At 70.4% G+C, this 115,343-nt stretch carries 92 protein-coding genes, 2 tRNA genes and 1 pseudogene (1 of these 95 running past the window's edge); 33 read left to right on the forward strand and 62 right to left on the reverse strand.

The genetic code is table 11. From position 1 onward, the window contains the following. On the forward strand, positions 1-1,333 hold a 1,333-nt coding region (locus KIH73_RS03100), incomplete at its 5' end, for a DUF349 domain-containing protein (RefSeq protein WP_219080446.1). A 321-nt stretch (positions 1,334-1,654) separates the two neighbouring features. Here KIH73_RS03100 and KIH73_RS03105 read toward each other — a convergent pair. Further along, a complete protein-coding gene (locus KIH73_RS03105) occupies positions 1,655-4,249 on the reverse strand; it encodes an ATP-dependent Clp protease ATP-binding subunit (protein ID WP_219080448.1) in 2,595 nt (864 codons plus the stop codon). Positions 4,250-4,387: 138 nt separating this feature from the next. Between KIH73_RS03105 and KIH73_RS03110 the strand changes: the two genes are divergently transcribed. Continuing rightward, entirely contained in the window at positions 4,388-5,362 is a 975-nt protein-coding gene (locus KIH73_RS03110) for a universal stress protein (RefSeq protein ID WP_219080450.1), read from the forward strand. Between the two features lie 1,085 nt (positions 5,363-6,447). On the opposite strand, the pseudogene KIH73_RS10835 reads toward KIH73_RS03110, so the two are convergent. The 5 genes and pseudogenes from KIH73_RS10835 to KIH73_RS03135 all read right to left on the reverse strand — a co-directional run. Then, positions 6,448-7,449: pseudogene (locus KIH73_RS10835) on the reverse strand (DUF3027 domain-containing protein); the annotation flags it as partial. A 3-nt stretch (positions 7,450-7,452) separates the two neighbouring features. Further along, positions 7,453-7,842: a cold-shock protein gene (locus KIH73_RS03120; RefSeq protein WP_219080454.1), complete on the reverse strand. Its 390-nt coding sequence runs from the start codon at positions 7,840-7,842 to the stop codon at positions 7,453-7,455. Between the two features lie 114 nt (positions 7,843-7,956). Beyond that, positions 7,957-9,786 (reverse strand): sensor histidine kinase, encoded by a 1,830-nt coding sequence (locus tag KIH73_RS03125; RefSeq protein ID WP_420830212.1) that lies wholly within the window; start codon positions 9,784-9,786, stop codon positions 7,957-7,959. Further along, positions 9,783-10,523, reverse strand: a complete 741-nt coding sequence (locus KIH73_RS03130) for a response regulator transcription factor (RefSeq protein WP_219080456.1) — start codon at positions 10,521-10,523, stop codon at positions 9,783-9,785. The genes KIH73_RS03125 and KIH73_RS03130 overlap by 4 nt, the downstream gene beginning before the upstream one ends. Before the next feature lie 59 nt (positions 10,524-10,582). Further along, positions 10,583-11,821: a TPM domain-containing protein gene (locus tag KIH73_RS03135; protein ID WP_219080458.1), complete on the reverse strand. Its 1,239-nt coding sequence runs from the start codon at positions 11,819-11,821 to the stop codon at positions 10,583-10,585. Positions 11,822-12,087: 266 nt separating this feature from the next. Here KIH73_RS03135 and KIH73_RS03140 point away from each other — a divergent pair, with 266 nt between their 5' ends. After that, positions 12,088-12,381 (forward strand): WXG100 family type VII secretion target, encoded by a 294-nt coding sequence (locus KIH73_RS03140; RefSeq protein ID WP_219080460.1) that lies wholly within the window; start codon positions 12,088-12,090, stop codon positions 12,379-12,381. Positions 12,382-12,512: 131 nt separating this feature from the next. On the opposite strand, the gene groL is transcribed toward KIH73_RS03140, so the two are convergent. The 3 genes from groL to KIH73_RS03155 form a co-directional block, all read right to left on the reverse strand. Then, a complete protein-coding gene (gene groL / locus KIH73_RS03145; RefSeq protein ID WP_219080462.1) occupies positions 12,513-14,135 on the reverse strand; it encodes a chaperonin GroEL in 1,623 nt (540 codons plus the stop codon). Between the two features lie 205 nt (positions 14,136-14,340). Then, on the reverse strand, positions 14,341-14,550 hold the full coding sequence (locus tag KIH73_RS03150; RefSeq protein WP_219080464.1) for a cold-shock protein: 210 nt from the start codon (positions 14,548-14,550) through the stop codon (positions 14,341-14,343). Positions 14,551-14,772: 222 nt separating this feature from the next. Then, positions 14,773-15,468, reverse strand: a complete 696-nt coding sequence (locus tag KIH73_RS03155; RefSeq protein WP_219080467.1) for a LytR C-terminal domain-containing protein — start codon at positions 15,466-15,468, stop codon at positions 14,773-14,775. Between the two features lie 136 nt (positions 15,469-15,604). Between KIH73_RS03155 and KIH73_RS03160 the strand changes: the two genes are divergently transcribed. From KIH73_RS03160 to KIH73_RS03200, 9 genes are all read left to right on the forward strand, one after another. Beyond that, on the forward strand, positions 15,605-16,327 hold the full coding sequence (locus KIH73_RS03160; RefSeq protein ID WP_219080468.1) for a uracil-DNA glycosylase: 723 nt from the start codon (positions 15,605-15,607) through the stop codon (positions 16,325-16,327). Positions 16,328-16,400: 73 nt separating this feature from the next. Continuing rightward, entirely contained in the window at positions 16,401-17,462 is a 1,062-nt protein-coding gene (locus tag KIH73_RS03165; RefSeq protein WP_219080470.1) for an AAA family ATPase, read from the forward strand. Beyond that, positions 17,459-18,412, forward strand: a complete 954-nt coding sequence (locus KIH73_RS03170; protein ID WP_219080472.1) for a DUF58 domain-containing protein — start codon at positions 17,459-17,461, stop codon at positions 18,410-18,412. Before KIH73_RS03165 ends, KIH73_RS03170 begins: the two co-directional genes overlap by 4 nt. Beyond that, positions 18,409-18,969, forward strand: coding sequence for a hypothetical protein (locus tag KIH73_RS03175; RefSeq protein WP_219080474.1), 561 nt, complete (start codon positions 18,409-18,411; stop codon positions 18,967-18,969). The genes KIH73_RS03170 and KIH73_RS03175 overlap by 4 nt, the downstream gene beginning before the upstream one ends. Continuing rightward, a complete protein-coding gene (locus tag KIH73_RS03180) occupies positions 18,969-20,018 on the forward strand; it encodes a vWA domain-containing protein (RefSeq protein WP_219080476.1) in 1,050 nt (349 codons plus the stop codon). Before KIH73_RS03175 ends, KIH73_RS03180 begins: the two co-directional genes overlap by 1 nt. Beyond that, positions 20,015-21,037, forward strand: a complete 1,023-nt coding sequence (locus KIH73_RS03185; protein ID WP_219080478.1) for a vWA domain-containing protein — start codon at positions 20,015-20,017, stop codon at positions 21,035-21,037. The genes KIH73_RS03180 and KIH73_RS03185 overlap by 4 nt, the downstream gene beginning before the upstream one ends. Then, positions 21,034-21,660, forward strand: a complete 627-nt coding sequence (locus KIH73_RS03190; RefSeq protein ID WP_236022553.1) for a DUF6466 family protein — start codon at positions 21,034-21,036, stop codon at positions 21,658-21,660. The genes KIH73_RS03185 and KIH73_RS03190 overlap by 4 nt, the downstream gene beginning before the upstream one ends. 250 nt (positions 21,661-21,910) lie before the next feature. Further along, positions 21,911-22,270 (forward strand): hypothetical protein, encoded by a 360-nt coding sequence (locus tag KIH73_RS03195; RefSeq protein WP_219080480.1) that lies wholly within the window; start codon positions 21,911-21,913, stop codon positions 22,268-22,270. Continuing rightward, positions 22,267-23,886, forward strand: coding sequence for a PGAP1-like alpha/beta domain-containing protein (locus tag KIH73_RS03200; protein ID WP_219080483.1), 1,620 nt, complete (start codon positions 22,267-22,269; stop codon positions 23,884-23,886). The genes KIH73_RS03195 and KIH73_RS03200 overlap by 4 nt, the downstream gene beginning before the upstream one ends. A gap of 89 nt (positions 23,887-23,975) precedes the next feature. On the opposite strand, the gene KIH73_RS03205 is transcribed toward KIH73_RS03200, so the two are convergent. The 6 genes from KIH73_RS03205 to KIH73_RS03230 all read right to left on the reverse strand — a co-directional run bounded on the left by KIH73_RS03205 (position 23,976) and on the right by KIH73_RS03230 (position 29,027). Further along, positions 23,976-24,926, reverse strand: coding sequence for a sensor histidine kinase (locus tag KIH73_RS03205; RefSeq protein WP_219080485.1), 951 nt, complete (start codon positions 24,924-24,926; stop codon positions 23,976-23,978). Positions 24,927-25,271: 345 nt separating this feature from the next. Then, a complete protein-coding gene (locus KIH73_RS03210; protein WP_219080487.1) occupies positions 25,272-25,568 on the reverse strand; it encodes a hypothetical protein in 297 nt (98 codons plus the stop codon). Beyond that, positions 25,538-26,140, reverse strand: a complete 603-nt coding sequence (locus KIH73_RS03215) for a hypothetical protein (RefSeq protein WP_219080489.1) — start codon at positions 26,138-26,140, stop codon at positions 25,538-25,540. Before KIH73_RS03215 ends, KIH73_RS03210 begins: the two co-directional genes overlap by 31 nt. A gap of 15 nt (positions 26,141-26,155) precedes the next feature. Continuing rightward, a complete protein-coding gene (locus KIH73_RS03220) occupies positions 26,156-27,091 on the reverse strand; it encodes a hypothetical protein (protein WP_219080491.1) in 936 nt (311 codons plus the stop codon). Next, a complete protein-coding gene (locus tag KIH73_RS03225; RefSeq protein ID WP_219080493.1) occupies positions 27,088-28,032 on the reverse strand; it encodes an ATP-binding cassette domain-containing protein in 945 nt (314 codons plus the stop codon). The genes KIH73_RS03220 and KIH73_RS03225 overlap by 4 nt, the downstream gene beginning before the upstream one ends. A 170-nt stretch (positions 28,033-28,202) precedes the next feature. Continuing rightward, positions 28,203-29,027, reverse strand: a complete 825-nt coding sequence (locus KIH73_RS03230; RefSeq protein WP_219080495.1) for a response regulator transcription factor — start codon at positions 29,025-29,027, stop codon at positions 28,203-28,205. Positions 29,028-29,095: 68 nt separating this feature from the next. Here KIH73_RS03230 and purB point away from each other — a divergent pair, with 68 nt between their 5' ends. The 3 genes from purB to KIH73_RS03245 all read left to right on the forward strand — a co-directional run bounded on the left by purB (position 29,096) and on the right by KIH73_RS03245 (position 33,672). Beyond that, on the forward strand, positions 29,096-30,538 hold the full coding sequence (gene purB / locus KIH73_RS03235) for an adenylosuccinate lyase (RefSeq protein ID WP_219080497.1): 1,443 nt from the start codon (positions 29,096-29,098) through the stop codon (positions 30,536-30,538). A gap of 17 nt (positions 30,539-30,555) precedes the next feature. Further along, complete coding sequence (locus KIH73_RS03240) at positions 30,556-33,255, forward strand: flippase-like domain-containing protein (protein ID WP_219080499.1); 2,700 nt, start codon at positions 30,556-30,558, stop codon at positions 33,253-33,255. Between the two features lie 135 nt (positions 33,256-33,390). Beyond that, positions 33,391-33,672 carry an HU family DNA-binding protein gene (locus KIH73_RS03245; RefSeq protein WP_033506481.1) on the forward strand — a complete coding sequence of 94 codons (282 nt, stop codon included), beginning with the start codon at positions 33,391-33,393 and terminating at the stop codon, positions 33,670-33,672. Positions 33,673-33,792: 120 nt separating this feature from the next. Here the strand turns inward: KIH73_RS03245 and pafA are convergent, their stop codons facing one another. From pafA to KIH73_RS03275, 6 genes are all read right to left on the reverse strand, one after another. Further along, positions 33,793-35,319 (reverse strand): Pup--protein ligase, encoded by a 1,527-nt coding sequence (gene pafA / locus KIH73_RS03250; protein WP_219080501.1) that lies wholly within the window; start codon positions 35,317-35,319, stop codon positions 33,793-33,795. Next, a complete protein-coding gene (locus KIH73_RS03255; protein ID WP_219080503.1) occupies positions 35,319-35,510 on the reverse strand; it encodes a ubiquitin-like protein Pup in 192 nt (63 codons plus the stop codon). Before KIH73_RS03255 ends, pafA begins: the two co-directional genes overlap by 1 nt. Positions 35,511-35,527: 17 nt before the next feature. Continuing rightward, on the reverse strand, positions 35,528-36,373 hold the full coding sequence (locus tag KIH73_RS03260) for an inositol monophosphatase family protein (RefSeq protein ID WP_219080505.1): 846 nt from the start codon (positions 36,371-36,373) through the stop codon (positions 35,528-35,530). Between the two features lie 80 nt (positions 36,374-36,453). Then, the gene (gene dop, locus KIH73_RS03265; RefSeq protein ID WP_219080507.1) at positions 36,454-38,088 is read right to left on the reverse strand and encodes a depupylase/deamidase Dop; all 1,635 of its coding nucleotides are present in this window, start codon (positions 38,086-38,088) and stop codon (positions 36,454-36,456) included. 81 nt (positions 38,089-38,169) lie between these two features. After that, positions 38,170-39,735, reverse strand: a complete 1,566-nt coding sequence (arc, locus tag KIH73_RS03270; protein ID WP_219080509.1) for a proteasome ATPase — start codon at positions 39,733-39,735, stop codon at positions 38,170-38,172. Then, positions 39,722-40,414, reverse strand: a complete 693-nt coding sequence (locus tag KIH73_RS03275) for a DedA family protein (protein ID WP_219080511.1) — start codon at positions 40,412-40,414, stop codon at positions 39,722-39,724. The genes arc and KIH73_RS03275 overlap by 14 nt, the downstream gene beginning before the upstream one ends. 38 nt (positions 40,415-40,452) lie before the next feature. Here KIH73_RS03275 and serB point away from each other — a divergent pair, with 38 nt between their 5' ends. Then, on the forward strand, positions 40,453-41,124 hold the full coding sequence (gene serB, locus KIH73_RS03280) for a phosphoserine phosphatase SerB (protein WP_219080513.1): 672 nt from the start codon (positions 40,453-40,455) through the stop codon (positions 41,122-41,124). 91 nt (positions 41,125-41,215) lie between these two features. Here serB and fmt read toward each other — a convergent pair whose 3' ends face one another. From fmt to rpoZ, 6 genes are all read right to left on the reverse strand, one after another. Continuing rightward, the gene (fmt, locus tag KIH73_RS03285; protein ID WP_219080515.1) at positions 41,216-42,184 is read right to left on the reverse strand and encodes a methionyl-tRNA formyltransferase; all 969 of its coding nucleotides are present in this window, start codon (positions 42,182-42,184) and stop codon (positions 41,216-41,218) included. A 123-nt stretch (positions 42,185-42,307) separates the two neighbouring features. After that, complete coding sequence (locus KIH73_RS03290) at positions 42,308-43,012, reverse strand: HAD family hydrolase (protein WP_219080517.1); 705 nt, start codon at positions 43,010-43,012, stop codon at positions 42,308-42,310. A gap of 136 nt (positions 43,013-43,148) precedes the next feature. Next, positions 43,149-45,485, reverse strand: coding sequence for a primosomal protein N' (locus KIH73_RS03295; RefSeq protein ID WP_219080519.1), 2,337 nt, complete (start codon positions 45,483-45,485; stop codon positions 43,149-43,151). A gap of 31 nt (positions 45,486-45,516) precedes the next feature. Continuing rightward, a complete protein-coding gene (locus KIH73_RS03300) occupies positions 45,517-46,803 on the reverse strand; it encodes a class I SAM-dependent methyltransferase (RefSeq protein WP_219080521.1) in 1,287 nt (428 codons plus the stop codon). A gap of 190 nt (positions 46,804-46,993) precedes the next feature. Next, the gene (gene metK / locus KIH73_RS03305) at positions 46,994-48,202 is read right to left on the reverse strand and encodes a methionine adenosyltransferase (RefSeq protein ID WP_219080523.1); all 1,209 of its coding nucleotides are present in this window, start codon (positions 48,200-48,202) and stop codon (positions 46,994-46,996) included. Positions 48,203-48,374: 172 nt separating this feature from the next. Next, positions 48,375-48,659: a DNA-directed RNA polymerase subunit omega gene (gene rpoZ / locus KIH73_RS03310; protein ID WP_219080525.1), complete on the reverse strand. Its 285-nt coding sequence runs from the start codon at positions 48,657-48,659 to the stop codon at positions 48,375-48,377. A 190-nt stretch (positions 48,660-48,849) separates the two neighbouring features. On the opposite strand from rpoZ, the gene ilvD reads away from it, so the two are divergent. Continuing rightward, positions 48,850-50,709 carry a dihydroxy-acid dehydratase gene (gene ilvD, locus KIH73_RS03315; RefSeq protein ID WP_219080527.1) on the forward strand — a complete coding sequence of 620 codons (1,860 nt, stop codon included), beginning with the start codon at positions 48,850-48,852 and terminating at the stop codon, positions 50,707-50,709. Between the two features lie 116 nt (positions 50,710-50,825). Here ilvD and gmk read toward each other — a convergent pair whose 3' ends face one another. The 10 genes from gmk to rpsL all read right to left on the reverse strand — a co-directional run bounded on the left by gmk (position 50,826) and on the right by rpsL (position 63,661). Further along, the gene (gmk, locus tag KIH73_RS03320) at positions 50,826-51,434 is read right to left on the reverse strand and encodes a guanylate kinase (protein WP_219080654.1); all 609 of its coding nucleotides are present in this window, start codon (positions 51,432-51,434) and stop codon (positions 50,826-50,828) included. 32 nt (positions 51,435-51,466) lie between these two features. Further along, on the reverse strand, positions 51,467-52,387 hold the full coding sequence (pyrF, locus tag KIH73_RS03325; protein ID WP_219080529.1) for an orotidine-5'-phosphate decarboxylase: 921 nt from the start codon (positions 52,385-52,387) through the stop codon (positions 51,467-51,469). A 6-nt stretch (positions 52,388-52,393) separates the two neighbouring features. Beyond that, positions 52,394-55,771: a carbamoyl-phosphate synthase large subunit gene (gene carB / locus KIH73_RS03330; RefSeq protein ID WP_219080531.1), complete on the reverse strand. Its 3,378-nt coding sequence runs from the start codon at positions 55,769-55,771 to the stop codon at positions 52,394-52,396. Continuing rightward, a complete protein-coding gene (gene carA, locus KIH73_RS03335; protein ID WP_219080533.1) occupies positions 55,764-56,981 on the reverse strand; it encodes a glutamine-hydrolyzing carbamoyl-phosphate synthase small subunit in 1,218 nt (405 codons plus the stop codon). The genes carB and carA overlap by 8 nt, the downstream gene beginning before the upstream one ends. A gap of 86 nt (positions 56,982-57,067) precedes the next feature. Continuing rightward, the gene (gene nusB, locus KIH73_RS03340; protein ID WP_219080535.1) at positions 57,068-57,652 is read right to left on the reverse strand and encodes a transcription antitermination factor NusB; all 585 of its coding nucleotides are present in this window, start codon (positions 57,650-57,652) and stop codon (positions 57,068-57,070) included. A gap of 24 nt (positions 57,653-57,676) precedes the next feature. After that, a complete protein-coding gene (efp, locus tag KIH73_RS03345) occupies positions 57,677-58,243 on the reverse strand; it encodes an elongation factor P (protein ID WP_219080537.1) in 567 nt (188 codons plus the stop codon). A gap of 1,033 nt (positions 58,244-59,276) precedes the next feature. After that, positions 59,277-60,476: an elongation factor Tu gene (gene tuf / locus KIH73_RS03350; RefSeq protein WP_219080539.1), complete on the reverse strand. Its 1,200-nt coding sequence runs from the start codon at positions 60,474-60,476 to the stop codon at positions 59,277-59,279. A gap of 175 nt (positions 60,477-60,651) precedes the next feature. Beyond that, entirely contained in the window at positions 60,652-62,781 is a 2,130-nt protein-coding gene (gene fusA / locus KIH73_RS03355; RefSeq protein WP_219080541.1) for an elongation factor G, read from the reverse strand. Positions 62,782-62,813: 32 nt separating this feature from the next. After that, positions 62,814-63,284 (reverse strand): 30S ribosomal protein S7, encoded by a 471-nt coding sequence (gene rpsG / locus KIH73_RS03360; RefSeq protein WP_003836460.1) that lies wholly within the window; start codon positions 63,282-63,284, stop codon positions 62,814-62,816. A gap of 5 nt (positions 63,285-63,289) precedes the next feature. Next, positions 63,290-63,661 (reverse strand): 30S ribosomal protein S12, encoded by a 372-nt coding sequence (gene rpsL / locus KIH73_RS03365; protein WP_003813881.1) that lies wholly within the window; start codon positions 63,659-63,661, stop codon positions 63,290-63,292. A 502-nt stretch (positions 63,662-64,163) separates the two neighbouring features. Between rpsL and KIH73_RS03370 the strand changes: the two genes are divergently transcribed. After that, positions 64,164-65,462, forward strand: coding sequence for an ISL3 family transposase (locus KIH73_RS03370; RefSeq protein WP_420830213.1), 1,299 nt, complete (start codon positions 64,164-64,166; stop codon positions 65,460-65,462). 520 nt (positions 65,463-65,982) lie between these two features. Here the strand turns inward: KIH73_RS03370 and KIH73_RS03375 are convergent. Together KIH73_RS03375 and KIH73_RS11050 are read right to left on the reverse strand one after the other, a co-directional pair. Then, positions 65,983-66,058 (reverse strand) — tRNA-His (locus KIH73_RS03375). A 530-nt stretch (positions 66,059-66,588) separates the two neighbouring features. Beyond that, complete coding sequence (locus KIH73_RS11050; protein WP_219080542.1) at positions 66,589-67,137, reverse strand: acyltransferase; 549 nt, start codon at positions 67,135-67,137, stop codon at positions 66,589-66,591. 707 nt (positions 67,138-67,844) lie between these two features. Between KIH73_RS11050 and KIH73_RS03385 the strand changes: the two genes are divergently transcribed. Further along, complete coding sequence (locus tag KIH73_RS03385; protein ID WP_219080543.1) at positions 67,845-68,870, forward strand: threonine aldolase family protein; 1,026 nt, start codon at positions 67,845-67,847, stop codon at positions 68,868-68,870. A gap of 24 nt (positions 68,871-68,894) precedes the next feature. On the opposite strand, the gene KIH73_RS03390 is transcribed toward KIH73_RS03385, so the two are convergent. Then, positions 68,895-70,076: a glycosyltransferase gene (locus KIH73_RS03390; protein WP_219080545.1), complete on the reverse strand. Its 1,182-nt coding sequence runs from the start codon at positions 70,074-70,076 to the stop codon at positions 68,895-68,897. A 107-nt stretch (positions 70,077-70,183) separates the two neighbouring features. Here KIH73_RS03390 and purT point away from each other — a divergent pair, with 107 nt between their 5' ends. The 4 genes from purT to KIH73_RS03410 all read left to right on the forward strand — a co-directional run bounded on the left by purT (position 70,184) and on the right by KIH73_RS03410 (position 77,300). Beyond that, positions 70,184-71,503, forward strand: coding sequence for a formate-dependent phosphoribosylglycinamide formyltransferase (purT, locus tag KIH73_RS03395; RefSeq protein WP_219080547.1), 1,320 nt, complete (start codon positions 70,184-70,186; stop codon positions 71,501-71,503). A gap of 137 nt (positions 71,504-71,640) precedes the next feature. Further along, the gene (gene purC / locus KIH73_RS03400; protein WP_219080549.1) at positions 71,641-72,393 is read left to right on the forward strand and encodes a phosphoribosylaminoimidazolesuccinocarboxamide synthase; all 753 of its coding nucleotides are present in this window, start codon (positions 71,641-71,643) and stop codon (positions 72,391-72,393) included. Between the two features lie 107 nt (positions 72,394-72,500). Beyond that, positions 72,501-76,241 (forward strand): phosphoribosylformylglycinamidine synthase, encoded by a 3,741-nt coding sequence (locus KIH73_RS03405; RefSeq protein WP_219080551.1) that lies wholly within the window; start codon positions 72,501-72,503, stop codon positions 76,239-76,241. 384 nt (positions 76,242-76,625) lie between these two features. After that, positions 76,626-77,300, forward strand: a complete 675-nt coding sequence (locus tag KIH73_RS03410; protein ID WP_219080553.1) for a RibD family protein — start codon at positions 76,626-76,628, stop codon at positions 77,298-77,300. A gap of 79 nt (positions 77,301-77,379) precedes the next feature. Here the strand turns inward: KIH73_RS03410 and KIH73_RS03415 are convergent, their stop codons facing one another. Beyond that, the gene (locus KIH73_RS03415; protein ID WP_219080555.1) at positions 77,380-77,796 is read right to left on the reverse strand and encodes a pyridoxamine 5'-phosphate oxidase family protein; all 417 of its coding nucleotides are present in this window, start codon (positions 77,794-77,796) and stop codon (positions 77,380-77,382) included. Between the two features lie 356 nt (positions 77,797-78,152). Here KIH73_RS03415 and KIH73_RS03420 point away from each other — a divergent pair, with 356 nt between their 5' ends. Next, positions 78,153-78,632 carry a flavodoxin gene (locus tag KIH73_RS03420; RefSeq protein WP_219080557.1) on the forward strand — a complete coding sequence of 160 codons (480 nt, stop codon included), beginning with the start codon at positions 78,153-78,155 and terminating at the stop codon, positions 78,630-78,632. 13 nt (positions 78,633-78,645) lie between these two features. Here KIH73_RS03420 and KIH73_RS03425 read toward each other — a convergent pair whose 3' ends face one another. The 5 genes from KIH73_RS03425 to KIH73_RS03445 form a co-directional block, all read right to left on the reverse strand. Then, the gene (locus KIH73_RS03425) at positions 78,646-78,876 is read right to left on the reverse strand and encodes a hypothetical protein (RefSeq protein ID WP_219080559.1); all 231 of its coding nucleotides are present in this window, start codon (positions 78,874-78,876) and stop codon (positions 78,646-78,648) included. Between the two features lie 36 nt (positions 78,877-78,912). Continuing rightward, complete coding sequence (locus KIH73_RS03430; protein WP_219080561.1) at positions 78,913-80,514, reverse strand: Y-family DNA polymerase; 1,602 nt, start codon at positions 80,512-80,514, stop codon at positions 78,913-78,915. Positions 80,515-80,809: 295 nt separating this feature from the next. Beyond that, positions 80,810-81,550: a creatininase gene (locus KIH73_RS03435; RefSeq protein WP_219080658.1), complete on the reverse strand. Its 741-nt coding sequence runs from the start codon at positions 81,548-81,550 to the stop codon at positions 80,810-80,812. Between the two features lie 66 nt (positions 81,551-81,616). Further along, a complete protein-coding gene (locus tag KIH73_RS03440) occupies positions 81,617-82,915 on the reverse strand; it encodes an MFS transporter (RefSeq protein ID WP_219080660.1) in 1,299 nt (432 codons plus the stop codon). A gap of 211 nt (positions 82,916-83,126) precedes the next feature. Continuing rightward, positions 83,127-84,743, reverse strand: a complete 1,617-nt coding sequence (locus KIH73_RS03445; protein ID WP_219080563.1) for a PucR family transcriptional regulator — start codon at positions 84,741-84,743, stop codon at positions 83,127-83,129. Between the two features lie 147 nt (positions 84,744-84,890). Between KIH73_RS03445 and KIH73_RS03450 the strand changes: the two genes are divergently transcribed. The 4 genes from KIH73_RS03450 (at position 84,891) to purD (ending at position 90,317) form a co-directional block, all read left to right on the forward strand. Continuing rightward, the gene (locus tag KIH73_RS03450; protein WP_420830215.1) at positions 84,891-86,192 is read left to right on the forward strand and encodes an amidohydrolase family protein; all 1,302 of its coding nucleotides are present in this window, start codon (positions 84,891-84,893) and stop codon (positions 86,190-86,192) included. Between the two features lie 158 nt (positions 86,193-86,350). After that, positions 86,351-87,886: an amidophosphoribosyltransferase gene (purF, locus tag KIH73_RS03455; protein ID WP_219080567.1), complete on the forward strand. Its 1,536-nt coding sequence runs from the start codon at positions 86,351-86,353 to the stop codon at positions 87,884-87,886. A 72-nt stretch (positions 87,887-87,958) separates the two neighbouring features. Continuing rightward, positions 87,959-88,993: a phosphoribosylformylglycinamidine cyclo-ligase gene (purM, locus tag KIH73_RS03460; protein ID WP_219080569.1), complete on the forward strand. Its 1,035-nt coding sequence runs from the start codon at positions 87,959-87,961 to the stop codon at positions 88,991-88,993. Between the two features lie 43 nt (positions 88,994-89,036). Then, entirely contained in the window at positions 89,037-90,317 is a 1,281-nt protein-coding gene (gene purD / locus KIH73_RS03465) for a phosphoribosylamine--glycine ligase (protein WP_219080571.1), read from the forward strand. A gap of 123 nt (positions 90,318-90,440) precedes the next feature. Here the strand turns inward: purD and KIH73_RS03470 are convergent, their stop codons facing one another. From KIH73_RS03470 to KIH73_RS03500, 7 genes are all read right to left on the reverse strand, one after another. Continuing rightward, complete coding sequence (locus tag KIH73_RS03470) at positions 90,441-91,841, reverse strand: aldehyde dehydrogenase family protein (protein WP_219080573.1); 1,401 nt, start codon at positions 91,839-91,841, stop codon at positions 90,441-90,443. A gap of 25 nt (positions 91,842-91,866) precedes the next feature. Next, entirely contained in the window at positions 91,867-92,703 is an 837-nt protein-coding gene (locus tag KIH73_RS03475) for an SDR family oxidoreductase (RefSeq protein WP_219080575.1), read from the reverse strand. Between the two features lie 113 nt (positions 92,704-92,816). Beyond that, positions 92,817-94,883 carry an LTA synthase family protein gene (locus KIH73_RS03480; RefSeq protein ID WP_219080577.1) on the reverse strand — a complete coding sequence of 689 codons (2,067 nt, stop codon included), beginning with the start codon at positions 94,881-94,883 and terminating at the stop codon, positions 92,817-92,819. Between the two features lie 213 nt (positions 94,884-95,096). Further along, positions 95,097-95,492 (reverse strand): Fur family transcriptional regulator, encoded by a 396-nt coding sequence (locus KIH73_RS03485; RefSeq protein ID WP_420830214.1) that lies wholly within the window; start codon positions 95,490-95,492, stop codon positions 95,097-95,099. Positions 95,493-95,577: 85 nt separating this feature from the next. Continuing rightward, a complete protein-coding gene (purK, locus tag KIH73_RS03490; protein ID WP_219080579.1) occupies positions 95,578-96,747 on the reverse strand; it encodes a 5-(carboxyamino)imidazole ribonucleotide synthase in 1,170 nt (389 codons plus the stop codon). After that, positions 96,731-97,228: a 5-(carboxyamino)imidazole ribonucleotide mutase gene (purE, locus tag KIH73_RS03495; protein ID WP_219080581.1), complete on the reverse strand. Its 498-nt coding sequence runs from the start codon at positions 97,226-97,228 to the stop codon at positions 96,731-96,733. The genes purK and purE overlap by 17 nt, the downstream gene beginning before the upstream one ends. A 589-nt stretch (positions 97,229-97,817) precedes the next feature. Beyond that, entirely contained in the window at positions 97,818-98,807 is a 990-nt protein-coding gene (locus KIH73_RS03500; RefSeq protein ID WP_219080583.1) for a zinc-binding dehydrogenase, read from the reverse strand. Between the two features lie 573 nt (positions 98,808-99,380). On the opposite strand from KIH73_RS03500, the gene KIH73_RS03505 reads away from it, so the two are divergent. Further along, positions 99,381-101,489: a 1-deoxy-D-xylulose-5-phosphate synthase gene (locus KIH73_RS03505; RefSeq protein ID WP_219080585.1), complete on the forward strand. Its 2,109-nt coding sequence runs from the start codon at positions 99,381-99,383 to the stop codon at positions 101,487-101,489. Positions 101,490-101,530: 41 nt separating this feature from the next. On the opposite strand, the gene KIH73_RS03510 is transcribed toward KIH73_RS03505, so the two are convergent. The 3 genes from KIH73_RS03510 to KIH73_RS03520 are packed head-to-tail and all read right to left on the reverse strand — an operon-like array spanning position 101,531 to position 104,987. Next, entirely contained in the window at positions 101,531-102,967 is a 1,437-nt protein-coding gene (locus KIH73_RS03510) for an ABC transporter permease (RefSeq protein WP_219080587.1), read from the reverse strand. Next, positions 102,964-104,226 (reverse strand): CARDB domain-containing protein, encoded by a 1,263-nt coding sequence (locus KIH73_RS03515; RefSeq protein ID WP_219080589.1) that lies wholly within the window; start codon positions 104,224-104,226, stop codon positions 102,964-102,966. The genes KIH73_RS03510 and KIH73_RS03515 overlap by 4 nt, the downstream gene beginning before the upstream one ends. A gap of 26 nt (positions 104,227-104,252) precedes the next feature. After that, complete coding sequence (locus KIH73_RS03520; RefSeq protein WP_420830216.1) at positions 104,253-104,987, reverse strand: ABC transporter ATP-binding protein; 735 nt, start codon at positions 104,985-104,987, stop codon at positions 104,253-104,255. 477 nt (positions 104,988-105,464) lie between these two features. Here KIH73_RS03520 and KIH73_RS03525 point away from each other — a divergent pair, with 477 nt between their 5' ends. From KIH73_RS03525 to KIH73_RS03535, 3 genes are all read left to right on the forward strand, one after another. Continuing rightward, positions 105,465-106,736, forward strand: coding sequence for an MFS transporter (locus KIH73_RS03525; protein WP_236022556.1), 1,272 nt, complete (start codon positions 105,465-105,467; stop codon positions 106,734-106,736). Positions 106,737-106,831: 95 nt separating this feature from the next. Beyond that, positions 106,832-106,905 (forward strand) — tRNA-Arg (locus tag KIH73_RS03530). A 686-nt stretch (positions 106,906-107,591) separates the two neighbouring features. Beyond that, complete coding sequence (locus KIH73_RS03535) at positions 107,592-108,104, forward strand: GNAT family N-acetyltransferase (RefSeq protein ID WP_219080591.1); 513 nt, start codon at positions 107,592-107,594, stop codon at positions 108,102-108,104. A gap of 48 nt (positions 108,105-108,152) precedes the next feature. Here KIH73_RS03535 and KIH73_RS03540 read toward each other — a convergent pair whose 3' ends face one another. Beyond that, positions 108,153-108,710 (reverse strand): flavodoxin, encoded by a 558-nt coding sequence (locus KIH73_RS03540; RefSeq protein WP_219080593.1) that lies wholly within the window; start codon positions 108,708-108,710, stop codon positions 108,153-108,155. Positions 108,711-108,871: 161 nt separating this feature from the next. Between KIH73_RS03540 and KIH73_RS03545 the strand changes: the two genes are divergently transcribed. Then, on the forward strand, positions 108,872-109,534 hold the full coding sequence (locus KIH73_RS03545; RefSeq protein WP_219080595.1) for a pentapeptide repeat-containing protein: 663 nt from the start codon (positions 108,872-108,874) through the stop codon (positions 109,532-109,534). Positions 109,535-109,638: 104 nt separating this feature from the next. On the opposite strand, the gene pgl is transcribed toward KIH73_RS03545, so the two are convergent. The 5 genes from pgl to KIH73_RS03570 all read right to left on the reverse strand — a co-directional run. Further along, on the reverse strand, positions 109,639-110,454 hold the full coding sequence (gene pgl / locus KIH73_RS03550; RefSeq protein WP_219080598.1) for a 6-phosphogluconolactonase: 816 nt from the start codon (positions 110,452-110,454) through the stop codon (positions 109,639-109,641). Positions 110,455-110,519: 65 nt separating this feature from the next. Further along, positions 110,520-111,443: a glucose-6-phosphate dehydrogenase assembly protein OpcA gene (locus KIH73_RS03555; RefSeq protein ID WP_219080600.1), complete on the reverse strand. Its 924-nt coding sequence runs from the start codon at positions 111,441-111,443 to the stop codon at positions 110,520-110,522. After that, positions 111,440-112,990, reverse strand: coding sequence for a glucose-6-phosphate dehydrogenase (gene zwf / locus KIH73_RS03560; RefSeq protein WP_219080602.1), 1,551 nt, complete (start codon positions 112,988-112,990; stop codon positions 111,440-111,442). The genes KIH73_RS03555 and zwf overlap by 4 nt, the downstream gene beginning before the upstream one ends. Positions 112,991-113,066: 76 nt before the next feature. Further along, the gene (gene gndA, locus KIH73_RS03565) at positions 113,067-114,557 is read right to left on the reverse strand and encodes an NADP-dependent phosphogluconate dehydrogenase (RefSeq protein WP_219080605.1); all 1,491 of its coding nucleotides are present in this window, start codon (positions 114,555-114,557) and stop codon (positions 113,067-113,069) included. A gap of 168 nt (positions 114,558-114,725) precedes the next feature. Next, positions 114,726-115,343: the final stretch of an alpha-L-arabinofuranosidase C-terminal domain-containing protein gene (locus tag KIH73_RS03570; protein ID WP_236022557.1), read on the reverse strand. It continues 1,719 nt past the right edge of the window; only the last 618 of its 2,337 coding nucleotides appear in the window; the start codon falls outside the window, past its right edge; its stop codon occupies positions 114,726-114,728.

Raw genomic sequence — 115,343 nt, forward strand, 5'->3', positions numbered from 1 at the left:
GTCGATGCCCAAGCCGCACGCGCCCTCCCCCGCCGCCTTCGCGAAGAAGCCGCAGCGCCATGCGCCCAAGTCCGCGGCCGTCACCTACTCGCAGGCCGACGTCGAGGCGGCCGAGGCCTTCGGCCGCGTGGACGAGAACGGCACCGTGTTCGTGCGCGAGGGCGAGGCCGAGCGCGAGGTCGGGCAGTTCCCCGACGTCTCCAAGGACGAGGCGCTGGCGCTGTACGCCCGCCGCTACCTCGACCTCAAGGCCAAGCTCGACCTGTTCGCCAACCGTCTGAAGTCCGCGAACGTCAAGGCCCGCGAGATCGACGACACGTTGAAGACGCTGGCCGAGGAGACCGTCGAGCCGGCCGTCGTCGGCGACGTCGCCGCGCTCAAGGCGCAGTACGAGGAGCTGAAGACCGAGGCCGCCGCCAAGAAGGCCGCCATCGCCGAGGCACGCAAGGCCGCCGTCGCCAAGGCCGTCGAGGAGCGCACCGCGATCGTGGAGAAGGCCGAGGCCCTCGCCGCGTCGCTGGGCGACAACACGAACTGGCGTTCGACCGCGGACAAGTTCCGCGCCCTGTTCGACCAGTGGCAGGAGCACCAGCGCACCACGGTCCGCATCGACAAGGCGGACGCCGACGCCCTGTGGAAGCGCTTCTCCCAGGCCCGCACGACGTTCAACCAGGCCCGCCGCAAGTGGGCCCAGGCGCGCGACAACGAACGCAGCCAGGCCCGCGAGGCCAAGGAGGCGATCATCGCCGAGGCCAACGAAATCAAGGACTCCACCGCGTGGGGCGAGACCTCGCGCAGGTTCAACGAGCTCATGGACCGCTGGAAGAAGGCCGGCCGCGCGGGCCGCAACGAGGACGACGCCCTGTGGGCGCGCTTCCGCGAGGCCGCCGACACGTTCTTCAACGCGCGTCAGGCCGACCGCGACCAGATCAGCTCGACCGAGAAGGAGAACCTCGCCAAGAAGGAGGAGCTGCTCAAGAAGGCCGAGGCGCTGCTGCCGGTCGCCGACGAGGCCGCCGCGAAGAAGGCCCGCCAGGCGCTGGCCGCCATCCAGGAGGAGTGGGACCAGATCGGCTACGTGCCGCGCGACGCCATGCACCGCATCGAGGGCCGCCTCGACGCCATCGACCGTCAGATCAAGGCCGTCGAGGACGCGGCGTGGAAGCAGTCCGACCCGGAGGCCGACGCCCGCAAGTCGAGCTTCGAGGTGCAGCTGACCGCGCAGCTCGCCGAGCTGGAGCAGAAGATCGCCGCCGAGACCGACGCCGCGAAGAAGGCCGCGCTCGAGGCGGAGAAGGCCACCAAGGAGCAGTGGCTGAACGCGATCCACTGATCCGGGCCCGTCGTTCCCGTCACGATACGGCGGGACGACAACCGAAACGACTGGGGTGGACGGTTCTTCGGAACCGTCCACCCCAGTCGTTTCGGCGCGCCGTCATACGCTGCCGTCATACGGATTCCGGTCGCCCGGCTTCGGCCCGGCCGCTCGCCCCGGCTGCGGGAACGGCTTCCCCGGCGTTCGCGCCATATGCCGAGACGGCCGGAATACGCGATTGCGGACCGCGACGATGCGTCACGGTCCGCAATCACATGGACAATTCGGTCGCACACCCCGAGCACGCGCACGTCCCGGGGCGCGGTCTGCCACCGGCGGCTACGCCTCGGAAGCCCCCTCGGCGGGCGCCGGATCCGCACCGTCGGCCGGTTCCACGGCGCCGACCAGTTCGGTCTGCGGGGCCGCGGCGTCGGAGCCGGCATCGCCCTGCGGCGCATCCTCGAACCGCTCGCTGCGGAACGTGAACTCGCCGAGGATGCCCTCGCCCTCCGCGTCGACGATCACACGCTGCCCGTCCTCGAGCTCGCCCATCAGGATCTTCTCCGAGATGGCGTCCTCGATGTCGCGCTGGATCACACGGCGCAGCGGCCGGGCGCCGAGCAGCGGGTCGAAGCCCTTCTGCGCGAGCAGGTCCTTCGCGGCGTCGGTGAGCTCGAGCGACATGTGGCGGTCGAACAGCCGGTCGTTGAGCCTGGCCACGTCCAGGTCGACGATCTGGCGCACCTGCGGCTCGGTGAGCTGGCGGAACACGATGATGTCGTCCAGGCGGTTGAGGAACTCGGGGCGGAACTGCTGCTTGAGCTCGGTGCTCACCTGGTCCTTCATCCGCTGGTAGCTCGACTCGGTGTTCGCCCCCAGGCTGAAGCCGGTATTGGCCGACTTGGCGATGTTGCTCGACCCCAGGTTCGTGGTCAGGATGATGATCGTGTTCTTGAAGTCCACCTTGCGGCCCTGGCCGTCGGTCAGGTGGCCGTCGTCCAGCACCTGCAGCAGCGTGTTGAAGATGTCCGGGTGGGCCTTCTCGATCTCGTCGAACAGCACGACGGAGAACGGCTTGCGGCGCACCTTCTCGGTGAGCTCGCCGCCCTCCTCGTAGCCGACGTAGCCCGGGGGCGCGCCGAACAGCCTCGAGGCCGCGTACTTCTCGGAGAACTCCGACATGTCGACGCGGATCAGGGCGTCCTCGTCGTCGAACAGGAACTCGGCCAGCGCCTTGGCCAGCTCGGTCTTGCCCACGCCGGTCGGGCCGGCGAAGATGAACGAGCCGGACGGACGCTTGGGGTCCTTCAGGCCGACGCGCGTGCGGCGGATCGAGCGCGACAGGGCGGAGACCGCCTCGTCCTGCCCGATGATGCGCTTGTGCAGCTCGGTCTCCATGCCCAGCAGCTTCTTCGACTCGGCCTGCGTGAGCTTGAACACCGGGATGCCCGTGGACTGCGAGATCACCTGCGCGATCACGTCCTCGTCCACGACCATCTTGACGTCGGACTCGCCCTCGCGCCAGGCCTGCTCCTTCTCCTTGCGCTCCGACTCCAGCTTCTCCTGGCTGTCGCGCAGCTCGGCGGCCTTCTCGAAGTCCTGGTCCTTGATCGCCTGGTCCTTCTCGGCGGAGATCTTGGCGATCTTCGCGTCGAGCTCCTTGAGCTCCGGCGGGGCGGTCAGGCGCTTGATGCGCAGGCGCGCGCCGGCCTCGTCAATCAGGTCGATGGCCTTGTCCGGCAGGTTGCGGTCCTGGATGTACCGCGCCGACAGCTCGGCCGCGGACTGCAGCGCGCCGTCGGTGATCGTCACGCGATGGTGGTTCTCGTAGCGCGAGCGCAGCCCCTTGAGGATCTCGATGGTCTCCGCGATCGTCGGCTCGGCCACCTGGATCGGCTGGAAGCGGCGCTCCAGCGCGGCGTCCTTCTCGATGTACTTGCGGTACTCGTCGGTCGTGGTCGCGCCGATGGTCTGCAGCTCGCCGCGGGCCAGCATCGGCTTGAGCATGTCCGACGCGCCGAGCGCGCCGTCGGCCGAGCCGGCGCCGACGATCGTGTGGATCTCGTCGATGAACAGCACGATGTCGCCGCGGGTCTTGATCTCCTTGAGCACCTTCTTCAGGCGCTCCTCGAAGTCGCCGCGGTAGCGCGAACCGGCCACCATGGAGCCCAGGTCGAGCGAGTACACCTGCTTGCCCTTGAGCGTCTCGGGCACGTCGCCGGCCTGGATCTTCTGCGCGAGGCCCTCGACGACGGCGGTCTTGCCGACGCCGGGCTCGCCGATCAGCACCGGGTTGTTCTTGGTGCGCCGGGAGAGCACGACCATCACGCGCTCGATCTCGTTGGTGCGCCCGATGACCGGGTCGAGCTTGCCTTCGGCCGCCTCGGCCGTCAGGTTGCGGCCGAACTGGTCGAGGATCGCGGAGCCGGTCTGGCTGCGCTTGTCCTGCACGCCGCCGGCGTTCGCCAGATCGCCCTTGCCCTTGTCGCCGCCCGCGGAGCTGCCGCGGATCAGGTCAATGGTGGCGCTGCGCAGCTCGCCGAGGTCGACGTCCATCTTGATCAGCACCTGGGTGCCGACGCCCTCGCCCTCGCGGATCAGGCCCAGCAGGATGTGTTCGGTGCCGATGTAGCTGTGCCCGAGCTGCAGCGCCTCGCGCAGGCTCAGCTCAAGCACCTGCTTGGCATGCGGGGTAAAGGGGATGTGACCGTTGGGTGCGGCGCTTCCCTTGCCGATCATTTCCTCGACCTGCTTGCGGGTGTCGTCCAGCGTCACGCCCTTGGCGGCGAGCGCCTTGGCGGCGACGCCCTCTCCTTCTCGGATCAGGCCCAGCAGCAGGTGTTCGGTGCCGATGTAGTTGTGCTGGAGGGCTCGCGCCTCCTCCTGCGCCAACACGATCACGCGCCGCGCACGGTCGGTAAACCGTTCGAACATGCTTGTCCTTCCAATCTTGATGTCCACCCCACTTTACCGATTCGCGGTGACGTTTGCGCCGGACGCGGCGCGAATTGCGCTGTGAACGCAAAAGAAGCGGCTAAGCTGGTCTCATGGTCCGCAGGTGAGGAGGCCGATATGACAGGGAACGACAGGAACGGCGCAGGCGTCGGGGCCGACATCGTCGTCGGCGTGGACGGCTCCGACGAGTCGTTCTGCGCGCTGCGCTGGGCATTGCGGGAGGGCGCGGCCACCGGCCGCCAGGTCAACGCCGTGTTCGGGTGGACCCACTCCTGGGACATGGGTTCCGAGCCCGACGGCGACGAGGCGTGGGAGCGCATGCGCCGCGACATCGTGCAGCGGCTGCGAGACTGGGTCGACGCCGCCTGCGAGGGCTTCGACTTCGATCCGGGGAACCTGCGCCTGACGTCGGTGCACGCCTCGGGCACGTCGGCGCTGCTGCAGATCGGCGCGAACGCGCACCAGATCGTCGTGGGCCGCCGTTCGATGGGCCCGGTGCTGCGCTGGTTCATGGGCTCGCTGTCCGCCTCGCTCGCCGAGTCGGCGCAGGTGCCGGTGACCATCGTGCGCATCGCGGACGAGGAGCGCAGCGTGCAGGACGACATCGCCGAGGCGCTCGCGCCCGGCGCCTCGCATCCCCGCCGCGATGACGGGGCGGAGAACGACGGGCGGCCGCGGCCGGTGGTCGTCGGCGTGGACGGCTCCCCGACCTCCGCGCATGCGCTGGCGTTCGCCGCCGAGTTCGCGCAGGTCCACCGCATCCCGCTGCATGTGCTGTTCTGCTGGCAGATGCGCGACCTCGACGAGGTGCCCGGCTACGAGCATGCGATCGCGCCGGTCGGCGAGGGGCAGCGGCACGCCGAGCGGATCGTCGCGGACATGCTCGCGCAGGCGGGCGTCCCCGACGACGTCGAGGTGCACGCCCATGCCTTCCACATCCCCGCCGTCAAGGGGCTGATCAGCGCCTCGCGCTACGCCCGGCATCTGGTGGTCGGTTCGCGCGGCCTGCACGGGCTCGACGCGCACTTCCTCGGATCGGTGTCCAAGCAGGTGGTCAACTGCGCCGAGTGCACGGTCACCGTCGTGCACTGACGCCCGCCTCGGCGCGCCAGGCATGCGGCACGGCATACGAAACGGCCGTGCGTCCGCGCTTCTGCGGATGCACGGCCGTTTCCCGTAGATCGGCACACGGTCGGCCGGTCGGCTCCGAAGCGCCGGCCGGTCCGGGCCGCGCCGGCATCGGCGTGCCCGAATCGGCCGGCGCTTCCTCAGGCCGTGGCCTGTTCGTCCGTTGCCGTTGCCTCGGCGCTGTCGGTTTCGGCGGTTTCATCGGTTTCGGCGGGCGTTGCCTCCGGCGCCGGTTCCTGGGACTGCTCCCCCGCCGGCTCCCCGTCATCCGATGCGGTGGTGGTTGCATCGTCGGCTTGCGGTTCGGCCTCGGTCGCAATCGGTTCGCCGTCAACCGGCTCCCCGGCGTCGCCCTGACCGGTCTCGGCGGCCTCCGGCTGGGCGTCCTGCGTCTCGTCGGACGGCTCGTGAGCGTCGGCGGCGCCGTCCGCGTCACCCTCCACCGGCCGTTCGGTCGATGCGGTCTCGCCGTCGGTTCCGCCGTCGGCCATATCGCCGTCAGCCGGCTGTCCGACCGTCTCGGCCCCGCCGTCGGCCGTCTCGTCGTTCGGTACGGCCTTGTCATCGCCTGTGGCTTCGGTCGGTTCGGCGACCTCGTCGGCGAATTCCTCGGCGGCAGCGGCACCGTCCGCCGCATCGCCATCGCCGTCGGACCCGTCGTCCATGTCGAATTCGCCGCCCGTGGAGAGGTCCCCGGCGGCCGCGACACCGGGTTCCGTGCCGGCGCCATCGGACACCGAATCGGTCTCGGCATCGTCGGACGCGGAGCCGGACTCGGCCTCGCCATCGGCCTCGTTCCGGTCGTCATCGGTGCCCTCCGGGCCGTCGGATTGCGGGCCGTCGGATTCCGGGTCACTGGATTCCGAATCGCCAGGTTCCGAGTCGCCGGCGTCGGCATCGGCGCGGCCGTCGTCCGACCCGTCCGCGATGGACAGCGTCTCCTCGACCTCGGGCCCCTCGGCGTCGTCGTGCTCGGGCTCGTCGTCCTCGGCGGTCACGTTCGCGTCGATGTCCTCGTCGGTGGCCTCGTCCTCGTCGCGGTCGCGGCTGCGCTCGATGAGTTCGATCTCGGCGCTCTCCTCGCGCGGCGCCTGGGCGATGATGTCGATATGCAGGTCGTCGAACGCCGGCTTGGACTGCACCCACAGATGAGTCGGTTCGGGCGGCTCGATCTCGGAATGCTCGCCGCAGCCGTGGTCGAGCGAGACCACGCGGCCGTCGTCGGGGCTCCATTTGTTCGCGCACACGCCGAACAGCAGGTTGAGCTCGCCCTTCAGCGGCACGAAGAACCCGCAGGTCGAGCAGGTGTGGCCGGCCGCCGTCTTGGTCGACAGCGACTTCGGCCCGCGCGGCCCCTCGTACCAGCGCTTCGCGGTCTGCGAGCGGCCGAGCGGGCTCATCACGTGGCGGCGCGACAGGTCGAACTCCTCGACGGCGTCCGACACGTCCAGCACGGAGGTCGTGCCCCCGGCCTCATCCCCCGCCGCATCGCCTGCGGCGGCCTCGCCGCCCGCGGCGTCCGCGGTCTCGGCCATGCCGTCGGTCCCGCCGGCCCCGTCGCCCGGTTCCGCGGCGTCGGCGGCGTCGCCCGACCGGGCGCGTGCGCCGCCGCGGACCTGCATCGGGCGGGTCAGGTCGTCGTCCTCCTCCGGAGTGGCGCCGTCGGACCCGACCTCCGCCGGCTCGGTGCGCCGGAAGCCGCCCTCGAGCCGCGGATCGTCCGCCTCGGTGCCGATGGAATCGGTCACCGACAGGTCGGTGGGTTCCAGACGGTCCTTCCACGGCACCCACTGCGGCGGCAGCAGAGCGCCGTCGGCGGGCACCATCGAGGTCTCGTTCACCGTCCAGCGGTCCAGCTCCTCGTCGTGGTACAGGGTCACCGACCACTGCCACCCCTCGTAGCCGCGCTGCGCGGAGGCGAAACGGAAATCGGTCACGCCGTCGTCCAGCGCGATGGCGTCGACGAACTCCCCGACCAGGTCGGGGTCCTCGGCCGCGGCGCAGGCCACGGCCCTGGCGATCGTCTGCGGGTCCAGCATCGTATCCGGCATATGTCAGTCCTGTACGTCGAAATTGTCGGCCACCGCACGCAGCAGCGTGGCCAGTTTCTTGCTCTCCGCCGAGGAGGGGTAGCGGTGGCGGCGCAGGTCGTTGCCCGCGCCGTCCAGCAGCTTGATCAGGTCCTCGACGATGGCGGCCATGTCGTCCGGCTTCGGACGGGTGGCCTTGACCAGCGACGGCGCGGACGCGACCAGCTGCACGCCCATGGCCTGCGGCCCCCGCCGGCCGTCGACGACGGAATACTCCACCTTGGCGCCCTTGCGCAGCGTGGTCATGCCGGCCGGCAGGGCGGACGCGGGGAGGAACACGTCATGCCCCTCCTCGGTCATGATGAAGCCGTACCCCTTCTTCGCATCGAACCAACGCACTCGTCCGCTGGGCATGTCACACCTCTTCACTGTCCTCGACGCGGACCCTCGTGTCCGCGTGCTAATCCAAACCGAAGATATAGTCTAGCGTACAACCAGGTCGGTGCGCCCGTGGCGTGACGCCGCGGCTCAGCCCTTCGCCCGGCGGGAGCGCTTCTCGGCCTTCGCGGCCTTCGCCGGCTTGGGCGCACGGCCGGAGCCGTCGGTCTGGGCGCCCGGCCTCGGCTGCGGCTCCACGGGACCGATCGGCAGCACGACGGTGATGGTCAGGCCGCCGCCGGGCGTCTGCGATGCGCAGATGAACCCGCGGTGGGCCTTGACCACCGACAGCACGATGGCCATGCCCAGGCCGGTGCCGCCCTTCTGCCGGGCGCGCGAGGGGTCGGCGGTGTAGAAGCGTTCGAAGATGCGGGCGCGCGAGTCGTCCGGCACGCCGGGGCCATGGTCGACGATCTGGATGACGGCGTAGTTCATGCCGATCTGCATCGACTGGCCGACCTCGACGGCCTCCAGGAAGTGGCGGAACGACTGCTCGGTCGCCGGCATGCGCGCCAGCGATTCCGGTCCGATCGACGCGGTGAGCGTGCCCAGCCCCACCTCCACCGGCGAGTCCTCCGGGGTGTAGCGGTGGATGTTGCCCACGATGTTCGTCACGACCTGGCGCAGGCGCGAGGCGTCGCCGTTCAGCGTGATCGACGGCAGCGGCCCTTCGGCGTATGCCAGCCGCGCCGGGCCGCCGCCCGAGGTGTCCAGCGTCACGGTGCCGCAGCTGACGCCGCGCTCCGGGTCGAGGGCGTGCAGGTCGTCGGCCGCGTCGCTGACGATCGGGGTCAGGTGCATCTGCTGGGTGATGTCGATGCCGCGGCCCTCGTCCAGCCGCGCCAGCGACAGCAGGTCCTCGACCAGCACGGTCATGCGGGAGCTGGAGGCCTCGATGTGCGCGATCGACTCGTCGGCGCGCTCCAGCGCGCCGGGCATGTCGCGCTGCATCTTGTACAGCTCGGCGTATCCGTGGATGGCGGCCAGCGGCGTGCGCAGCTCGTGGCTGGCGTCGGAGACGAACTGCTTCATCTTGTCGGTCGTCTCCTGCTGCTCCCGGAAGCTCTGCTCGATGCGGGCGAGCATCGAGTTCAGCGAGGCCGACAGCGAGCCGATCTCCGTGTTCTCAGGCATCGCGGGGATGCGCTGCCTGAGGTCGCCCGCCGCGATCTTCGCCGCGGTCTTCTCGATGCGTTTGAGCGGCGCCAGCATGCCCTGCACGACCAGCATGCCGATGACCCCGCCGAGCAGGATGATCGCCGCGCCGGCCATGATGCAGTATCTGGTCAGCATCGAGACGGTGTCGAGCTGGTCGTTGAGCGACAGGCCGATGAACGCGATGTTGGTGAACTCGCCGTCCTCGTTGAGCACCTTCATCGCCACGACGCGCCACGGCGAGCGCGCGGCGGAGAGCGTGGCGCGGCTGGTCGTCGAGTCGCCCAGGAACACCCGCGCCTCGGTGGTGAACGGCTCGCCGAAGGTGATGCCGCCCATCGAGCCGTCCGCCGGCAGGATCGGCTCGGAGACGACGCCGCCGGAGAGCACCGGCTTGAGCGGCGTGGAGAGGATGTGCGCCTGGGTGTCGCGGATCTGCAGGTAGTAGTCGGTCATGCCCGCGGAGGTCTGGTCGCGGAAGGACTCGTTGATCAGGTCGATGTTGTTGACCACGAGCTGCGCCTGCTGGACGATCTGCGTGTCCACCTTCTCCAGCAGGTAGTTGCTCACCAGCTGGCGGATGGCGAACGAGATGCCGGCGATGCCGATGGTCAGCAGCACCAGCAGGCTCGCCACCAGCTTGGTGCTCAGCGAGATGGCGTCCCAGCGCCTGCGCAGCAGCGTACGCAGGACGCCGGCATGCCCCGGCTCCGCGGGGTCGCCGGGCGCGGCGGCCTGCGTCTCGTCGGCACCCGTCAAGGTCACGCCCCCTGGGTCTTCGGGGCGCGGATCATGTACCCGATGCCGCGCTTGGTCTCGATCAGCGGGGCCACCTTGTGCTTCTCGCCGTTCTCGTCGACGACCTCGATGCCGTCGACCTTCTTGCGCAGGTACGAGATGTACGATTCGACTATCGCCGCGTCGCCGCCCCAGTCGTACTGCCAGACGTGGTCGAGGATCTGCGTCTTGGACAGCACGCGGCCCTCGTTGTCCATCAGGTAGCGCAGCAGCTTGTATTCGGTCGGGCTCAGGTCGATCGACTGGCCGGCGCGGGACACGTCGTGCGAGTCCTCGTTGATCTCGAGGTCGCCGACGCGGATGATCGGGTCGTCCTCGACCTGCTCGCGCGTGCGGCGCAGGATCGCGCGGATGCGCGCCACGACCTCCTCGAGGCTGAACGGCTTGGTCACGTAGTCGTCGCCGCCCACGGTCAGGCCCATCACCTTGTCCTGCGTATCGTCGCGGGCGGTGAGGAACAGGACCGGCGCGTCGATGCCCTCCTGCCGGATACGGCGGGTCACGGTGAAGCCGTCGATATCCGGGAGCATGACATCGAGCACGATCAGGTCGGGCTGGGTCTTCTCGATGACCTCGATGGCCTCGGATCCGGAGGCGGCGGTCTCCACCTCGAATCCGGCGAAATGCAGGGAGGCGACGAGCAGCTCGCGGATGGACGGCTCGTCGTCCACGACAACGATGGATGCTTCAATGGGCTTACTCATGCTTACCAGCTTCACCCGCTTCGCTTGGGATTTCCTGAACGTTCGCTGACGGTTAAGCGTCAGCCCGCATGCCGGCCGCGCGACGAACGCCGGGACGGCCAGCCCGTTTGCCGCCGTTCGGACCGGCCGTGGTCCCGGGCTCCATCGGCATCGCCGTCCGTTCCACTATCCGAGACGGGCGCCTTAGGGAACCCGCCGTCCGCGACGTCCGCACCGTCGACCGGCGTCCCGATCGCGGGTCCGCCGAGACGCAGGTCGGGGACGCTCAGGTGCAGCTCCGGCACGGCCATGGCGGGGGCGGTCGCCCGCGCGTCGTCGTCTGCGGCGCCCGCGGCGTCGGCCCGCTCGGCCCGAGAGCCGAGGTCGGCGGGATCGTCGGAATCAGCGGCATCGGCGGAGCCGGCCGCTCCGGCATCGCCGGAGTCGCCGAAACCGGCCGCATCGGCATCGCCATCGGCGGCGTCGACGACGTCACCGGAACCGGCGACGGGAACGGCGGCGTCCTCCGCGCCGTCGGTACTGTCGGCTACGGCGACAGGACCATCGGCCGCCGACCACGGCGAGAACGTGACGTCCGCAGTCCCGTCATCCGTGAGACCGCCCCAGGTCGGCTCGTCCGGCGCGGCGTCCGCGGCGGAGGACGCATCCGACGAGGACGCATCGGACCCGCGGTCCGGCTCCTCCCCCGTCTCCGGATCCTCCGTCGACGGCGCCGACGGCTCCCCGGCGCGACCGGACCGCCGGCCGCGAGACCTCCCGTGGCGCTTGGGCCTGCGACGCCGTCCGAGCACGACGATGACGACGATGACGGCCACGATGAGCACGGCCACGCCCGCGACGATGCCGACGACCAGGGGCGACCATGTGTGCGAGGTCTGTTCGATGGTCGCGATGGCGTCCATCATCGCGATGGCCGATCCCGACCAGTTCGGGGTGTCGCCCTCGATGAGCGGGTCCAGCGCCGCCTGCGACAGCTCGTCCACCGTCTCCTGGTTGCGCAGCCAGGCGTCGGAGTTCGACGAGACGGCGACGACCAGACTGCCGTCGTGCGAGGCCACGGCGAGCAGCACCGTGTTGGGGTCGGGTTCGGTGGAGTCCAGCACGTCGCGCGCCCAGGTCTCGGGCTCGTCGTCGGTGGCGAACGAGGCGAGGTACAGCAGGCGCACCGAGACCCCGGTCCGCTCCAGCGTGTCGGCGATCGCGTCGGTGACGGCGGACACGTCCGATCCCAGCAGGTTCTCCGTGTCGGTGATCGAGCTGGTGATGGTCACCTCGCCGCCCGAGGTGCCGCCCTCCACGGAATCTCCATCATCGGCATGGGAGACCGGGGTTATCCACAACGACAGCGCCACGATCACGCAAACGGCGGCATACAGCCATTTCAGCGCCGCGCGCACGCGGTTTCCCGGCGCCGTGCGGGAACAATCGGGCTGGCCTTCGACCACATGGCCCGTTTTCCCGTACGCACTGCTCACATCTGACATACCCTCCACCTTACCGGGCGGCGATGTCATCGACAGGCCGACCCGCGAACAACGACCACACCCATACGGAAGGGAGCATCATGGCACAGTATCAGGTCGATTCGGAGCGCATCCAGTCCTCGGGGGCGGCGGTGGCGTCCTCGATCGCCCAGATCCGGCAGGCGGTGAACGGCATGTACGCCAATCTCAACGCCCTGCAGGACGCGTGGCACGGCTCGGCGGCCACGCAGTTCGCGTCGGCCGCGGCGCAGTGGCGCGCGGCGCAGCAGCAGATGGAGGCGTCGCTGGAGTCCATCCAGAACGCGCTGTCCCAGGCCTCCGCGGTGTACGCCGACGCAGAGATGCAGGCCTCGCGCCTGTTCGCGGCGGGCTGACGCGCGGCGGCGCCGACGCGGCGGCGGCATCGACACGGCACCGGCCGCCATAACGGCAAGGGTCCCGCCCCGCCTGCGCGGGATGGGACCCTTGGATGCTCACGTCATGCGGGACTGGGCCCGCGATGTCGTCAGTAGCCCATGTCGGGGTTGGCCGGGGCGGCCGCCGGCGGCTCCGGCTTGTTCGCCACGACGGCCTCGGTGGTCAGGAACAGGCCGGCGATGGAGGCGGCGTTCTGCAGCGCGGAACGGGTCACCTTGACCGGGTCGGTCACGCCGGCGGCCATGAGGTCCTCGTAGGTGTCGGTGGCGGCGTTGAAGCCCTGGCCCTCCGGCAGCTCGCGGACCTTGTTGAAGACCACGTCGCCGGACACGCCGGAGTTCTCGGCGATCTGCTTGATCGGAGCCTCGATGGCGCGGAACACGATGGCCGCGCCGGTGGCCTCCTCGCCGGTCAGCGAGGTGACGGCCTCGTCGGTCTCGGCCTTCTTGGCGGCCTGGACGAGGGCGACGCCGCCGCCGGGCAGCAGGCCCTCCTCGATGGCGGCCTTGGCGTTGCGCACGGCGTCCTCGATGCGGTGCTTGCGCTCCTTGGCCTCGACCTCGGTCGCGGCGCCGACCTTGATGACGGCCACGCCGCCGGCCAGCTTGGCCAGGCGCTCCTGCAGCTTCTCGCGGTCGTAGTCGGAGTCGGTGTTCTCGATCTCGGCGCGGATCTGGGCCACGCGGGCGGCCACGTCGGCGGCGGAGCCGGAGCCGGAGACGATGGTGGTCTCGTCCTTGGAGACGATGACCTTCTTGGCGGAGCCGAGCACGGACATGTCGATGGAGTCGAGCTTCAGGCCCAGCTCGTCGGACACCACCTGGGCGCCGGTGAGGATGGCCATGTCCTGCAGCATCGCCTTGCGGCGGTCGCCGAAGCCCGGGGCCTTGACGGCGCAGGAGTTGAAGGTGCCGCGGATCTTGTTCAGGATCAGGGTCGGCAGCGCCTCGCCGTCGACGTCCTCGGCGATGATCAGCAGCGGCTTGCCGGTCTTCATCACCAGCTCGGCGATGTGGACCACGTCCTGCTGGCTGGAGACCTTGCCGGAGGTCAGCAGGATGTACGGATCCTCGAGCACCGCGGTCTGGTCCTCGGCGTTGGTCACGAAGTACGGGGCGATGTAGCCCTTGTCGAAGCGCATGCCCTCGGTGAACTCCAGGTCCAGGCCGAAGCGGTTGTTGTCCTCGACGGTCACGACGCCGTCCTGGCCGACCTTGTCCAGGGCCTCGGCGATCTTCTCGCCGACCTCGGGATCGGCGGCGGAGATCGTGGCGGTGGCGGCGATCTGCTCCTTGGTCTCCACGTCCTTGGCGGCGGCGACGAGCTCCTTGACGATCACGTCGGTGGCCTTCTCGATGCCGCGGCGCAGCGCGATCGGGTTCGAGCCGGCGACCACGTTCTTCAGGCCCTCATGCACGAGGGACTGGGCCAGCACGGTGGCGGTGGTGGTGCCGTCGCCCGCGACGTCGTCGGTCTTCTTGGCGACTTCCTTGACCAGTTCGGCGCCGATGCGCTCATACGGGTCCTCAAGCTCGATCTCCTTGGCGATGGAGACGCCGTCGTTGGTGATGGTCGGGGCGCCGTAGGTCTTGTCGAGCACGACGTTGCGGCCCTTCGGGCCCAGCGTGACCTTGACGGTGTCCGCGAGCTTGTCGAGGCCCGCGAGCATGCCCTGGCGGGCTTCCTCGTTGTATGCGATGATCTTTGCCATTGTTCCTCCACATATGGCTACACGGTACTGGTTTCCACCCGCAGGCCCGACAGGCGACGACCAGCCGTCAGCTGCCGGCTATCACTCTCAGGTCCCGAGTGCTAATTGGGAGATTAGCACTCTCGGCGTCCGAGTGCCAACACGGCCCGGCGATTGCGCTCTTGGCAAGAATCGCCGGCGCGCGGGAATGCCGCGGAACGGGCCTTCAACCCTCGACCTTGACGACGCTGGTGGCCTGCATGCCCTTCGGCGTGCTGACGGCCTCGTACTCGACGACGTCGCCCTCGTCCAGCGTCCTGAAGCCGTCGGACTGGATGACCGAATAATGGACGAACACATCGGCGCCCCCGTCGTCGGGGTTGATGAATCCGTATCCCTTGCCCGCGCTGAAGAACTTCACGGTGCCCTTTGCCATAGGTCTTCGTTCCCTTCCCGCCGCGACGGCACCATATGGGGAACATCCGGAAAAGATGTGGAATTGGTACGCGCTCCCCCTGCCTCGCGACTACCCACATTGTAGTGGGTTCCGCGGCGAAAACCGAACAATCGGCCCCGACACGCGCGATCGCCGCCGACCGGACATGCCGGCGGCGGCGATCGCGCGTGCGTCGGGCGGCGCCTCGAGGCGCCGGGGGCGTCACTGCGCCGTGACGTACACCACGACGATGGGCGCCGCGATCGCGGTGGCCTGCTGCACGTCCGCGATGCCGAGCGTGGCGGCCACGTTCTGCGCCGTGGCCAGGTCGGTCTCGTTCTGGTACCACACCACGTTGGCGGCCGGCAGCGTGCCGCCGGACGGGTTGGCCGCCACGACGTCGGTGTACCCGACGCCCTGGAGCACGCCCTGCTGCTGGGCGGCGTAGCCGTTCACGCCGGTCGCGTTGATCACGCGGATGCCGGTCGCGTAGTTCACCGCCTGCTCGGCGGCCGCGCCCTGGTCCGCATCGGCCTGCGGGTCGGTCTGCCCGGTGTTGTCCGGGCTCGCCGCATCGTCGCCGGCGGTCTGGTCGTCCGCGGCCTGGTCGTCGGCCGCCTGGTCGTCCGGGGTCTGGTCGTCGCTCGTCTGGTCATCCGACGCATTACCGTCGTCGCCGTCGTCGCGGGATTGAGAAGTCTGGGACTGCCACGGCCACGGGATGTTGGACAGCTCGCCGGACATCGCCCCCCATGCCAGCAGGCCCGCGAGCGCCGCGACGACGACCACCGCCACGAACGGGGCGATCCTGGCCGCGAGCGAACGCCTGCCGCGGTGGACGCCCACCGGGCCGGCCGGCGGGTTGTCGAACGCATCCCTCTGATACGACTCGTAGCTTTCCTTGTCGCTGTGCGCCATCAGAACATTCCTTCCGTGTACACTCCATACATGAGTGTAGCCGCCACCGCGGTCAGACCACCCGCTCGGCGCGCTGGGTGGGCCGCGCGGCCCGCCGGCGGCGCGCGAGGACGGGGCGGGGCCTAGAGTACATGGTATGAACTCATCGCATGTCAAACCGCTCGCCGAACTCGTCGACCCCGGCTGGGCCGCCGCGCTGGCCGACGTCGAGCCGGACGTCCACCGCATGGGCGACTTCCTGCGCGGCGAGCTGGCCGCCGGCCGCCGCTACCTGCCCGCAAGCCGCAACATCCTGCGCGCGTTCACGATCCCCTTCGACTCGATCAAGGTGCTGATCGTCGGCCAGGACCCCTACCCCACGCCGGGGCATCCCGTGGGCCTGAGCTTCTGCGTGGCCCCCGACGTCCACCCGCTGCCCAAGAGCCTGGTCAACATCTACCGCGAGCTGTGCGACGACCTGCACGTGCCGATGCCCGCCAACGGCGACCTGACGCCGTGGACCCGGCAGGGCGTGATGCTGCTCAACAGGTGCCTGACCGTGCAGGCGGGCCGCCCGAACAGCCACCAGGGCAAGGGCTGGGAGCACATCACCGACGCGGCCATCGGCGCGCTGAACGCCCGGGTCGACGAGCACGGCCGGCCCAGGCCGCTGGTCGCCATTCTCTGGGGGCGTAACGCGCAGACCCTCGAGCCGCTGCTGACCAACGCCGCCATCATCAAATCCCCCCACCCCAGCCCGCTGTCGGCATCCCGGGGATTCTTCGGGTCCCGGCCGTTCTCCCGCGCCAACGAGGCGCTGGCGGCCATGGGGGCGACGCCGGTGGACTGGTCCCTTCCCCCGGCCGATGCTCCGCGGTAACGGCTACAATGTAGCGCACGCAAGACCATAGGGCCCGGACCGCTCCGGACACGACCGATCGGAAGAGAACACCATGCCGCTATTCCCCCAACGTCCGCAACCGCCGGTGACCACGCCGCCCGCCGCCTCGCCCGCCGAGCCGGCGCTGCCGGGCGAGGACGTCAGGCGGGCCCGGCAGCTCGCCGAGCTCATCCGCGCGCGCTTCGCGCAGACGCTCGTCGGCCAGGACGACCTGCGCGAGTCGCTGATCGTGACCCTCGTCGCCGGCGGCCACATCCTGATCGAATCGGTGCCGGGCCTGGCCAAGACCACCGCCGCGCAGACGCTGGCGACCTCGGTATCGGGCACGTTCAAGCGCGTGCAGTGCACCCCCGACCTCATGCCCTCCGACCTGGTGGGCACGCAGGTCTACGACTTCGCCTCGCAGCGCTTCACCACGCAGATCGGGCCGATCCATGCGAACTTCGTGCTGCTCGACGAGATCAACCGCTCCAACGCCAAGACCCAGTCCGCGATGCTGGAGGCCATGGCCGAGGGCGCCACGACGATCGGCGGCCAGCGCATCGCGCTGCCCAGGCCGTTCATGGTGATCGCCACGCAGAACCCCATCGAGGAGGAGGGCACGTTCAACCTGCCCGAGGCGCAGATGGACCGCTTCATGATGAAGGCGGTGATGACCTATCCGACCGCCGACGAGGAGCGCCGCATGCTGGCCATGCTCACCCGCCGCGGCTCCGACGTCGTCGACCCCGACGCGCTCGGCCGCGACGTGCTCTCGATCGCCGACGTCGAATTCCTGCGCGGCGCGGCGCGGCGCGTGCACGTCTCCGACGCGATCATGCGCTACGCGGTCGATCTGGCCGCCACCTCGCGCGGCGCCGGCTCGCACCCGCTGCAGGGCCTGTCCGCGCTGGTCCGCCTCGGCGCCAGCCCCCGCGCCTCGATCGCGCTGGTGCGCATCGGCCAGGCCAACGCGCTGCTCTCCGGCCGCGACTACGTGATCCCCGAGGACGTCAAGGCCTTCGTCCACGAGGTGCTGCGCCACCGCATCGTGCTCACCTTCGAGGCCCTGGCCGACGGCGTGTCCACCGACCAGGTGGTCGATTCGATCGTCCAGGCGGTCCCCGTCCCATGATCCCGCGCCTCCACGCCGACGACCCGGTCCGCCGCAGGATCGAGGCCCTCGGCACCACGCTGACCCTGCCCACGGTGCGCAAGGCGCTGGGCGTGATCGAGGGCGAGCACGCCTCGCAGCGGCGCGGCGGCGTCGACGACATCATGGACATCCGCGTCTACGAGCCGGGTGACGAGGCCCGTCAGATCGACTGGCGCACCAGCGCCCGCGTGGGCCGCCCGATGGTGGTCCAGCGCGAGCGGGCCTCGACCAGCCGCGTCTGGCTGCTGCTCGACGTCGGCCGCGAGATGACCGGCGCGTGCCCGTCCGGGGAGCGGGCCTACGAGGTGGCGGCCAACGCGCTGCGCATGTTCGCGGCGCTGAGCCTGCGCCGTTCCGACGACATCTCGCTGGTGTTCGGCGACGCGGCGAGCATCACCCGCATCCCGTTCACCGGCGGCTTCGCGCAGTTCGGGCGCGCGCTGGACGACGCGCTGGACCGGCCGTGGGCCAATCCGCGCAACATCGACGCGCTGCTGGACTACGCCCGCCGCATCGGCGACCGGCAGGCGCTCGTCGTGCTGGCCACCGACGAGCACGCCGTGCAGGAGCGCCATCTGCGCGCCATCCGGCGCATCGCCCGCACCCACCCGATGGTGTTCATCGACGTGGCCACCCTCAACCCCTTCGAGCCGCGGGCCGCGGGCCGCGTGCTGGACGGCGCCGGCGACCGGCGCGTCCCCGCGTTCCTGATCGACCGCAGGGCCGCCGACGAGGTCGCCACGCACCGCGCCTACATGGCAGCAGCGCTGGAACGCGAGCTGACGCGGTGCGGCTCCCGGATCATCCGCGCCTCCTCCAGCGAGCTCATGTTCGACGCGTTCGTGCGCATGGTCTCGCTGGCGTTGTCCCGCTCGACGCGCAACCAGCTGCGGGCGGCGCCCGCGATCGCATTGCGGGAGGCGCGATGACCACGACGATCCCCTGGACGCCGCAAGCCGGCGCCGCATCGGCCCTGGACTCCTCGGACCTGACCACGGTCGGCCGGTCCGATCTGACGACGCCGCTGCTGATCGTGCTGGCCGTATGCCTGCTGCTGGCCGTCGCGGCGATCGTCGCCGCGGCGCTGCTGTCACGCCCCCGCCGCTCGCCGAGGACCGCCCGCCCGCGCGGCGCGCACCGCGACGGGTCGGACCGCGGGGCGTGGCGGGCCCGCGTCGACGAGGTGGTGGCGCGCTACCATGACGGCGCCCTCGACCGCGAGGAGGCGTTCGCCCGGCTGGCCGCCGTCGCGCGCGACTACGCCTCGTCGGCCAGCGGCAGGGACATGTCCGCCCACACGCTCGACGACCTGCGCCACGTGCCGCGCGACCCGGGCAACCGCCGCGGCCTGGACCTGCTCCGGCAGACGATCGCGGCCCTGTACCCGGCCGAGTTCGCCGACGCGGGCGCCAACGCCCAGGCGCGCGAGACCTCGGTCGAGCAGGCGGCCGAGTGGGTGTCCGCTCTGATGGAAAGGTGGCGCTGATGCCGGTATCCTGGCAATGGCCGTGGGCCGCGGCGATCGTGGCGGCGCTCGCGCTCGCCGCGGTCGCGCTCGCGCTGGCGCTCTCCCGCCGGCGCCGTTCGCGGGGCGATCGCGTGTTCAGCCTCGGCGACGACCTGAACACCGAGCGGGCCTCGACGCTGTTCCGCCGGTGGCGCGCGCTCAGCCGCCTCGCCGTGGCGCTACTGGTCGCGGCGCTGGCGCTCGCCGGCGCGCTGGCGGCCCGCCCCTCCCGGGTGGCCTCCGGCGAGGAGCGCTCCAGCACGCGCGACATCGTGCTGTGCCTGGACGTGTCCGGTTCGGCGCTGCCCTACGACCGGCAGGTGATCGACACCTACCTCGAGCTGGTGGACAGCTTCGCCGGCGAGCGCATCGGGCTGAGCATCTTCAATTCGACCTCGCGCACCGTGTTCCCCCTGACCGACGACTACGACCTGGTCACCGAGCAGCTGCGGACCGCGCACGAGATCCTGGGCGGCGTCGAGTCGCAGGACGACATCGACGCGATGAGCGACGAGGACTACCAGCGGATCGCCGACTGGCTGGAGGGCACGCAGAACCGGACCAACGCGACGTCGCTGATCGGCGACGGCCTGGTCAGCTGCGCGGCCATGCTGCCGGGATTCGCCTACGGCGCGTCCGACGCCGGCTCGCAGCGCCCCGCGTCCATCGTGCTGGCCACCGACAACGTCGTCTCCGGCGAGCCGACGTACACGCTGGAGCAGGCGCTCGAGCTCACGGACGCCGCCGGCATCGACGTCGACGGCCTGTACTCCGGCCCGCAGGAGAGCGAGGGCGACGACGAGGCCGTGGGCATGCGCGCGCTGATCGAATCGCGCGGCGGCGTGTTCCTCACACAGACCGACGACGCCAGCGTCGAGGACCTGGTGCGTGAGATCAACCGGCGTCAGGCCGCCGAGGACGAGGGGGCGGCGCAGTCCGCGCTGGTGGATGCGCCGGGCTGGTGGACGCTCGCTCTGGCGGTGGTGATGGCCGCTTGGCTGGTGGTGGCCTGGAGGTTGCGGCGATGAACGGACTGACGCTCTCCCCTGCGCTCGGATGGCCGGTCGGCGGCGCCGTCGCCGCGGCGATGGCCGCGCTCGCGGTGCTGTGCGTGGTGCTGCATGTGCGCCGGCGCGGCTCCGGCGACGAGACGGTCTGGGCGTGCACGCGGCGCTGCGCGCTGTGCCTGGTGACGGCGCTGATGGTGCTGACGCCGTGCGTCGTGACCACGACGACCAGCACGGCCGTGAACGCGACGGATGTGGTGATCGCGGTCGACGTGACCGGCTCGATGGCCGTGCAGGACGCCCGGTACGGCTCCGACGAGGCGGTCAGCCGGCTCGACGCCGCCAGACGCGCGGTGCACGACCTGACCGACATGTACCCGGACGCGAGCTTCGCGGCGCTGCGCTTCGGCGCGTCGGGAACGCTCGACGTGCCGCTGACCCCCGACGAGCTGGCGATCGGCACCTGGGCGGACACGCTGACGACCGAGGCGACGTCCGTGTCCGCGGGCTCCAGCCTCGACGCGCCGCTCGACCAGCTGCTGACCACGCTGCGCGCGATGGACGAGCAGCATCCCGACGACGCGATCGTGCTGTACGTCATCACCGACGGCGAGCAGACCTCGAACCGGACGCGGCGCACGTTCTCGACGCTGCGCGGCTACGTCGACGACGCGTTCGCCATCGGCGTCGGCTCCGAGGAGGGAGGCCCCGTCCCGACCGTCTCCGACGGGCTGGACGGACAGGACGACGGCGGCTGGGTGACCGATCCCGAGACCGGCGAGCCGGGCGTCTCGGCGATGGACGCGCAGACGCTGGCCGACATCGCCGACGAGATGGGCGGCGCCTATGTGGCGATGGACGCCTCGCACACCATGGCCCAGGCCATGTCGCAGCGGGCGTCGGACCAGTGGCGGCTCGGCAGCGGCGAGCGCGAGCGCACGCGGCTGACGCCGGTGGTCTGGCCGCTGGCCATCGTCGCGGCGGCGCTGCTGGTCGCCGAGATCGGATGCTGGCTGGCGACGTCAAGGAGGCTGCTATGAGCGCGAACGCATCGAGGACGCGGGCACGGGAGGCGAGGCCGGGCGCGGCGGCGCGGACGGCGCGGACCGCCCGCGCGCCGCTCGCTGTGCGCATCGCGCTCGCCGTCGCCGCGGCGCTGCTGCTGGCGGCCGCCGCCGTCGCCGCGGTGAACCTGTACGCCGTGTACACGTTCAACCAGGCGACGGCGAGCCTGAACGCCAACATCGCCGCCGCGTCCGACGACGCCACCGACCTGCAGATGCTGCAGATCCGGCAGCAGCAGACCGACGCGCAGTTCGAGGACGCCGGCGCGTTCGGATTCCTGCTGCTGCCGCAGGTGCGTTCGGACATCGAGCACAACGCCGCCGCGTCGAGCCTGCTCACCGAACGCACCATCCAGGAGGTCGAGCTCCAGCACGACGGCGGGGATTCCGCCGACGCCGCGGCCGTCGGCGTCGAGGACGCCGGGCGGGGCGACGACGCGAAGCAGGGCGGCGGGCTGACCGAGGAGCAGCGCCGGCAGGTCGAGGAGCTGCTCCAGGCCAACCAGCCGGCGACCTCCGACCAGTCCGCGACCGATGACGGGCAGAGTGCCGACAACGGCGACGGCGACGAACAGACCTCCACGACCAAGCCGTGGTGAGGCCGGGCGCGTCGGAACCGGGGCCGTCGTGGCGTCGTCCGGCAGCCCCCTGTTCCGATCGGTGAGACCGGGACGGATCGGCGCCGTCGGCTCGGACCGGAGGCCCCGGTCCGGCACGCACGGCTCCGTCGCACGCGGCCGCCGTCGGGACCACGGCCGCGACACGCCGTGATTGTGGATAACCCTTTCCGTTCGACCACAACGCCCGCCGCGCTGGACGCGGGTTCCCGGCATCGCGTTCCATGGAGCCATGGGCATTGCGATCAACACCACCAGCTTGCTGGCGGCGTCGGCGGGGACGACGCCGCCCGGCGCGGGACAGACGGGGGCCGGGTCCCAGACGCCGCAACCGGCCCTCCACCAACCCTGCCGGTGCGCGCAGGCGGCGCGGGACGGCTACGGGACGCTTGCCGGTCTGGCGCGCACGGCGCGCTCGGACGCCGATGCGCTCGCGGGGGCGGTGCGGCTGTGCGCGGGGCTGGACTGGACGGGCGCGGCGGCGAATCTGTGCCGTGAGCGCCTGGACGAGATCGGCCGGGCAGCCGCGGCGCTGGCCGACCAGGCCGAGGGCACGGCGCGCATCGCGGCGATGGCCGGGGGTGCGGCATGAGATGGGTGGTGTCCTCGCAGGTGGTCGGAGGCCGGGCGTATGCGACGGCGTCGATCGAGGAGAGCGCCGCGGCGGCCGCGGCGCTCAACGAGCAGGCCGGCGCGTGGCGGGCGCTGGCCGTGTCCTTCGCCGCGGCGCCGCTGACGCTGCAGGGGCAGCGCGCGGGCGCGGCGTTGTGCCCGGCGATGACCTCGGGAACGTCCGGCGTCCACCCCGATGCGGGCGGCGGCGTGCATGTAGCGCTGCCGTACGAACGGCTGCGTGAGCGTTGCGAGGACCACGCGCGCGTCTGCCGGGACGTCGCCGGGCAGGCCGAGCATGCCGCCGAACTGCTGATCAGGGCGTATTCGCTGTATTCCGAGGCCGAGCTGACCACCACGCGCCTGGTCGACGAGCTCGTCCAGTTCGCCACGGCCGCCTTTCCCGGTCATGTCGCGCTGGCCGCCGGCTCGCTCGCCGTGGGCGGCGCGATCGGCGGGTCGCTCGCCGAAGGCGGTCCGAACGGCATGTATGCGCTCGAGGCCACGGCCTGGGCGCACGAGGGGCTGATGGCGGGGTTCGCCGCGCTGGTCGGCGGCGTCGGCCCCGTGCGCGGGCTGCGATCCACCGACGAGGTGAACGGCGCCGCGACCGGCGTGGCCCGGGTGACCGCGCCGCTGTACGCGCTGGTGCAGGGCGACACGCTGACGGTCAGGCAGGTGGAGTCGCGCACGGACGTGGTGCGCGAGGCCCATTCGGTGGCCGACGCGCTGGAGAACCTGCGCCGGCTCGGCGAGGAGCGGCTGGGCAAGATCGATCTGGACAGCGGCCTGGAGCACGGCACCATCGCGATCCAGGAGTACCGGGCCGCCGACGGGTCCTCGTCGTGGCTGGTCACGATCCCGGGCACCGACGGCAAGCCGGATTCGCCGTTCGGATGGCCGCAGAACGTCGAGCTGATGAGCGACGACGGCGAGCGCCGGATGCATGCGGCCAGCGCACGCATGGTGGTGGAGGCGATGGAGCGCGCCGGCATCGGCGCCGACGAGCCGGTGGCGCTGGTCGGCCACTCGCAGGGCGGCATCGTCGCCGCGGCCATCGCCTCGGACATGGCGGACCGGTTCGCCATCGACCATGTGGTCACGGCAGGCTCGCCGGTCGCGAACCATCCGATCCCGGACCGGACCTGGGTGACCAGCGTGGAGGTCGGGGACGAGCTGGTCGCCGCGCTCGACGGCGCGCCGAACCCGGCGAGCGACACGTGGCTCACCGTGCGCGGCGAGGTCGCGGCGGTCGGCGACGGCGACGTGGCGCCGACCGTGACGCAGGACGGCGCCTGCGTGCCCGGGACGGGCGCCGGCGAGGCCCGTCCGTTCGCCTGGGCGAACGTCGCGGATTCGCAGGGCGACAAGCAGATCTCGCACTGGCTGAAGTACCATCAGGCCGCGTACCGGCACGCCACCGACCTCGGCTCCCCCGCGCTGGACCGCCATGAGGAGCATTTCCGGGACGTCATCGACGGGAAGCTGGTGGCGACCACCTACTGGCAGGGCCGCATGGTCGACGCCCGGACGCTGGCGCCCGGCGCGCCGCCCGGAATGACGGGCGTCGCGGATGCGATCGGAGGCGGACGATGACGCGCGGGCGCGGTGCGGCACGGCCATGCGGGGCCGCACCAGCCGTCCCGCCGCGGCCCCGAGACCGGACTCGGGACGGCCGGGGCCGGTCAGACGCCGCCGTCATCCTGTTCCGCGCCCGCGTCCAGGTCCAGGGTGACCGACAGCGTCGGGCCCTCGCCGATCTCGGCCCGCAGCCCCATGCCCATCGCCGCGGCGAGGGACTGCGCCACCGACAGTCCCAGGCCGCTGCCGTTGCCGCTGCGCGCGTCGTCGGCCTGGTAGAAGCGGCGGAACATGTGCGCGACGTCCAGCCGCCGGGCCGTGTCGCCGTCGATGGGGTTCGTGAACGTCACCGCCATGCCCCGCTGCGTGATGTCCGGCGCTCCGGCGCCGTAGCGCAGCGCGTTGGTCACCAGGTTCTCGACGATGCGCCCCAGCGCCGCGCGGTCCGCGTCGACGCTCAGGGATTCGTCCGCGAAGCGCACCGTCGGCTCCCACCCACGTTCCTCGAACTCGGGGTAGTGGCCGAGCAGGATCTGCGCCAGCAGCGGATGCACCGCCACGGGTTCGACGACAGGCTGCCGGTCGGGGTCGTTGGCGCGGGCGTAGGCGAACAGCTGGTCGAGCAGCATCCGCATGTCACCCAGGCGGGTCAGGGCCGATTCGAGGTGGCGCGATATCTCCGCCATGTCCCCTTGGGGCGTGCCGACGGCGACGGAACCGGAACGCACGCCGTCCAACGCCAGCTGGATGTGGCCCTGGGCGCCCATCAACGGGGTGCGCACGTCGTGGGCCAGCGCCGACAGGTCGCGTTGGAACTCCGCGGTGCGGCGCATGGCCTCGACGCGCTCGTTCTGGATCGCATCGAGCTGGTCGTTGATCGCGCCGGCGAGCCGGGCCGGTGCCTCGCCGGGCGCGGCCACGGTCAGGCGCGCGTTGCTGCCCGCCGGCCGGCGGCGCAGGAAGTCCGCCATGCGGCGCATCTCGCCCGCGGCCAGGGCCGCCACGGCGCATCCGCCGACGATGCACCCGACCAGTGCCGCGATCACCCATGCCATATGTCCATCCCGTCCTTGATTCCACGACCGCGGCGCGCCGTCGGCGGGCGCGGGCCGCTGGCGCCCGGACCGTCCCGCCCCGGCACGGAGCCGGCCCGACGCCGCCGGTCCGGTCCGACGCCGCCGGATGCGTGCGGCCATCCGTCAAGCCGACAGTGTACCGGAAGCCGACGGCGCACCAGGCGGGGCGGCCCGGACGGGCGGACCGGCATGGATGCGCCGCGGTCGGTCCCGGACCGCCGCGTGCGCCGGCCCGGTCCCCCGGCGCCGGGCGCCACGGCGGCGCCATTCCGGCCCTCCCCGCCGTTGCCGGGCGTCACGGCGCCGCACGTCACGGCCCCGCCGTCAGCAGGGGTCGCGCCGGCAGACGACCAGCAGCGTCACCGCCCAGCACACCGCCAGCCATCCCAGGAAGCACGCCGCGGCGTGCGCCCAGACCGGCATGCCCAGGTCGACGACGCCGGCGGTCAGGAACGAGCGCACCCCCTCGGGCAGCACGTCCGAGCACAGCGAGCGGGTGTCCTCGAGCATGTTCATGTTGCTGATCGGCAGCCATGCCGCAAGCCGTTGGATCCAGCCGTACCGCTCCGGCGCCATGCCCGCCAGCCCGGTCAGCACGCCGCCGACCAACTGGAAGCCCACGGCGACGGCCGTGGCGCACGAGGCGACCCGGCTGCCGGTGACCAGCGCCACCGTCGCGGCGATGACGGCGTCACGGTGACGCCGAGCACCAGCAGCACGACGAACCCCAGCCACGCCAGCGCCGGTTCGGCGGATTCGTAGCGGAACCCCAGCGCGGCGAAGGTGATCTCCAGCGCCACGACCGACAGCAGCGAGTACCACAGGGCCAGCAGCGCGGTCAGCGCCATCTTCTCGACGACGTACCGGCGGCGGCCGATGCCCGACGAGAACAGGTTCTTCGCCAGCCCGCTCTCGCGGTCCTCGCCGACGGCCAGCGCGGCGACGACGCTGACCACGCCGGCGACCAGGCCGCCGCGGAACATGCTCGAATAGGTCAGCATCGCGGAATGGCTGGGCAGCGTGCGGGCCACGGCCGCGGTGATGTCGCCGTCGATGGCGCCGTCATAGCCGCCGACGAAGGTGATCACGCCGGCCAGCAGGCCCGCCGAGCACACCACCAGCATCAGGGAGCCGACCCAGAGCTTGCGGCCGTGGATCAGCCGGTACACGTCGGAGCGCAGCAGATTGAGCATCGTCCGGCCCTCCCCTCAGCACACGTCGCGCCGGCGGTTGGCCAGCAGCGTCACGGCCACGGCGGCCGCGATCCATCCGATGAAGCAGACCAGCGCGTGCGTCCACGCCGACATGCCGGCGTCCGGCAGCGCGGCGGCGCCCTGCGAGGCGGACGAGGTCAGCCCCAGCAGCGGCGCCGCGTCGTTGATCCGCCCCAGGTTCACCGTCGGCAGCCAGGAGACGGCCTGCGCGATCCAGCCGAAGCGTTCGCCCAGCAGCTGGGCCAGTCCGGTCAGCACGGAGCCCATCGCGCCGCCGCCGATGCAGATGGCGAGCGAGACGCCGGCCACCTTGCTGCGCACGACGCTGTGCACCGCCGCGACCGTCAGCGTCACCGCGACGACGCCCAGGGTGTTCAGGCCGACCAGCCGGCCGTAGCGCCACAGCGGTTCGGCGCCGACGACGCGCACGCCGGCCGCGGCGAACGCGGCCTCGGTGGAGGCGACGACGACCAGCGAATACCAGACCGCCAACAGCGCGGCGAGCGCGAGGTACGACGCATGGTAGGCGACGCGGCCGTGGCCGCCCGCGAGCTCGGCGCGGACGAAGCCGCGCTCGAAGTCCTCCGCATGGACCAGCACCGCGACCACCGAAACGAGCATGCCGGCCGTGCCGCCCTGGAACAGCCCCATGAGCACCAGCAGGCACGAGTGGTTGGGCGCCGTCCGGCTGGAGAAGATGTCGAGGACGGCCGCGTCGGCCGAATCCGGCGCGACGCTCGAATACCGGCCGCCGTCCACCGTGACCTGCAGGCCGCCGACGCCCGCCGAGCCGTCGGCCCGCAGCGTCCCGACCATCAGGCTCATCAGCGTCACGACGCCGAAGCACGCCGCCACGATCAGGGCGGTGCCGACCCATAGCTTGCGGCCGTGCACCAGACGGTACACGCCGGATCGCAGCAGCCTGGTCATCGCCGGCCCCCTTCCATCAGCGCGACGAAGTACTCCTCCATGTCCCGCGACTGCGTCGACAGCTCCAGCACCTCCTGGCCGCCGTCGTGCAGGACCGCGGAGACGCGGGCGGGCTCGAAGCCCCCGGAGACGACGATCGAGCCGTCGGGCTCGGCGGCGAGGCGCACGCCGTCGCCGAGGACGGCGTCCTCGAACAGCGCCAGCGTGCGGGTCGGGTCGGCGGTGCGCACGCGCAGGCTGTCGCCGCACTCGCGCTGCACCTGCTCGGCGGTCATCTGGCGGACCATCCGGCCCTCGGCGATGACGCCGTAGTGCGTGCACATGCGCTCCAGCTGGTCGAGCACATGCGAGCTGATGACGATGGTGATGCCGCGCGTGCGGTTGAGCTGCACCAGATAATTGCGCATGGCGCGCGCCCCTTCGGGGTCCAGCCCGTTGAGCGGCTCGTCGAGCAGCAGCAGGTCGGGGCCGCCGAGCAGCGCCATCGCCAGGCCCAGCCGCTGCTTCATGCCCAGGGAGAACCCCTTGGCCGGCTTGCGGCCCGTGTCGGCCAGTCCGACCTGGCCGAGCAGGTCGGCGCAGGCCTTGCGCGGCTCGGGCACGCCCAGGGCCAGCGCCAGGGCCATCATCGTGTGCATCGCGCTCATGTTCGGCAGGATGCCCGGGTTCTCGATCAGCACGCCGACGCGCTGCACCGCGGGGCGGACACGGCCCGCGCCGCGGCGGGCCGCATGCGCGCGCACCGGCCGGCCGAACACCTCGATGTCGCCCTCGGTCGGCGTCGCCAGGCCGGCGATCATCTTCATCACCGTGGACTTGCCGGCGCCGTTCCTGCCGACGAACCCGTAGATCGCTCCCTGGGGCACGCTCATCCTCAGGTCGTCGACGGCGCGTTTGCCGGAGTAGACCTTGCTCACCCCGGACGTGCTCACCACATCCATATCCGCTCCTTGGTCTCGTTGCCTCGCGCGGCCCGTCCCAAGCGGGCCGCGCCGGGCAGGTCCCGGCCCGTCCGGTCCCACCCTACGGAACGGTTCTTGCCCGACCCTCACGCAAATCTTGCGAATTCGTGACGTTCGGCGGCCGGCACGCGCCGCGGGCCCGCCGCCGTTCAGCGCGGCACCGCGAGCTTGAGACCCAGCCCCCACACCGTGCGGATGTACCCCTCGGTCCCGGTCGGCCTGAGCTTGGCCCGGATCTTGGAGATGTGCGCGGTCACGGTGTTGTCGTCGACCACGTACGGCTCGCCCCAGCACAACTCGTACACCTGCTGCCTGGTGAACACCGTGTCCGGGTGCTCCAGCAGCAGCTCCACGATCGCGAACTCGATGTTGGTCAGCGTCACCGGCTCGCCGTCGACGAGGAACGAGTGCGCCTCGACGTCCATCGTCCAGCGCCCCGCCACAAGCACATTGTGCCGTGTGGAGGGTGCGCCGCCACCCGTCGATGCACCGGCTCCCACATGCACATTGTGCCGTGGGGAGAGCCCACCGCCGCCGGCCGCGGCATCGCCGGCCGTATCCGCATCCCCGCCGCCCCGTCCGGCGCCCAGCCCGCGCCCGCGCAGCTGCGCCTCGACGCGGGCGGACAGCTCGTTGAGGTCGAACGGCTTGACCAGATAGTCGTCGGCGCCCATCCGCAGCAGCGCGACGCGGTCGTCGACCGAGCCCCGCGCGGAGATCACGATGATCGGCGCGCCGGCGCCGGACGCGCGCAGGCCGGCGACCAGCTCCTCGCCGCGGACCCCGGGCAGCATCAGGTCGGTGACTACCAACCCGTACGGCTCCCCCGCCGCCGCGGCGAGATCCAGCGCCATCCGCGCCTCCGACCCGGAATACGCCGGCACGCACGCGTATCCGCGCCTGGTCAGCTGCGTGCACACCACCTCGTTGATGTCGGCGTCGTCCTCCACCACGAGAATCCTCGTTCCGCCCATACGCTCCCCTCCCTGTCCACACCCCGGCCGCGTCCGCCGGTTCGTGGGGTGCAAGTACTCTGGTAGGCATGAAGCTTACCGAAATCTCCCCCGCAATCGCACTCACCTCCCTCGACGGCCGCTACCACCGACAGACGGCCGCGCTCGTCGAACACATGAGCGAACCCGCGCTGAACCGCGAGCGCATGCGCGTCGAGGTCGAATGGATGATCCTGCTGGCCAACGGCTTCGACGGCAACGGCAACCGCCCGATCGTCGAGGGCGTCGAGCCGCTGACCGAGGCCGAGCAGGCCTACCTGCGCGCGATCCCCGAGGACTTCGGCGCCGAGGGCATCGCCGAGCACGCCGACATCGAGTCGGTGACCCACCACGACGTCAAGGCCGTCGAATACTACATCGACCGCCGCCTGGAGACCGCCGCCGACGCGCTCGGCGAGGGCACCCAGCTGCCGCGGCTGAAGACGCTGGTGCATTTCGCCTGCACCTCCGAGGACATCAACAACCTGTCCATCGCGCGCTGCGTGAAGAACGCCGTCGAGCAGGTGTGGCTGCCGGCCGCGCAGGCCGTCGTCGACCATCTGGCCGCCAAGGCCGACGAGTACCGCGACAAGGCGCTGCTCAGCCTGACGCACGGCCAGCCCGCCACGCCGACGACCCTCGGCAAGGAGCTCGCCGTCTACGCGTACCGCCTGGGCCGCCAGCTCAAACATGTGCGCGCCCAGGAGTACCTGGGCAAGATCAACGGCGCCACCGGCACCTTCGGCGCCCACCTGGCCGCCTGCCCCGACGTCGACTGGATGGCCGTCTCCCGCGAGTTCGTGACCGGCCGCATGGGCCTGACGTGGAACCCGCTGACCACGCAGATCGAGTCGCACGACTGGCAGGCCGAGCTGTACGGCACGATCAGCCATACGAACCGCATCCTGCACAACCTCGCCGTCGACGTGTGGATGTACATCTCGCGCGGCGTGTTCGCGCAGGAGCCCGTCAAGGGGGCCACCGGCTCGTCCACGATGCCGCACAAGGTCAACCCGATCCGATTCGAGAACGCGGAGGCGAACCTGGAGCTGTCCTGCTCGCTGCTGGACACGCTGTCCGCCACGCTGGTGGAGTCGCGCTGGCAGCGCGACCTGACCGACTCGACCACGCAGCGCAACATCGGCTCGGCGCTCGGCTACTCGCTGCTGGCGCTGGACAACCTGCTCGGCGGCCTGAAGTCCATCCACCCCAACGACATCGTGATCAAGCGCGAGCTGGACTCGAACTGGGAGGTGCTCGGCGAGCCGATCCAGACCGCGATGCGCGCCTGCGAGCTGCGCGGCCTGCCCGGCATGGACAACCCGTACGAGAAGGTCAAGGAGCTGATGCGCGGCCATGAGATCAGCCGCGACGACGTCGAGCGGTTCATCGACGGCCTCGCCTTCGACGAGGCGACCACAGCCCGGCTCAAGGCCCTGACCCCCGCCACCTACACCGGCGTGGCGTCCCGACTGGTGGACTTCGACCGCTGAGCGAGCACGGTGACCCGATGGTCGAGAACATCGTGACCGCCGGCGGCTCCCCCGACCCCGACGAGCGGATCGCCCCGGCGACGGTCGGCCAGGACGACGGCGACGGGCGGCGGCCCGACGTCGCGGACGGGTCCGGGACCGCCGCCGGGTCCGTCGCGGCCGCCCCCGGTTCCCCGGACTCGCCCGCGACGGACCCGGACGAGCCGAGCAGACCGGTCGAGCCGATCGAGCCGGCCGAACCGGACAGATCCGCGCCCCCGGTCTCCACCGCGACGTCCGCGTCCGCGACGGACGCGCCGGATACGCGCGGCGACGTGCACATCGAGGACGTGCCGCCGCGGCGTACGCGCGACTTCGGCGACCTGGCCCACGCGGCCGGGTCGCTGGTGCTGGCCGTGGCCATGCTGCTCGTGGCGGTGTACCTGCGCGGCATGACCGCCGGCGTGGAATCGGACGCGCACACCGCCGGGCAGGCCATCGGCTGGCTGATGGACGTGCCGGCGTCGCTGCTGCAGCAGATCGCGACGATCGCCATCGTCGCATGCGTGCTGTTCCAGCTGCTGGTCAGCCGCGAGTGGGTCCAGTCCGCGATCTCGCTGATCGCCATGTTCGGCGGGTACGCGGCGGTGTGGGGCGTCTCCGCCATCATCACGCACGTCGGGTTCCAGCCGCTGGTCCTCGGTCTGTCGTCCCCGGCCGCGACCGGCGGCACCGGGCTGCTGCCCGACTTCTACGCCGGGTTCGCCGCGTTCCTGACGGCCGCCGGTCCGCGGCGCATGCGCTCGTCGGTCAAATGGGGCTGGAACGCGCTGTACGTGCTCGCCGTGCTGCTGGTGGTGCTGTCGTGGAACTCGGTGCCCGGCGTGCTCGTCTCGTTCGCCGTCGGCCGCATCGTCGGCATGACGGTCCGATTCGCCACCGGCACGCAGAACAAGGGCGCCTGGGGCAGACAGCTCGTGCAGGCGCTGGAGACCATCGGGCTGGAGGCGACCTCGCTGGTCCGCCGCCCCGAGGCGCACGGCGAATCCGGCGTGCTGCGCACCACGCTGGACGACGACCTCGCGGAGAACTCCCGCATCTACGACATGGTCGACCGCTACGGCCGACGGTTCACGGTGTCGGTGATCGACGGGCAGTCGCACAACGCCGGATACCTCAACCAGCTGTGGCAGTGGCTGCGCCTGACCGGCGTCACCACGCGGCGCGACCGCTCCGTCTCGGACGCGGTGCACCACCACTTCACGATGCTGCTGGCCATGGGCCACATCGGCCTGGCCGCGCCGCGGCCGTACGGCATCGTCGACTGCGGCGAGTCCGCCGTCCTCGTGCTGGACGCCGACTCGACCGCGATGGAGTGCAACCTCAACACGCTGACCGAGGACGACGCGGCGGCGCTGATGCGCTACCTCGACGTGGCGCACCGCCGCGGGCTCTCGCACCACCGCATCACCCCCGACACGCTGGGACGGCTGGCCATCGGCACCCCGGTGATCGCGGGCTGGCAGAACGGCGACTGCACCAGCACCGCCGCCAACCTGGCGATCGACAAGGTGCAGCTGCTGACGCTGCTGTCGATGCTCATCGGCGTCGAGCCCGCCGTGCGCGCCGCACGCCGGGTGTGGGGCGACGACGCGCTGGTCGGGCTGGTGCCGTTCGTGCAGAAGGCCGCGATCCCGGCCGGCACGCGCGCGCTGAACCCGTGGGGCAGGCAGCTGCTCGACGAGGTGCGCGACGCGCTGCGCGCCCTGGCGCCCCAGGAGGTGTCCGAGGCGATGGAGCCGGTCAAGCTCTCGCGGTTCAGCGTCAAGTCCTTCCTGATGATCGTGCTGCTCATCGTGGCCGTGTCGGTGGTCATCACCCAGCTGCGGCCCGACGAGGTGATCGACGCGATCTCGAACGCGAACCCGGGCATGGCGCTGCTGTGCGTCCTGTGCGGCCTGGTCGCGTGGCTGGGGTCGGCCCTGACGCTCGGGGTGTTCATGGACCGCGACAGGCGCAGCAACCTGGGGGTGTTCATGGCCCAGGCCGCGTCCGGCTTCACGGCCGTCTCGATGCCCGCCGGCGTCGGACCGGCGTTCGTGAACCTGCAGTTCCTGCGCAAGAGCGGCTACCGCAGCACCCGGGCCACGGCGATCATGAGCGCCGTGTGGGCCATCCAGGGCGGCACGACGATCCTGCTGCTGCTCGTCATCGGCGTGTTCACCGGACGCAACATGCTCTCAGGCATGATCCCGACGAACACATTGGTCATCGCCATCGCGGCGGTCGCGCTCGTCGTCTCCGTGGCGATGGCCATACCGCCGGTGCGTCGGCTCGTCGCCGAGCGCTACCTGCCCATCGTCAAGGCGTACGCCCGCCAGCTGGTCAACGTGCTCACCCAGCCGAAGGAGCTCGCCATCGGCTTCGCCGGCGCCCTGGTGCTCAACCTGGTCACCGGGCTGGGCTTCTGGGCGGCGCTGATGGCGTTCGGCTACCCCACCAACCCGATCGAGACGACGTTCGTGTTCCTGCTGGCGAACACCCTGGGCTCCGCGGTGCCCACGCCGGGCGGCCTGGGCGCCGTGGAGGCGGCGCTGACGTTCGCGTTCACCTCGGTCGGCGTGCCCGCCGCCGTGGCGCTGTCCGCGACGCTGGTCTACCGCGTGGCCTTCTACTGGCTGCGCATCCCGATGGGCGCGCTGGCGATGAAGTGGCTCGATCGGCACAACCTGTTCTGAAAAGTTCCCCTTTTCCGGCAAAGTGTGGTGCAATCCCTAGAAAAATGCGGAAATCGCCAGTTTTCTGCGCTATTATCGGTATGAACGTTGGGTGACGCACAATCGCGTCGCCCCCTGACTCAAGAAGGATGCTGTATGGCGTACAACAAGTCTGATCTCGTGTCGAAGATCGCTCAGAAGTCGAACCTGACCAAGGCTCAGGCTGAGGCCGCGGTCAACGCGTTCCAGGATGTGTTCGTCGAGGCCATGGAGTCCGGCGAGGGCCTGAAGCTCACCGGCCTGTTCTCCGCCGAGCGCGTCAAGCGCGCTGAGCGCACCGGTCGCAACCCGCGCACCGGCGAGACCATCAAGATCCCCGCCTCCTACGGCGTTCGCATCTCCGCCGGCTCCCTGCTGAAGAAGGCCGTCACCAAGTAAGATCGGTTCCGATCCGAACGTGCACGCCCCCGAACCCCCACGGTTCGGGGGCGTTTCCTTTTGCCGGAGGGATGGCCGTCGTCCGGCCCGGCCGGCGCCGGCGCCGGCCGGGCCGCCGGATCAGCTTGCCGGGCCGCCGTCGGCCGTTCGGCACAGCGCGTCGAGCAGCGCGGCGAACTCCGGCGTGGGTTCGGCGTCGAACGGGTCGATCATCGCGGCCTCGCGCCTCACCGGCGTGGTCAGGGCCACATGCGTCCAGTCGCACGAATAGCGGGCGCCGGCCGCCTCGGCCGTGCGCACGAACAGCCCGCGCAGCGCGGCGCGCGTGTCCCGCGGCGGCGCGCCCAGCGACTCCTCGACGCCCCGGGCGTCGACCAGCCGCAGCATCGCGCCGCGACGGACCAGCGTCTCGTACACCGTGCCGTTGGCCACGTCGTGGTAGTCCATGTCGATCTGCTCCAGCCGCGCCAGCGGAACGTCCGGGCGCCGCGCGCGCAGCGCGTCGACCAGACGCTTCTTGGCCACCCAGTCGACGCGGTCGGCCAGCCGGTCGAGCCGTCCGGCCGACAGGTCGTCCAGCACCCGCGCCCACAGGTCGCGCACCCGGCGGGACCGCCCGACCGGCATCGAGGCGGCGACCCGGTCGCCGTGCCGGTCGAGGAACGCGTCGACCACGCTCAGGTACCGGTACTGCAGCTCCAATGGGGTCACGGCGCCCCCGCCCCCGTGCATGCCGAAGGCCTGCGGGTCGGCCAGGCGCAGGCGCGCCTCGCGGCCGCCGGTCAGGTCGCGGCTGACCGCGCGGTTCGCGGCGTTCGGGTCGGCCAGCGCGCAGCCCTCCAGTCCGGAGGGCTCGCCGCTCCGGGCGGCGTGCTCGATCGCGCACAGCACCAGATGCGTGGTCGCCAGCTTCATCGCGGTGGCGAACTGCGACCGGTTCGAGTCGCCGATGATCACATGCAGGCGCCGGTACGAGTCGGGGTCGGCATGCGGTTCGTCGCGCGTGTTCACCATCGGGCGGGCGCGCGTCGTGGCCGACGACACCGCCTCGTCCAGGAAGTCGGCGCGCTGGGTGACGCGGAAGCCGTCGGGCGTCACGCGCCCGGCCCCGGTGAACGGCTGGCGCGTGATCAGGAACGGCAGCAGCTCGCGCTCGATGGTCTCCAGCGGCACGTAGCGGCGGACCAGGTAGTTCTCGTGGCAGCCGAAGGAGTGCCCCGCCGAGTCGGCGTTGTTCTTGTACACGTGGATGGTGGCGCGCCCGCCGTACGCGGCGCGCAGCCGCTCCTGCGCCTGCAGCGCGAGCCGGCGCATCACCGCCTCGCCGGCGAGGTCCTGCGCGAGCGCGTCGAGCGGGTCGCGCGCCTCGGCGGTCGCGTACTCGGGGTGCGAGCCGACGTCGAGGTACAGCCGCGAGCCGTTCGGCAGATAGGTGTTCGTCGACCTGGCGCGCGAGACGACGGGCCGGAACATGGTCATCGCGACCTGGCCGGCGTCGCACGGCCGGTCGGCGCCGGTCACGCTGACGCCGTACTCGGTCTCGATGCCGAAGATGCGGTCGAAGCCGTGCGCCTTGTCGGACTGCGCCGCGCACTCCGGCCCGGCGCCGCCGGTCGGATGGGTGCCGCTGTCGCGCAGCTGGGGCATCACTCGCCGCCTTTTTGCACGAAGCTGCTCACGTATTCCTGCGCGTTGGCCTCCAGCGTGGTCTCGATGTCGTCCAGCACCGCGTCGAGCAGGTCGATCTGCTCGTCGGCCGCCGCGTTCGCGACGACGGCGGACTCCTCCTGCGCCTCGTCCTGCTGCGAGGGGAACGCCTGTGCGAATTCCTGGGGCATGTCCGCCGTCCTTTCCGCTACCGTGCCGAGAACTCGGTCAGATACGGCCGCAGTTCGTTGATGATGATGCCGTTCGAGGCGACCACGTCGTTCTCGCGCCGCCAATGGATCTGCTCGCCGTCCCACTGGCGCAGCTTGCCCTGGGACTCCCAGAGCACCACGGCGCCCGCGGACACCGCCGGGATGTCCCAGGTGTGCAGGTGCGGCTCGAAGTACGCGTCGTAGGTGCCGTCCGCGACCTTGCACAGGTCCAGCGAGACCGGGCCGACGCGCTTGATGTCCGCGGGCAGCCCGGAGATCGCGGAGACGACCTTGAGCGCGCGCATCGACTCCTCCGGCACGTACGACATGCCGAAGCTGACGACCGAGCCGTCCAGCGAGGGCGTCGTGGAGGGCATGATCTTCTCGCGCTTGTCGCCGATCGGGGTCTTGCGGATGCGGATCGCGCCCTGGCCGCGCGCGGCGATGTAGGTCATGTCCAGCGCCGGGGCGTGCACCACGCCGAGAATCGGCTGGGCCGAGCACTCCTCGTTGAACTCGAACAGCGAGATCGTGATCCCCCATTCGGGCATGTTGCGGATGAAGTTGATGGCGCCGTCGATGTGGCCGACGCACCAGTAGCGCTGGCCCGGGTGGCACTGCTCCGGGCGGTCGTGCCAGAAGCCGTCGAACGGCTCCAGCGACCGCAGGCGGCCGCGCATGAAGTCGACGAGCTTGTCGTTGACGTCGAGGTCGAACTGGGTCGATTCCTTGGGTACCTTGAGCCGCTGCAGGCGGCGCGGCGCCGTCTGCTCGCTGAGCACGTGCCTGCCGGCATCCTGCGCAATGCGCGTCGCCTCCAACGCCAGCTGCTGCAATTCCATCGTCTGTTCCTATCCGTCACGCGCCGCCTTGCTGTCCCTGCGGCGCTCCTCAACCTTCGAATATGTCCGCTGCCCCGATTCTACCCGCGGGGCATGATGTTCCCCGCCAGCGCACGCAGCAGGCCGGCGGCGTCGCGCGATTCCTCCACCAGGCCGCCGCACCGCCCCCTGCCGAACGCCAGCGGGTCGGAGACATCGAGCGTAAGCAGACCCTGGGACGAGGACGGGTCGCGCGCCGTCAGCTGCGTCCACGAGACGGCGACCATCTGCTCCGGGTAGCGCGCGACCAGCCGGGCGCGCAGCCACGCGCGCGTGGCCTCCGGGGCCTGGACGGCCGCGCGTTCCAGCGCCGCGTCGTCGTCCAGCCGCTCGGTGGAGCCGGCGAGCCTGGCGAACACCGAGCGCTGAGGGTCGAGCGCGGCCCACGACAGGTCGAGCGCCGCGATGCGCGCGTCCCGCCACCCGGGCACGGCGCCGGCCATGCCCGAGCGCGTCCCGGCGCCGCCGGCCGGATGCGCCTTGCGGCGGCACCGCTCCAGCAGCTGCCATTTGTACAGCCATTCCACGCGCGAGGCCTGCTCGCGCATCCCCAGGCGCGTCTCGTCGTCGGCGTGGCGGATCGCGGCCACGTCCAGCAGCGCGCGCCCCCACATCGCCATCACGCGGCGGGTCGAATCGTCGGGCCACCGCGGCTCGCCGTGGCTGTCGACGCCGTGGATGGCGGCGGCCGCCTCGTACACGGCGCCGCGCAGCCGCACCTGCATGTTCCACGCGTCCGTCCGGCCGCCCGACTCGAGCTCCAGCGGCTCGGCCAGCGTCAGGTCGTGCGAGACCGCGTGCATCGCCGCGACCGGGTCGGCGAGCGCCAGCCCGTCGGCCAGGGCGTCCAGGTCGACGCCCGCCTGCCCGCCGTGCTCCAGCAGCCACAGCACCATGCTGGTCGTGCCGAGCTTGAGCAGCTGCGGCACGTCCATGCGGTTCGCGTCGCCGACGATGACGTGCAGGCGGCGGTGCCCGGCGGTGCCGTGCGGCTCGTCGCGCGTGTTGACGATCGGCCGGTCGAAGGTGGTCTGCAGCCCGACGCGCATGTGCACGTAGTCGGCTCGCTGGCTGAGCTGGAAGCCCGGCGTCTCGCCGCGCTCCCCGATGCCGACGCGCCCCGATCCGGCGTAGATCTGACGGCTGACCAGATGCGGGGTCAGCAGCGCGACGACGCGCTCGAAGGGCACCGAGCGCAGCATCGTGTAGTTCTCGTGGGTCCCCCAGCTGGCGCCCTTGCCGTCCACGTTGTTGCGGTGCAGCTCGACGGGCCCCTCCCCGTCCCCGCCGGCGCGGCGGGCGGCGCGCCGCATGATGAGGTCGCCGGCGTGGTCGTAGCGCACCGCGTCGAACGGGTCGTCGGTCTCGGGGGCCGCGTACTCGGGGTGCGCGTGGTCGACGTACACGCGGCCGCCGTTCGGCGCGATGACGTTGACGATGTCGGCCTGCGGCGCGTCGGTGAGCATGTCGGGGCGCGCGGCGGCCCGTTCGAGCCGGTGGCCGCGCGCGTCGTTGACCGGGTCCTCGCCGCGGTAGTCCCAGCGGATGTGCGAGGAGCGCGGGTCGGCGGCCGCGGCGACCACGTCGAACGACAGCCGCACCGGGTTGTAGCGCCCCGCCCCGCGCCTCGACACCGCGTATTCGGTCTCCGTGCCCATGACGCGCCGTACGCTCATCCTCGCTCCTCCTTACGTCTCGTCGCCTTGCGTCCGTATGCCGCCGCCACGCCGCCCGGCCGCCCATGCGGCCGCGGCCGTTCAGCCCTCCGCGGACGCCGGGCGGATGCGGGTGGCCGTGCCGGCGTCCAGCCCGGTGATGCGCGACCACTGGGCCGGGTCGGCGTCCAGGATCGAGTCGACGGTCTCGCGGAACTCGTCCTCCGCGGCCCGCGCCAGCATGTCGACGCCGATCGCCACGTCGGCGCCGGTCTCGATGGATGCCTTCACCGCGCGCGTCTTTGCGCGGTCGACGATGTTCTTCAGCATCGCGCCGGAGACGACGTCGGCCAGGTGCACCGCGCGCCACCGGCCGCGCTCGTCGCACACGTCGCACACGTGGCGCCGCTCGTCGCGCGCGTAGATGTCGCGCACCAGCACGCCGACCAGCGCGTCGGCGTCCACGCCGCGCTCCAGCGGCAGGTCGTCGGTCAGGTAGTGCCGGACGATCTGGCCGGCCTGCTCGACGTCCGGCCGGTCCACGCGGATCTTCACGTCGAGCCGCCCGGGGCGCAGCACGGCCGGGTCGATCATGTCGATGCGGTTCGACGCGCCGATCACCATGACGTTGTCCAGCCGCTCGACGCCGTCGAGCTCGGCGAGGAACTGCGGCACGATGGTCGTCTCCACGTCGCTGGAGACGCCGGAGCCGCGCGTGCGCAGCAGCGAGTCCATCTCGTCGATGAACACGATGACCGGACAGCCCTCCGCCGCGCGCTCGCGGGCGCGGGCGAAGATCATGCGCACCAGGCGCTCGGACTCGCCGACGAACTTGTTCAGCAGCTCGGGGCCCTTGACCGACAGGAACACCCCGCCCCCGCCGCTGCCCTCGGACAGCATGTGCGCGACGGCCTTGGCGATCAGCGTCTTGCCGTTGCCCGGGGGCCCGTACAGCAGCACGCCCTTGGGCGGCTGCAAATCGTAGCGCTCGAACAGGCGCCGGTGCAGGAACGGCAGCTGGACCGCGTCGCGGATGCGTTCGATCTGCCCGTCGAGGCCGCCGATGTCCGCGAAGGTCACGTCCGGGGTCTCCTCGAGCACCAGGTCGGCGTCGTCCTCGCCGGGCAGCAGCTCCAGCGCCAGGCGCGCCGACGGGTCGACGACGACGCGGTCGGAGGACTCGATCCGCGTGTGCGCCAGCGCCGTGGAGCGCCGCACCAGCGTGACGGCGCCGCCGCCGTCGCGCACGATCAGCCGGCCGTCGTCCAGCGTCTGCGCGACGATGCGCACCGGGCCGACCGTGTCGACGTCGCGCTGACCGACCAGCACCATGTTCTCGTTGAGCATCACCGTGCGGCCGGCCTCGAGCCGGGCCGCGTTGACCGAGGGGGCCACCGGCACGACCATGCGCCGGGTCCCGGCGATCACCTCGGCGTCGGCGTAGCGCACGCCGTCGCCGTCGACCCCGCTGGAGTCCACGCGCACCATCGTCGCGAAGGTCAGCGGCGGGCGCGCGATCCGGGAGAGCTGGGACTTGGCCCGGGTCAGCTCCCTGCCCGCGCGGTTCAGCGCCTCGGCGAGCGCATGGTTCTTGGCCATCAGCCGGTCGTTGAGCGCCGCGAGGTCCTCGTCGCCGCCCGCCGCCGTCACCGCGTCATCTGCCGTCATCGCCGTCCTTTCGTCCCGCCATCAGGTTACGCGCCCAGCGCGCGACGCACACGACGATGACCACGATGAAGACGACGATGACCACGTTCTCGAACATGTCGAGCACGCCGAGGATCGAGCACCACTGGTCGCCCAGCAGGTAGCCGGCGCTGACCAGGACGGTGTTCCACACCGCCGAGCCCAGCAGCGTCCAGCCGGTGAACGCCGGGAAGTTCATCTGGTTGAAGCCCGCGGGGATCGAGATCAGCGAGCGCACCACGGGGATGACGCGGCCGATGAGCACCGACCAGGTGCCGTACCGGGTGAACCAGCGGTTGGCCTTGTCGACGTCGCCGCGGCTGACGCCGGGGATCCTGTCGGCGGCGCGCTGGATGCGGTGCAGGCCCACCCACCGGGCGATGCCGTACAGCACCCAGGCGCCGGCCACGGAGCCGGCCGTCGCCCAGACGATCGCCTCGACCAGCCCCAGGTTGCCGCGCGCGGCGGTGAACCCGGCCAGCGGCAGGATGACCTCGCTGGGGATCGGCGGGAAGATGGATTCCAGGGCGATGGCCAGGGCGACGCCGACGCCGCCGACCGTCTCCATCACGGAGACCAGCCACGAGGTGATGGCGCCGATGATCCCGTCGCTGTTGGTCTCGCACAGCGGGGCCGCGGCCGCGATAAGGGAAACATGCATACCGGCCATTGTCCCAGTGATTTCCGACAATCGGTGCTATGTCCGAAGAAACTTTGCAACCCCTTGACGCGCCCACGCTCGATGCGCCGGGACTGCTGGTCATGGATGTGGACTCCACGCTGATCGACGAGGAGGTCATCGACCTGCTCGGCGATCAGGCCGGGGTCGGCGCGCAGGTGGCCGCGGTGACCGCCCGCGCGATGGCCGGCGAGCTCGACTTCGCTCAGGCGCTGCGCGAGCGCGTGGGGCTGCTGGCCGGACTGCCCGAATCGGTGTTCGACCGGGTGCGCCGGTCGGCGCACTTCACCCGCGGCGCGCTGGAGCTCATCGACGCGCTGCATCGGCACGGCTGGAAGGTGGGCGTGGTCTCCGGCGGCTTCCACGAGGTGGTGGACGGCCTGGCCGCCGAGGCGGGCATCGACCACCGGCTGGCGAACCGCCTGGAGGTGGCGGACGGCCGGCTGACCGGCCGGGTGTCCGGGCCGATCGTCACGCGCGTGATGAAGCGCGACGCGCTGCTGGCGTGGGCCCGGGCCGACGGCGTGCCGATGGCGCAGACCGTGGCCCTGGGCGACGGCGCGAACGACATCCCGATGATCCTGGAGGCGGGGCTGGGCGTGGCGTTCTGCGCCAAGCCCGCGGTCCGCCGGGCCGCGCCGCATGCGATCGACCGGCGCGACCTGACGCTGGTGCTCGACCTGCTGCGCTGAGCGCCGCCGGCGCGGGGGACGGCCGCAGCACGTCCGAGCGGCCGCGTCGCATCCGAGCGGCCGCGGCGCGGGTCGGCGGCGATACGCGCGGTCAGTCGCAGTACGCGGCCTCGCCCAGGCGCGCGCCGCGCGCCCAGTCGGCCGCGTTCATGGCCTTCTTGCCCTGCGCCTTGACCTCGAGCAGCTCCAGGGGGTCGCTTGCGGTGCCCACCCATACGTGCTTCTTGTCCGCGCACAGCCGGCCCGGCGCCAGGCCGGCCGGCGCCGCGGGGTCGTTCCCGGCGGGCCGGGCCGCGAGGATGTGCAGCACGCTCGGGTCCCGGTCCCCGTCCTCCTGCGTGTGCAGCCGGCACCAGGCGCCGGGGTGCGGGGTGCAGGCGCGGATCTGGCGGTCGGCGGCGAACGCGGGCACGTCGAAGCGCACGTGCGCGTCCTCGACCTCGATCTTGCGGGCGATCTCGTAGGCGCCCTGCGGCTGGTCCACCGGGATGATCTCCCCGTCGGCCATGCCCTGCAGCGAGGCGGCCAGCAGGTGCGAGCCGTCCTCGGCCAGGCGGCCCAGCAGCTCGCCGGCGGTCTCGTGCTCGCCGACGGAGACGGTGGACTGCGCGAGGATGGGGCCGGAATCCATGCCCTTGGTGATGCGGAACACGGTCGCGCCGGTCACGCTCTCGCCGGCCCAGATCGCGCGCTGGACGGGCGCCGCGCCGCGCCACTGCGGCAGCAGCGAGAAGTGCAGGTTGTACCAGCCCAGCGGCAGCGCATCGAGCACGTCCTGCTTGAGGATCCTGCCGTAAGCGACCACGGCGGCGGCCTCGGCCCCGGTGGCGGCCAGCTCGTCGACGAAGGTGTCCTCGGAGGGGTCGGATTCGATCACCGGCAGCCCCAGTTCGAGGGCGGCGGTCTTGACCGGGCTGGGCGCGATCCGGCGGCCTCGGCCGGTGGGCGCGTCGGGGCGGGTCAGCACCGCCACCACGTCGAAGTGCTCGGTGTCGGCCGCCAGCGCGCGCAGCGAGGGCACGGCCACCTCGGGCGTGCCGGCAAACAGTACTCTCAGCATCGTTCCGCTCCTTTCGCGCCCCGGTCCGGGGCGCCGTCTGGACTGAGCCTACGCTACCCCCGGCGCCGAAGACACGCAACGCGCGGCCCCGTGCGCCGGCGCCGCCCCGGGCGGCCCGGGGCGTCAGCGCAGCGCCGGGATCGCGACGCCCATCGAGATCAGCAGCTCGCGCAGCCGGCGCGGGTCGCGGAAGCGGATGCCGCGGATGCCGGCCTCGTTCGCGCCGACGATGTTCATCGCCTTGTCGTCGATGAACACGGCGGACGCGGCGTCCACGCCGAAGCGCCCGAGCGCCAGCTCGTAGATGTCGCGGTGCGGCTTGCGCATCCCCACGTAGCCGGAGACCACCTTGTCGTCGAGCCCGCGCAGGATCGCGCACTGCTCCTCGGCGATCGGGTACAGCGTCCTCTCCCAGTTCGACAGACCCCACACGCCGACGCCCGCGGCCTTGAGGTCGTCGACGAGCACGCGCGCCCCGGGCACCGGGCCGACCAGCGAATCCTGGAAGTTCGCCAGGTAGTACGTGAGGATATCGGCCCACCGGTCGCCGTGGGTGGCGCGCATCCACGCGATCGCCTCCTCGTGCGTGGCGCCGGCGTCCATCATGTCGTTGGCGTCGTAGAACCCCGAGACGTCGTTGTCGAGGAACGCCTCGGCGGTGTCCTCGCCGTAGCGCGGCACGAGCACCGCGCCGGGCTCCCAGTAGATCAGCACGTTGCCGAAGTCGAAGATCACGTGCTCCACCGGCCTGCCGACGGCCTGCGCGGCGGGCCCCTCGGCCACCAGCACGTCGTAGTCCATCTGCGGTTCGCCGGGCCAGCCCTTCATGGCGTCCTCCTGTCGTCGTCCCGTCCGCGGCCGGTCGCCGCGGATCCCGGTTCCATCGAACCACGCCGCGCCGACGTCCGGGCCCCGCCGGCCGCGCCGGCGCCCGGAGCGCCGTGGCCACGGGCGCGCACGGACCTCAGATCAGATCCTTGGGGTCGAGCTGGAAGCGCAGCTCCCCCGGCTCGCGGGCGGCGACGTGCCGGGCGACCTCGGCGCGCAGCCGGACGGCCAGCTCGGCGCGCCGCGACTGCGGCACGCGCACCACGGCCTTGACGCGGTCGCGCGTCACCTCCAGCTCGCGCGCGTCGACGGTGCGCGGCTGCGCGATCGGCACCGGCCCCAGCACCGCCGGCACCGTGCCGGCGGCCGTGCTCACCTCGGCCCAATCGCCGCCCAGCGCGCCGATGCGCCGCAGCAGGCCGCCCACGGCGTCGCGCCGCCCCCAGACGCATGCGGCGGCGAGCGCCGGCGGCAGGCCGACCTCGGCGCGCTCCTGCAGCTCGCGCGCGGCGAGCACCGTGCCGTCCCACAGCATCAGCGACTGCGCGATGAGCGGGTCGGTCTCCCCGATCAGCAGGGCCTGTCCGCCGCGGGAGCGCGGCGCGCACATCGCGACCACGCGCATCCACGCGGTCAGCGCGTCGACGCGGGCGTCCACCCCCGGCGCGTACAGGCTGGTCCAGGCGTCCAGCATCGCCACGGCGCGGTACTCCGAACCGCCCGGCCCCTCGCCGCGCACCCGCGGTTCGGCGCCCGGCGTCGCGATGACGATCATCGGCGCGCAGGCCACGTCCTCGACGACGCCGCGCGGCTGGCTCGGGCTCGACAGCACGACGGGCACGTTGCGGAACAGCCCCTGCAGCTCGCGCGCCGTGCCGGCCGCGCCGACGCGGACCACACGCATGCGCTCGCCCCCGCAGCCCGGGCACGACCAGCCGACGGCCGCCTTGCCGCACCACAGGCAGCGCGGGGCGTCGTCCCCGGTCCGGCGCAGCGGGCCGGAGCATCGCGGGCAGCGGGCCTGGCGGTGGCACGCCGCGCAGCTCAGCGCCTCGCCGACCCCGTCCTGCGGGATGGACAGCAGGACCGGCCCGCCCTCCAGCGCCTTGGTCAGGATCGAGACCGCGGTGTGCGGCACGCGCGCGCCGATGCTGGGGTCGGCCAGGCGGGCGAGCTCCTCGCGGTTGAGCCAGCGCACCCAGGGGGTGCGTTCCTTGGCCACCGCGGGCAGCGGACGGATCGGCGTGGAGAACCCGCCGACCGGCGTCTGCACGGTGTGGTTGCCGCCGGTCTCCCACTGGCTGATCGGGCTGCGGGCGTTCGCCATCGCGACGAACACCCCGTCGTGCGCCTTGGCGCGCAGCCGCAGCACGCCGCGGGCGTTCGCGTACGGCATCATGCCGTCGGCGTTCTGGTAGGCCGCGTCGTCGACGATCGCGAACAGCGCGGGGCCGGCGACCGGCGCGTACATCGCCGCGCGGGTGCCGATGACGCAGCGCACCTGCCCGGCCACGACGGCCAGGTAGGCGCGGTAGCGCTCGGCCGCCGGCATCGCGGCGGTCAGGATCGCCACGTCGCCCTCGTAGCCGCCGTTCGCCGAGCCGGAGGGCTCGAAGATCCGCAGGCCGGCCAGCCGCATCGCGTCCGCCAGGTCGCCGATCTCGCGTGAGCCGGGCAGCACGAACACCGCCGAGCCTCCGGCCGACAGCCGGGTGGTCGCCATCCATGCGGCGAGCGCGCACCATTCCCCGGCCCCGGGCAGCGGGTCGACGACGAATGCCTTGAAGCCCGACCCGTGCAGCGCGTCGTCGAGCAGATGGAGGTTACCGTAGCAGGCCGGCAGTCGGTCGAAGCGTTCGCGCAGCTCGCGGCGGCGCGCCTGATCGCGGCGGGCGTCGGCCTGGCGGCGCGCGTCGCCGGATGCGGCCGCGGCGTCGCCGGGCCGGTCAGCCCCGGGCTCGGCGGCGGTCCGGGCGTCGCCGCCGGGGCGGGCCGGTCCGCCCCGGCGGCGCGGGAACGAGGCGACCAGCCGCTGCTCCTGCTCGATGCGGGCGACGCGCGGCGGCACCGCCATGCGCAGGATGTTGGCCCGGGTGCCCCCGTAGGCGTCGGCGATCAGGCCGATGTCCTCGCGCATCGCCGCGGGCACGAGGACCTCCGGGCTGACGACGCGCTCGATGTAGCGCAGCGACGACGACGGCGTGTCGCTGCGCTCGGCGCGCTCCCAGACCACGCCGTTGACGCGCTGGCCGCCGAAGCGCACGCGCACCGGCACGCCCGGACGCGCCGCCTCGGACTGGCGTTCGTCGACCAGGTAGTCGAAGGTGCGCCCCAGATGGGTGGCCTGCACGTCGAGCACGACGCGGGCGATCGGCAGGTCGGACGCCGGGGTGCGGCGCGCGGGTTCGCGACGGCGGCGCCTGCGCGGCGCAAGGCCGTCAAGCGCCAGCTGTTCGGCGTCCGATGCACTCATGGGGTACAGATTAGCCCATGCGGGCCGCGGTTCAGTGCAGCGGCCACCACGGACGCAGCGGATAGGTGTCCGTGCCGTTCGCCGGGTCGGGCTTGACGCACAGGTACTGGTGGATCTGGATGTTGTTGCGCTCGAAGTTCAGCGCGCATCCGGCCATGTACAGGCCCCACAGGCGCGCCTTCGGCTCGCCGACCATCGCCACGGCCTCGTCCCAGTGCTCGACGAGGTTGCGGTTCCAGTGGTGCAGGGTCATCGCGTAGTGCTGGCGCAGGTTCTCCTCGTGGATCACCTCGAAGCCGGTGTCGTGGATCTTGGTCTCGATCTCGCCCGGGGAGGCCAGCTGGCCGTCCGGGAAGATGTAGCGGTCGATGAACTCGCCGGCGGACTTGCCGACGTACGAGTTCGTGCGGGTGATCTGGTGGTTGAGCAGCATGCCGTTCGGCTTGAGCTTGTCGAAGATCTCCTGGAAGTACATCGGGTAGTGCTTGACGCCGACATGCTCCATCATGCCCAGCGAGCAGATGCCGTCGAAGTCGCCCTCGGGCACGTCGCGGTAGTCCATCAGGCGGATCTCGGCCAGGTCCTCCAGCCCCTCGCGCCGGATCCACTCCCGGCCCCATTCGACCTGCGGCTCGGACAGCGTGACGCCGAGCACGTGGATGCCGCGCCTGGCGGCCGCGATCTCCATCGAGCCCCAGCCGCAGCCGATGTCGAGCAGGCGGTCGCCGGGCTTGAGCGCCAGCTTGTCGAGGACCAGCTCGAGCTTGGCCCGCTGCGCGTCCTCCAGCGAGGTCTGCGGGCCGTCGAACACCGCGCAGGTGTAGGTCATCGACGGGCCCAGGAACATCGCGTAGAACTCGTTCGACTGGTCGTAGTGGTAGCTCACCGTCGCCGCGTCGCCGGCCTTGGTGTGCGGCAGCAGTCCCTCGCGGATGCGCCGGGCGCGGCTCGGCCCCTCGATGCTCGGCGGCTCGGGGCGCCGGATGCCGTGGGAGGCGACGGCGGCGAGCGCCTTGGCGATGCCGGCCGCGCTCGGCTTGCGGGTGTAGGGCTTAAGGTCGGTGAGCATCCGGAACACGTCGTACGGGTCGCCGGGCACCAGCTGCGGCGAGCCGATGTCGCCCTGCAGGTAGGCGCGGGCCAGGCCCAGCTCGCCCATGTCGTTCACCATGTAGTACACGGCGCGCGAGTTGTTGACGGTGATCGTCAGCGGGGCGTCCTCCGGCCCGAACGACGACCCGTCGAACGCCGTGACGCGCAGCGGCGCCTCCGGCCTGACGAACAACTGGATCATTTCGGCGACGGTCATCTGCGCCATGTCAACCTCCCATCGACTCTGATTATCCATGCTGTAGCCTACTCGCCTTTGTTACGGCGAATCGCCCGCGTTTTCCCCTCGGCGCAAGCGCGGGCCCCGGATAGACGAAACCGGTCCGGCTGACGGTCGGGGCTCCCCGGCCGCCGGTCGGACCGGCCATGCGCGGCGCCGCGCGGCGCTTCCGCTGCGGTTAGCCGATCGCGGCCCGCAGCTGCTCGACGCGGTCGGTGCGCTCCCAGGTGAAGTCGGCGTCCTCGCGGCCGAAGTGGCCGTACGCCGAGGTCTTCGCGTAGATCGGCCGCAGCAGGTCCAGCTCGTCGATGATCGCCGCCGGCCGCAGGTCGAACACGCGGCGCACCGCGGCCTGGATCTGCTCGCGGGTCACGCCGATCTCGGTGCCGTAGGTCTCCACGTTGACGCTCACCGGGTCGGCCACGCCGATCGCGTAGGCGACCTGCACCTCGACCTTGTGCGCCAGGCCTGCGGCGACGATGTTCTTCGCCACCCAGCGCGCCGCGTAGGCGGCCGAGCGGTCGACCTTGCTCGGGTCCTTGCCGGAGAACGCGCCGCCGCCGTGGTGCGCGGCGCCGCCGTAGGTGTCCACGATGATCTTGCGGCCGGTCAGCCCGGCGTCGGCCGCGGGGCCGCCGAGCACGAACGAGCCGGTGGGATTGACCAGCAGGCGGTACGCGTCGTGGCGCACGGCCTCGCCGCACACCTCGTCCAGCACCGGCTCGACGACGTGCTCGCGCAGCTGCTCGAGCAGCCAGTCGTGCGTCGCCTCGGGGTCGTGCTGCGTCGAGACCAGCACGGTGTCCACGCGCACCGGGCGGTCGTGTTCGTCGTATTCGATCGTGACCTGGGTCTTGCCGTCCGGGCGCAGATGCGGCACGACGCCCTGCTTGCGCACCTGCGCGAGCCGGTACGCCAGCCGGTGGGCCAGATGGATCGGCATCGGCATCAGCACGTCGGTCTCGTCGCACGCGTAGCCGAACATCACGCCCTGGTCGCCGGCGCCCTGCGCCTCGTAGCGCTCCTCGCGCGAGGCCCGCGACTCGTGCTCGCGGTCCAGCCTCGCGACGCCCTGGTTGATCTCCGGGCTCTGCTCGGTCAGCGAGACGAGTACGCCGCACGAATCGGCGTCCAGGCCGATCCGCGAGCTCGTGTAGCCGATGCCGCGCACCACGGAGCGCACGATGCTCTGGATGTCGCTGTACCCCTCGCTGGTCACCTCGCCGAACACGAAGAACTGGCCGGTCGTGGCGGAGGTCTCGACCGCGACGTGCGAATGCGGGTCCTGCCGCAGCATGTCGTCGAGAATCGCGTCCGAAATCTGGTCGCAGACCTTGTCGGGATGCCCCTCGGTCACCGACTCGGCTGAAATAAGGCGTGGCTCCATGAATCCCTCGCTGTTCCTCCGCCGTCTTGCCGCGGGCGGGTGCGGGCGCCGGCCGGCAGGCCGCCGCTGGACGTCCAACGTACTACGCCCCGGGCGAATATCGCTGCACGAGAACATCGTGCGGACATTCGCCCGGGGCGTGTCGGGTGCGCGGATCATCCGGACTGGACGATTAGTTGCCTTCGTTCAGGTCGTCCTCGCCCAGGGTCTCCTCGAGCAGGCCGTTGTCGATCTCGCGGAACGCGATGGACAGCGGCTTCTCCTGGTTCTGGTACTCGACCAGCGGGCCGACGTTCTGCAGCAGGCCCTCGTTGAGCTGGGTGAAGTAGGAGTTGATCTGGCGGGCGCGCTTCGCGGCGAAGATGGCCAGCGCGTACTTGGAGTCGGCATGCTCCATCAGATCGTCGATGGGCGGGTCAGCAAGTCCCTGCGGGGTCGGTTCGGTACCGAAAGCCATAGTGAAATCTCCGAATCATGAGTGGTACGTCGTTCCAATCTTCTCAGTATAGCCCACGGGCCCGATGTGTCGGGCGCTTCGCCGTGGGCGGCATCGCCCGGCCGGACGCGGGGGTTCGGGGCAGGGCCGGGCGGGTCACATCGTGGACCGGACGCACGCCCTGTCCGCTCGGACCATTTGAATGGATGGTATGAAAATGCGTTCCGAAAAACTCATGAAAGAGCGCACCTTCGCCGGTGCGCGCGCCCTGTACCGAGCCGCCGGCGTCGATGCCAAGGACTTCGGCAAGCCCATCGTCGCGATCGCCAACTCGTTCACCGAGTTCGTGCCCGGCCACGTGCACCTGCAGGAGGTGGGCCGCATCGTCGCCGACGCGGTCAAGGCCGCCGGCGGCATCCCCCGCGAGTTCAACACGATCGCCGTGGACGACGGCATCGCGATGGGCCACACCGGCATGCTCTACTCGCTGCCGAGCCGCGACATCATCGCCGACGCCATCGAGTATTCGGTCAACGCGCACTGCGCCGACGCGCTGGTGTGCATCTCGAACTGCGACAAGGTCACCCCGGGCATGCTCATGGCCGCGCTGCGCATGAACATCCCGACCATCTTCGTCTCCGGCGGCCCGATGGAGGCCGGCACCACCGTGCTGCCCGACGGCACCGTCAAGAACAACACCGACCTGATCGACGTGATGTACGCCACCGCCGACGACAGCGTCTCCGAGGAGGACCTGCTCGCGTACGAGAAGTCCGTGTGCCCGACCTGCGGCTCCTGCGCCGGCATGTTCACCGCGAACTCGATGAACTGCCTGACCGAGGCGATGGGCCTGGCCCTACCCGGCAACGGCACGACGCTCGCCTCGCACGCCTACCGCAGGGAGCTGTTCGAGAAGGCCGGCCGCACGATCGTCGACCTGGCGAACCGCTACTACCACGAGGACGACGACTCCGTGCTGCCGCGCTCGATCGCGACCAAGCACGCCTTCGAGAACGCGATGACGATGGACGTGGCGATGGGCGGCTCGACCAACACCGTGCTGCACATCCTCGCCGCCGCCCAGTCCGCCGACGTGGACTTCACGCTCGACGACATCGAGCGCATCAGCCACACCGTGCCGTGCATCTGCAAGGCCAGCCCGTCCGGCGAGTGGGAGATCTCCGACGTGCACCGCGCCGGCGGCATCACCGGCATCCTCGGCGAGCTCGACCGCGCCGGCAAGCTGCACCGCGACGTCCACTCGGTCGACTACCCGTCGCTGGAGGCCAAGCTCGACGCGTGGGACATCATGCGCGACACCTGCACCGAGGAGGCCCGCCGTCTGTTCCTCGCCGCCCCGGGCCACATCGTCTCCCCCAAGCCGTTCACCCACGAGACGCTGTTCGACTCGCTCGACACCGACCGCGTCAACGGCGCGATCCACGACATCGACCACCCGGCGGTGACCGAGGGCGGCCTCGCGGTGCTGCGCGGCAATCTCGCGCCCGACGGCTGCGTGGTCAAGACGGCGGGCGTGCCCAAGGAGATCTGGAAGTTCCACGGCCCGGCGCTGGTCGTCGAGTCGCAGGAGCAGGCCATCGAGGTCATCCTCAACGACACGCTCAAGCCCGGCCAGGCGCTGGTCATCCGCTACGAGGGTCCGAAGGGCGGCCCGGGCATGCAGGAGATGCTGTACCCGACCTCGTTCGTCAAGGGCAAGGGCATCGGCAAGCAGGTCGCGCTGATCACCGACGGCCGCTACTCCGGCGGCTCCTCCGGCCTGTCCATCGGCCACGTGGCCCCCGAGGCCGCGAACAAGGGGCCGATCGCGCTGATCAAGGACGGCGACATGATCGACATCGACATCCCCAACCGCACGATCAACGTGGAGCTGAGCGACGAGGAGCTCGCCCAACGCCGCGCCGAGATCGAGGCCGGCGACGGCTACGTGGCGCACCGCGACCGCAAGGTCAGCCAGGCGCTCAAGGCGTACGCCGCCTTCGCCCGCTCGGCGGACAAGGGTGCGACCCGCGACCCCGAGCTGATCAACAAGCTCAGCGGATTGGCCTGACGGACGGGCACCCAGGCATACGTTACGGCAGGGGCCCTGCGACGGTGGTATGTCGCAGGGCCCCTGCCGTAACGTATTGATCGGCGCCGTTCGGATACCGCCGGACGGCGCCGGCGTCATGCGTCGATGCCGTACTCTTCGGCGATCACCCGCCACAGTTCGGCGGCCGCCTGGTCGACGTCGGCGTTGACGATGGTCACGTCGAACTCCGGCTCCGCGGCCAGCTCGACCCTGGCGGTCTGCAGGCGGCGTTCGCGCTGCTCCTCGGTCTCGGTGCCGCGGCCGACCAGCCGGCGCACCAGCTCGTCGAAGCTCGGCGGCGCGAGGAACACCGAGACGACCTCCAGGCCCAGCTCGGCGGCGCGTTCGCGCACGCGGCGGGCGCCCTGCAGGTCAATCTCGAGGATCGTGGGGACGTTGCGCGCCAGATGGTCGAGCACCGGCTGCAGCGGCGTGCCGTAGCGCGCCATGCCGTGCACGACCGCGGTCTCCAGGAACCGCCCGTCGCGTTCGTCGGCGAGGAACCGCTCCTCGCTGACGAACCAGTAGTTCACGCCGTCGCGCTCGCCCGGGCGCGGGTCGCGCGTGGTGGCGGAGACCGACAGCCAGATCTCGGGGTGGTCGGCGCGCAGCCTGGCCTCGACCGTCCCCTTGCCGACGCCGGCCGGGCCGGTGAGCACGATCAGGCGCCCGCCCGTGCGCGTGGCCGGGGCGGACTCGTTCATGGCGTCGTTCGCCGCGCCGGTGACCGATGCGTTCACAGCAGCTCGCCCTCCTCCGTGGCCTCCATCAGCGCCTGGCGCACGTCCAGCGCGATGGCCTCGGTGGCCTGCGACAGGGACGCGATGTCCGGGCCGTGGGCCGCGATGAACCGGGACACCGTGACCAGCACGTTGCCCTTGGTGCCCTTGAACACGGTGCGCAGGTCCTTGGCCTCGGCGCCCTGCCAGCCGTAGCCCGGGGAGAGGATCGGGCCGGTGAACTTCGAGGGCTCGACGCCGCTCTGGTCCATCCACTGGCCGATCGTCGCGCCGATGATCAGGCCGACGGAGCCCATGCCCTCGATGCCGTTGTTGAACTTCTGGGCGGTGTGCGCGATGCCGTAGGCCACCGTGCGGCCCTTGTACTCGCCGCTCTGGCGGATCGCGGTCTGCATGCTGGCGCCCTCGGGGTTCGAGGTCAGCGAGGCCACGAACACGCCGCGGCTGTTGTTCAGCGCGTCGTTGATCACGCCCTGCAGCGAGCGCGCGCCGTAGTACGGCAGCAGCGTGATCGCGTCGGCGAGCAACGGCGCGCCCGGCTTGAAGTAGGCGTCGGCGATGGCCGAGATCGTCGTGGGCAGGCCGCCGTGCAGGCAGTCGACGATGGTGATGATGCCCATCTGCCGAGCCGCGTACAGCACGCGCTCCAGCGCCGCGTAGCCCTTCGAGCCGTACCGCTCGAACATCGGCGCCTGGAACTTCACCGCCGCGGCGCGGCCGTTCGCCGCCTGCAGCATGCGCATCGCGAACAGCTCGGCGCCCTCGGCGTCGACGTCGTACCCCCAGTCGGTGAGGAGCTTGCGATGCGGGTCGATGCCCACGCACAACGGACCGTACTTGTCCATCGAGTTCTTCAGCCGCAGGCCGAAGTCCGACCTGCGCAACTGCATCTCTTCGCTGCTGACGTTCTCGGCCATCGTCAGTCACGACCTTTCCATGGCGAACAGCTGCTGGGAATGTTCCTGAATGCTCATGATCTGGTAGTCGTCGCTCCTCACGGCCTCGATGGCCATCAGCACGGCGGAGAACTCGGTCATCGTCGTGAACTGCGGCACGTCGGCGGCGATGGCCGCCGAGCGGATGGCGTAGCCGTCGGAACGGGAGCCGCGCGAGTTGGGCGTGTTGAGGATCATGTCGATCCGGCCCTCCTCGATCAGGTCGACGACGTTCTTGCCGATGCTGCCCGCCGCCCGCTTGACCGTGACCGGCTCGTCGGGGTCGGAGTCCATGCGCAGGCTGATCTTGTCGACGATCTTCGAGTCGATGCCGTAGCGGCGCAGCACCGAGGCGGTGCCCTCGGTGGCCCAGATCGTGAAGCCGAGCTCGACCAGGCGCACCGCCATCAGCGGCAGCTGGCGCTTGTCGGCGTCGTTCACGGACACGAACACGTTGCCGCCGGTCGGCAGGCCGCCCTCGTAGGCGGCGAGCTGGCTCTTGGCGAAGGCGTGCGGGAAGTCGCGGTCGAAGCCCATGACCTCGCCGGTCGAGCGCATCTCGGGGCCGAGCAGCACGTCGACGGTCTTGCCCACCGGGGTGCGGAAGCGCTTGAACGGCAGGACGGACTCCTTGACGGCCACCTGCTGGCCGGGGTGGATCGTGCCGCCGTCGCCCTCGGGCAGCAGCAGCCCGTTCTCGCGCTGCTGGCGGATCGTCTCGCCGGCCATGATGCGCGCGGCGGCCTTGGCCAGCGCCACGCCGGTGGCCTTCGAGGCGAACGGCACGGTGCGCGAGGCGCGCGGGTTGGCCTCGATGACGTACAGCGTGTTCGCCATGAACGCGTACTGCACGTTGATCAGGCCCTGCACGCCGCAGCCCTTGGCGATGGCGTACGTGCCCTCGCGCAGGCGGCGGATCTGGTCGTCGGACAGCGTCGAGGGGGGCAGGGTGCAGGCCGCGTCGCCGGAGTGGACGCCGGCCTCCTCGACATGCTCCATGATGCCGCCGATGTACAGCTCCTCGCCGTCGAACAGCGCGTCGACGTCCACCTCGATGGCGTCCTGCAGGAACTTGTCGATCAGCAGCGGCGAGGGCAGGCGGCCCGAGACCACGGTGTCGGCGCGGGCCTCCGCGAGCGCGCGTTCGACGTACTTGCACAGCTGCGCGTCGTCGTAGACGATCTCCATGCCGCGGCCGCCGAGCACGTAGCTCGGGCGCACCAGCACCGGGTAGCCGATCGAGTGGGCGGCCTCGCGCGCCTCGTCCAGGCTCAGCGCGGTGCCGTAGCGCGGCGCGTTCATATGCGCCTTGCGCAGCACCTCGCCGAACAGCTCGCGGTTCTCCGCCAGGTCGATGGACTCCGGCGTGGTGCCCAGGATCGGCACGCCGGCGGCCTTCAGGCGGGCCGCCAGCGACAGCGGCGTCTGGCCGCCGAGCTGGACGATGACGCCCTTGACCGGGCCCATCCGCTTCTCGGCCTCGTAGATCTCGAGCACGTCCTCGAAGGTCAGCGGCTCGAAGTACAGGCGGTCGGACATGTCGTAGTCGGTCGACACGGTCTCCGGGTTGCAGTTGACCATGATCGTGTCGTAGTCCTTGCCGAGCTCCTGCACCGCGTGCACGCAGGTGTAGTCGAACTCGATGCCCTGGCCGATGCGGTTCGGGCCGGAGCCCAGGATGATCACGGCCTCGCGGTCGCGGCGGCGCAGCTCGCTCTCGTCGGCGTAGCAGGAGTAGTAGTACGGGGTGACCGCGTCGAACTCGGCCGCGCAGGTGTCGACCGTCTTGTACACCGGCCGCAGGCCGAACGCCCAGCGCAGCTCGCGAACGACGTTCTCGCCCTCGTCGCCCAGGCCGCGCAGGTGGGCGATCTGCAGGTCGGACAGGCCGGCCTGCTTGGCCTTCTTCAGCAGGCGGCGGTCCAGGACCTCGGCGGCCCGCACCTCGTGCGCGGTCCGGTCGATCAGCGTGAACTGGCGCAGGAACCACGGGTCGATCTTCGTGGCGGCGAACAGCTGCTCGATCGTGGCGCCGCCCCAGATGGCGCGCATGATCTGCAGGTAGCGGTCCTCGGTCGGCACCCTCATCGCCTCGAGCAGCTCGGCGACCTCGGCCTCGTCGGGGCGTTCGCCGTCCCAGCTGAAGCCCATGTGGCGCTTGTCGATCGAGCGCATGGCCTTGCCGAGCGACTCCTGGAAGCTGCCGCCGAGCGCCATCGCCTCGCCGACGGACTTCATCGAGGTGGTCAGGCGCGGGTCGGCGCCCGGGAACTTCTCGAACGCGAAGCGCGGCACCTTGGTGACCACGTAGTCGATGGTCGGCTCGAAGCTGGCCGGGGTCGACTGGGTGATGTCGTTGCGGATCTCGTCGAGCGTGTAGCCGAGGGCCAGCTTGGTCGCGATCTTGGCGATCGGGAAGCCGGTGGCCTTCGAGGCGAGGGCCGAGGAGCGCGAGACGCGCGGGTTCATCTCGATGACGATGATGCGGCCGGTCTCGGGGTGCACGGCGAACTGGATGTTGCACCCGCCGGTGTCGACGCCCACGCCGCGGATGATGGCGATGCCGATGTCGCGCAGCTTCTGGTACTCGCGGTCGGTCAGCGTGAACACGGGGGCCACGGTGATCGAGTCGCCGGTGTGCACGCCCACCGGATCGACGTTCTCGATCGGGCAGACGACCACGACGTTGTCGTTCTTGTCGCGCATCAGCTCGAGCTCGAATTCCTTCCAGCCCTCGATGCCCTCCTCCAGCAGCACCTCGTCGGTCGGCGAGTAGTGCAGGCCGGCGCCGGCGATGCGGTGCAGCTCCTCCTCGTCGTGCGCGATGCCGGAGCCCAGGCCGCCCATCGTGAAGCTCGGGCGCACCACGATCGGGAAGCCGAGCTCAGCGGCGATGCGGTCGACCTCCTCCATCGAATGCGCGATCTCGGAGCGCGCCGACTCGGCGCCGGCCTGCTCGACGACCTGCTTGAACAGCTCGCGGTCCTCGCCGCGGTCGATGGCCTCCAGCGAGGCGCCGATCAGCTCGACGCCGTACTTCTTGAGCACGCCGGCCTCGCCGAGCGCCATCGCGGCGTTCAGCGCGGTCTGGCCGCCCAGCGTCGGCAGCAGCGCGTCCGGGCGCTCCTTGGCGATGATCTGCTCGAGGATCGGGGTGGCGATCGGCTCGATGTACGTGGCGTCCGCCATCTCCGGATCGGTCATGATGGTGGCCGGGTTCGAGTTGACGAGGATGACCCTGATGCCCTCCTCGCGCAGCACGCGGCAGGCCTGGGTGCCCGAGTAGTCGAACTCGGCGGCCTGGCCGATCACGATCGGGCCGGAGCCGATGACCATGACGGACTTGATGTCGGTGCGCTTAGGCATTGCGGGCCTCCTCCTTGGTGGTACGCATGAGATCAACGAAACGGTCGAACAGATAGGAGGCGTCGTGCGGGCCGGCGGCCGCCTCCGGATGGTACTGCACGGAGAACGCGGGGATGTCCATGCACTGCAGGCCCTCGACCACATCGTCGTTCAGGTCGATGTGGGAGACGAACACGCGGCCGTACCGGCCGTCGCCGTACGGGGCCGGCACCGGGCCGCCGATCGGCGCGTCGACGGCGAAGCCGTGGTTGTGCGCGGTGACCTCGATCTTGCCGGTGGTCATGTCCTTGACCGGCTGGTTGATGCCGCGGTGGCCGAACTTGAGCTTGTAGGTGCCGAAGCCGAGCGCGCGGCCCAGCAGCTGGTTGCCGAAGCAGATGCCGAAGAACGGGTAGCCCGCGTCGAGCACGCGGCGCAGCAGCTCGACCTCGGGGTCGGCCTGCTCGGGGTCGCCCGGGCCGTTGGAGAAGAACACGCCGTCGGGGTCGAGCGCCTGCAGCTCGTCGAACGTGATGGTGGAGGGCACGACGTGCACGCGGCAGCCGCGCTCGGCCATGCGGTGCGGGGTCATCGCCTTGATGCCCAGGTCGACGGCGGCCACGGTGAACAGCGGCTCCCTGCCCTCGAACTCGCCGCACGGCTCGATCGTGTACGTCCGCTCCGTGCTCACCTCGTCGTACAGGCTCAGGCCCTTCATCTGCGGGGTGGCGCGGACCGCGTCGAGCAGGTCGTCGATGGTGCGCAGGCGGCCGTTGGCGTCCGCCAGGCCGTCGCCGGAGAAGATGCCTGCGCGCATCACGCCCGCGGAGCGCAGGTGGCGGACGAGCTTGCGCGTGTCGATGCGGCTGATGCCGACGATGCCGTTGGCGACCAGGTCGTCGTCCAGGCTGCCGGTGGCCCGCCAGTTGCTCACGTTCGGGCTGGGTTCGCGCACGACGTAGCCGGCGACCCAGATACGGGAGGATTCCGGATCCTCGCCGTTGATTCCGGTGTCCCCGATGTGCGGGAACGTCTGCACCACGATCTGACGGTCGTAGCTGGGATCGGTCAGTGTCTCCTGGTAGCCGGTCATGCCGGTCGCGAAGACGATCTCGCCGCTCGTCGAGCCGCGTGCGCCGTAGGGCTCCCCCACATACACCTGTCCGTCCTCAAGCACAAGAACGGCATCGTCGAAGGAAAACGCCACGGTTTCGGAATCGGTCTGGTTCACCAAAACCCCCTTAATCCTTGGGTCGAATCTAACCCCATAGGATATCGGCCGGTTAGGACTCGCCGCCGGCCGAAATCCTCGAAAAATCAATCGTTTTCTACGGACTCGCCGGACTGGGCGCCAAGGCCGCCCCCGGTGTCCTCCCGCTCGGCGTCCGGCTCGGACGCATCGGACGGGTCGGACGCCTCAATCGGGCCGTCCGCAGCCCCGTCGTCGGAGCCGCCGGTGCCATCCGCATCGGCGGATTCGCCCGACGGTTCGGACGCGGCTGCCTCCTTGGCCGAGCACACCGCGCTCAGCAGGCCGTGGATGAACGACGGGGCGTCGTCGTCGCACAGCGTCTTGGCCAGTCCCAGCGCCTCGTCGATGGCCACCTTGTCGGGCACATCGTCGTTGAACAGGATCTCCCAGGCGGCGATGCGCAGGATGTTGCGGTCGACCACGCCCATGCGGCGGACCTTCCAGCGGTTGGAGTGCGCGTCGAGCGTGCGGTCGATCTCGCGACGGTGGCCGGCCACGCCGCGCACGATCTCGATCGCGTAATCGGGAAGCGGGGTCTGCGCGCCGGGGACGGCGATGCGCTCAGCAAGAAGGGACAGGATGTCCTGTCCCTTCTCGTCCGCTTCGTACAACGTGTTCAGAGCCCTCTTGCGGGCGGTGGAACGTGCCATGAAGCTCTCGGTTTCCCTTCGGCGTCAGTTGTTCTCACGGCCGAGGTAGGAGCCGTCGCGGGTGTCGACCTTGACCTTCTCGCCCTCGCCGATGAACAGCGGGACCTGGATCTCGGCGCCGGTCTCCACGGTGGCGGGCTTGGTGCCGGCGTTGGAGCGGTTGCCCTGCAGGCCGGGCTCGGTGTGGGTGATGGTCAGCACCACGGAGGCCGGCAGCTCGACGGACAGCGGGGTGCCGTCGTGGAAGCTCACGATGCAGTCGGTGCCCTCGAGCAGGTACTTGCTCTGGTCGCCGACCAGGGTCTTCGGGATGTAGATCTGGTCGTAGGTGGTCATGTCCATGAAGACGTAGTTGTCGCCGTCCTCGTAGGAGTACTGCAGGGTGCGGTTGTCGACGGTCTCGAACTCCATCTTCATGCCCGCGTTGAAGGTCTTGTCGACGATCTTGCCGGACAGCACGTTCTTGATGGTGGTGCGCACGAAGGCCGGGCCCTTGCCGGGCTTGACGTGCTGGAACTTGATGACGGTCCACAGCTGGCCGTCCAGGTTCAGGACGGATCCGTTCTTGATGTCGTTGGTAGTCTGTGCCACGGTATTCACCTATTCACTCGATGGTTTCTTGGCAAGGTTCAAAATAAGCCTCGCCTATTATGCCACCATCCCTATACAGCGCGCGGGGTCATGGGTCGCGCGGACCGCACCCGGCCGACGGGCGGGCGATGCGATGCGTGCGGATTGCACTTGGCCGGGCGGCCGACCACACGGACGATGCGGCGCGCGGATCGGTGACGGGTATGCCGCGAGGCTCATGACGTCCGCGCCCCATCCCATGCCCCAGAAAGCGAACCGTGCAATATGCGCATCGGCAATGATGCCCATGACCCCCGTGGTACGGTGCCTCCGCACGTGCCAATACACCGTACCGTACCGCGGTACGGTACGGTGCGACTCGGATGCGGCGTGTCGGCATAATGTACCGCGAGGCCCGCTTCCGTGGCCCGCGGACGACCGATTCGGGGTGTGCAATCGACGCCGTCGACCAAGCTCCAAGTAGCATGCCACTGAGCTGCCCCTCCCCAACAAACAGCATGACCTGACGATACGCCGTCGTTTCAATGCGTGCATTGTGCCCCCTCCCCCCAACAAGCAGCATGACCACTGAGCTGCTCCCCCAACAAGCGACTTGCGTTGAGTCCCTTGGGCGTAGAGCCGAAGCGGCCGGCACCGAATCTCCGTGCGGGCGGGCGCCCGCCCGCACCCGGCGTCGACCATCGCCGAACAATGCGGGAGCGCATACGCCAACGGGTGCCTGCTCGCGCCCGGCGTCGACGCCTGCGAGGACGGGCCTGAGCGTCAGAGGGGGGGGGATGGACCGGACGACCGTGACACACCCGACACACCCGGATAGGGCCCACGTTTCTTTATCTAGCCTCCACGCTTCGATCCCTAACCTGCGTTTTCCTTGCTTACCCCCGATCCGCGCCGTGCGGCGATCCGCGCCGCACCGCGTAACGACCGGCGCCGCAATCCCCCCCCCATATACGACGCATCCCCCTGGGCACAGGTCCCAGGGGGATGCGTCTATCGCGCTAGTTCAAGCGTGTCGGATGCCCGCCGATGAAAATCAGGCGAGGATCTTGGTGACACGGCCCGAGCCGACGGTGTGGCCACCCTCACGCACGGCGAAGGTCAGGCCCTCCTCCATGGCGATCGGCTGGATCAGCTCGACGGTGAAGGTCGCGTGATCGCCCGGCTGGACCATCTCGACGCCCTCCGGCAGAGCGATGACGCCGGTGACGTCGGTGGTGCGGAAGTAGAACTGCGGACGGTAGTTCGAGAAGAACGGCGAGTGACGGCCGCCCTCGTCCTTGGTCAGGACGTAGACCTCGGCCTCGAACTTGGTGTGCGGGGTCACCGAACCCGGCTTGGCCACGACCTGGCCGCGCTCGACGTCGGTGCGGTTGATGCCACGCAGCAGCAGACCGGTGTTGTCGCCGGCCTCGCACTCGTCCATCTGCTTGTGGAAGGTCTCGATGGAGGTGACGGTGGTGCTCTGGGTCGGGCGGATGCCGACGATCTCGACCGGGGTGTTGATCGGCAGCTTGCCGCGCTCGACACGGCCGGTCACCACGGTGCCACGGCCGGAGATGGTGAAGACGTCCTCGATCGGCATCAGGAACGGCTTGTCCAGGTCGTGGACCGGGGTCGGGATGTAGTCGTCGACGGCCTGCATGAGCTCCTTGACGGCGTCGACCCACTTGTCGTGGTCCGGGGCGTCGTCGTGCAGCGCGCCGTAGGCGGACACGTGGATGACCGGGCAGTCGCGATCGAAGCCGTTCTCGTCGAGCAGGTCACGGACCTCCTCCTCGACCAGCTCGATGAGCTCCTCGTCGTCGACCATGTCGCACTTGTTCAGGGCGACCAGGATCTTCGGAACGCCGACCTGACGGGCGAGCAGCACGTGCTCGCGGGTCTGGGCCATCGGGCCGTCGGTGGCGGCCACAACGAGGATGGCGCCATCCATCTGGGCGGCACCGGTGATCATGTTCTTCACGAAGTCGGCGTGGCCCGGGCAGTCGACGTGAGCGTAGTGGCGCTTCTCGGTCTGGTACTCGATGTGCGCGATGTTGATGGTGATACCACGCTGCTGCTCCTCCGGAGCGGCGTCGATCTGGTTGAAGTCGTACGCCGGGTTGACATCCGGGTACTCCTCGTGCAGCACCTTGGAGATGGCCGCGGTCAGGGTCGTCTTGCCGTGATCGACGTGGCCGATGGTACCAATGTTAACGTGCGGCTTAGTACGCTCGTACTTTGCTTTTGCCATGGTGTGTTGTCCTCCTGGACGTTCTCGTAGTACTCCCCGGGCTTCTGGCCCGAGGCACTCGCTACATTGTACTGGGTTGCTGGGTTGTGTGCCACCGTGGTGCCCTGAACCCAGTCAGCGCTACAAGATACTAGCGCTGACTGGAGACAGATCGCGCCCTCGGCGGCACCGTGTGTCACTCGCCGCGCTGGGCCTTGATGATCTCGTCGGAGATCGCCTTCGGGACCTCGGCGTAGGAGTCCATCTGCATGGTGAACATCGCGCGGCCCTGGGTCTTCGAGCGCAGGTCGCCGATGTAGCCGAACATCTCGCTCAGCGGGACCTTGGCGTCGATGACCTTGACGCCGGTGGCGTCGGTCATCGACTGGATGGCGCCACGACGGGCGTTCAGATCGCCCATGACGTCGCCCATGTACTCCTCCGGCGTGCGGACCTCGACGGCCATGATCGGCTCGAGGATGACCGGGTTGGCCTTCGGGGCGGCCTCCTTGAAGCACATGGAGCCCGCGATCTTGAAGGCCATCTCCGAGGAGTCGACGTCGTGGGTCTGGCCGTCGGTGACGGTCGCCTTGACGCCCACGACCGGGAAGCCGGCGAGCACGCCGGACTCCATGGCCTCCTGCACGCCCGCATCGATCGAAGGAATGAATTCCTTGGTGATGTGGCCGCCGGTGACCTCGTTGTGGAACTCGTAGGTCTCGCCGTTCGTGGTGTCGAGCGGCTCGAAGTTCATCAGCACCTTCGCGAACTGGCCGGAACCGCCGGTCTGCTTCTTGTGCGTGTACTCCTGGTTCATCACCGGCTTGCGGATGGTCTCGCGGTACGCGACCTGCGGCTTGCCGACGTTGCACTCGACCTTGAACTCGCGACGCAGACGGTCGACGATGATGTCGAGCTGCAGCTCGCCCATGCCGGAGATCAGCGTCTGGCCGGACTCCTCGTCGGTCTTGACCTGGAAGGTCGGATCCTCGTCGGAGAGCTTGGCCAGCGCGATGCCCATCTTCTCCTGGTCGCCCTTGGTCTTCGGCTCCACGGCCACCTCGATGACCGGGTCCGGGAAGGTCATGGACTCCAGCGAGATCGGGGCCTTCTCGTCGCACAGCGTGTCGCCGGTGGAGACGTTCTTCAGGCCCACGAAGGTGTAGATGTTGCCGGCCGAAGCGCCGTCGACCGGGTTCTCCTTGTCGGCGTGCATCTGGAAGATCTTGCCGACGCGCTCCTTCTTGCCCTTGGTGGAGTCGAGCACGTTGTCGCCGGGCTTGACGGCGCCGGAGTACACGCGCACGAACACGAGCTTGCCGTAGAACGGGTGGGTCGAGATCTTGAACACGAGGGCCGAGAACGGATCGTCGACGACCGGCTTGCGGTCGATCTCGATGGACTCGTCCTTCGGGTCGAAGCCGACGATGGAGGGCACGTCCTCCGGGCTCGGCAGGAAGTCGACCACGGCGTCCAGCATCGGCTGCACGCCCTTGTCCTTGAACGCGGAGCCGCACAGCACCGGGTACGCCTCGCGGGCGATGGTCAGCTTGCGGATGCCGGCGCGGATCTCGTCCTCGCTCAGCTCGCCGGACTCGAGGTACTTCTCGAGCAGCTCCTCGTCGGACTCGGCGACCATGTCGAGCAGCTCGGAACGATACTGCTCGGCCTTGTCCTGCAGGTCGGCCGGGATGTCGACGGTGTCGTAGTGGGCGCCCATGTCGTCCTTGACGTCGTTCCAGACGTAGGCCTTCATGCGGATCAGGTCGACGACGCCGACGAAGTCGTTCTCGGCGCCGATCGGCAGCTCGACGACCAGCGGGGTCGCGCCCAGCTTGTCCTTGATGGTCTGGACCGAGTAGTAGAAGTCGGCGCCGAGCTTGTCCATCTTGTTGATGAAGCAGATGCGCGGGACGCCGTACTTGTCGGCCTGACGCCACACGGTCTCGGACTGGGGCTCCACGCCCTCCTTGCCGTCGAAGACGGCGACCGCACCGTCGAGCACGCGCAGCGAGCGCTCGACCTCGGCGGTGAAGTCCACGTGGCCCGGGGTATCGATGATGTTGATCTGATACTTGTCGCCGGTGTCGTGGGTCTGACGGTTCCAGAAGCAGGTGGTCGCGGCGGACTGGATCGTGATGCCGCGCTCCTGCTCCTGAGCCATGAAGTCCATCGTCGAGGCGCCGTCGTGGGTCTCGCCGATCTTGTAGTTCTTGCCGGTGTAGTACAGGATACGCTCGGTGGTGGTGGTCTTACCGGCATCGATGTGGGCCATGATGCCGATGTTGCGGACCTTGTTCAGGTCAGTGAGCACGTCTTGTGCCATGAGTGTTTTCCTTAGCTCTCGTAGTCGAGTGATTACCAGCGGTAATGAGCGAAGGCCTTGTTCGCCTCCGCCATCTTATGAGTATCCTCGCGGCGCTTGACAGAGGCGCCCAGGCCGTTGGAGGCGTCGAGGATCTCGTTGGCAAGACGCTCGGCCATCGTCTTCTCGCGGCGGGCGCGCGAGAAGTCGGTCAGCCAGCGCAGCGACAGCGTGTTCGCGCGGGCCGGCTTGACCTCGACCGGGACCTGGTAGGTCGCGCCGCCGACTCGGCGGGAGCGGACCTCGAGGCTCGGGCGGATGTTGTCCAGGGCGCGCTTGAGAACGGCGACCGGCTCCTGGTCGGTCTTCTCCTTGACCATGTCGAGCGCGGAGTAGACGATGTCCTCGGCGATCGACTTCTTGCCGTCGAGGAGGATCTTGTTGATGAGCTGGGCCACGACGGTCGAGCCGTAGATCGGATCGGGCAGCAGCTGGTGCTTCTTGGAGGGTCCTTTACGTGACATGTCTCTTACTTCGCCTTCTTTGCTCCATACAGGGAACGACCCTGCTTGCGGTCCTTGACGCCCTGGGTATCGAGTGCGCCGCGCACGATGTGGTAGCGCACGCCCGGCAGATCCTTGACACGGCCGCCGCGCACGAGCACGATGGAGTGCTCCTGCAGGTTGTGGCCCTCGCCCGGGATGTAGGCGGTGACCTCGATGCCCGAGCTCAGGCGCACACGGGCGACCTTACGCAGAGCCGAGTTCGGCTTCTTCGGGGTGGTGGTATACACACGGGTGCACACGCCGCGGCGCAGCGGGCTGCCCTTCAGGGCCAAAGTCTTCGACTTCTTCGGCTTGGCCTGACGTCCCTTACGGACGAGCTGTTCAATCGTAGGCAACTGAATTCTCCGATTCGTTGGTTGTTCTTCCTGTGGGGTCGCCGCACTGCGCCCACACTTTTCCCCGAATCGGAAAAGATACAGCCCAGTCCACCGGCCCGATGGCCCTCCGCCCTCCTGCCGCCGCATTACTGCGCGCAATCTCACGGGCTCGGGGATATCCCACTGCGCACGCCTGTCACATAAGGCATGCCAATGGCACACACGAATATTCAGCATACCATACGCCTGGACAAGTCGGCCCGCGGCGCGCCTCGGTCCAGTCGCATCGCATGGCGCGGCGCGTCGGACGCTCGTCGCAGGAACCGCACGGCGCCGGGACGCCGGAACGTCCATCACGACGCCCGCCGGCGTCGGTACGGCCTGATGCCCGAAAGGGGCTCTTCCGGTTTTGGCGTGTAGGTGGAGGGTGTAAGGGCCGCGTTGTTTTATTGGTTGTGTGAATGGAAAATCGAATAAGACAACGCGGCTTGGTATCGAGTGTACCGCGTTCGATGGTCGCGTGCTGCTCGGGTTGGACGTGTTGGGGCTGATCCCGGTGTCCCAGCGTCGCGTGGATCGGGGCGACCGGGGCGGGGTATGGCTGGTCGGGTGCGAGCCGGAGACCGACGTGTCGGCCCGGTCGTGCCGCGCGTGCGGCGGCGTGGCGCGCGTCAGGTCTTCGTGGACGCGCCGGCTGGTGCATGTGCCGGTGGGCCAGTGCTCGACGCATCTGCTGGTGCGGGTGCGCCGCTACGAGTGCCGGTACTGCACGCGGCGGTGGACGGACGATCTGCGCCGCGCCGCCCCGGACGGCGGGGCGATGACGGAGGCGGCCGCGTGGTGGGCGGTCGCGGAGGTCGTGTTGAAGTCGAAGAGCGTCCTGGCGTGCGCGCGCGACCTGCATTGCTCGTGGGACATGGTCAATCAGGCGGTCCTGGACAGGGGGCTGGAGCATCTGATCGGCGACGAGCGCCGGTTCGACGGGGTGCGGATGCTGGGCGTGGACGAGCACGCGTGGCGGCATACGCCCCGCGGCAGCCGGTACGTGACCGTGGTCGTGGACCTGACCCCGAGAAAAGACGGGCGGCCCGCCAGGCTTCTGGACGTGGTCGAGGGCAGGAGCGAGAAGGCGTTCGCAGACTGGCTCGCCGCGCGGCCGGAATCGTTCCGGGAGAACGTGCAGGTCGTGGCGATGGACGCGTTCGCCGGGTACAAGAAGGCCGCCGCCCGCCAGGCGCCCCACGCGGTCGAGGTCCTCGACCCGTTCCACATGGTCCAGCTCGCCGGCCAGAAGGTCACCAAGGTCAGATGCCGGCTCCAGCGGGAGGCCACCGGACGGCGGGGCACCAGACGCGATCCGCTCTACCAGTGCCGCAGAATCCTGCTGAAGACCGAATCGCTGCGCACCGACAGGCAGAGGGAAAAGACCGACGAGCTCCTGTCGGACCCGGCCAACGGCCCGCTGCGCCTCGCGCACGGCGCCTACCGGAAGATCATCGCCTGCTACGCGCACCCCGACAAAAGGAAGGGACGCGGCATGATGGCCGAGCTGATCGAGTCCCTCGCCGCCCCCGGCGCCTGCAAAGGCTGCCCCGAACTCGCCGTCCTGGGACGCACCATGAAGAAACGCATGAAGGACATCCTCGCCTTCTTCGACTGGGACAACAGCGCCAACGGCCCCACCGAGGCCATCAACGGCAGACTCGAGACCCTACGGGGCATCGCCCTCGGCTTCACCAACCTCGGCAACTACATCACCCGCAGCCTCCTGCACACCGGAGGCTTCAAACAAGCCATCCAACCCCACCTCCTCCGATAACCCACCTACACGCCAAAACCGGAAGAGCCCCGAAAGGGCCGCGCGGGTGAGGAACGTCCATCGCGACGCCCGCCAGCGTCGGTTTTGGTTGGTAAACAACAAGGCGACTGCGTTTTAGCGGACGCTGGGCGATCCCCAACGTCGGTTCGGTAGCACACGTGCCGCCGCAAGTGCTACGGAACCGACGCCGGGATGGGAGACGGCCGGGCAGAAGACGACACCCGGACGAAAAACGACAACGAACGGGAAACGGCAACCGGGCACGGAGGCGGTCGCAACGCCGAGGAACCCGGCGGGGCCGGCGGCGCGGACGGCATCGCCCCGGCCGGAAGACGGCCGAATCGCCGAAAACCCGGGAACGGCACCGGCACCGGCTGGAATGAATAACCCGCCAGACACCCCGACACCACCGAATGCCCGCCACCGGACACACAATCTGGCCTATAACCCCAGGCCCGGCGGGGCCGGCGAGTCCGAAAACGCGGAAGGCCCCGCACCGAGATGCGGGGCCTACCGACCGTGGGGTGGATAACGCGACTCGAACGCGCGACCTGCTGAACCACAATCAGCTGCTCTACCGGCTGAGCTATATCCACCATGTGTGTGTCCGGCGTACCGGATTCGCACAACAGATGGATACTATACATGATTTTTTGGACATAGCCTATTCGGCGCGTCGTGACCCCGGCATGATCTCCCGAAAACCGCGGAATTCCAGTCCCCTGCCACACGACACGCCAACGCGCGGTCCGACCGGCATGACACGCCGGCGCGGAGCCCGACCGGAACCGGCCATGTCGTCGCGCGCCCGACGCGACCGTCATCATCGGCCTTGATTCCGCCCCCCCTATCGCCATGTCGACGCATGCCCGACACGAACCGGCATGTCCGCCGAGGCCGCTTCGGTTCGCATGGGGCCGCACCAGCGGAGGCGGCGGCGGTGCAGGCTGGCGGGGAGCCGCTTCGGTTCGCATGGGGTACACCGCCCCACCCCGACGCGGCCCGTGGACGTCGGGGTCGCGGCGGTTTGGAATATGCGCGGATGGATGATAATTGACGCGGCCCGTGGATGTCGGGATCGCGGCCTTCCGAGCAACGCCATGCCGGCGCGCACCCGGCGCGGCCGCTAGACGAAGCGCGTCAGGTCGAGCGTGCGGACCGCCCGGGCCGGGTTGCCCACCACGACCTCGCCGTCCTCTACGTCGCGCGTCACCACCGCGCAGGCGCCCACGATCGCATGCCGTCCGACGCGCACGCCGGGCAGCACAGTCGCGCCGGCGCCGATCCACGCGCCCTCCTCGATGCGGATGGGCCGGCAGGTGAGCACCATCCGGTCGTACGGGTCGTGGTTGTTGGTGATGAGCTGCACGTTCGCGGCGATCTGCACGTCGTCGCCGATCTCGATCCCGCCGCGCGCCATCGCGAGCAGGTTGGCGTTGATCACGACGCCGCGGCCGACGACGATGCGGTCGAGGCAGGTCCCCCGGATCGGCGCCGCGACCGTGCTGCCCTCGCCCAGGCGGTCGCCGAAGATCGCGCGCAGCGCCGCGTCGTATTCGGGCGTGCCGGGCATCGCGTGGTCGAGCTCGAACATGAGCCGCGACAGGCGCTCGGCCTGGGCGCGTTCCTCCGGAGTCGCGGTCCGGATGTCGTATCTGGTCTCCTCACACTGCATGGCGTCTCCTTCCGTCCCGGTTGCGCGCGTCCATGGTAACGCCGCCGTCCGCGTCCGGGGCCGTCTGCCGCCGTCTGCCGGACCGGCCGAGCAACCTGCGCGCCGCCGCCAGCTCCCGGGCCCGGACGTCTCCGCACCGGACGCGATGAGCAAAAGCGAACATGCGGCCGCCACCCATGTTCGTTTCCGTTCATCTCATGTTTTCTTGAAAACACCTCTCCCGATTGGGTTTTGCGACATTCCGAAGACTTTCCATGTGCGCATGATCGCGTATAATGAAAGTGGAGGCCGGAGTTACGGTCGGGCGGAACAGCCACCAGGCGGTAACGAAGCGTCACCCGTCGGGATGCACGCAACGCCTCCAATAAAAACTTCAGACGAGCGCCGCGCACGGCACAGCGATGGAGCATGCGGCAGACGGCAAGGAGGCCGTGGGGCGCGGCGGTGAGGTAACAGAGGAACAGTGGCGATGATTGACAACGATTCGCGCAGGGCGGCGCGAAGCACGAGGGTACGATGATCACCTCCTTCCCCGGAGACGGCCCCGGAACCGTAAGATCGGTTCCGGGGCCGCCTCACGTCCGGGGCCGGTCCGGACACACGGTCCCGGATTCCGGGGCGCAGGCGCCGTGGCCGGCGGAATCGGACTAGACTGCGTTGCGGCACCACCACGCGGTGCCGTCACACCGTCTCACGGAGGATTTCCCATGCTGTCATTCGAGAACGACTACTGCTGCGGCGCCCACCCGGCGATCCTCGAGCGCCTCGCCGCCGCCAACGCCACGCAGTTCCCCGGCTACGGCTCCGACGAGGTCTGCGAGTCGGCCAAGGCGAGGATCCGCGAGGCCTGCGGCGCGCCCGACGCCGACGTCTGGTTCCTGGTCGGCGGCACGCAGACCAACCAGACCGTCATCGACGCCGTCACCCCCGCGTACGCCGGCGTCGTCGCGGCCGACACCGGGCACGTCAACGTGCACGAGGCCGGCGCCATCGAGGCCACCGGGCACAAGGTGCTGACGCTGCCCCACCACGACGGCAAGATCGACCCGGCCGAGCTGGACCGGTACTGCGCCACGTTCTACGCGGACGGCAACTACGAGCACATGGTCTTCCCCGGCACCGTGTACGTCTCGCACCCCACCGAATACGGCACGCTGTACACGCTCGACGAGCTCACGGCGCTGCGCGAGGTCTGCGACCGCTACGGCATGCCGCTGTTCCTGGACGGCGCCCGCCTCGGCTACGGCCTGACCGCCCCGGGCACCGACGTGACGCTGCGCGACATCGCCCGGCTGACCGACGTGTTCTACATCGGCGGCACCAAGGTCGGCGCGCTGTTCGGCGAGGCCGTGGTGTTCACGCACGGCAACGCGCCGAGGCACTTCCTCACGCTGATCAAGCGGCACGGCGCCCTGCTGGCCAAGGGCTGGCTGCTCGGGCTGCAGTTCGACACGCTGTTCGACGGCGGGCTGTACCTCGACATCGCCCGCCACGCCAACGACGCGGCGGCCCGCATCCGCGACGTGCTGCGCGAACGCGGCTACACGCTGACGATGGACACCCCGACCAACCAGATCTTCATCACGATGGACAACGACGTCGCGGCGCGCCTGCAGGAGCACGTGCGGCTCGGGTTCATGGAGAAGGCGGACGACACGCACACCGTCATGCGCATCTGCACCAGCTGGTCGACCACCGACGAGCAGGTCGACGAGCTGATCGCCCTGCTGTAGCGGCGCACGCCACGCCACGCCGCATCACGCCGCGGTCAGCTCATGGCCGCGCGCATCGGCGATGGCCTCGCGCTCCATCGCCACGAACCGCCGCACGCTCTCCTCGACCGAGTAATGCTCCCTGGTGTGCTCGGCGTAGCGCGCGCCCCACGCATTGAGCTCGCCCGGGTGGTCGAGCCACCAGTCGATGCGGTCGGCGAGCGCCTGCGCGTCGCCCACCGGGAACAGCGACTCCTCGCGCAGCGCGAAGTGCCCGGCGGCGCTCAGCGGCGAGGACGCGATGATCGGCACGAGCCCGCTGGCCATGCCCTCCAGCACGCTCACCGATTCGAGGTCGGCGATCGAGGGATGCACGAACAGGTCGGCCGAGCGCAGCAGCGCCGGCATCTCGGCGTTGCGGTGGAACCCGATCGAGGCCGGGCGCGGCAGCAGGCGCGCCGCCTCGCGCTGCAGCCTGCGCTTCAGCGGACCGGTGCCGGCGATGGTCAGCTGGATGTCGTCGGCGTGCCGGCTCAGCGCCACGGCCCGGATCAGCGTGATCTGGTCCTTCTCGTTGCTCAGGCGGCCGGACGCGATGATGCGGATCGGCCAGTCCGGCGGCTCGTCGCCGGGGCGCTGCCGCTTGGCCGTGAACCGCGGCTCGTAGCCGTTCGAGATCACGTGCAGCTTGGACGTGTAGCCGTGCGAGCGCAGCAGCTCGGCCCCCAGCTCGGTGGGGACGTGCACGTGCCCGACGTTGCGGTACAGCCAGTGGCGGAACAGCCAGTAGATGAACGAGTCGATGCCCGGCACGTACTTCAGCGGGCCGGCGGAGTACGTGATGTTCTCCGGCTGCACGTGGTAGCCGGCGGTCACCGGCACGCCCATCTGCCGGGCGACCCGGCAGGCGTGCTGCCCGAAGCGGAACGGCGTGTAGATGTGCACGACGTCCGCCCCGAGGAACGCCGCGCGGAACAGCGTGTCGCTGGGCTCGGCGAACTGCATCTGCTGCTTCCTGGCCACCCAGCTCACCAGCGGGACGTGGTTGACCTTCGCCGGGAAGTCCGGCGCCCCGATGCCCACCAGCCGGATCCGGTGCCCCTGCCGTTCGAGTTCCCGCGCCCACTGCAACGCCGAGTTGGATGTGCCGTTGCCCCGGTTGCCCGACGTGTCGACCACCATCGCGATGGTGAGCGGATCCTCCACCTTCACCTTGTTCTCTTGCATGTCATCATGGTACCGCCGCCCCGGAATGCGGCCGCTCCTCCCCCGGGATGATTGCCCGCGGCGCCGCGGGCCGCCCGCTATCGCCCGCCGATGGCACAATGTGTGGTATGGCTCAGAACACGACTGCTTCCCTTGACGATTCCCTCGACGCCCCGCGCCCGGCCGACGGCGCCTGCCCCCTGGACGACCGCCCGCTGGGCACCCCCCTCGGCGAGCGCCGGACCCGCGTGCTCTTCCTGGGCTCCGGCGAGCTCGGCAAGGAGGTGGTGATCGAGCTGATGCGCCTGGGCGCGTGGGTGTGCGCGGCCGACTCGTACGCGGGGGCCCCGGCCCAGCAGGTGGCGCACGAGTCGCGCGTGCTCGACATGGCGAACGCCGCCGAGCTGCGCGCGCTGTTCGACGAGGTCCGCCCGGACATCATCGTGCCGGAGGTCGAGGCGATCGCGACCTCGGAGCTGGCCGGGGCGGCCGCCCGCGGCGCGCAGGTGGTGCCGAGCGCCGAGATCGCGGCCATCTGCATGGACCGCGAGCGGCTGCGCGTGCTCGCCCACGAGGAGCTGGGGCTGCCGACGACCCCGTACCGCTTCGCCGGCACGCCGGAGGAGCTGCGCGCCGGGGCGTCGGCCGTGGGCTACCCGTGCGTGGTCAAGCCGGTGATGAGCTCGTCCGGCCACGGCCAGTCCGTGGTGCGTTCCGCCGACGGCATCGACGCCGCGTGGACCGAGGCCCAGCGGGGGCGCCGCGCCGCGGACGAGGGCGACGTCTCCCGCGTGATCGTGGAGGCGCTGGCGCCGCTGGACTACGAGCTGACCGTGCTGACCGTCAGCTCGTCGGCCGGGATCGTCACCTGCGCGCCGATCGGGCAGCGCCAGGAGGGCGGCGACTACCGCGAGTCGTGGCAGCCGGCGGCCACCGACGGGGCCGTGGCCGAGCGGGCCCGCGAGCTCGCCCGCGCCGCCGTCGAGGGGCTGGTCGCCAAGGCCCGGGCGACCGGCGAGCGCGGCTGGGGCGTGTTCGGCGTGGAGCTGTTCGTGCTGACCGACGGCACCGTGCTGTTCAACGAGGTCTCCCCGCGCCCGCACGACACCGGCATGGTGACGATGGCCTCGCAGAGGCTCAGCGAGTTCGCGCTGCACGCCCGCGCGATCCTGGGCATGCCGGTCACGCCGGGGCACGTGGCCCTGTCGCTGCCGCAGGGCGCGGCGGCGGCCAGCCACGCGATCGTGGTCGAGGGCGACGGGCAGGCGGTGTTCGGCGGCACGGCCGCCGCCCTGGCGGAGCCGGGGACCGACCTGCGCATCTTCGCCAAGCCCGGGGTGCACGGCCACCGGCGCATGGCCGTCGCGCTGGCGGTCGGCGGGGACCCCGACGACGCCCGCGCCCGGGCCGCGCGCGTCGCGGACGCGCTGCGCGTCGACGTGCGCTAGGCGCTCGGGTGCCCCCTCCCGCCGCCGGGGCGCCGCCGCACGGCGTGTGTCGGGATGTATCCGGCGGTTGGTAGCCTGTTGCCCGTAAGTTCATCCCCTGATATGCCGCGGATTGTCGCGGTTTCGGAAGGCGAGTCATGGAGAAACTGGAGAAGCTCTACGAGGGCAAGGCCAAGAAGCTGTACGCGACCGACGACCCGGACGTGCTCTGGGTCGAGTACATGAACCAGGCGACCGCCGGCAACGGCGAGAAGAAGGCCCAGATCGAAGGCAAGGGGGCTCTGAACAACCGCATCACCGCCGTGGTCTTCGACCTGCTCAGGGCCCGCGGCGTGGACAGCCACTTCGTGCGCCGCATCTCCGAGACCGAGCAGCTGGTGCGCAAGATGAACATGTACCCGCTGGAGATCATCATGCGCAACACCGCGGCCGGCTCGTTCGCCAAGCGCTACGGCGTCGAGGAGGGCACCGAGCTGAACAAGCCGATCCTGGAGTTCTGCCTGAAGTCCGACGAGCTGGGCGATCCGTTCATCAACGAGGACGGCATCGTGGCCCTCGGCCTGGCCGACGAGGACGAGGTCGCCGAGATCTCCCGCCAGGCCCGCGCCGTGAACGCCGCGCTGACCGACATCTTCGCGAGGATCGACGTGCGCCTGGTCGACTTCAAGATCGAGGAGGGCCGCACCTCGGACGGCGCGATCCTGCTCGCCGACGAGATCACCCCGGACACCTGCCGTTTGTGGGACCTCAAGGACCGCAGCGGCCGGATCGAGCACCTCGACAAGGACCTGTTCCGCCGCGACCTGGGCAACATCATCCCGGCCTACGAGGAGATCCACGACCGCCTGACGGCGCTCGCCAAGGCCGAGGGCCTGGACGAGGCCGAGTGACCTTCGGGCCCGCATCCGACGGCTCAGCCGGGTGCGGGCCTTCGCAATACCGACCCATCCCGCATCATCCGCATCATCCAGCACCATCAGCAAGGAGTGAACCAACCGTGGTCTTTCGCGTGTACGTGGAGAAGAAGCCCGGATTCGACGTCGAGGCGCAGCAGCTCGGCGACGAGCTGACGACGATCCTCGGCATCGGCGGTCTCGACGCCGTGCGCATCGTGAACCGGTACGACGCCGAGGGCATCAGCCGCGAGCTGTTCGAGCAGGCGACGCCGACCGTGTTCAGCGAGCCGCAGGTCGACGTCGTCGGCGCGGACCTGCCCGACTTCGGCGACGCGACGGTGTTCGCCGTCGAGTACCTGCCCGGCCAGTTCGACCAGCGCGCCGAATCGGCCAGCGAATGCATCCAGCTCATCAGCCAGGGCGAGCGCCCCACGGTGCGCTCCGCGAAGGTGTACGCGCTCTCCGGCTCGCTGAGCGAGGCCGACGTCGAGGCCATCAAGCACTACGTCATCAACCCGGTGGAGGCGCGCGAGGCGTCGCTTCAGCCGCGCGACACGCTGCGCATGGAGGTCGCCATGCCGGGCAAGGTCGAGCTCGTCGCCGGGTTCGACGAGCTCGACGACGCCGGACTGCAGGCGTTCATCGACGGGCGCGGCCTGGCGATGGACCTGGCCGACGCCCGGTTCTGCCAGGAGTACTTCCGCGCCGAGGGCCGCGAGCCGTCGATCACCGAGATCAGGGTCATCGACACCTACTGGTCCGACCACTGCCGCCACACCACCTTCGGCACGCGGCTGGAGCACATCGAGATCGACGACGCCGTGGTCCGCGCCGCCTTCGACCGCTACCTGGCGATGCGCCGCGAGCTCGGCCGCGACGACCGGCCGGTCACGCTGATGGACATGGGCACGATCGGCGCGAAGTGGCTCAAGGCCAACGGCGTGCTGAAGAACCTCGACGAATCCGACGAAATCAACGCCTGCACGGTCAAGGTCAGGGTCGACGTCGACGGCGAGGACCAGGACTGGCTGTTCCTGTTCAAGAACGAGACGCACAACCACCCCACCGAGATCGAGCCGTTCGGCGGCGCGGCCACCTGCATCGGCGGCTGCATCCGCGATCCGCTGTCGGGCCGCTCCTACGTGTACCAGGCGATGCGCGTCACCGGCGCGGCCGACCCGACCGTCCCGGTCTCCCAGACCCTGGAGGGCAAGCTGCCCCAGCGCAAGCTCGTGACCACCGCGGCGGCCGGCTACTCCTCGTACGGCAACCAGATCGGCCTGGCCACCGGCCAGGTCGACGAGATCTACCATCCCGGCTACGTCGCCAAGCGCATGGAGGTCGGCGCGGTCGTCGGCGCGACGCCGGCCGACCACGTGCGCCGCGAGGAGCCGGCGCCCGGCGACCGGATCATCCTGCTGGGCGGGCGCACCGGCCGCGACGGCATCGGCGGCGCCACCGGCGCGTCGAAGTCGCAGAACGTCGAAAGCCTGGAGGACTGCGGCGCCGAGGTGCAGAAGGGCAACGCGCCGATCGAGCGCAAGCTGCAGCGCCTGTTCCGCCGCGGCGACGCCTGCCGGCTGATCAAGCGCTGCAACGACTTCGGCGCCGGCGGCGTGTCCGTGGCCACCGGCGAGATCGCCGACGGCCTGGACATCGATCTGGACACCGTGCCCAAGAAGTACGAGGGCCTCGACGGCACCGAGCTGGCGATCTCCGAGTCGCAGGAGCGCATGGCCGTGGCCATCGCCGCCGACGACGTGGACGAGTTCCTCGGCTACGCGCGCGAGGAGAACCTCGAGGCGACCGTGATCGCGACCGTCACCGAGGCCAAGCGCCTGCGCATGACCTGGAACGGCGACGTGATCGTCGACCTGTCGCGCGAGTTCCTCAACTCGAACGGCGCGCCGAAGCACATGGACGTGCACGTCACGTCCGGCGCGGGCTACGAGACGCCGTGGATGTCCGGCACGCTGGCCGAGCGCATGCACGCGCTGGTCACCGACCTGAACGTGGCCTCGAACAAGGGCCTGTCCGAGCGCTTCGACTCGACGATCGGCGCGGCCACCGTGCTCATGCCGTTCGGCGGGCGCCGTCAGCTGACCCCGAACAAGGCGATGGTGGCGAAGTTCCCGGTGTTCGGCGAGACCACCACCGCCTCCGCGATGGCGTGGGGCTTCAACCCGTACATCTCCGAGCGCAACCAGTTCACCGGCGCCTACCTGGCCGTGGTCGAGTCGCTGGCCAAGCTCGTGGCGGCCGGCTTCGAGCACGAGAAGGCGTACTTGAGCTTCCAGGAGTACTTCGGCAAGCTCAAGGACGTCCCCGAACGCTGGGGCAAGCCGATGGCCTCGGTGCTCGGCGCCCTGATGGCCCAGGCCGACCTGGGCGTCGGCGCGATCGGCGGCAAGGACTCGATGAGCGGCAGCTTCGAGGACCTCGACGTGCCGCCGACGCTGATCTCCTTCGCCGTGGCGGTCGGCGACATGCGCCGCGCCACCTCCCCCGAGTTCAAGAGGGCCGGGCACCGCGTCGTGCGCATCGCGCCGCGCTACCTCGCCGACGGGCTGACCCCCGACAAGGACGGCCTGCTCGCCGCGATGACGATGGTCGAATACCTCACCGACTTTCACGACGCCGTCGCCGTGTCCACGCCGGGCTACGGCGCGACCGCCGAGACGCTGTTCACGATGACGGTCGGCAACGGCATCGGCGTGCGGCTCGACCCCTCGATCAAGATCGACGACCTGTTCACGCCGGCGTACGGCTCGTTCATCGTCGAGCTCGCCGACGACGCCGAGCTGCCCAAGGTCACCAACCTCGTCGAAGTCGGCCAGATCGGCGTGACCACCGAGGAGTACGTGTTCGAGGCGTGCGGCGAGAAACTCGACCTCGACGCGCTGCAGGACGCCTGGGAGGGCGGCATCGAATCGGTGTTCCCGTACCGCAGCGCGAAGGACGACGCCGCGGCGCACGCCCCGGTCGAGACCGTCTCGTTCGAGGCGCCGGCCAAGACCGTGTACACGGGCGCCGGCGTCGCCAGGCCGCACGTCGTCATCCCGGTGTTCCCGGGCAACAACTGCGAGTACGACTCCGCCGCCGCGTTCGAGCGCGCCGGCGCCGACGTGACCACGCTGGTGATCAACAACCTCACCCCCGCGGCCGTCGCCGAGTCCACGCAGGCGCTGGTCGACGAGATCCGCCGCAGCCAGATCGTCATGATCCCGGGCGGCTTCTCCGGCGGCGACGAGCCGGACGGCTCGGCGAAGTTCATCACCGCGTTCTTCCGCGCGCCCGCGGTCACCGACGCGGTGCGCGACCTGCTGAAGAACCGCGACGGCCTGATGCTCGGCATCTGCAACGGCTTCCAGGCGCTGATCAAGCTCGGCCTGGTGCCGTTCGGCGACATCGTGCCGATGACCGCCGACTGCCCGACGCTGACCTTCAACACGATCGGCCGCCACCAGAGCCGCCTGGTGCGCACGCGCGTGGCCTCGAACCTCTCCCCGTGGCTGGCCAGGACCTCGGTCGGCGACGTGCACACCGTGGCCATCTCGCACGGCGAGGGCCGCTTCGTCGCCTCCGACGAGACGCTCGCGCGGCTCAAGGCCAACGGCCAGATCGCCACGCAGTACGTGGGCGAGGACGGCGTGCCGTCGATGGACCTGGCGGTCAACCCGAACGGCTCGCTGCTCGCCGTCGAGGGCATCACCAGCCCAGACGGCCGCGTGTTCGGCAAGATGGGCCATTCGGAGCGTTCCGGCGCCGGACTGTACGTCAACGTGCCGGGCGACAAGTACCAGCCGATCTTCGAGGCCGGCGTGGAGTACTTCGCCGCCTGACACGCGTCTGACGGCGCTCTCCCGCGTCGCCGCCGACGGCTGACAGCGATAGAAACCGTGCATCTCAGGGCTCTGAGATGCACGGTTTCCGTTATGGGTACCGCGATATATGCGCGGGTGACGGCATGACGACGGGCGCAGAATCCGGCGATGCCCGTCCATGAGAAAACGTACGTTTGAATGCTCCCGAATGTACGTTTTCCATTGCGGGACGCGACGCGACATGCCGGAGCGTCGGGTGCGGCGGTCAGGATGCCATGTGTTTGGCGTATGGCTCGTATGTGACAATGACATTTGCGTCTGGTTGGCGATGCCCGTAGTACTGGAGTCAGACCGACGCCCGGTGACGGTGCGCGGAATTTCCACTGACGAACAGGAGTACCGATGGCCGACAAGCCGTATGTCATCTGCCACATGATGGCGTCCGTCGACGGCCGCATCGACTGCGGCATGACGATCAAGCTGCGCGGCAACGACGAATACTATGCGACCCTGGATGCGTTGGACGCGCCGACCCGCGTAAGCGGCCGCGTCACCGCGCGGACGGAAATGGCGCTGTCGGGCGAGTTCCGCAGCGAGGGCGAGGCGCTGGGCGCCGCCGGTTTCGGCAGAGCCGCTGCCGCCGACGGTTACAACATCGTGGTGGACACCAAGGGCACGCTGCTGTGGCCCGATCAGTCGGGCAATCCGATGCCGCTGCTGGTACTGACCAGCGAGCAGGTCGGAAAGGACTATCTGGCATATCTGGACGAGCGCCATATCTCGTGGATCGCCTGCGGCGACGGGCATATCGACCTCGTGCGCGCCTGCGAGATTCTGGCCGACGAGTTCGGCGTGGAGCGTATGGCGGTCGTCGGCGGCGGCCATATCAACGCCGGGTTCCTCGATGCCGGTCTGCTGAATGAGGTGAGCGTGCTGATCGGCCCCGGCATCGACGGACGCGGCGGCATGGTGTCAGTGTTCGACGGCCTGCCGATGGACCGTGAACCCATCGCCCTCAAGCTGGAATCGGTCACCCCGTACGACGACGGCGCCGTCTGGCTGCGCTATTCGCTGTGATTCGACGAGTCGATATGCGCGTGGCCCGGGATTGCCCGGGCCACAGTGCGGCTTCCCGCGCGCCGTTCGAACCCGACAATCAGAATTCGTATCTTGTCCCGTGCGACAACAACAGACCGTCGGTCAACTCTATGCGCAGGATTATGGTGTTCTCGTCGTCGAGATCGGCATGTCCGTTATCGATCCATCCGGCGAAGACCGTCTTCAGCCGTTCGGCAACCGTCCGGTTCTCCTCTTTCCCGAAATATCCCAGATCCACGCCTTTCCCATGTGCGGTAAACCATTCTCCCGATACCGCAACGGTAGGATTGCGTCTGATGTGCTGCATCTTGTTTGAATGCACATGCGTAATGACATAGAACGCACCGTTTTCATAATATGCATTCACGCTTCGCACGTAGGGCACGCCATCGACAGCCGTCGCCAATGCGATGACCGTATCCTTGCCGAAACGTTCGATCATTACCCGTTCGGCTTCATGACTCAATGTCCCCATCGTTACCCCCTTGCTCCGACTTCCGCGTCGCGATACTCCGTCGCATCGTCGGCTTTCGATGTATCGCATGCGTAACGCGCAACCAATGACGAACCGGACAGCGCACCGCATAGTGAACAGCCTATACGTAACACGCATAGACGGTATATCGTTCCCGGCATTGTACAGGCATAGTCAGGGCACCTACGATGAAGGTGTCCATCCGACGCGGCGGTGCCGCACCCGCCCCATGCATGCGATGCCACGCACGACGTCGGTCCGCCGGAGAACCCGGCGCATGCGGCGATACGTCGGCGGGTGCAAGACTTCGCCCGTTGGCAGGTCAGCGGCGCGATCATATGAAAGGACGATTGGCGATGAGCACGATGTTGGTAACGTATTTTACGGCTTCGGGCACGACCCGCACGGTGGCCGAGCATCTGGCCAAAGCGGCCGGGGCGGATATCGCGGAACTGGTTCCGGCGCAGCCGTATACGGCGGCCGACCTGAACTGGACCGACCACGCGAGCCGCTGCGTGCGCGAGCACGAGGACCCCTCGATCCGCCCGCAGATCGCCGACGCGCCGGACGTCTCCGGCTACGACGCGGTGTTCGTCGGCTACCCGCTGTGGTGGGAGCAGGCGCCGAACATCATCCGCACCTTCCTGGAGGGGCAGGACTTCTCCGGCAAAACCGTGGTGACCTTCGCGACCTCGTCGACGAGCGTCCGCGGCGCGGACGGCGAGCACCTGCACCGATGCTGCTCGCCCGACACAAACTGGAAGGCGGGCCGGCGGCTGACCCCGCGCGACAGCGAGGCGGGCCTGGCCCGGTGGGTCAGGGGCCTCGGCCTGTGACCCCGACGGGCCGCTAGGCGGCGACCCACCCCTCGTCGAGGCCGTCGACCGGCGTGTTGGCGGCCTCGACCCGCGCCTCGTTGCGGCTGGCGGTCTCGGCGATGATGGCCTCGTAGCCGGTGAGCGCCGCGAACGGCATGAACTGCGCGGCCCGGTTCAGCCGCGACATCGGCGGATGCCTGCGCGAGCGGTGGTGCGGCAGGTCGATGATGTCGTCGTACCGGTGCGTCGGCTCAAGCGGCATGGGCGCCTCCCTTCAATGGACGGGCGAAACGACGGATCATGCGGCGTGGCCTCCGATCTGCGCGTTGCGCGCGATGCCGGTGGCGCCCTGTTCGAGATCCATCCCCTTGATCACGGCGTTCCGCCCGAACTTGCGTTTGATGTCGAGCACGGCGCGCTGCACCTCGTGGTCGCGGCGGTCCGCGCGCTCCGTCGCCTCGCGGGCGCGCGCCTCCCCCTCGGCGTCGGCGAACAGGTCGGGCTGCTCGTAGCGCGGGGCCTGCGGCCTCGCCCCGGCCGGCGCAAGGTCGTCCGCCACCACGGTGATGCGTCGGACCAGCAGATCGGGATCCACCAGCCGGTCGAACAGCTCCGCCATCGCCCCGCGGATCCGCGACGCCGAATCCGTCGGCGCGCCCAGCGACTGCGAACCGCTGACGGGCTTGGGCACCCGCCTCCCGTAACGGTCGGCGGCGACCGGTCCGGCGTAGCGCCGCGCCGCCCGCTCGCGCGCCGCCCGCTGCTGCGGCGGCAGCGGCCCGCAATCGGTGCGCGACGGATCCAGACTGCCCGCGTCGTACCCGACGCCCAGCGCCACGCGCCCGGCGACCAGCCCCTGCTCGACCAGTTCCAGGGCGAGCGCATCCGCCATCTCGCGCGTGATCAGTCGCGCGGTCGCCCAGGGCGTCGCGCCGGAGAGCACCTGCCCCGAGCTGATGCTGTGCCCCTCGGGCCGGTACGCCTTGATGTCGGCGATCGTGCAGGGCTCCCACCCCCAGGCGTGGTCGATGAGCAGCTCGGCGTTGACGCCGAACATCCGGTACAGCAAATCCTCGTTGTAGTAGTCCCGCGGCCCGCCCAGCGAGCAGCGGGCGATGTCGCCCATCGTCATCAGCCCCTGGGCCTCGAGCCTGGAGGCGTAGCCGCGGCCGACCCGCCAGAAGTCGGTGAGCGGACGGTGCCCCCACAGCATCCGCCGGTACGACATCTCGTCGAGCTGCGCGACGCGCACGCCGTCCCGATCGGCGGGGATGTGCTTGGCCACGATGTCCATCGCGACCTTGGCCAGGTACAGGTTCGTGCCGATGCCCGCGGTGGCGGTGATGCCGGTGCCGCGGTAGATGTCGCGCACGATCGCCGCCGCCATCTCGCGCGGGGTCATGCCGCGCGCCCGCAGGTACCGCGTGGCGTCCAGGAACACCTCGTCGACGGAGTACACGTGGATGTCCTCCGCGGCGGCGTACCGCAGGTAGATCTCGTAGATGCGCGCGCTCTGCCGCAGGTAGTGCGACATGCGCGGCTTGGCTACCACCATGCCGGCCTCGAGCCCCGGATCGGACGCCAGCGCGCCGGCGTCCGAGGAACGCCCCGAGAACCGCCGGCCGGGGGCCCGCGGCAACCGCTCCGCGTTGACCTCGCGCAGCCTCTGACGCGCCTCGAACAGCCGGCACCGCCCCGGCAGCCCGTACGCCTTGAGCGACGGGGAGACGGCCAGGCAGATCGTCTTGTCCGTGCGCGACTCGTCGGCCACGACCAGATGCGTGGTCAGCGGGTCGAGCCCGCGCTCGACGCACTCCACCGAGGCGTAGAACGACTTGAGGTCGACCGCGATGCATGCCCTCCCTTCCACCGCGACCCCCTTTCCGCCGTTCCGATGCATCCGCCGGCGACGCCGAGAGGGCGGCCGCCGTGCGATACAGCATAGCAGACGATTCGAACATATGTACGAACCGCGCGTCACGCCCGGCGGACGGCGACGCAAACGCCGTGCGTCCCGGCGATCCGAGGCGCACGGCGCACATTGCCGAACCCGCAGACATCCCGCGGGGATTGCGGGCGACCGCCGGACACGGGGCTCCACGGAAGGCCGGGACGCCGCCCCGGGCCGCGGCCCCGCCGGTCCGGCCCCCTGCACGGGCCCGATCCGCCGCCCGGCATCCGGCGCGGGACGTCCGTCAGCCGGCGAACTCCCGTTCGCAGATGCGGGCCACCTCGGCCACGCAGGCCTCGGCGATGATCCGGCCGCGCTCGGCGCTCGACCCGCGCGGGTCGGCCAGGCCGCCGTAGGCCGGCACGTCGCCGTCGCGCACCGGGTAGCGCACGTACGGCCGGGCCTCGACCGCCTCCTCGTAGACCACGCGGTCCATGTGCACCAGCTCGGGCGCGTAGTGCAGCATCAGCGAGGTCTCGGTGACCGCGGCGTGCTCCAGGGCCCATCCGGGGAACGCCAGACCGTCGAACACGCGGTCGACCACGTCCTGCGGCAGCGGGTCCCACCAGTTCGTCTCGACGATGGTGGCCGCGCCGCCGGTCTCCCGGGTGACCAGGTCGATCGCCTCCACGACGAACGCCTCGTTCTCGAAATGCGCGTTCATCACCACGATCTTCGTGAACCCGTCGTCGATGATCTCACGCAGCACGTCGTGCATCTGCGCGACGACCGTGGCCCCGTTCATGTCGATCGTCCCCGGGAACAGCGGCCCGCCGCCGGACAGCGGCTTCGACTTGTACCCGTAGGCCATGACCGGCATCACCGTGCCGTCCACCGCCGCGGCGAGGTCGGCCGCCAGCCGGTCGGCCAGCAGCGCGTCCACGCACATCGGCAGGTGCCGGCTGTGCTGCTCGGTCGAGCCCACCGGCACGATCACCGGCCGGTCGCGCCGGGCCGCGAACTCGGGCCAGGTCATCTCGTCCATGCGATAGCAATCCGTCATATCCGTTCCTTTCGTTTCCGAACAGCCCCCGTCGTCGCGACACCGGGGCTAGATGTCGGCCAGTTCCCTGTCGGAGTGCTCGTGCGAGCAGATCATCGCGACCAGCGCGACCGCGGCGACCGCGACCATGTACCACGCCGGGGCCATGGCCGAGCCCGTCGCCCAGATCAGCCATGTGGCGATGAACGGCGCGGTGCCGCCGAACACCGCGTTGGCCAGGTTGAAGCTGACCGCGAACCCCGTGAACCGCACGCCGGTCGGGAACGTCTCGGTCAGGTAGCTCGACAGCGTGCCGTCGTTGGCGGTCAGCGCCGCGCACAGCGCGAGCTCGACCAGCAGCACCGGCCAGAACAGCCCGGTGTTCAGGATCACGAACGCCGGCACCGTCAGCGCGATGAACGCCACGCAGGCGCCGATCAGCACCTTCCTGCGCCCGAAGGCGTCGGAGACGCGCCCCATGGCGAAGACCAGCAGCACGTACAGCACCAGGCACACGGACGTGATGGCCGAGGACCGGCTCGCCTCCATGCCCACGGTCTCCGACAGGTAGGTGGGCAGGTAGGTCAGCACCGTGTAGAAGCCGACGGCGTTGAGCATGCTGGCGCCGAAGCTGATGACGAGCTCCTTGGCGTGGTATCGGAACAGCGTGCGCAGCGGCGACGAGGCCTTCGCCCGCGAATCGCCGGCCGCCGCGCCGCCCTTGGCCTCCAGCGCCTTGGTCATGCGCTCGTACACGGGCGAATCCGCCAGGTTGGTGCGGATGTAGTGCACGATCAGGCCGAGCGGCCCGGCCAGCAGGAAGGGGATGCGCCATCCCCAGCCGACCAGCGCGGCCTCGCCCAGGTTCGCGCTCATCACGCTGGCGATCGTGGAGCCGGCCAGCAGGCCGATCGCGGTCGAGGCCGGGATCAGCGAGCAGTAGAAGCCGCGCCGTGAGGCGGGCGCGTACTCGCCGAGGAACGTCGCCGCGCCCGCGTACTCGCCGGACGCCGAGAAGCTCTGCACCATGCGCAGGAGCAGCAGCAGGGCCGGCGCGGCCAGGCCGACGGCCGCGTACGGGGGCAGGCAGCCGATCAGGAACGAGGCGCCGGACATCAGGACGATCGACACCGACAGCGCGCCCTTGCGGCCCTTCCTGTCGCCGTAGTCGCCCCAGAACAGCGCCCCGACCGGGCGCAGCACGAACGACAGCGCGAACACGCCGAAGGTCTGCATCAGGGCCACGGTCCGGTCGGAGGACGGGAAGAACACCTGGGCGATCGTCGTGGCGAAGTACGAGTACGACGCGTAGTCGAACCATTCGATGAAGTTCCCCAGGAACGACGACGCGGCCACCTTGCGGACCATCGACCGCTCCTCGCTGACGGGGCCGCCGCCCGCGGCGCGCACCCTGGCGGGCAATTGCATTTCGTAGCTCATCGGACACACCTTTCCATTCCACCGGGCGGACCCGGCGCTGCTCGGTACAGCTGCGACGAACTATCCGCCGTCCGGTTTACGCGGCCATGAACCGACGGTTACGGGCGGCGCGGCGGCGACTGGACATTGTGCACATCGCTCACTGCGGGGGCGTGCGGCCGCGGGCCAGGGCGAGTTTCGCCGCGAACAGCATCAGCGGCCACACCTCGACGTCGTCGCGGGCCGTCAGCGTCAGCCGGCTCACTTTGTCCAGCCGGTTGTACAGCGTCTGCCGGCGGATGCCGAGCCGGGCGCACGCCTCGGTCTTGTTGTCGGCGACGTCGAAGCACGCCGCCAGCGTGGCCGTCAGCGACGGATCCCCGAGCACGCCGCCGGGCAGCATCAGCGGGCACAGCATCGCGCAGGCCTCGGGCATCGAGTCGCAGGCCGCGAACCGCGTCAGCGCCAGCGCGGCCGCGCGCGTCACGGACCCCGGCCGCGCGTCGGCGGAGCGCAGCGCCCAGTCGACCATGCCGGCGGCGTTCACCAGCGCCCTCGCATCGGGGGCGGCCTGCCCGGCCACGACCCAGACGCCGTGGCGACGCGCCACGTCGGCGAGCCGGCGGCGGCACAGGGACTCGAACACGGCGCCGGCGCCGGCCGCGCCGATCCCGTCCGCGCCGTCCGCGCAGGCTTCACCGTCCATGCCGCCCGCACCCGCCGCACCGCCCGCATGCCCCGCATCGCCCGCGACGGTCGCGCCGCCTTCCGCCCGCGACGCCAGCAGCCCCATGACGGCGCCGCCGCGCAGCGCCAGCGACACGGCCCCGATCCCCCGCGCGCACTCCCGCAGCGAGGCGACGACGCCGGCGCAGTCGCGCAGCGTACGCAACGCCACGGCGAACGGCATGACGGCGGCGCCCTCGGCCACCCCGACCGCCCTCAGCATCGTCGCCGCGTCCCGGGCCTCGGCGTCGGCGGCGCACACCCCGTCGCCGGGCCCGCGCAGCAGCCGGGCGACCATGGCGACGCCGACGTCCGCCCGCACCACGCGGGGCACGCACGCCTCCACGCACCGGCGCACCGCCGCGAGCGACTCGGCGTCGAACAGCCGGAGGCGCTGCGTCAGCTCGATGCTGGCCAGCGGGTTGCCGTTGCGCTCCACCGCCATCGTCACCGTCCCATCGCCGCCCTCCGGCGAAGCGGAATCGGACTGGCCGGCGACCGGACCCGACGAGGCCAGCGGGGTGCCGTCCGCCGCGACCATCGTCGCGCCCTCGCCCAGCAGGTCGGACAGCGCGGCGACGACGTCCCGGGGCGTCGCCGCGCCGGCCAGCGCGCGGCGCAGGTCGCTGGACAGAACGTCCACATGGGAGCGGTAGGTCAGCCGCTCGCGCACGATCGCCGTGTTGATCGACTGGCACAGGTCGACGAACGGCTGCCTGGCGTACAGGCCGACGACCGGCAGCGCGCGTTCGTCGGCGCGGCGGCGCATGGCCTCGGGCACCCGGCGGACGCCCTGCACCAGCTCGATGACGACGCCGCCGGCCCGGGCGTCGGCCAGCGCGTCGACGTACCGGACGATCTCGGCGTCGGTCATATGCGCCAGTAGCGCGCTGCCCTCGATGATCAGCAGCTCGCCGCCCGACAGGAACGAGGCGACGTCGTACCGCTCGTTCGTGTAGGCCCACCGCACCGTGCGGCCCAGCCCGTCGCGGCCCGCCTCCACCACGGGCTCGGCCCTACGCAGCACCTCGTCCCGCAACACATCGCGCATCGTCACCGTCATACACATCGTCCATTTCCGCCGCCGCGCGGCTCACCCGCGCGTTACGCGGCCGCAAATCTCGGCGCCGATACTAGCCAGCGCACATTACGGGACGTTGTGCTGCCGGTTACGGGCGGCGACATGCAGAAAGGAACGATCATGAGGACGCTATTCACCAACGCGCGCGTCGACGGCACGGGCCGCACGCTGGACCTGCTCGTGGAGGACGGCGCGTTCGCCCGCATCGGCGAGCGCCTGTCGGAGGCACTGCCAGCGCAGGGGATGGACCTCGCCGGCGTGGAGACGGTGGACCTCGGCGGGCGGCTGGTGTGCCCGCCGTTCTGCGACACGCACCTGCACCTGGACTACGTGTTCACGGCCCGCAAGCCGGGCGCGACGAACGAGTCCGGCACGCTGTTCGAGGGCATCCGGCGCTGGAGCGAGACGAAGTCCGACCTGAGCGTCGAGGAGGTCAAGGAGCGCGCCAGGCGGGCGGTGGCGATGGAGCTGCGCCACGGCGTGCAGTTCATCCGCACCCACGCGGACGTGACCGACCCGAGGCTCGTCTCCCTCAGGGCGCTGCTGGAGCTGCGCGAGGAGCTGCGCGACCTGGTGACCATCCAGATCGTCTCGTTCCCGCAGGAGGGCATGTACTCCTACCGCGGCCCGTCGGGCGAGTCCGGCGCCGACCTGGTCGAGGAGGGGCTGCGCATGGGCGCCGACTGCGTGGGCGGCATCCCGCACTACGAGATGTGCCGGGAGTTCGGCGAACGCTCGATGCACACCGTGGTCGACCTCGCCGTGAAATACGGCCGGCTCATCGACGTGCACTGCGACGAGACCGACGATCCGAACTCGCGGTTCGTCGAGCTGCTCGCCGCGCTCGCTCACCGCGAGGGCATCGGCGAGCTGACCACGGCGAGCCACACCTGCTCGCTCGGCTCGGCGGACGACAGCTACTTCTTCCACCTGACCAAGCTGCTCAGGGCCGCGCGGATCAACTTCGCGTGCGCGCCGACCGAGAACCTGTACCTGCAGGGCCGGCAGGACACCTACCCCAAGCGCCGCGGCATCACCCGGGTCAAGGAGCTCTCCGACAACGGCGTCAACGTCTCGCTGGGCCAGGACTCGATGCAGGACCCGTGGTATCCGCTCGGCAACGGCAACATGATGATCATCCTCGACTATCTGCTGCATCTGTCGCAGATGATGAGCTTCGCCGAGCTGGACGACGCGCTGCGGTTCGCCACCGTCAACGGCGCGACCACGATGCGGCTGGGCGACGGCTACGGCATCGCCGAGGGGCGGCCGGCGAACTTCATCGTGCTCGACGCCGACGGCCCGTTCGACGCCGTGTACCGGCGGGCCGACGTGATCCGATCGGTGCGCGCCGGCCGGACGCTGTTCACCGCCACGACCACGGTGCGCTCCGACGTCGCTCCGCTCACGCTCGCGTAGGACGCGCCGCACGGGGGAGCCGCACGGGTCGGGACCGCGCGGCTCCCCCTCGTCCGATTCGCCGGGGACCCCGCGCGGGGCACGCCACGGCCCGGGATGTAGCCCTTGATTGCTATCGTTGTTCTGTAACGCTCCACGCCGACAAGGAGGCATCAGGCTTGTCCGCCGAACTTGAAGACATCCACGAGGAATGCGGCATCTTTGGCGTCTGGGGGCATCCGGACGCGGCCAGGCTCACGTACTTCGGCCTGCACGCCCTGCAGCACCGCGGCCAGGAGGGCGCCGGCATCGTCTCCAACGACCACGGCCGCCTCATCGGGCACCGCGGTCTGGGACTGCTCACCCAGGTCTTCTCCGACGAACGGGAGATCACACGGCTCAAGGGCGACCGCGCGATCGGCCACGTCCGCTACGCCACCGCCGGCTCCGGGTCCACCGACAACATCCAGCCGTTCATCTTCCGCTTCTCCGAGGGCGGCGACATGGCGCTGGCCCACAACGGCAACCTGACCAACTGCCTGACGCTGCGGCGCGAGCTCGAGTCCCAGGGCGCGATCTTCCGCTCGAACTCCGACACCGAGGTGCTCATGCACCTGATCCGCCGCTCCGAGCAGCCCACGTTCATGGACAGGCTCAAGGAGGCGCTCAACACCGTCCACGGCGGCTTCGCCTACCTGCTGATGACCGAGAACGCGATGATCGGCGCGCTCGACCGCAACGGCTTCCGCCCGCTGTCGCTGGGACGCATGACCAACGGCGCCTACGTGCTCGCCTCGGAGACCTGCGCGCTCGACATCGTCGGCGCCGAGCTGATCCGCGACATCCGCCCCGGCGAGATCGTGGTCGTCGACGACCACGGCTACCGCATCGACACCTACACCGACCAGACGCAGCTGGCGATCTGCTCGATGGAGTTCATCTACTTCGCCCGCCCCGACTCCAACATCTACGGCGTCAACGTGCACTCCGCGCGCAAGCGCATGGGCGCGCGCCTGGCGCAGGAGTCCCCCGTCGACGCCGACATGGTCGTCGCCGTGCCGAACTCCTCGCTGTCGGCCGCCTCCGGCTACTCCGAGGCCGCCGGGCTGCCCAACGAGATGGGCCTGATCAAGAACCAGTACGTCGCCCGCACGTTCATCCAGCCGACGCAGGAGCTGCGCGAGCAGGGCGTGCGCATGAAGCTCGCCGCCGTCCGCGGCGTCGTCAAGGGCAAGCGCGTCATCGTCGTCGACGACTCGATCGTCCGCGGCACCACGTCGCGCCGCCTGGTCCAGCTGCTGCGCGAGGCCGGCGCCTCCGAGGTGCACATGCGCATCTCCTCGCCGCCGCTGAAGTACCCCTGCTTCTACGGCATCGACATCTCCACGACCAAGGAGCTGATCGCCGCCCGCAAGTCCGTCGAGGAGATCCGCGGGTTCATCGGCGCCGACTCGCTGGCCTTCCTCAGCCTCGACGGCCTGATCGAGTCGATCGGGCTGAACGCCGACGCGCCGTACGGCGGCCTGTGCGTCGCCTACTTCAACGGCGACTACCCCACCGCGCTCGACGACTACGAGCGGGACTTCCTCGCCTCGCTCAGCGCCGAGGACCGCGTGCGCATCCCCAAGTTCGCGCTCGACGACAGCGACTACGAGGGCAACGAGTTCTCCTGCCAGCAGGGGCTCAAGCCCGGCGAATGGCCACCGCAGGACTGACGCCGCAGCCGACGAACCCAACGAACCCATCGCAGCAAGCCGGCGAGGCCGGAGATCCAAGAAAGGGAAATCATGCCCAAAGCCTATGAGAATGCAGGAGTCAGCGTTGAGGCCGGCTACGAGGTCGTCAAGCGCATCAAGTCGCATGTGGCGCGCACGAGCCGACCGGGCGTCGTCGGCGGCATCGGCGGGTTCGGCGGCCTGTTCGACCTCGCCTCGCTCGGCTACCGCGAGCCGGTGCTGATCTCCGGCACCGACGGCGTCGGCACCAAGCTGGTCGTCGCCAAGATGGCGAACCGGCACGACACGATCGGCGTGGACTGCGTGGCGATGTGCGTCAACGACATCGCCGCCCAGGGCGCCGAGCCGCTGTTCTTCCTCGACTACATCGCCTGCGGCAAGAACGACCCGGCCCTGCTGGAGCAGGTCGTCGCCGGCGTGGCCGACGGCTGCGTCCAGGCCGGCGCCGGCCTGATCGGCGGCGAGACCGCGGAGATGCCCGGCATGTACGACGAGGACGAGTACGACCTGGCCGGCTTCGCGGTCGGCGTGGCGGAGCGCTCGGCCATCGTCGACGGCTCCGGCATCGCCGAGGGCGACGCGCTGATCGGCCTGCCCTCCTCGGGCGTGCACTCCAACGGCTTCTCGCTGGTGCGCAAGGCGCTGTTCGAGCAGGCCGGCTACGGCGTCGACGACACGCTCGACGAGCTGGGCGGCGCGACGCTCGGCGAGACGCTGCTGACCCCGACCCGCATCTACGTCAAGGCCCTGCGCCCGCTGTTCCGGGCCGGCGTGGTCAAGGGCGTCGCGCACATCACCGGCGGCGGGTTCATCGAGAACATCCCGCGCATGATCCCCGACGGCCTGGCCGTGCGCATCGACCTCGGCTCCTGGCCGGCGCTGCCGATCTTCGACGTGATCGAGCGCGCCGGACAGGTCGACCACATGGAGATGTTCAACATCTTCAACATGGGCCTGGGCATGGTGCTCGCCGTCGACGCCGCGCGCGCCGACGAGACGGTGGCCATGCTGGCCGAGCACGGCGAGCCCGCCTACCGCATCGGCTCCGTCATCGCCAAGGCGTCCGACGACGTCGAGTTCGTCTGATCACGGTCCCGTCCAGCGGAACGCAACAATCCAGGAGGTAGCAATGAAGGTTCTGGTCATCGGATCGGGCGCCCGCGAGCATGCGATCGCCCATGCGCTGATGCGCGGCGGCAGCGTCGAGGAGGTCACCGTGGCCCCCGGCAACCCCGGCATGGAGCTCGACGGCATCCGCACCACCAGGATCGACCCGTCGAACCATGCGGCGATGATCGATTTCGTGAAGAACAACGGGTACGACTGGGTGTTCGTCGGCCCCGAGGTCCCGCTGATCGAAGGCATCGTCGACGCCTTCGCCGAGGCCGGCATCAAGGCCTTCGGCCCGAGCAGGGCGGCCGCGCAGATCGAGGGCTCGAAGGACTTCGCCAAGCGCCTGATGGCGCGCCACGGCATCCCCACCGCGCAGTACCGCACGTTCGACGAGCTCGACCCGGCGCAGGCCTACGTGCGCGAGCACGGCGCGCCGATCGTCATCAAGGCCGACGGCCTGGCCGCCGGCAAGGGCGTCACCGTGGCGATGGACGAGGCGACCGCGCTCGAGGCGCTGGAGGACATCTTCGTCGACCACCGCTTCGGCTCGGCCGGCGCCAAGGTCGTGATCGAGGACTTCCTGGAGGGCCAGGAGTTCTCGCTGATGAGCTTCGTCAACGGCACCGACTTCTGGCCGATGCCGATCTCTCAGGACCACAAGCGCGCCTACGACGGCGACATGGGCCCGAACACCGGCGGCATGGGCGCCTACAGCCCGGTGCCGCAGATCGGCCGCGACGTGGTCGACGCCGCGATCGAGACGATCGTGCGCCCGACCGTCGAGGCGATGGCCGCCGAGGGCACGCCGTTCACCGGCATCCTGTACGCCGGGCTCATCGCCACCGCGGACGGCCCGAAGGTCATCGAGTTCAACGCGCGCTTCGGCGACCCGGAGACCGAGGTCGTGCTGCCCAAGCTCACCAGCGACCTCGGCGCCGCCATCGACGCGATCCTCAACGGCGGCGAGCCGGAGTTCGCCTGGGACGAGGAGCGCGCCACGCTCGGCGTCGTGCTCGCCTCCGACGGCTACCCCGGCAACGTCGTCAAGGGCGCCGCGGTGCCCGAAATCCCGGTCGACGGCGACAGCCACGTCTACTACGCGGGCGTGTCCGCCGCCGAGCACGGCGGGCTGATGGCCTCCTCCGGCCGCGTGCTGCTCGTGCAGGCCACGGCCGACGACATCAGGGCCGCGCAGGAGAAGGTGTACGGCATCGTCGACGCGCTCGACACCACCGGCATGTTCTACCGCCACGACATCGGTGCGAAGGCGCTGGCCGAGGCCGCGGCGCAGGAGTAGCGGCGCGGAGGCCCGGCGGTTCTTCCGCATGGGCACGCCGGGCACGGCATACGGCAGTGGGCCCGAACCGAAGTATTCCGGTTCGGGCTCACTGCCGTATGAGCCCCAGTCCGCCCGGGTCCGCTATCCGAGCCTGCCGATCACCTTGATCAGAAACTGCCGGAAGTCGTTGAACGGCGGGTAGACGAACCACAGCGTGTCCGGGAACATCGGCTTGCTGACCACCGTCTTCTTGTGGCTGAAGATGCGGAAGCCCTCCTTGCCGTGGTAGGCGCCCATGCCCGATTCGCCGGTGCCGCCGAACGGCAGCCGGCTGGAGATCAGGTGGCCCAGCGGCAGCGAGTAGCCGAGCGCGCCGGCGTTGACGTCGCGCTCGAACATCGCGCGGGTCCTGCGGTCGCGCGAGAACACGTAGGCGGCCAGCGGGCGGCTGCGTTCGTTGATGAAGCCGACCGCCGCGGCCGCGTCGTCGACCACGAGGATCGGCAGGATCGGGCCGAAGATCTCCTCGCCCATCACCGGGGCGTCGGGCGAGGTGCCGAACAGCACGGTGGGCGCGATGTACCGGTCGTCGCGGTCGGTGCGACCGCCGCACACGATCTGCCCGGCCGGGTCGTCGCCGTCGCCCTCCTGCGGCAGCAGCCGGGAGAGCCGGTCGAAATGCCGCTCGTTGATGATGCGGGCGAAGCTGCGCGAGGCCTGCGGCTCCTCGCCGTAGAACTCGCCGACGGCCACGGCGATGCGTTCGGCGAGCACCTGCGCGATGTCGGGCGTGGCCAGCACGTAGTCGGGCGCCACGCAGGTCTGCCCGGCGTTGGTGAACTTGCCCCAGGCGATGCGCCGCGCCGCGGTCGCCAGGTTCACGGTGCCGTCGACGTAGCACGGTGACTTGCCGCCCAGCTCCAGCGTGACCGGCGTCAGGTGCTCGGAGGCGGCCTTCATCACGATGCGGCCCACGCGCCCGCCGCCGGTGTAGAAGATGTGGTCGAACCGCTCGGCCAGCAGGTCGGTCGTCTCCTGGGGGCCGCCCTGCACCACGGCGATGGCGCTGGTGTCCATGTACCGCTCGATCAGCTCGGCGGTCAGCTGCGAGATGTGCGGCGAGAGCTCGGAGGGCTTCAGGCAGATCGCGTTGCCGGCGGCGATCGCGTCGACCATCGGCTCGAGCGAGAGCAGCACCGGATAGTTCCACGGCGAGATGATGAGCACCACGCCCTTCGGCTCGTTGATCGTCCAGCCGAACGCCGGCTGCAGCAGCCAGTGCATCGGCTTGGGGTGGCGGGCCGACCACAGGCGCATGCGCCGGCGGACGAACCTCGCCTCGTTGAGCACCAGGTCGATCTCCATGAGCAGCGTCTCGGCCGCCGGCTTGCCCAGGTCCGCGGCCACCGCGTCGACGATGGCCTGGCGGTTCTCGACGAGCATGCGCCGCAGCGCGTTGAGCTGCCCGCGCCGCCACGACAGCGGCTTGGTGACGCCGGCCTCGAAGGTCTCCCGCAGCCGGCCGACTACCTCGTGGGTCATGTCGTCCTCCCTTCCATGACGGCCGTCAGCGGCGGCCCGTGAAGTGGTCCATGCCCTCGTTCAGGCCGAAGACGCCGTAGATCGGGTCGGCGATCTTCGGCGGCAGCGCGGCCACCAGTCCGGCGACGGCCGCGAACGGCGGCATGATGAGCCGCTCGCGCCCCTTGGCGACGGCCTCGACGATCCGGTCGGTGACCTTCTCCTCCTTGAGGATGGGCAGCAGCAGCGGGAACTTGGTCGTCACGCCCTCGAACATGCCGGTGTCGATGTAGTACGGGCACACGACGAGCGTGCGGATGTGCGAGCCGGCCTTCTTGAGCTCGGCGCGCAGCGAGTTGGTGAAGCCGACGGCGGCGAACTTGCTGGCCGCGTAGTCGGTCTGCCGGGCCACGGCCACGATGCCGGCCGCCGAAGCGACGGTGACGACCGCGGCGCGGCGCTGGCGTTTGAGCTCCGGCAGGAACGCCTTGGTGGTCCAGAACAGGCTGAGCACGTTCACCTCGAAGGTGCGCCGGATCTGCCGTTCGGTGAGTTCCTCGAACGGCGCGCCGGAGACCACGCCGGCGTTGTTGATGAGCACGTTGACCTTGCCGAGCGCGGCGACGGTGTCGGCCGCGGTCTGCCGCACCGCCGTGCTGTCGGTGACGTCGACGGTGAAGGCGACGGCCCTGGGATGGGCCGGGTCGGCGCCGACCTGAGCGTTGGCCATGTCCGCGGTCGTGCGCGCGGCCTCGGCGTCGATGTCCCAGACGGCGACGGAGCCGCCCTCCTCCACGATGCGCAGCGCCATCAGGCGGCCGATGCCGGAACCGGCGCCGGTGACCACCACGCTGGCGCCTTCATAATACTGATGAGGTTTCATGTCAGCTCCTTTGCCAGACGAATCGAAGGAAATGCAACGATGCCGACCGGCATGCCGGTCGGCATCATCCCTGCCATCCATCGTAGCGCGGAACGGCGTGTTCCGGCGGCTTTCTACCGCGTTGGCGCGTCCATGAACCCGGTGTCCCTGAGGTAGTTGGAGCCGGCGGTGACGTCGTACTGGATGAGCAGGTAGTCCTCCAGCAGCTGCCGGGTCTGCTCGTCCATGTCGCTCTCCGCCATCGGGTCGCCGTCGGCGTCCAGGTAGATCGACTGGCCCTCGGGGATGCGGTCCCAGCCCTGGATGTTGTTGACGACCGGCGGCTCCATCGCCGAGACGTGCTCGTGCATCTGCGTGAGGAACGCGAGGAACGGCGAGACCTTGGCGTTCATGTGCTCCGCGGCCTGGGCGATGAAGAAGTTCGGCGACGTGTAGTCGCTGTCGTCGTTCTTCGCGCCGCTGCCCGCGGACGCCTGGTTCGACCAGATGAAATAGTCGGTCAGGTGCAGCGCGAGCGAGTTGTCGTCGTCCTCGCTGGCGGTCGAGTAGATGCCGGGCAGGTGGTCGCCGTAGAAGACGACGGTGACCGGCTTGTCCAGCTGGTCGAGCTCGTCGAGGAAGTCCTTGGTGGCCTCGTCGCTGATCGAGACGCCCTTGGCGTACGTCTCGATCGACTCGGTCTCGTCCTCGCCCAGCGGCTGGGAGGGGTCGGTGCTCTCCACCGTGAAGTCGTTGTCCCGGTACCAGTCGTTGTACGGCATGTGGTTCTGCATCGTGATGATCTGGATGAACTGGTTCGCGTCGGTGGACTCGATCTCCTCCAGGGCGCTGCGATAGGTCGCCTCGTCGGACACGTACGGCGAATCGTCGATCGTGTCCTGGTGGGCGATGATATCCTCGCCCTCCAGCGTGTAGAAGTGCGAGAACCCGAACTTCTCGTAGTTCGTCGCGCGCGAGTACATCGACGGCTCGTACGGGTGGAAGCCGATCGAGTTCTCGGCCGCGCCCCACATCTGGTTGACGGTCGGGGTCCAGTGCTGGCTCGGCACGAGCTGCTGGTACGGGCTGGTCAGCGACGAGTCGAAGTTCGCCATGCTCATGCCGCTCAGCCCCATGTACTCGAGATTCGCCGTGCCGCCGCCGTAGCCGGAGGACAGCATCAGGCCGCTGGTCGTGTTCTCCTTGATCTCGCGGACGTTCGGCATCGCGTCCTGGTTGAGCTCGAGGCCGGGCACGCGCGAGGGGTCGGAGAACGATTCGGAGAGCACGAACACCACCGTGCTCTCGTCCAGGTACTCGGAACGGGTCTCGTTGATGGCGTCGGCCGCCTGCCGGTAGCGCGCGGCGACCTCCTGCATCGTCTCCTCGCTGTAGTCCTCCGGCTCGTCCATGACCTTGGGGTTGAGCTGGCGCACGAACGCGACGACCGGACCGTTGCGCTGCGCGTCGTACACCGAATCCCACATCGACGGGGTGTCGCCGAGCGCGGACGAGACGGCGTTGGCCCACGAGCCGACGGTGCCCACCTGCATGGCGTACAGGCCGAACAGCATGCCCGGGCACAGGATCAGCAGCAGGCGGACGATCGCGTTCATCGCCGGGTTGGCGGTGCGGATCATCCGGCCGTGGCGGCCGTCGATGCGGTCGAGGACCACGAACAGCGCGACGAACACGGCGAACACCGCGACCGCGCCGAGGACGGCCCACTGCCACCCGGCGGGCATGAAGCTCATCAGGTTGCCGGTGTTCGACCCCAGGAAGCTCAGGTCCGAGGGCAGGATGGCCTCGTACCGGATGCCGACCTTGAAGTGCTCGATCACCGAGATGATCAGCGCGAGCGCGAGCACCACCGGCGTGGCCACCCAGAAGCGGTTGCACGCCATCAGCACGATGAGGTAGACGATGCCCACCAGCAGCATGTTGAGGATCAGCACGAAGTTGGCGTGTGTGAACATCTTGGCGATCATGTCGCCCAGGCCGACCAGCGGGCTGGACAGCTCGATGCGCGTGCTGTCCATCGTCACGCCCCACTGCAGGATGGCCACCGCCGCGAAGTCGAACACGACGAACAGCAGGGCGTACAGCCATCCGGGGAACGGCCTGCGTTGCTTTGCCTTGGATTGGGGTGTCCGTGTGATGCTCAATTCCTCGATCACGTTCCCTTCAGTCGATTCGCTCATAGTGCACTTCATCTGCCGCGCGGCGTCCTTTCCTCACGCATACGGTCACCATTGTGCGCGACCATGCTGGGAAGGGCCCCGTCGGCCCCGTCTTTCTTTACGATTGTTGCCAAAACACCAAGATAATAGCCGGTCGCGCGGCCATGCCCCCTTGCATGCCCTGATTTTTCCCTGAGCCGGCATCGGCCGACCGGCCCGCGCGGCCGATGCCGGCTACCGGCAGTCCGGGCACAGGCCGAACACCTCGACCGTGTGCGACTGGACGGTGAAGCCGTGCGCGTCCGCCACGCCGCGCAGCCACGACTCGCTCGGCGGCTCGATCTCCACCGTCCTGCCGCAGCGCACGCAGACCAGATGGTGGTGGTGCCCGTCGTCGCCGCACAGGCGGAACAGCTGCTGGCCGTCGAGGCGGATCGTGTCCGCCTGCCCGGAATCGGCGAGCGCGTTGAGCTGGCGGTAGACCGTGGCCAGGCCGATGTGCATGCCGTGCTCCTCCAGCAGCCGGTGCAGGTCCTGCGCCGAGATGAACTCGTCGCAGCGGCGCAGCGCCTCGCGGATCGCGTCCTTCTGTCGGGTCTGCCGCTCGGCCATGTCCTGTCCCCTCCTCATACGGCGTCCCGTCGCCGGCGCCGGACGTCCGCGGCGATGTGCCGCGTGCCGGCGCCGACGGCGGGACCATGTTCGCGGCCGGCGGCTACCTCAGGTCGTCCCAGCAGCCGGTGGCCTCCAATGCCCGCGCCGCCGCGTCGGTGTCGTCGGCGAGCACGGTGATGTGCCCCATTTTACGGTCGTGCTTGACCTGGGCCTTGCCGTAGTCGTGCACGTTCCATTCGGGATGCCCGCCGATCAGCGCGCGCGTCGGGGCCACGTGCTGGCCGAGCACGTTGACCATCACCGCGGGGCTGAGCAGCCGGGGCTGCGGCAGCGGCCAGCCGGCGATGCCGCGGATGTGCGCGTCGAACTGGTCGATCGAGCACGCCTCGATCGTGTAGTGGCCGGAGTTGTGCGGGCGCGGCGCCAGCTCGTTGACCAGCACGCGGCCGTCACGGGTGACGAACAGCTCGATGGCCAGCGTGCCGGCGAGCCGGAAGCCGCCGGCGAGCGTGAGCGCCAGCTCGTGGGCCCGGGCCGCGACCTCGTCCGGCACCTCGGCGGGCGCGATGGTCATGTGCAGGATGTTGTTGCGGTGCACGTTGCGCACGATCGGGAACGTCACGTAGTGCTCGCCGTCGCCGGACACCAGGATCGAGGCCTCGAACGCGAAGTCCACGAACCCCTCGAGGATGGCCTGCGGGAAGTCGTCGTCCGGCCAGACGGCCGCGAGGTCGTCGGCGGAGCGCAGCACGATCTGCCCGTGGCCGTCATAGCCGCCCTCGCAGGTCTTGAGCACGGCCGGGTAGCCGAGCTCGGACAGCGCCGCGTCGAGTTCGGCCCGATTGCCCACCGCGCGCCACGGCGCGGTCTCGATGCCGTGGCGGTTGACGAAGCTCTTCTCCGCGATGCGGTTCTGCGTGACGCGCAGCAGGTCGGTGCCCTGCGGCACCGCGCACCGGCCCTCGCCGACGCCGCGCACCTCGTCGAGGGCGTCGGCGTCCACGTTCTCGAATTCGTAGGTGAGCACGTCGCTTTTGGCGGCGAGCTCGCGGATCGCGGCCTTGTCGTCGTAGTCGGCCACGATCTGGAAGTCGCCGACCTGCGCGGTCGGGCAATTAGGGGTCGGGTCGAGCACGCCGACGCGGAAGCCCATGTACTTGGCGGACAGCGCCATCATGCGGCCGAGCTGGCCACCGCCGACGATGCCGATCGTCGATCCGGGCATCAGGCGCGACACCGCGCCGCGGGTCTCGTCACACAAGCTGGGCATTGGATTCGGCCACCTTCTGCTTGAGTCCGTCGCGGTACGCCTGCAGCTTGTCGGCCAGCGCCTGGTCGGTGGTCGACAGGATGCTCACGGCGAGCAGGCCGGCGTTCGTCGCGCCGGAGTTGCCGATGGCCGTCGTGGCCACGGGGATGCCGCCGGGCATCTGCACGATCGACAGCAGCGAATCCCAGCCGGAGAGCGCGCGCGACTGGACCGGCACGCCGATCACCGGCAGCGTGGTCTGGGCCGCGACCATGCCGGGCAGGTGGGCGGCCCCGCCGGCGCCGGCGATGATGACCTTGAGGCCGTTGGCGCGGGCGTTGTGCGCGAACTCGGCCATGAGCTCGGGCGTGCGGTGCGCGGAGATCACCTGCTTGATGTAGGGGACCCCGAACTGGTCGAGCATCTCGCATGCGTGCTGCATCGTCGCCCAATCGCTCGCCGAGCCCATGATGACCGCGACCTGCGGCGTGTTGTCTGCCATAGAAACCTCCCGAAATCGAAGCCGTGCCGCGCATGGGCGGCGTCGGATACGTTCCCACTCTACCGTCGGGTTGCGTCAACCCGCATGGTTGCAGCCGTCCGGGCCGGTGTCCGGCGACCGGGCGGGACCGCGGCGCCCAATGCGAGCGGCGTCCGGCTTCGGCTCCGATGCGCCGCCGGAATATCGACGTGCGGCGTCCGCGTGGGCGGCGCGCCGGCCGCACAATGTGCGCCACGGCGGCGTCTGGGCAGGCGGCACCCGCGCAAGGCATGCCCGGCGCCCACGCGGAGTCGCGTCGGCGACGCCGAATCCGCCCGTCGGAACGGGAGCCGACCTCTCGCGGGCATCCGGCGGCCGGTCTCGGAGAGGCCGCTGACGGGGTTTCTTGGTTATCTGTAGACGATTTGGGGGTCTGCGGACACCCAATTGCGCTACGTGAGGCAGCCTGGACGCCCCACCCCGGGTAGCGGGCGCGGAATTCCGCCATCGATACTCCAGGTCTTCGGGAAAGGCTGCCTCGCGTAATGCAGATAGGTGTCTGCAGACCCCCAAATCCACTACAGCTAGTGCAGATAGAAGGCCTCCGGACTCACACGCGCAGCACCAGCTTGCCGAACACGTCGCCGGCGACCATGCGGGCGAAGGCGGCCGGCGCCTCGTCCAGCGCATAGACGGCGTCGATCGTCGGATGCAGGTCGGCATGCTCGACGAAACGCAGCAGGCGGCCGAAGTCCTCGCGCGTGCCCATCGTGACACCCTGCACGCGGATGTCCTGGAAGAACACGCGGGTCAGTTCGGCGCCCGGCTGGTCACCGGTGGTCGCGCCGCACACGGCGATCGTGCCGCCCGGGCGCACCGACCTGACCGAATGGCCCCACGTCGCCGCGCCGACCGATTCGATGACCGCGTCGACCTTGCGCGGCAGCCGCGCGCCGGGCTCGAACGCCGCGTCGGCGCCGAGCGCCAGCGCCCTGGCGCGCTTGCCCTCAGACCGGGAGGTGACGAACACCTCCAGCCCCGCCGCATGGGCCAGCTGGATCGCGGCGGTGGACACGCCGCCGCCGGCGCCCTGCACCAGGATCGTGTCGCCGGGCCTGACGTTCGCGGACGCGAACACCAGGGAGTAGGCGGTCAGCCAGCTCGTGCCGAGGGCCGCGGCCTCGTCCATGCTCAGGTTCGCCGGCTTGGCGAACACGTTCGCGCTCGGCACCGCGACCTTCTCCGCCATCGTGCCCGGGTAGCGCTCGGACAGGATCGAGCGGCGCTCGCCCGGCATCACGCCGGCGCCGTCCGTGCCGACGAACGTGTACAGCACGACCTCGCTGCCGGCCTTGAGCCCGTGTCTGCCGGGGATGTCCTCGTCGAGCACGCCGGCGGCGTCGGTCCCGAGGATCATCGGCGTCTGTTCGGCGGACAGGCCGACGCCCTGCAGGCTCCACACGTCATGGTGGTTCACCGTCACGGACGCGACGGACACCGTGGACCAGTACGGGCGGGGTTCCGGCTCGGGCATGTCGCCGACCTTCAGCACCGACAGGGGGTCATCGCGGTTGGTTCCTGCTGCGTATGCGGCCTTCATTGGCACTCCTTCGCTTGGTAACGGCTCATCCGGGGGTCGGTCGGGCGGCAGCGCCGAGCGGTCCCGTACCCCGTGCACATTGTGCGCGGGGAAAAGCGGCATCCGCCCGCATGATGCGCCGTCCGCAGCATCGCCCCTCAATGCACATTGTGCGCGGGGTGGGCGACCGGATGCCGCGCGGATGACTGCGGCCGAAGCAACCGCCCAACTGAATACCGCAATCCCAAGGAAGCCCGCAGCGCCCGATGCGCCGGCGAAGATGTGCGCAGAGAAAATGATGCCCGACCGCCGGTTTCGCCCCCATCCTCTCCTCCCGCGCACAATGTGCAGTTTCTCACGCTGAGTGGCCTTTTTCTTGGCCTCAGCGTGAGAAACTGCACATTGTGCGCGGGGGGATGCGGCGAAAAACCGCGGGGAGGGAGGATGGGCGCGAGATGCGGAGCGGGACGGCGGGCGACGCGCGGTACCCCGCGATGATACGGAGAACTCGCGCACATTTGCACCGGTGCGCGCGTTGCCGGCACCGGGTCGTTTAGAATTTCGCCGGTGAACAAGGAGGAAGGAGCACAAGGCATGAGCGGCGAACTGTTGGCACACATCGGATCCCCCGCCGACGTGAAGGCGCTCGACGCCGCCGACCTGCCGCAGCTGTGCGCCGAAATCCGCGCCGCGCTCGTCGCCTACGGGAAGTCCCACGGCGGGCACATCGGGTCGAACCTCGGCATCGTCGAGGCGACCGTCGCCCTGCACCGCGTGTTCGACTCGCCCCGCGACCGCATCGTCTTCGACGTCTCGCACCAAAGCTACGTGCACAAGATGCTGACCGGCCGCGCCCGCGCCTACCTCGACCCCGCGCTGGCCGACAGCGTCACCGGGTTCACGAACCCCGCCGAAAGCGAGCACGACCAGTTCGTGCTCGGCCACACCGGCACCTCGATCTCGCTGGCCTGCGGCCTGGCCAAGACGCGCGACCTGCTGGGCGGCCCCGGCGGGGCCGGCGGCGTGGGCAACGTCGTCGCCGTCATCGGGGACGGCGCGCTGAGCTCGGCCATCGCATTCGAGGGGCTCAACAACGCCGCCGAGCAGGGCGGCAACCTCATCATCGTGTTCAACGACAACGAGATGTCGATCGCCGAGGACTTCGGCGGCATGTACGGCCCGCTGGCCCGGCTGCGCGCGTCGGGCGGCACGGCGGAGCCGAACATCTTCCGCGCGTTCGGCCTGGACTACCGCTACGTGGAGCACGGCAACGACGTGGCCGCGCTGGTCGAGGCGTTCGAGCAGGTGCGCGACTGCGACCATCCGGTCGTCGTGCACATCCACACGCACAAGGGGCTCGGCCTCGACGCCGAGGACGCGGCCCACGGCATCCGCGACGGCAGATGCGAGGCCAACCACTGGCAGGACCCGTTCCGCGACGCCGCGCCGGAGCCGGGTCCGCGCAAGTACTACGGCGAGATGGCCATGGCCGCGCTGGAGTCCCGGTTCGCCGACGAGCCGGGACTGGTGGTCGTCTCCCCCGCCACGCCGGGGTCGAACGGCATCACGCGGGCGTTCCGCGAGCGTGCCGGCGCGCACTACGTGGACACCGGCATCGCCGAGGAGCATGCGGTGACCTTCGCCTCGGGCATCGCGAAGGCCGGCGGGCGGCCGGTCGTGGCGACGTCGGCCACGTTCTTCCAGCGCACCTTCGACGAGCTGCAGCAGGAGGTGGCGCTCAACCGCACGCCGGTCACGCTGCTGGTGTTCGCCGCGGGCGTCTCCGACGCCGACAACACGCATTCGGGCGCGTTCGACATCGCGATGATGGCGAACATCCCCGGTCTGGCCTGCCTGGCGCCGACCTGCCGCGACGACTTCCTGGACATGCTCGCCTGGTCGACGAGCGCGGCGAACCACGGTCCGGTGGCTATCCGCGTGCCGGGCGAGGCGGTGCTGGCGGCCGAGCGCGCCGGCGGATACCCCCGGCATCGGAACGCCGGGCGGACGCCGCACGCCGATGAGCCGGCCGCCGCCCCGGCGCCGGGCGCCGAACCGACAACCGGCCTCCGCTCGACGCCGCACGCCGCTCCGGCGCCGCAGACCGCCGATCCGACGGCCGGCTCCCGTTCGACGCCGCATACCGCCCCGGCACTGGACTCCCATACCACGCCCCGCACCGACGCGCAGGACGCGCAGAGCGCGCGGTTCGACGCCGGCACGCCGTGGGACCGCTATCTGATCGCGCACCGCGGCGCCGACGTCGCCGTCATCGGCCTGGGCGACGCCTATCCGCTCGCCGAGCGCGTCGCCGCGCTGCTGGCCGACGACGGGGACGCGCCGGTGGATGCCACGCTGGTCGATCCGCGCCGGTACGACCGGCTCGACGCCCCCACGCTCGACCGGCTCGCCGAGGATCACCGCGTCGTCGTCACCATCGAGGACGGCCAGCTGGACGGCGGCTGGGGCGAGCGGATCACCGCGTACTACGCGAACCGCGATGCCGTGGGCCGCGCCGCCGCGCCCGCCGCGGCCGGCCGCTCCGGTGGCGGGGACGGCGCACGCGGGCCGATTGTGCTCAACGTCGGCGCGGCCAAGGAGTTCACCGACCGCGTGCCGCTCGCCGAGCTGCACAGGCGCTACGGGATGGAGCCCGAGCGCATCGCCGCGCGCATCCGCGGCGCGATCGCGTCGTGCCGGTGATCACGCCGGCAGTCACGGCGTGCCGCTGATCGCGCCGCCGGTCACGTCGTGTTCCTGATCGCGTCCAGCGCGGGGATCCGCACGGCGCGGTTCGCGGGTTGGAACCCCGACAGCAGGCCGATCGCGGTGGAGAACGCGAGCGCGAACAGGTACAGCCACCACGGGATCACCGACACGCGCACGGCCTCCCCGCCGCCGACCAGGGCCGTGACGACGCCCCGCACGTCCACGCTTCCGAACGACACCAGGTTGATGGCCACGGACGCGACCGCGCTGATGACGCATCCGATGGCGCCGCCGATGAACCCGATGGCGCCGGCCTCGCCCAGGAACATGATGCGGATGTCGCGCACGGTGCAGCCCAGCGCCTTCATGATGCCGATCTCACGGGTGCGTTCGGTCACGGACATGACCATGGTGTTGGCGATGCCGATGGCCGCGACGAGCAGCGACACCGCGCCGATGCCGCCGAGGATCAGCTGGATGGCGCGCGACTGCTCCTCGAGGTTCTCGCGCATCTGACGCACCGACGAGGTGCCGAACCCCAGCGCGCGGATCTGGTCCTCCACCTCGCCCACCTGCGCCATGTCCGAGACCTTGACCAGCACCTGGTCGTAGGCGGAGGCGCGCGCGGACGAGGGGTCGGCGTCGCGGATGAGCCGCTTCAGGTCGTCGAGCGGCAGGATCACGCCGCTGGACGTGGCGCCGCCCTTGTTGTAGTCCTCCTCGAGGATGCCCACCGGCGTCAACGTGGTCTCCAGCGGGGCGCCCGCCCCCGTGTCGCCCGCCATCACGCCCTCGGACGACAGCAGGCCGTTGAACGAGGGGCCGGTGACCAGGGTGAGCGGCGTGTCCAGCGGGTCGAAGAACGGGTCGGGGTCGTCGGCGACCTCGCGGCACGTCCCGGTGGTCTCGTCGTACACGCACATGCCGCCGGAGCCGCGCGAATGGTAGCGCATGCTGTCCTCGCCGGCGCGGAACCGGTCCGTGAAATCGTAGGCGGTGTACTCGCCGAGCAGCGCCTCGCCGGGCCGCAGCGGGGCGCGCCCCTCCAGGAGCACGTACCCCATCGCGTCGAGCTGGGTGGTGTCGATGCCCATGACCTGCACGTAGTCGACGACGTAGCGGTCGCCGCCTCCCGTCTTCAGCGAGGCGGTGTACGGCATCGAGGCCATCGGCGTGACGCCCGCCACCTGCGGGATCGAGCGGAACTCCTCGACGGCCTTGTCGTCGAGCGCGGCCGGCTTGCCGTCGGCCCCGCCGCCGGCGCCCGAACCGCCCGTGTACACGGTGATGATGCTCAGGTCGCCCATCGACTCCAGCATGCGCTCGTTCTGCTCGTTGATGCCGGCGCCCAGGGACACCATCAGCACGATGGAGCAGCAGCCCACGACGACGCCGAGCACGGTCAGCACGGTGCGCGACTTGCGGCGCAGCAGGTTCTGCCGGCACAGCCGCAGGATGTCGGCGAACCTCATCGCCGCATCCCGTCGGCCCCGTCGGCGATGACCTGCGTCCGCTCGCCGTCGGCGGACGGGGCGCCGCCGGGCAGTGCCACCACGTCGCCGGACCCTGCCGGATCGCCGGAACGCGCCGCCGCATCGTCGTCGGACCGCGAGGGACCGCCGGACACGCCCGAACCATCGGACACGCCAGCGTCACCGGACGCGCCGCCATCCGCGCCGCCGGCCTCGGGGTCGCCGCCGTCCCAGTCGTCCCAGTCCTCGTCGTCCGCCCGACGGGCCGCATGCCGCGCGCGACGGCGGCGCACCGCCACCACGGCCAGCGCCACGGCCAGCGCGGCCAGCGCCGCTCCCCCGGCGATCCACGCCCACAGCGGCACCGCCGGCTCGGGCTCGGGCTCCAGGTCCATGCCCTCGTCGATGACGGGGACGCTCTCGTCGACGTTGAGCGTGATCGGGAAGTCGCGGGTCTTCGCCTCGCCGTTGGGGTCCTCGTAGCTGATGTGCAGCGTCGCGTTCACCTCGCCGGCGGCCAGCGGGGTGAACGCGAAGCCGACCGACCCGGTGCCGCCCGAGGCCACGTTGCCCAGGTACTGGCTGGACACGGCGCTTTCGATGCCCTCGCCCTCGATGCTGGCCTCGACGTTGGCGACGTCGGCCTTGCCCTTGTTCACGTAGGCCATCGTCACGGTGACCTCCTCGCCGGCGTACGCCGATTCGGGCAACACGGGGTCGTTGATCTGGAAGCGGTCGGGCTGGACCACCGGCACCGCGATCCTGATGTCGCTCGAACCGGTGCTGCGCACGCCGGCGTCCACGTATTCGTACCGGAAGCCCACCGTCACGGCGTGCGCGCCGCTGGCGGCGCTGCCCAGCGCCTGCATCGGCACGCTCTGGGTGAGCGAGTACCCGGCGTCGAGCCAGTCGACGTAGAACGTGTTGGTGCCGCCGGCGATCGAGAAGCTGTCGCCGCCGTCGACCGTGACCACCATGTTCTGCACCGCGACGCGGCCCATGTTCTGGAACGTGTAGCCCAGCGTGAAGTCGCCGCCGACCGTGGCCGGGGCGTCGCCGTAGGTGAAGTTGGTGATGATGACGTTCGGGACGGGCCCGGCCGTCGGCGCGACGGTGGCGGCGTCCGCCGCAGGGTCGTCGTCCGCGCGGGCGGGCGGCGCCGGCAGCAGCGCCAGGGCCAGCGCGAGTGCCGCCGCGATCAGCGCGGCCCATGCGGCCATGGCCGGCCCCGCCGCGCGGCGGGATGCACGATGCGTCATGATGGTGGTCCTTCCTCGGGTCCGGTTCAGTGGGTGTTCGGGGTGTCGTCGACGATGCGGCCGTCGAACAACGTCACGATGCGGTCCGCGTAGCGCGCCATGTGGTCGTCGTGCGTGACCAGCACGATGGTCTGGCGGTGCGCGTGCGCGAAGTCGCAGATCATCTCCATCACCTCGACCTTGGTCCTCGAATCGAGGTTGCCGGTCGGCTCGTCGGCGAACACGACCTGCGGGCCGGCGATGAAGGCGCGCGCGATGCCCACGCGCTGCTGCTGCCCGCCCGACATCTGCGCGGGGTAGTGGCCCATGCGCCCCTTGAGGCCCACGCGCTCCAGCATGGCCCGGGCGGCGCGCTCCCGCCGCTCCTTGGGCACGCCGCGGAACATCAGCGGCATCGCCACGTTCTCGACGGCGTTCAGCGTGGGCAGCAGGTTGTACGACTGGAACACGAAGCCCAGATGCCGCTGCCGGAACACCGCCAGCTCGCGTTCGCTCAGCGACGAGACCGGGACCCCGCCGATGCGCACCGCGCCGCGCGTCGGCTTCTCCAGGCCGGCCAGCTGGTTCAGCAGCGTCGACTTGCCCGATCCGGACTCGCCGTAGATGCAGCAGATCTGGCCGCGGGGCACGGCCAGGTCGATGCGCTCGAGCGCGACGACCGACTCGTCGCCCACCGGGTATTCCTTGCGCAGGCCGCGCACCTCGATCATCGGCCGGCGGCGCGCGCCGGGCCGCGGACCGCGGCGCACGCCGGAATCCATGGAGATGCGCGCGGGTTCCGCGGACCGCTGCGCGACATGTGGCAACGCCATCTGCCCCCCCTGTCTGCGCCGCCGTCGGCGCGCCCTCGTAGGTCGGGACGGCCCCGCCGGGACCGTATTCGAAAATGCGACAATGTTACCCGGAGTATACCGATATCGCCACGGCCGCGCCACCCCTAGGGGGATACCCTGACATCCGCGTGATTCCGGGCCCTGGCACGCAATCGGGCCACGGCCTGCGCCATTCCGCCGGTTTCGCCACGGGCGCAATCGCGACACGCAGGCGGCACCCCGAGCCGACGGAGAGGCGCGCCCGCGTCGCGCGCGATCGGCGCATATCGCGACCCATAGCATCCGGTTGCGCCGTGGGCGCAACGCCGGCCCGGACCGGTTGCATCGTGGCCCTTCCCGCCCGCGCGCGCCGCCGGCGGCGTAGCCTGTGCCCGGAAACGACGGACGACCGGGACAAGGAGACCCATGACGACGCATGACGCACCCGACCGCATGCTCACCCGCGACGTGGCGCTGGTGATGGCGGCCGCGTTCTGCTACATGGCCAGCAACATGATCGGCACCCCGCTGATGCCCGGCTACGCCGGCGAGCTCGGCGCCACCGGCACGGTGCTGGGCGTCGTCTCCGGCATGATGAGCTTCGTCTCGCTGTTCTGCCGCCCGATCGCCGGCAACCTCGCCGACCGGCTGAGCAAGCGGCTCATCGTCGGCGTCGGATCGGCGCTGTATCTGGTCTCGAGCCTCTGGTACGCCTTCGCCACGTCGCCGGGCTCGCTGATCGCCGCGCGCATGGTCAACGGCGTCGCGTTCGCCTGCTGCTCGGTGTGCCTGGCGACGTGGATGGCGACGCTGCTGCCGATCCGGCACATGGGCGCCGGCATGGGGCTGTACGGCACCGTCAACGCGCTGGCGATGGCGATCGGCCCGGCGATCGGCATCGAGGTGCAGCGGTTGGTCGGCTACCGGGCGACGTTCCTGATGTCGGCGGTGCTGGCGGTGGTGATGGTCGCGGCGGTGCTGCTGGTGCGCGACGGCGGGCGGCCGGTCGGGGCCGCGGCGCGCGGCGCGGCGGGCGACGGGGACGCGCGGACCGACGGCGCGCGGACCGCGGACGGCGGCGCGGAATCGGCGGTCCGGCGCGCAGGCCCGCCGCGCCGGCTGCTCGGCGCGGTCATCGAGCCGCGCGTGCTGCCGCTGGCGCTGGTGTTCATGCTGTTCGTCGCACCGTACTACGCGACGCAGTCGTTCGTCGTCGAATACGCGGCGGCGCGCGGCTTCCACGTCGCCGTGAGCCTGTTCTTCCCGCTGTACGCCCTCGCCCTGCTGATCCTGCGCATCACGCTGCGCGACCTGTTCGACCGCAAGTCGTTCCGGTTCTTCTTCGTCGCATGCTCGGCGTGCATGCTGGCCGCGCTGCTGTGCCTGGACCTGATGGCGAACAACGCCGTGCTGGTCGCCGCCGCGGTCCTGACGGCGTTCGGCTACGGCGTGATGAGCTCGGCCACGCAGTCGCAGGCGGTCATCATCGCCGGCCGCGCCCATGCCGGACTGGCCAACAGCACGTACTACGTGGGCATCGACCTGGGCATGACACTCGGCTCGCTGCTCGGCGGGTTCCTGTACGGCAACGTCGGCATCGAGTGGTTCTACCCGGTCCTCATGCTCTCGATGCCGCTGGCGTGGGTGATCTACATCGCCGCCGCGCACATCATCCATCCGGCGCACACGCGGCGGTAGCGGCGGCCCCGCGGCGCACGGGACGCCGGCGAGGCCAACCCGGCGGAAGGACGCTCGCGGACGGTCCCCGTTCGCGTGTATACTATGGGTGATTTGGCCCCGTAGCTCAGTTGGATAGAGCATGTGACTTCTAATCTCAAGGTCGGGAGTTCGAGCCTCCCCGGGGTCACTCGTTGTGTCGATTGTTCGTCGCGAGTGCCCGACATTGCCGGTTGCGTTGGTTGTTCGTCGCAAGTGCCCGACATTGCCGGTTGCGTTAATTGCCTATCGCGAATGCCCGGCATCGCCGGTTGCGTTGGTCGTCCGTCACGATGCCCGGCATTGCCGGTCAGTCCGCTTCGTCGGCGGGGCGGCCCCCTGGACGGGACAAGGCCTATGAACGGGACAGGCCCGCGGACGGGTCTGCTCCGTGAACGGGACGGGACCCGGACCCCGATGGCCGCCGGCGTCGGTTTTGGTTGATAAACAACGGGGCGACTGCGTTTTAGCAGACGCTGGGCGATCCCCAACGTCGGTTCGGTAGCACAGGTGCCGCCGCAAGTGCTACCGAACCGACCCGATGCCGATGCGCAACGGGCGGCACGGTAGCCATGATGCCGCAAATGCCACGGAGCCGACGCCCGGACGGAAGACAACAACCGGTACACGCGCGCCACACCCGGATACGCTCCATGCCGCCACGCCCCTCCTCGCCGTGCTGCGGCTTGTCCGCCATCCCCCGGCACCGCCGGGATGATCCCGACCGGGGTGACGCGGCGATGCGGTCCGCCTGTTATCGCCTGGCTCCGATTCATTCCGACGCATGGCGAGACGACAGGCCGCCGTTATCGCACGGCGCCGCTAGACTCGGGCGCCATGAGACTGATCGAGGCATGGAACGCCAACCCGGAGCGCGCCTACGCGCTGTTCGGCGCGTTCCCGGCGAACGAGCACGGGTTCGTCAACGATGCGTACGGCATGGACCGCGACGAGTTCGCGCGGTACCTGCGCCGGACCGAGGACATGCACGCCGGCCGCGACCTGCCGCCGGGGTACGCGCCCGCCACGAAGTACATCCTCGTCAACGACGAGGGCGAGTATGTGGGCATCGTCAACCTGCGGCACCGGCTCAACGACGCGCTGCGCGAGGGCGCCGGGCACATCGGCTACGGCATCGCGCCCGCATACCGCGGCCACGGCTACGCGACCGAGGGGCTGCGGCTGGCGCTGGCCATCGCCCGCGACGTCCACGGCATCGACGAGGCCTACCTGAGCGTCGACAAGGACAACCCCGCCTCGCTGGCCGTGCAGCGGCATTGCGGCGCGCGCATCGACCACGAGAACGACACCGAGTACTTCACCCGCATCGACACGACCGCATTGGACTGACCGCCGCGCTCCGGCGGCCGGACGGGTGTCGGAGCGCCGGACGGGGCGTCACCCGGCCGACACCCCGTCCGCATCCGCCGACGCCAGCCACCGGGCGACGAGGGGACGCAAGGCGTCGGGGTCGGACTGGACTGCGGAGCCGAGGACCGGCAGGCCGTCGCGCACGTCGCACCCCGGCAGCGCCCCGCGCAGCTCGTCCATCGTGCGGGCCAGCCCGCTGCCCTCGTTGGTGCAGAACGGCAGGATCGTCTTGCCGCGCAGGTCATGGCCGTCCAGGAACGTGCGCACCGGCATCGGCAGGGAGCCGCACCAGATCGGGTAGCCGAGCGCGATGCGGCCGGCGGCGGCGACGGCCCGTTCCGCGTCGAGGCCGTCCGGGGACACGGCCCGCAGCGCGATCCCGGGACGCGCCTGCGCCTCGAGCTCGTGCTGGATGAGCGACTTGGCCTCGTCGTAGCCGGCCGGATACGCCCGGTCCGGCACGATGCGCACCGACGCCGCGCCGGACTCCTCCGCCACGATGCGCGCCAGCTTCGCGGTGCTGCCCTCGTCGACGACGCCGACGTTGAAGTTCTCCCCGGGACGCGAGAAAAACACCACCAGCATACGGGACCTCCTTCGTCCGGACGGACGCCCGGCCGTGCGGCCGGACCGTCCGCCCCATCATACCCCCGACGCACCGCCGGAGCGGCCGCCGCCGCACGCCCGTCGCGCGGGACGCCGCGGCGCGGCCGCACGCCGGGGGCGCATGCGGCTAGGATGATGCCATGACCACTGCGCCTCGCCTGTACCGGCCGCTGCGGCTGGGGCATCTGACGCCGCTGGACGGCACGACCGTGCGCCCCGAGGATTCCTGCGACTCGGTCCGCATCGGCGTCGACGGCACCGTCGGGCTCCTGGACTGGTCCGGCTGCTCGTTCTTCAACTGCGCCATCGAGTCGATCGGCGCGACCCGTCTCGCCGCCTCGTCGGCGCGCTGCTCCGGCGTGCGCATCGAGGCCGTCACGGCGCCGCACGCCGCCTTCGACCAGGCCTCGCTGCTGTCGGCCGAGATCCGCGACTCCCGCTTCGGCGCGATGGAGGCGATGGAGGCGACGATGCACTCGCTGCTCGTCGAGCGCTGCCGCATCGACTACCTCAACCTGCGGATGGCCCGCTGCCGCGACGTGGTGTTCCGCGGCTGCCTGATCGGCGACTTCGACGCGGCCGACGCCCAGCTGGAGCGTGTCGCCTTCGAGGACTGCGAGATCCGCTCGCTGACGTTCCGCCACGCCCGGATCAGGGACGTGGACCTGCGCGGCGCGCGGCTCACGGAGATCCGCAACGCCGAGGCGCTGGCGGGCGTGACGATGACGCCCGGGCAGGTGGCCGACCTCGCCCAGGCCTTCGCCCGCCATCTCGGCGTCCGCATCGAGCAGGCCGAACGCTGACCGCGCCCCGACCACCGCTCCCGCCACGCGACATATGCAAAACCGCGCACCCCGTCACATGGGATGCGCGGTTCCGTGAACGCGGAAGGCGCCGGACCGGGCCGCTACCGCCAGCGCAGCAGCGAGGCCGCGTCGGCGTCCAGGTACCACAGGGTCCGCTCGGCGCCGGCGGCGTAGGAGCTGGGGGTGTGCGGATCGCACGCCGTGCCCAGCGCGCGGGCCGCGGCCTCGGCCTTGCCCCGCTTCGAGGCGACCATCCACACCTCGCGGCTGCGGCGGATGAACGGCACGGTCAGGCTCACGCGCAGCGGCGGCATCTTCGGCGAGCGGGCGACGCCCACCGTCCAGGTGCCGGGCTCGTCGATCCGCACCTCGTCGCGGTCGGGGAACAGCGAGGCGAAGTGGCCGTCCGGCCCGATGCCGAACATCGCGACGTCGAACGCGCCGTCCGGGCCAAGCTGCCCCTCCAGCTCGCGCCGATAGTCGGCGGCCGCGCGAGCCAGGATCGCGTCGTTCTCCGCGTCGTCCGCGGCGTCGGCGACCTCGCGGGGCCGGTCGTCGGCGGGCATCTCGTGCACGTTGGCCTCGGGCAGCAGACCGTCGGCGACCAGCGCGCCGAACCAGGCCTCGCGCGCCTGCCCGGCGTTGCGGTCGGGGTCGTCGGGCGTCACGAATCGTTCGTCGCCCCACCACAGGTGGACGCGGTCCCACGCCACCGCGGCGGCGAACGGGTGCCCGACCATCGCCTGCAGCACGGCGATGCCGTCGCTGCCGCCGGTCAGCGCCACGTCGAAGCGCGGCCGTTCGGCCAGCGTCTCCGCCATCGTGAGCAGCAGTCGCGCGGCGACGGCCTGATGCAGCGTGCCGCGGTCGGGGAAGGTGACGACGGTGCGTCGTGATGTCGGTTCGGATTCGGCCATGCATATTCCTTTCAGGACAATTTCGAATCAATGGGCGGCGAGGCCATGACGCGCGGCCCGCGGGCTCACTCGTGGTCGACGAGCGTCCAGCCCTGCTCGATCACCTCGGCGTACACCTCGTCCGGGTCGAGCCGGCGCAGCTCCTCGCTCAGGCAGTCCTCGGGGGTGCGCATCGGCATCGGCACGGTCTGCTCGAACTCGCCGGGCAGCGACACGGCCATGCGCTCGTTCTCGCGGTGCATGCCGAACTCGCCGTCCTCGCACACGAACGTCACGCCGGCCACGCCCTCGGCGTTCCCGTCGCGATCGATGACGACCGGCACGCCGAGCCTGAGCGCCAGCCACGAGCCGAGCAGCTCCACCGACAGGTGGCGGGGCTGGCCGAGCACGCGCACCGAGCGGATCGGGCTGGCGGGCCGCTCCTCGAGCAGCGAGGCGAGCGTGGCGCGCCACATCGTCAGGCGCGTCCACGACATGTCGATGTCCTTGTCGGTGTAGTGCGCGCGCAACGCGGTGAACGCGGCCTCCGGGTTCTGGGCGCGCATCGCGTCGGTGATGCGGCTGCGGGCCATCATGCCGATCGGGTCGGCGGACGGGTTCTCGGGGGCGCGGGTCGGCCACCAGGCCACGACCGGCGCGTCGGGCACGAGCAGCGGGATGACCAGCGTGTCCAGATGCCGCGTCAGCCCGCCGGTCGGCCGCAGCACGATGATCTCGCCGGCGCCGGCGTCCGCGCCGAAGCGCACCTGGGCGTCGAGCCGCGCGTCGTCGCCGACGTCGCGCCCCTCGGTGACGATGGCGATGACGCGGCACGGGTGCTCGCGGCTGGCGGCGTTCGCCGTGGCGAGCGAGTCCTCGAGGTTCGCGGCGTCGGTGCACACCAGCAGCGTGAGCACGCGGCCGAGCGCCGCCTCGCCGCGCCGCTCGTGCAGCTCGTCGATCTTGCTGGCGATGGCCGACGTGCTGGTGTCGGGAAGTTCAACGATCATGGCATCCTCCAGTGATGGCCGTCGCGGGCGAGCATCTCGTCGGCCTCGGCAGGCCCCCACGTGCCCGCGCGGTAGGGCTGCGGCTGGCCCAGCGTGGACCAGTACTCCTCGATCGGGTCGAGGATCCTCCAGGACAGGTCGACCTCCTCGGTGGTCGGGAACAGCGGCGGGTCGCCGAGCAGCACGTCGAGGATCAGGCGCTCGTAGGCCTCCGGCGACGACTCGGTGAACGAGCGGCCGTAGCTGAAGTCCATGCTCACGTCGCGCACCTCCATCGCGGTGCCCGGCACCTTCGCGCCGAAGCGCATCGTCACGCCCTCGTCGGGCTGGACGCGGATCACGACGGCGTTGGCGCCGAGCTCCCGGGTGGCGGTCGTCTCGAACGGCAGGTGCGGCGCGCGCTTGAACACGACCGCGATCTCGGTGACGCGCTTGCCCAGGCGCTTGCCGGTGCGCAGGTAGAACGGCACGCCGGCCCAGCGGCGGGTGTCGACGTCCAGGCGGATCGCCGCGTAGGTCTCGGTGGTCGAGGCCGGGTCGATGCCCTGCTCCTCCAGATAGCCGATGACCTTCTCGGCGCCCTGCCAGCCGGCCGCGTACTGGCCGCGGGCGGTGTGGGCGGCGAAGTCGTCGGGCAGGCGGACCGCGGAGAGCACCTTGGTCTTCTCGGCGGTCAGGTCGCCGGCGGCGAACGAGACCGGCTCCTCCATCGCGGTCAGCGCCATGAGCTGCAGCAGGTGGTTCTGGATCACGTCGCGCGCGGCGCCGATGCCGTCGTAGTAGCCGGCGCGCCCGCCGATGCCGATGTCCTCGGCCATCGTGATCTGCACATGGCTGACGTAGTTGGCGTTCCACACCGGCTCGAACATCGTGTTGGCGAAGCGCAGCGCCAGCAGGTTCTGCACGGTCTCCTTGCCCAGGTAGTGGTCGATGCGGAACACCGACTGCGGCTCGAAGACCTCGGAGACCACGCGGTCGAGCTCCTGGGCGCTCTTAAGGTCGTGGCCGAAGGGCTTCTCGATGATGACGCGGCGCCAGGCGCCCTCGCTGGAGCGCGCCAGGCCGCAGGCGGCGAGCTGGCGGGAGACCAGCGGGAAGTCGCGCGGCGGCACCGACATGTAGAACGCGTGGTTGCCGCGGGTGCCGCGGACGCGGTCGAGCTCGGAGACCGTGTCGGACAGTCGGGTGAAGGCCTCGGGGTCGTCGAACGTGCCGACGACGAAGCGCATGCCGTCGTGCAGCTGCCGGAACGTGCGCTCGTTGAACGGCGTGCGGCAGTGCTCGCGCACGTTCTGCTCGACGAAGCGGGCGAACTCCTCGTCGCTCCACTGGCGGCGGCCGAAGCCGACCAGCGCGAACCCGGCGGGCAGCAGGCCGCGGTTGGCCAGGTCGTACACGGCCGGCAGCAGCTTCTTCTTCGACAGGTCGCCGGTGACGCCGAAGATCACCAGCGAGCAGGGGCCCGCGATGCGCGGCAGGCGCAGGTCGCGCGGGTCGCGCAGCGGGTTGGTCCACGCCTCCTGGGGCGTGGCTGGGGTTGTTGCCATATCAGATCCTTACGATTCGGATGTCGGCCGGCGGCGCGGGGCCGGTGCCGCGCCGCGCCGCCGGCCGGGCGGCTGGTCAGGACTGCTTGATCTCCTCGCGGCCCTCCTCGGCCCACAGCGTGTGGAACACGCCGGGCTCGTCGACGCGGCCGTAGGTGTGGGCGCCGAAGTAGTCGCGCTGCGCCTGGATCAGCGCGGCGGGCAGACGGCGCGAGCGCAGGCCGTCGTAGTAGGCCAGCGACGAGGCGAACACCGGCACCGGGACGCCGGCCTGCGCGGCGCGGGCCACGACGCGGCGCCAGGAGTCCTGGGCGCCCTCGACGGCGGCCTTGAAGAACGGGTCGAACAGCAGCGAGCCGGGCTTGGTCCCGCCGGCGTAGGCGTCGGCGATGCGGTTGAGGAACCGCGCGCGGATGATGCAGCCGCCGCGCCAGATCTTGGCGACGGCGCCGAGGTCGATGTCCCAGCCGTGCTCGGCGGCGGCCTGTTCGATCTCGTTGAAGCCCTGCGCGTAGGCGACGATCTTCGAGGCGTACAGCGCCTGGCGCACGTCCTCGACGAAGGCGGCGCGGGCCTGCGGGTCGGCGGCGATCGGTGCGAGCACGGCGGCGGGCTCGGGGCCGGCCAGGGCCTTGTCCCGGGCCTCGGCGCGCAGCCCGGCCTGCGAGGACAGGCCGCGGGCGAACACGGCCTCGCCGATGCCGGTGACCGGCACGCCCAGCGACAGCGCGGTCTGCACGGTCCAGGTGCCGGTGCCCTTCATACCGGCGCGATCGACGACCACGTCGACGAACGGCTTGCCGGTCTTCGCGTCCTTGTGGCGCAGGATGTCGGCGGTGATCTCGATGAGGTAGGAGTTCAGGTCGCCCTCGTTCCAGGCGGCGAACACGTCGGCCAGCTCGTCGGCGGACATGCCCAGGCCGCGGCGCAGCAGGTCGTAGCTTTCGGAGATCAGCTGCATGTCGGAGTACTCGATGCCGTTGTGCACCATCTTGACGAAGTGGCCGGCGCCGTCGGTGCCGATGTGCGTGACGCACGGCTCGCCCTCGGCCTGCGCGGCGATCTGGCGGAAGATCGGGCCGAGGGTCTTCCACGACTCCTCGGTGCCGCCGGGCATCATCGACGGGCCTTTGAGCGCGCCCTCCTCGCCGCCGGAGACGCCGCAGCCGACGAAGTGCAGGCCGCGGGCGCGGATCGCCTTCTCGCGCCGGATCGTGTCCTCGTAGTAGGCGTTGCCGGCGTCCACGATGATGTCGCCGGGCTCCATCAGGTCGGCGAGCGCGTCGATCATCGCATCGGTGGGCGCGCCGGCCTTGACCATGATGATGGCCGTGCGCGGCCGGGTCAGGCTGGCCACGAATTCCTCGAGCGTGTCCGCCGGGACGAACGCGCCCTCGTCGCCGTGCTCGCGCATCAGCGTCTCGGTGCGCGCGTGGCTGCGGTTGAACACCGCCACCGTGTTGCCGTGGTGCGCGAGGTTGCGCGCCAGGCTGGCGCCCATCGCGGCCAGGCCGACGACGCCGATGTTGGCCTGCGGTTCGTTCGTGTGGTTGCTTTCCTGTGCCATGTTGCTGCCTTTCGCCAAGTTGAGCGAGGGTTATCAGTAGTGTATTCCCACCGGGTATGGTACTCGGGGGTGTGCGCCGTACGCCCATCGCGTACGCGTCCGGTCCCGCCGGCCGGCATGGACGGCGGGCCGGACAGCCCGCGCGCGGGCGCGGCGCCGGGTCCGCGGTCAGTCCACGACGACCAGCGTGACGCTGTACGCCGGGACGGGCACGGCGACGTGCACGTGCGGCGAGGACAGCCGGTACTCGCGCACGTCGTGGCGGACCCCGCCGCGCGGCGCACCGGTGTAGGCCAGCGAGCGCTTGGCCGAGGGCGGGCCGCAGAGCGTCTCCACGCGCAGGCGCGGCGCGCGGCCGGAACCCGAGCCCAGCGCCCGCAGCCCGGGCGCCACGTCGAGCGTGACGCGCACCGGCGCGTCGCCGACGTTGACGATCTTGACGCAGCGCCGCGAGCCCTCGTCGCCGGTGGCGCACACGAACAGCCGGCCGGCTCCCCCGTCCTCCCCCGTCACCGCGCACTCGTAGGCCGTCGTGCCCACGTTGGCCGAGAACAGCCGCTGCACCTCGTAGTTGACGGTCGGCGAGACGGTCGCCGGGTTGAACTCGATGAGGTTCTGCTCCCAGCCCTTGCCGGTGATGTGGGCGAGCAGCGGGGCGTACGAGGTCATGCGCACCACGTCGCTGTTGCGCTCGCACCCGGTCAGGAACGCGGCCTCGGCCAGGGCGGAGCGCCACCGGCAGGCCGTCTCGTAGGTCTGCGGCCGCGCGGCGAAGTAGCCGTTGGC

It is taken from the genome of Bifidobacterium phasiani (assembly GCF_019331775.1).
In the GTDB taxonomy this organism is placed as follows: Bacteria; Actinomycetota; Actinomycetes; order Actinomycetales; family Bifidobacteriaceae; genus Bifidobacterium; species Bifidobacterium phasiani.

Coding starts and splice junctions, on each gene's coding strand:
- KIH73_RS03105 (WP_219080448.1), bottom strand. CDS start 4,249: ATGTTCGAACGGTTTACCGACCGTGCGCGGCGCGTGATCGTGTTGGCG.
- KIH73_RS03110 (WP_219080450.1), top strand. CDS start 4,388: ATGACAGGGAACGACAGGAACGGCGCAGGCGTCGGGGCCGACATCGTC.
- KIH73_RS03120 (WP_219080454.1), bottom strand. CDS start 7,842: ATGCCCAGCGGACGAGTGCGTTGGTTCGATGCGAAGAAGGGGTACGGC.
- KIH73_RS03130 (WP_219080456.1), bottom strand. CDS start 10,523: ATGAGTAAGCCCATTGAAGCATCCATCGTTGTCGTGGACGACGAGCCG.
- KIH73_RS03140 (WP_219080460.1), top strand. CDS start 12,088: ATGGCACAGTATCAGGTCGATTCGGAGCGCATCCAGTCCTCGGGGGCG.
- groL (WP_219080462.1), bottom strand. CDS start 14,135: ATGGCAAAGATCATCGCATACAACGAGGAAGCCCGCCAGGGCATGCTC.
- KIH73_RS03150 (WP_219080464.1), bottom strand. CDS start 14,550: ATGGCAAAGGGCACCGTGAAGTTCTTCAGCGCGGGCAAGGGATACGGA.
- KIH73_RS03155 (WP_219080467.1), bottom strand. CDS start 15,468: ATGGCGCACAGCGACAAGGAAAGCTACGAGTCGTATCAGAGGGATGCG.
- KIH73_RS03160 (WP_219080468.1), top strand. CDS start 15,605: ATGAACTCATCGCATGTCAAACCGCTCGCCGAACTCGTCGACCCCGGC.
- KIH73_RS03165 (WP_219080470.1), top strand. CDS start 16,401: ATGCCGCTATTCCCCCAACGTCCGCAACCGCCGGTGACCACGCCGCCC.
- KIH73_RS03170 (WP_219080472.1), top strand. CDS start 17,459: ATGATCCCGCGCCTCCACGCCGACGACCCGGTCCGCCGCAGGATCGAG.
- KIH73_RS03175 (WP_219080474.1), top strand. CDS start 18,409: ATGACCACGACGATCCCCTGGACGCCGCAAGCCGGCGCCGCATCGGCC.
- KIH73_RS03180 (WP_219080476.1), top strand. CDS start 18,969: ATGCCGGTATCCTGGCAATGGCCGTGGGCCGCGGCGATCGTGGCGGCG.
- KIH73_RS03185 (WP_219080478.1), top strand. CDS start 20,015: ATGAACGGACTGACGCTCTCCCCTGCGCTCGGATGGCCGGTCGGCGGC.
- KIH73_RS03190 (WP_236022553.1), top strand. CDS start 21,034: ATGAGCGCGAACGCATCGAGGACGCGGGCACGGGAGGCGAGGCCGGGC.
- KIH73_RS03195 (WP_219080480.1), top strand. CDS start 21,911: ATGGGCATTGCGATCAACACCACCAGCTTGCTGGCGGCGTCGGCGGGG.
- KIH73_RS03200 (WP_219080483.1), top strand. CDS start 22,267: ATGAGATGGGTGGTGTCCTCGCAGGTGGTCGGAGGCCGGGCGTATGCG.
- KIH73_RS03205 (WP_219080485.1), bottom strand. CDS start 24,926: ATGGCATGGGTGATCGCGGCACTGGTCGGGTGCATCGTCGGCGGATGC.
- KIH73_RS03215 (WP_219080489.1), bottom strand. CDS start 26,140: ATGCTCAATCTGCTGCGCTCCGACGTGTACCGGCTGATCCACGGCCGC.
- KIH73_RS03220 (WP_219080491.1), bottom strand. CDS start 27,091: ATGACCAGGCTGCTGCGATCCGGCGTGTACCGTCTGGTGCACGGCCGC.
- KIH73_RS03225 (WP_219080493.1), bottom strand. CDS start 28,032: ATGGATGTGGTGAGCACGTCCGGGGTGAGCAAGGTCTACTCCGGCAAA.
- KIH73_RS03230 (WP_219080495.1), bottom strand. CDS start 29,027: ATGGGCGGAACGAGGATTCTCGTGGTGGAGGACGACGCCGACATCAAC.
- purB (WP_219080497.1), top strand. CDS start 29,096: ATGAAGCTTACCGAAATCTCCCCCGCAATCGCACTCACCTCCCTCGAC.
- KIH73_RS03240 (WP_219080499.1), top strand. CDS start 30,556: ATGGTCGAGAACATCGTGACCGCCGGCGGCTCCCCCGACCCCGACGAG.
- KIH73_RS03245 (WP_033506481.1), top strand. CDS start 33,391: ATGGCGTACAACAAGTCTGATCTCGTGTCGAAGATCGCTCAGAAGTCG.
- pafA (WP_219080501.1), bottom strand. CDS start 35,319: ATGCCCCAGCTGCGCGACAGCGGCACCCATCCGACCGGCGGCGCCGGG.
- KIH73_RS03255 (WP_219080503.1), bottom strand. CDS start 35,510: ATGCCCCAGGAATTCGCACAGGCGTTCCCCTCGCAGCAGGACGAGGCG.
- KIH73_RS03260 (WP_219080505.1), bottom strand. CDS start 36,373: ATGGAATTGCAGCAGCTGGCGTTGGAGGCGACGCGCATTGCGCAGGAT.
- dop (WP_219080507.1), bottom strand. CDS start 38,088: ATGAGCGTACGGCGCGTCATGGGCACGGAGACCGAATACGCGGTGTCG.
- arc (WP_219080509.1), bottom strand. CDS start 39,735: ATGACGGCAGATGACGCGGTGACGGCGGCGGGCGGCGACGAGGACCTC.
- KIH73_RS03275 (WP_219080511.1), bottom strand. CDS start 40,414: ATGCATGTTTCCCTTATCGCGGCCGCGGCCCCGCTGTGCGAGACCAAC.
- serB (WP_219080513.1), top strand. CDS start 40,453: ATGTCCGAAGAAACTTTGCAACCCCTTGACGCGCCCACGCTCGATGCG.
- fmt (WP_219080515.1), bottom strand. CDS start 42,184: ATGCTGAGAGTACTGTTTGCCGGCACGCCCGAGGTGGCCGTGCCCTCG.
- KIH73_RS03290 (WP_219080517.1), bottom strand. CDS start 43,012: ATGAAGGGCTGGCCCGGCGAACCGCAGATGGACTACGACGTGCTGGTG.
- KIH73_RS03295 (WP_219080519.1), bottom strand. CDS start 45,485: ATGAGTGCATCGGACGCCGAACAGCTGGCGCTTGACGGCCTTGCGCCG.
- KIH73_RS03300 (WP_219080521.1), bottom strand. CDS start 46,803: ATGGCGCAGATGACCGTCGCCGAAATGATCCAGTTGTTCGTCAGGCCG.
- metK (WP_219080523.1), bottom strand. CDS start 48,202: ATGGAGCCACGCCTTATTTCAGCCGAGTCGGTGACCGAGGGGCATCCC.
- rpoZ (WP_219080525.1), bottom strand. CDS start 48,659: ATGGCTTTCGGTACCGAACCGACCCCGCAGGGACTTGCTGACCCGCCC.
- ilvD (WP_219080527.1), top strand. CDS start 48,850: ATGAAAATGCGTTCCGAAAAACTCATGAAAGAGCGCACCTTCGCCGGT.
- gmk (WP_219080654.1), bottom strand. CDS start 51,434: ATGAACGAGTCCGCCCCGGCCACGCGCACGGGCGGGCGCCTGATCGTG.
- pyrF (WP_219080529.1), bottom strand. CDS start 52,387: ATGGCCGAGAACGTCAGCAGCGAAGAGATGCAGTTGCGCAGGTCGGAC.
- carB (WP_219080531.1), bottom strand. CDS start 55,771: ATGCCTAAGCGCACCGACATCAAGTCCGTCATGGTCATCGGCTCCGGC.
- nusB (WP_219080535.1), bottom strand. CDS start 57,652: ATGGCACGTTCCACCGCCCGCAAGAGGGCTCTGAACACGTTGTACGAA.
- tuf (WP_219080539.1), bottom strand. CDS start 60,476: ATGGCAAAAGCAAAGTACGAGCGTACTAAGCCGCACGTTAACATTGGT.
- fusA (WP_219080541.1), bottom strand. CDS start 62,781: ATGGCACAAGACGTGCTCACTGACCTGAACAAGGTCCGCAACATCGGC.
- rpsG (WP_003836460.1), bottom strand. CDS start 63,284: ATGTCACGTAAAGGACCCTCCAAGAAGCACCAGCTGCTGCCCGATCCG.
- KIH73_RS11050 (WP_219080542.1), bottom strand. CDS start 67,137: ATGCAGTGTGAGGAGACCAGATACGACATCCGGACCGCGACTCCGGAG.
- KIH73_RS03385 (WP_219080543.1), top strand. CDS start 67,845: ATGCTGTCATTCGAGAACGACTACTGCTGCGGCGCCCACCCGGCGATC.
- KIH73_RS03390 (WP_219080545.1), bottom strand. CDS start 70,076: ATGCAAGAGAACAAGGTGAAGGTGGAGGATCCGCTCACCATCGCGATG.
- purT (WP_219080547.1), top strand. CDS start 70,184: ATGGCTCAGAACACGACTGCTTCCCTTGACGATTCCCTCGACGCCCCG.
- purC (WP_219080549.1), top strand. CDS start 71,641: ATGGAGAAACTGGAGAAGCTCTACGAGGGCAAGGCCAAGAAGCTGTAC.
- KIH73_RS03410 (WP_219080553.1), top strand. CDS start 76,626: ATGGCCGACAAGCCGTATGTCATCTGCCACATGATGGCGTCCGTCGAC.
- KIH73_RS03415 (WP_219080555.1), bottom strand. CDS start 77,796: ATGGGGACATTGAGTCATGAAGCCGAACGGGTAATGATCGAACGTTTC.
- KIH73_RS03420 (WP_219080557.1), top strand. CDS start 78,153: ATGAGCACGATGTTGGTAACGTATTTTACGGCTTCGGGCACGACCCGC.
- KIH73_RS03425 (WP_219080559.1), bottom strand. CDS start 78,876: ATGCCGCTTGAGCCGACGCACCGGTACGACGACATCATCGACCTGCCG.
- KIH73_RS03430 (WP_219080561.1), bottom strand. CDS start 80,514: ATGCATCGGAACGGCGGAAAGGGGGTCGCGGTGGAAGGGAGGGCATGC.
- KIH73_RS03435 (WP_219080658.1), bottom strand. CDS start 81,550: ATGGACGAGATGACCTGGCCCGAGTTCGCGGCCCGGCGCGACCGGCCG.
- KIH73_RS03440 (WP_219080660.1), bottom strand. CDS start 82,915: ATGGTCCGCAAGGTGGCCGCGTCGTCGTTCCTGGGGAACTTCATCGAA.
- KIH73_RS03445 (WP_219080563.1), bottom strand. CDS start 84,743: ATGCGCGATGTGTTGCGGGACGAGGTGCTGCGTAGGGCCGAGCCCGTG.
- purM (WP_219080569.1), top strand. CDS start 87,959: ATGCCCAAAGCCTATGAGAATGCAGGAGTCAGCGTTGAGGCCGGCTAC.
- purD (WP_219080571.1), top strand. CDS start 89,037: ATGAAGGTTCTGGTCATCGGATCGGGCGCCCGCGAGCATGCGATCGCC.
- KIH73_RS03470 (WP_219080573.1), bottom strand. CDS start 91,841: ATGACCCACGAGGTAGTCGGCCGGCTGCGGGAGACCTTCGAGGCCGGC.
- KIH73_RS03475 (WP_219080575.1), bottom strand. CDS start 92,703: ATGAAACCTCATCAGTATTATGAAGGCGCCAGCGTGGTGGTCACCGGC.
- KIH73_RS03480 (WP_219080577.1), bottom strand. CDS start 94,883: ATGAGCGAATCGACTGAAGGGAACGTGATCGAGGAATTGAGCATCACA.
- KIH73_RS03485 (WP_420830214.1), bottom strand. CDS start 95,492: ATGAGGAGGGGACAGGACATGGCCGAGCGGCAGACCCGACAGAAGGAC.
- purK (WP_219080579.1), bottom strand. CDS start 96,747: ATGCCCAGCTTGTGTGACGAGACCCGCGGCGCGGTGTCGCGCCTGATG.
- purE (WP_219080581.1), bottom strand. CDS start 97,228: ATGGCAGACAACACGCCGCAGGTCGCGGTCATCATGGGCTCGGCGAGC.
- KIH73_RS03500 (WP_219080583.1), bottom strand. CDS start 98,807: ATGAAGGCCGCATACGCAGCAGGAACCAACCGCGATGACCCCCTGTCG.
- KIH73_RS03505 (WP_219080585.1), top strand. CDS start 99,381: ATGAGCGGCGAACTGTTGGCACACATCGGATCCCCCGCCGACGTGAAG.
- KIH73_RS03510 (WP_219080587.1), bottom strand. CDS start 102,967: ATGAGGTTCGCCGACATCCTGCGGCTGTGCCGGCAGAACCTGCTGCGC.
- KIH73_RS03515 (WP_219080589.1), bottom strand. CDS start 104,226: ATGACGCATCGTGCATCCCGCCGCGCGGCGGGGCCGGCCATGGCCGCA.
- KIH73_RS03520 (WP_420830216.1), bottom strand. CDS start 104,987: ATGGATTCCGGCGTGCGCCGCGGTCCGCGGCCCGGCGCGCGCCGCCGG.
- KIH73_RS03525 (WP_236022556.1), top strand. CDS start 105,465: ATGACGACGCATGACGCACCCGACCGCATGCTCACCCGCGACGTGGCG.
- KIH73_RS03535 (WP_219080591.1), top strand. CDS start 107,592: ATGAGACTGATCGAGGCATGGAACGCCAACCCGGAGCGCGCCTACGCG.
- KIH73_RS03540 (WP_219080593.1), bottom strand. CDS start 108,710: ATGCTGGTGGTGTTTTTCTCGCGTCCCGGGGAGAACTTCAACGTCGGC.
- KIH73_RS03545 (WP_219080595.1), top strand. CDS start 108,872: ATGACCACTGCGCCTCGCCTGTACCGGCCGCTGCGGCTGGGGCATCTG.
- pgl (WP_219080598.1), bottom strand. CDS start 110,454: ATGGCCGAATCCGAACCGACATCACGACGCACCGTCGTCACCTTCCCC.
- KIH73_RS03555 (WP_219080600.1), bottom strand. CDS start 111,443: ATGATCGTTGAACTTCCCGACACCAGCACGTCGGCCATCGCCAGCAAG.
- zwf (WP_219080602.1), bottom strand. CDS start 112,990: ATGGCAACAACCCCAGCCACGCCCCAGGAGGCGTGGACCAACCCGCTG.
- gndA (WP_219080605.1), bottom strand. CDS start 114,557: ATGGCACAGGAAAGCAACCACACGAACGAACCGCAGGCCAACATCGGC.